The sequence below is a fragment of the Microbacterium fluvii genome, from assembly GCF_025515205.1.
Lineage (GTDB): Bacteria > Actinomycetota > Actinomycetes > Actinomycetales > Microbacteriaceae > Microbacterium > Microbacterium fluvii.
Genome location: NZ_JAOPFX010000001.1, coordinates 627733 through 740720 on the forward strand (window position 1 = coordinate 627733; position 112988 = coordinate 740720).

At 70.6% G+C, this 112988-nt stretch carries 105 protein-coding genes and 1 tRNA gene (2 of these 106 only partly in view); 67 read left to right on the plus strand and 39 right to left on the minus strand.

Annotated features, from left to right (window positions below; genetic code table 11):
- The 4 genes from OAW74_RS02785 to OAW74_RS02800 all read right to left on the minus strand — a co-directional run.
- Window positions 1-1395, minus strand: the 5' portion of a protein-coding gene (locus OAW74_RS02785) for a cellulase family glycosylhydrolase (RefSeq protein ID WP_262873907.1). It extends 120 nt beyond the left edge of the window; the window shows 1395 of its 1515 coding nt (coding positions 1-1395); it begins with the start codon at window positions 1393-1395; its stop codon lies off the left edge, out of view.
- A gap of 5 nt (window positions 1396-1400) precedes the next feature.
- The gene (locus tag OAW74_RS02790; protein WP_262872810.1) at window positions 1401-3461 is read right to left on the minus strand and encodes a hypothetical protein; all 2061 of its coding nucleotides are present in this window, start codon (window positions 3459-3461) and stop codon (window positions 1401-1403) included.
- Window positions 3462-3544: 83 nt separating this feature from the next.
- Window positions 3545-4303, minus strand: a complete 759-nt coding sequence (locus OAW74_RS02795; protein ID WP_262872811.1) for a hypothetical protein — start codon at window positions 4301-4303, stop codon at window positions 3545-3547.
- 128 nt (window positions 4304-4431) lie between these two features.
- Window positions 4432-4504, minus strand: a tRNA-Arg gene (locus OAW74_RS02800).
- Window positions 4505-4640: 136 nt separating this feature from the next.
- On the opposite strand from OAW74_RS02800, the gene OAW74_RS02805 reads away from it, so the two are divergent.
- The 10 genes from OAW74_RS02805 (at window position 4641) to OAW74_RS02850 (ending at window position 16616) form a co-directional block, all read left to right on the plus strand.
- Entirely contained in the window at window positions 4641-5465 is an 825-nt protein-coding gene (locus OAW74_RS02805) for a transglutaminase-like domain-containing protein (RefSeq protein ID WP_262872812.1), read from the plus strand.
- A gap of 44 nt (window positions 5466-5509) precedes the next feature.
- A complete protein-coding gene (argS, locus tag OAW74_RS02810; protein ID WP_262872813.1) occupies window positions 5510-7177 on the plus strand; it encodes an arginine--tRNA ligase in 1668 nt (555 codons plus the stop codon).
- Between the two features lie 2 nt (window positions 7178-7179).
- Complete coding sequence (locus tag OAW74_RS02815) at window positions 7180-7944, plus strand: LmeA family phospholipid-binding protein (RefSeq protein WP_262872814.1); 765 nt, start codon at window positions 7180-7182, stop codon at window positions 7942-7944.
- A gap of 147 nt (window positions 7945-8091) precedes the next feature.
- On the plus strand, window positions 8092-9504 hold the full coding sequence (gene lysA / locus OAW74_RS02820; protein WP_262872815.1) for a diaminopimelate decarboxylase: 1413 nt from the start codon (window positions 8092-8094) through the stop codon (window positions 9502-9504).
- Window positions 9501-10817: a homoserine dehydrogenase gene (locus tag OAW74_RS02825; protein ID WP_262872816.1), complete on the plus strand. Its 1317-nt coding sequence runs from the start codon at window positions 9501-9503 to the stop codon at window positions 10815-10817. Before lysA ends, OAW74_RS02825 begins: the two co-directional genes overlap by 4 nt.
- Before the next feature lies 1 nt (window position 10818).
- Window positions 10819-11907, plus strand: a complete 1089-nt coding sequence (gene thrC, locus OAW74_RS02830; protein ID WP_262872817.1) for a threonine synthase — start codon at window positions 10819-10821, stop codon at window positions 11905-11907.
- A 119-nt stretch (window positions 11908-12026) separates the two neighbouring features.
- Window positions 12027-12932 (plus strand): homoserine kinase, encoded by a 906-nt coding sequence (thrB, locus tag OAW74_RS02835; RefSeq protein ID WP_262873908.1) that lies wholly within the window; start codon window positions 12027-12029, stop codon window positions 12930-12932.
- A 178-nt stretch (window positions 12933-13110) separates the two neighbouring features.
- Window positions 13111-15051, plus strand: coding sequence for a transcription termination factor Rho (rho, locus tag OAW74_RS02840; protein WP_262872818.1), 1941 nt, complete (start codon window positions 13111-13113; stop codon window positions 15049-15051).
- A gap of 21 nt (window positions 15052-15072) precedes the next feature.
- Complete coding sequence (prfA, locus tag OAW74_RS02845; protein ID WP_262873909.1) at window positions 15073-16152, plus strand: peptide chain release factor 1; 1080 nt, start codon at window positions 15073-15075, stop codon at window positions 16150-16152.
- Window positions 16153-16205: 53 nt separating this feature from the next.
- On the plus strand, window positions 16206-16616 hold the full coding sequence (locus OAW74_RS02850) for a hypothetical protein (protein WP_262872819.1): 411 nt from the start codon (window positions 16206-16208) through the stop codon (window positions 16614-16616).
- 11 nt (window positions 16617-16627) lie between these two features.
- Here OAW74_RS02850 and epsC read toward each other — a convergent pair whose 3' ends face one another.
- Window positions 16628-17197 carry a serine O-acetyltransferase EpsC gene (gene epsC, locus OAW74_RS02855; protein WP_262872820.1) on the minus strand — a complete coding sequence of 190 codons (570 nt, stop codon included), beginning with the start codon at window positions 17195-17197 and terminating at the stop codon, window positions 16628-16630.
- A complete protein-coding gene (cysK, locus tag OAW74_RS02860; RefSeq protein ID WP_262872821.1) occupies window positions 17197-18135 on the minus strand; it encodes a cysteine synthase A in 939 nt (312 codons plus the stop codon). Before cysK ends, epsC begins: the two co-directional genes overlap by 1 nt.
- A 126-nt stretch (window positions 18136-18261) precedes the next feature.
- On the opposite strand from cysK, the gene prmC reads away from it, so the two are divergent.
- The 13 genes from prmC to OAW74_RS02925 all read left to right on the plus strand — a co-directional run bounded on the left by prmC (window position 18262) and on the right by OAW74_RS02925 (window position 29278).
- Window positions 18262-19143 carry a peptide chain release factor N(5)-glutamine methyltransferase gene (gene prmC, locus OAW74_RS02865; RefSeq protein ID WP_262872822.1) on the plus strand — a complete coding sequence of 294 codons (882 nt, stop codon included), beginning with the start codon at window positions 18262-18264 and terminating at the stop codon, window positions 19141-19143.
- Between the two features lie 46 nt (window positions 19144-19189).
- Complete coding sequence (locus tag OAW74_RS02870) at window positions 19190-19879, plus strand: L-threonylcarbamoyladenylate synthase (protein WP_262872823.1); 690 nt, start codon at window positions 19190-19192, stop codon at window positions 19877-19879.
- On the plus strand, window positions 19876-21027 hold the full coding sequence (locus OAW74_RS02875) for an MraY family glycosyltransferase (RefSeq protein ID WP_262872824.1): 1152 nt from the start codon (window positions 19876-19878) through the stop codon (window positions 21025-21027). Before OAW74_RS02870 ends, OAW74_RS02875 begins: the two co-directional genes overlap by 4 nt.
- Window positions 21024-21524 (plus strand): hypothetical protein, encoded by a 501-nt coding sequence (locus OAW74_RS02880; protein WP_262872825.1) that lies wholly within the window; start codon window positions 21024-21026, stop codon window positions 21522-21524. The genes OAW74_RS02875 and OAW74_RS02880 overlap by 4 nt, the downstream gene beginning before the upstream one ends.
- Before the next feature lie 127 nt (window positions 21525-21651).
- A complete protein-coding gene (gene atpB, locus OAW74_RS02885; RefSeq protein WP_378733656.1) occupies window positions 21652-22437 on the plus strand; it encodes a F0F1 ATP synthase subunit A in 786 nt (261 codons plus the stop codon).
- 44 nt (window positions 22438-22481) lie between these two features.
- On the plus strand, window positions 22482-22718 hold the full coding sequence (atpE, locus tag OAW74_RS02890) for an ATP synthase F0 subunit C (protein ID WP_262872826.1): 237 nt from the start codon (window positions 22482-22484) through the stop codon (window positions 22716-22718).
- A 28-nt stretch (window positions 22719-22746) separates the two neighbouring features.
- Window positions 22747-23301, plus strand: coding sequence for a F0F1 ATP synthase subunit B (locus OAW74_RS02895; protein ID WP_262872827.1), 555 nt, complete (start codon window positions 22747-22749; stop codon window positions 23299-23301).
- On the plus strand, window positions 23301-24089 hold the full coding sequence (locus OAW74_RS02900) for a F0F1 ATP synthase subunit delta (protein WP_262872828.1): 789 nt from the start codon (window positions 23301-23303) through the stop codon (window positions 24087-24089). Before OAW74_RS02895 ends, OAW74_RS02900 begins: the two co-directional genes overlap by 1 nt.
- A 74-nt stretch (window positions 24090-24163) precedes the next feature.
- A complete protein-coding gene (gene atpA / locus OAW74_RS02905; RefSeq protein WP_262872829.1) occupies window positions 24164-25801 on the plus strand; it encodes a F0F1 ATP synthase subunit alpha in 1638 nt (545 codons plus the stop codon).
- A 21-nt stretch (window positions 25802-25822) separates the two neighbouring features.
- A complete protein-coding gene (locus tag OAW74_RS02910) occupies window positions 25823-26728 on the plus strand; it encodes a F0F1 ATP synthase subunit gamma (protein ID WP_262872830.1) in 906 nt (301 codons plus the stop codon).
- A gap of 22 nt (window positions 26729-26750) precedes the next feature.
- Window positions 26751-28199 (plus strand): F0F1 ATP synthase subunit beta, encoded by a 1449-nt coding sequence (gene atpD, locus OAW74_RS02915; RefSeq protein WP_262872831.1) that lies wholly within the window; start codon window positions 26751-26753, stop codon window positions 28197-28199.
- 1 nt (window position 28200) lies between these two features.
- Entirely contained in the window at window positions 28201-28461 is a 261-nt protein-coding gene (locus OAW74_RS02920) for a F0F1 ATP synthase subunit epsilon (protein ID WP_262872832.1), read from the plus strand.
- A 67-nt stretch (window positions 28462-28528) separates the two neighbouring features.
- On the plus strand, window positions 28529-29278 hold the full coding sequence (locus OAW74_RS02925) for a YaaA family protein (RefSeq protein WP_262872833.1): 750 nt from the start codon (window positions 28529-28531) through the stop codon (window positions 29276-29278).
- Between the two features lie 43 nt (window positions 29279-29321).
- On the opposite strand, the gene OAW74_RS02930 is transcribed toward OAW74_RS02925, so the two are convergent.
- Window positions 29322-29792, minus strand: coding sequence for a DUF4282 domain-containing protein (locus OAW74_RS02930; RefSeq protein WP_262872834.1), 471 nt, complete (start codon window positions 29790-29792; stop codon window positions 29322-29324).
- Window positions 29793-29922: 130 nt separating this feature from the next.
- Between OAW74_RS02930 and OAW74_RS02935 the strand changes: the two genes are divergently transcribed.
- From OAW74_RS02935 to OAW74_RS02965, 7 genes are all read left to right on the plus strand, one after another.
- The gene (locus tag OAW74_RS02935; RefSeq protein WP_262872835.1) at window positions 29923-30756 is read left to right on the plus strand and encodes a large exoprotein; all 834 of its coding nucleotides are present in this window, start codon (window positions 29923-29925) and stop codon (window positions 30754-30756) included.
- Between the two features lie 21 nt (window positions 30757-30777).
- On the plus strand, window positions 30778-31767 hold the full coding sequence (locus OAW74_RS02940) for an aldo/keto reductase (protein ID WP_262872836.1): 990 nt from the start codon (window positions 30778-30780) through the stop codon (window positions 31765-31767).
- Window positions 31768-31871: 104 nt separating this feature from the next.
- Window positions 31872-33605 carry an ABC transporter ATP-binding protein gene (locus OAW74_RS02945; protein ID WP_262872837.1) on the plus strand — a complete coding sequence of 578 codons (1734 nt, stop codon included), beginning with the start codon at window positions 31872-31874 and terminating at the stop codon, window positions 33603-33605.
- A complete protein-coding gene (locus OAW74_RS02950; RefSeq protein WP_262872838.1) occupies window positions 33602-35572 on the plus strand; it encodes an ABC transporter ATP-binding protein in 1971 nt (656 codons plus the stop codon). Before OAW74_RS02945 ends, OAW74_RS02950 begins: the two co-directional genes overlap by 4 nt.
- Before the next feature lie 51 nt (window positions 35573-35623).
- Window positions 35624-36406 (plus strand): PP2C family protein-serine/threonine phosphatase, encoded by a 783-nt coding sequence (locus tag OAW74_RS02955; RefSeq protein ID WP_262872839.1) that lies wholly within the window; start codon window positions 35624-35626, stop codon window positions 36404-36406.
- A 67-nt stretch (window positions 36407-36473) separates the two neighbouring features.
- The gene (locus OAW74_RS02960) at window positions 36474-39269 is read left to right on the plus strand and encodes an FtsK/SpoIIIE domain-containing protein (protein ID WP_262872840.1); all 2796 of its coding nucleotides are present in this window, start codon (window positions 36474-36476) and stop codon (window positions 39267-39269) included.
- Between the two features lie 31 nt (window positions 39270-39300).
- Window positions 39301-40842 (plus strand): APC family permease, encoded by a 1542-nt coding sequence (locus OAW74_RS02965; RefSeq protein WP_262872841.1) that lies wholly within the window; start codon window positions 39301-39303, stop codon window positions 40840-40842.
- A gap of 3 nt (window positions 40843-40845) precedes the next feature.
- Here OAW74_RS02965 and ald read toward each other — a convergent pair whose 3' ends face one another.
- Together ald and OAW74_RS02975 are read right to left on the minus strand one after the other, a co-directional pair.
- Window positions 40846-41961, minus strand: coding sequence for an alanine dehydrogenase (gene ald / locus OAW74_RS02970; protein WP_262872842.1), 1116 nt, complete (start codon window positions 41959-41961; stop codon window positions 40846-40848).
- Between the two features lie 33 nt (window positions 41962-41994).
- Window positions 41995-42984 (minus strand): asparaginase, encoded by a 990-nt coding sequence (locus tag OAW74_RS02975; RefSeq protein WP_262872843.1) that lies wholly within the window; start codon window positions 42982-42984, stop codon window positions 41995-41997.
- 50 nt (window positions 42985-43034) lie between these two features.
- Between OAW74_RS02975 and OAW74_RS02980 the strand changes: the two genes are divergently transcribed.
- A complete protein-coding gene (locus OAW74_RS02980) occupies window positions 43035-43505 on the plus strand; it encodes an OsmC family protein (RefSeq protein ID WP_262872844.1) in 471 nt (156 codons plus the stop codon).
- Between the two features lie 92 nt (window positions 43506-43597).
- Here OAW74_RS02980 and OAW74_RS02985 read toward each other — a convergent pair whose 3' ends face one another.
- A complete protein-coding gene (locus OAW74_RS02985; protein WP_262872845.1) occupies window positions 43598-44962 on the minus strand; it encodes an HNH endonuclease signature motif containing protein in 1365 nt (454 codons plus the stop codon).
- Between the two features lie 115 nt (window positions 44963-45077).
- Between OAW74_RS02985 and OAW74_RS02990 the strand changes: the two genes are divergently transcribed.
- Window positions 45078-45536, plus strand: a complete 459-nt coding sequence (locus OAW74_RS02990) for a GNAT family N-acetyltransferase (protein ID WP_262872846.1) — start codon at window positions 45078-45080, stop codon at window positions 45534-45536.
- Between the two features lie 10 nt (window positions 45537-45546).
- Here OAW74_RS02990 and glpK read toward each other — a convergent pair whose 3' ends face one another.
- The 3 genes from glpK to OAW74_RS03005 all read right to left on the minus strand — a co-directional run bounded on the left by glpK (window position 45547) and on the right by OAW74_RS03005 (window position 49630).
- Window positions 45547-47061 (minus strand): glycerol kinase GlpK, encoded by a 1515-nt coding sequence (gene glpK / locus OAW74_RS02995; RefSeq protein WP_262872847.1) that lies wholly within the window; start codon window positions 47059-47061, stop codon window positions 45547-45549.
- Window positions 47046-48758, minus strand: coding sequence for a glycerol-3-phosphate dehydrogenase/oxidase (locus tag OAW74_RS03000; protein ID WP_262872848.1), 1713 nt, complete (start codon window positions 48756-48758; stop codon window positions 47046-47048). Before OAW74_RS03000 ends, glpK begins: the two co-directional genes overlap by 16 nt.
- A 77-nt stretch (window positions 48759-48835) precedes the next feature.
- A complete protein-coding gene (locus tag OAW74_RS03005) occupies window positions 48836-49630 on the minus strand; it encodes a lysophospholipid acyltransferase family protein (protein WP_262872849.1) in 795 nt (264 codons plus the stop codon).
- A gap of 115 nt (window positions 49631-49745) precedes the next feature.
- On the opposite strand from OAW74_RS03005, the gene OAW74_RS03010 reads away from it, so the two are divergent.
- Window positions 49746-50720 carry an FKBP-type peptidyl-prolyl cis-trans isomerase gene (locus OAW74_RS03010; RefSeq protein WP_262872850.1) on the plus strand — a complete coding sequence of 325 codons (975 nt, stop codon included), beginning with the start codon at window positions 49746-49748 and terminating at the stop codon, window positions 50718-50720.
- 38 nt (window positions 50721-50758) lie between these two features.
- A complete protein-coding gene (locus tag OAW74_RS03015; protein WP_262872851.1) occupies window positions 50759-51841 on the plus strand; it encodes a 1-deoxy-D-xylulose-5-phosphate reductoisomerase in 1083 nt (360 codons plus the stop codon).
- A gap of 3 nt (window positions 51842-51844) precedes the next feature.
- Here the strand turns inward: OAW74_RS03015 and pflA are convergent, their stop codons facing one another.
- From pflA to OAW74_RS03040, 5 genes are all read right to left on the minus strand, one after another.
- Window positions 51845-52768: a pyruvate formate-lyase-activating protein gene (gene pflA, locus OAW74_RS03020; RefSeq protein ID WP_262872852.1), complete on the minus strand. Its 924-nt coding sequence runs from the start codon at window positions 52766-52768 to the stop codon at window positions 51845-51847.
- A 25-nt stretch (window positions 52769-52793) separates the two neighbouring features.
- Window positions 52794-55073, minus strand: coding sequence for a formate C-acetyltransferase (pflB, locus tag OAW74_RS03025; RefSeq protein WP_262872853.1), 2280 nt, complete (start codon window positions 55071-55073; stop codon window positions 52794-52796).
- 198 nt (window positions 55074-55271) lie between these two features.
- Window positions 55272-56888 carry a Mur ligase family protein gene (locus OAW74_RS03030; RefSeq protein WP_262872854.1) on the minus strand — a complete coding sequence of 539 codons (1617 nt, stop codon included), beginning with the start codon at window positions 56886-56888 and terminating at the stop codon, window positions 55272-55274.
- A 39-nt stretch (window positions 56889-56927) separates the two neighbouring features.
- Window positions 56928-57638: a YcnI family protein gene (locus OAW74_RS03035; protein WP_262872855.1), complete on the minus strand. Its 711-nt coding sequence runs from the start codon at window positions 57636-57638 to the stop codon at window positions 56928-56930.
- A gap of 72 nt (window positions 57639-57710) precedes the next feature.
- A complete protein-coding gene (locus OAW74_RS03040) occupies window positions 57711-58277 on the minus strand; it encodes a hypothetical protein (protein ID WP_262872856.1) in 567 nt (188 codons plus the stop codon).
- A gap of 54 nt (window positions 58278-58331) precedes the next feature.
- Between OAW74_RS03040 and OAW74_RS03045 the strand changes: the two genes are divergently transcribed.
- The 3 genes from OAW74_RS03045 to OAW74_RS03055 all read left to right on the plus strand — a co-directional run bounded on the left by OAW74_RS03045 (window position 58332) and on the right by OAW74_RS03055 (window position 61287).
- Complete coding sequence (locus OAW74_RS03045) at window positions 58332-59603, plus strand: M50 family metallopeptidase (RefSeq protein ID WP_262872857.1); 1272 nt, start codon at window positions 58332-58334, stop codon at window positions 59601-59603.
- Between the two features lie 83 nt (window positions 59604-59686).
- Window positions 59687-60046, plus strand: coding sequence for a YciI family protein (locus tag OAW74_RS03050; protein ID WP_262872858.1), 360 nt, complete (start codon window positions 59687-59689; stop codon window positions 60044-60046).
- Window positions 60046-61287, plus strand: a complete 1242-nt coding sequence (locus tag OAW74_RS03055; protein ID WP_262872859.1) for an RNA polymerase sigma factor — start codon at window positions 60046-60048, stop codon at window positions 61285-61287. Before OAW74_RS03050 ends, OAW74_RS03055 begins: the two co-directional genes overlap by 1 nt.
- 23 nt (window positions 61288-61310) lie before the next feature.
- Here the strand turns inward: OAW74_RS03055 and OAW74_RS03060 are convergent, their stop codons facing one another.
- Both OAW74_RS03060 and OAW74_RS03065 read right to left on the minus strand, forming a co-directional pair.
- Window positions 61311-63248: an anthranilate synthase family protein gene (locus OAW74_RS03060; protein ID WP_262872860.1), complete on the minus strand. Its 1938-nt coding sequence runs from the start codon at window positions 63246-63248 to the stop codon at window positions 61311-61313.
- Between the two features lie 151 nt (window positions 63249-63399).
- Entirely contained in the window at window positions 63400-64644 is a 1245-nt protein-coding gene (locus tag OAW74_RS03065) for a low temperature requirement protein A (protein WP_262872861.1), read from the minus strand.
- 72 nt (window positions 64645-64716) lie between these two features.
- On the opposite strand from OAW74_RS03065, the gene ispG reads away from it, so the two are divergent.
- Together ispG and OAW74_RS03075 are read left to right on the plus strand one after the other, a co-directional pair.
- Window positions 64717-65868 (plus strand): flavodoxin-dependent (E)-4-hydroxy-3-methylbut-2-enyl-diphosphate synthase, encoded by a 1152-nt coding sequence (gene ispG / locus OAW74_RS03070; protein WP_262872862.1) that lies wholly within the window; start codon window positions 64717-64719, stop codon window positions 65866-65868.
- Entirely contained in the window at window positions 65865-66716 is an 852-nt protein-coding gene (locus OAW74_RS03075; RefSeq protein ID WP_262872863.1) for a hypothetical protein, read from the plus strand. Before ispG ends, OAW74_RS03075 begins: the two co-directional genes overlap by 4 nt.
- A gap of 18 nt (window positions 66717-66734) precedes the next feature.
- On the opposite strand, the gene OAW74_RS03080 is transcribed toward OAW74_RS03075, so the two are convergent.
- The 4 genes from OAW74_RS03080 to OAW74_RS03095 form a co-directional block, all read right to left on the minus strand.
- Window positions 66735-67754 carry a 1-aminocyclopropane-1-carboxylate deaminase gene (locus OAW74_RS03080; RefSeq protein ID WP_262872864.1) on the minus strand — a complete coding sequence of 340 codons (1020 nt, stop codon included), beginning with the start codon at window positions 67752-67754 and terminating at the stop codon, window positions 66735-66737.
- The gene (locus OAW74_RS03085) at window positions 67751-68431 is read right to left on the minus strand and encodes a GntR family transcriptional regulator (protein WP_262872865.1); all 681 of its coding nucleotides are present in this window, start codon (window positions 68429-68431) and stop codon (window positions 67751-67753) included. The genes OAW74_RS03080 and OAW74_RS03085 overlap by 4 nt, the downstream gene beginning before the upstream one ends.
- Before the next feature lie 63 nt (window positions 68432-68494).
- A complete protein-coding gene (locus OAW74_RS03090) occupies window positions 68495-69124 on the minus strand; it encodes a pyroglutamyl-peptidase I (protein ID WP_262872866.1) in 630 nt (209 codons plus the stop codon).
- A 19-nt stretch (window positions 69125-69143) separates the two neighbouring features.
- Window positions 69144-70580 carry an RNB domain-containing ribonuclease gene (locus OAW74_RS03095; protein ID WP_262872867.1) on the minus strand — a complete coding sequence of 479 codons (1437 nt, stop codon included), beginning with the start codon at window positions 70578-70580 and terminating at the stop codon, window positions 69144-69146.
- 49 nt (window positions 70581-70629) lie between these two features.
- Between OAW74_RS03095 and OAW74_RS03100 the strand changes: the two genes are divergently transcribed.
- A complete protein-coding gene (locus OAW74_RS03100) occupies window positions 70630-72390 on the plus strand; it encodes a proline--tRNA ligase (RefSeq protein WP_262872868.1) in 1761 nt (586 codons plus the stop codon).
- A 112-nt stretch (window positions 72391-72502) separates the two neighbouring features.
- On the opposite strand, the gene OAW74_RS03105 is transcribed toward OAW74_RS03100, so the two are convergent.
- Window positions 72503-73042: a pyridoxamine 5'-phosphate oxidase family protein gene (locus OAW74_RS03105; protein WP_262872869.1), complete on the minus strand. Its 540-nt coding sequence runs from the start codon at window positions 73040-73042 to the stop codon at window positions 72503-72505.
- Between the two features lie 73 nt (window positions 73043-73115).
- Entirely contained in the window at window positions 73116-73865 is a 750-nt protein-coding gene (locus OAW74_RS03110; RefSeq protein WP_262872870.1) for an NADH:ubiquinone oxidoreductase subunit 4 (chain M), read from the minus strand.
- Window positions 73866-73998: 133 nt separating this feature from the next.
- Here OAW74_RS03110 and OAW74_RS03115 point away from each other — a divergent pair, with 133 nt between their 5' ends.
- Window positions 73999-75075: an LOG family protein gene (locus OAW74_RS03115; RefSeq protein ID WP_262872871.1), complete on the plus strand. Its 1077-nt coding sequence runs from the start codon at window positions 73999-74001 to the stop codon at window positions 75073-75075.
- Here OAW74_RS03115 and OAW74_RS03120 read toward each other — a convergent pair whose 3' ends face one another.
- Window positions 75076-75882, minus strand: coding sequence for a DUF1206 domain-containing protein (locus OAW74_RS03120; RefSeq protein WP_262872872.1), 807 nt, complete (start codon window positions 75880-75882; stop codon window positions 75076-75078).
- Window positions 75879-76526, minus strand: coding sequence for an acetate uptake transporter family protein (locus OAW74_RS03125; RefSeq protein ID WP_262872873.1), 648 nt, complete (start codon window positions 76524-76526; stop codon window positions 75879-75881). The genes OAW74_RS03120 and OAW74_RS03125 overlap by 4 nt, the downstream gene beginning before the upstream one ends.
- A 146-nt stretch (window positions 76527-76672) precedes the next feature.
- On the opposite strand from OAW74_RS03125, the gene nusA reads away from it, so the two are divergent.
- The 4 genes from nusA to rbfA all read left to right on the plus strand — a co-directional run bounded on the left by nusA (window position 76673) and on the right by rbfA (window position 81295).
- Window positions 76673-77662, plus strand: coding sequence for a transcription termination factor NusA (gene nusA / locus OAW74_RS03130; RefSeq protein ID WP_262872874.1), 990 nt, complete (start codon window positions 76673-76675; stop codon window positions 77660-77662).
- 15 nt (window positions 77663-77677) lie between these two features.
- Window positions 77678-77929 carry a YlxR family protein gene (locus OAW74_RS03135; RefSeq protein WP_262872875.1) on the plus strand — a complete coding sequence of 84 codons (252 nt, stop codon included), beginning with the start codon at window positions 77678-77680 and terminating at the stop codon, window positions 77927-77929.
- A gap of 92 nt (window positions 77930-78021) precedes the next feature.
- A complete protein-coding gene (gene infB / locus OAW74_RS03140) occupies window positions 78022-80775 on the plus strand; it encodes a translation initiation factor IF-2 (protein WP_262872876.1) in 2754 nt (917 codons plus the stop codon).
- Between the two features lie 88 nt (window positions 80776-80863).
- On the plus strand, window positions 80864-81295 hold the full coding sequence (gene rbfA, locus OAW74_RS03145; protein WP_262872877.1) for a 30S ribosome-binding factor RbfA: 432 nt from the start codon (window positions 80864-80866) through the stop codon (window positions 81293-81295).
- A 10-nt stretch (window positions 81296-81305) separates the two neighbouring features.
- On the opposite strand, the gene OAW74_RS03150 is transcribed toward rbfA, so the two are convergent.
- Window positions 81306-82172: an A/G-specific adenine glycosylase gene (locus OAW74_RS03150; RefSeq protein WP_262872878.1), complete on the minus strand. Its 867-nt coding sequence runs from the start codon at window positions 82170-82172 to the stop codon at window positions 81306-81308.
- Window positions 82173-82208: 36 nt separating this feature from the next.
- On the opposite strand from OAW74_RS03150, the gene OAW74_RS03155 reads away from it, so the two are divergent.
- The 3 genes from OAW74_RS03155 to OAW74_RS03165 are packed head-to-tail and all read left to right on the plus strand — an operon-like array spanning window position 82209 to window position 84138.
- Window positions 82209-82880, plus strand: coding sequence for a uridine kinase (locus OAW74_RS03155; RefSeq protein WP_262872879.1), 672 nt, complete (start codon window positions 82209-82211; stop codon window positions 82878-82880).
- Complete coding sequence (gene truB / locus OAW74_RS03160; RefSeq protein ID WP_262872880.1) at window positions 82880-83773, plus strand: tRNA pseudouridine(55) synthase TruB; 894 nt, start codon at window positions 82880-82882, stop codon at window positions 83771-83773. The genes OAW74_RS03155 and truB overlap by 1 nt, the downstream gene beginning before the upstream one ends.
- A complete protein-coding gene (locus OAW74_RS03165) occupies window positions 83770-84138 on the plus strand; it encodes a hypothetical protein (protein WP_262872881.1) in 369 nt (122 codons plus the stop codon). The genes truB and OAW74_RS03165 overlap by 4 nt, the downstream gene beginning before the upstream one ends.
- Before the next feature lie 6 nt (window positions 84139-84144).
- On the opposite strand, the gene OAW74_RS03170 is transcribed toward OAW74_RS03165, so the two are convergent.
- The gene (locus OAW74_RS03170) at window positions 84145-85260 is read right to left on the minus strand and encodes a peptidoglycan DD-metalloendopeptidase family protein (protein ID WP_262872882.1); all 1116 of its coding nucleotides are present in this window, start codon (window positions 85258-85260) and stop codon (window positions 84145-84147) included.
- Window positions 85261-85361: 101 nt separating this feature from the next.
- Here OAW74_RS03170 and OAW74_RS03175 point away from each other — a divergent pair, with 101 nt between their 5' ends.
- From OAW74_RS03175 to OAW74_RS03185, 3 genes are read left to right on the plus strand one after another with little or no spacing between them, the layout of a single operon-like run.
- Window positions 85362-85814, plus strand: a complete 453-nt coding sequence (locus OAW74_RS03175; RefSeq protein WP_262872883.1) for a hypothetical protein — start codon at window positions 85362-85364, stop codon at window positions 85812-85814.
- The gene (locus OAW74_RS03180) at window positions 85811-86770 is read left to right on the plus strand and encodes a bifunctional riboflavin kinase/FAD synthetase (RefSeq protein WP_262872884.1); all 960 of its coding nucleotides are present in this window, start codon (window positions 85811-85813) and stop codon (window positions 86768-86770) included. The genes OAW74_RS03175 and OAW74_RS03180 overlap by 4 nt, the downstream gene beginning before the upstream one ends.
- Window positions 86767-87516: a hypothetical protein gene (locus tag OAW74_RS03185; protein ID WP_262872885.1), complete on the plus strand. Its 750-nt coding sequence runs from the start codon at window positions 86767-86769 to the stop codon at window positions 87514-87516. The genes OAW74_RS03180 and OAW74_RS03185 overlap by 4 nt, the downstream gene beginning before the upstream one ends.
- On the opposite strand, the gene deoC is transcribed toward OAW74_RS03185, so the two are convergent.
- A complete protein-coding gene (deoC, locus tag OAW74_RS03190) occupies window positions 87510-88223 on the minus strand; it encodes a deoxyribose-phosphate aldolase (protein ID WP_262872886.1) in 714 nt (237 codons plus the stop codon). The two genes, OAW74_RS03185 and deoC, sit on opposite strands and share 7 nt — an antisense overlap.
- 34 nt (window positions 88224-88257) lie before the next feature.
- Window positions 88258-88971, minus strand: coding sequence for an NRDE family protein (locus tag OAW74_RS03195; protein ID WP_262872887.1), 714 nt, complete (start codon window positions 88969-88971; stop codon window positions 88258-88260).
- Between the two features lie 40 nt (window positions 88972-89011).
- Between OAW74_RS03195 and coaBC the strand changes: the two genes are divergently transcribed.
- From coaBC to OAW74_RS03210, 3 genes are all read left to right on the plus strand, one after another.
- Window positions 89012-90250 (plus strand): bifunctional phosphopantothenoylcysteine decarboxylase/phosphopantothenate--cysteine ligase CoaBC, encoded by a 1239-nt coding sequence (coaBC, locus tag OAW74_RS03200; protein ID WP_262872888.1) that lies wholly within the window; start codon window positions 89012-89014, stop codon window positions 90248-90250.
- Window positions 90251-90487: 237 nt separating this feature from the next.
- Complete coding sequence (locus tag OAW74_RS03205; protein WP_262872889.1) at window positions 90488-92650, plus strand: DEAD/DEAH box helicase; 2163 nt, start codon at window positions 90488-90490, stop codon at window positions 92648-92650.
- Window positions 92651-92745: 95 nt separating this feature from the next.
- Window positions 92746-93774, plus strand: a complete 1029-nt coding sequence (locus tag OAW74_RS03210) for a 6-phosphofructokinase (RefSeq protein ID WP_262872890.1) — start codon at window positions 92746-92748, stop codon at window positions 93772-93774.
- 345 nt (window positions 93775-94119) lie between these two features.
- Here the strand turns inward: OAW74_RS03210 and OAW74_RS03215 are convergent, their stop codons facing one another.
- Together OAW74_RS03215 and OAW74_RS03220 are read right to left on the minus strand one after the other, a co-directional pair.
- Window positions 94120-95091 carry a DUF559 domain-containing protein gene (locus OAW74_RS03215; RefSeq protein ID WP_262872891.1) on the minus strand — a complete coding sequence of 324 codons (972 nt, stop codon included), beginning with the start codon at window positions 95089-95091 and terminating at the stop codon, window positions 94120-94122.
- Between the two features lie 444 nt (window positions 95092-95535).
- Window positions 95536-97644 (minus strand): S9 family peptidase, encoded by a 2109-nt coding sequence (locus tag OAW74_RS03220; protein ID WP_262872892.1) that lies wholly within the window; start codon window positions 97642-97644, stop codon window positions 95536-95538.
- A 185-nt stretch (window positions 97645-97829) separates the two neighbouring features.
- Here OAW74_RS03220 and OAW74_RS03225 point away from each other — a divergent pair, with 185 nt between their 5' ends.
- The 5 genes from OAW74_RS03225 (at window position 97830) to OAW74_RS03245 (ending at window position 102548) form a co-directional block, all read left to right on the plus strand.
- A complete protein-coding gene (locus OAW74_RS03225; RefSeq protein ID WP_262872893.1) occupies window positions 97830-99164 on the plus strand; it encodes an inorganic phosphate transporter in 1335 nt (444 codons plus the stop codon).
- A complete protein-coding gene (locus OAW74_RS03230; RefSeq protein ID WP_262872894.1) occupies window positions 99161-99493 on the plus strand; it encodes a peptidase in 333 nt (110 codons plus the stop codon). Before OAW74_RS03225 ends, OAW74_RS03230 begins: the two co-directional genes overlap by 4 nt.
- Window positions 99494-99521: 28 nt before the next feature.
- Window positions 99522-100427, plus strand: a complete 906-nt coding sequence (locus OAW74_RS03235; protein ID WP_262872895.1) for a phosphodiesterase — start codon at window positions 99522-99524, stop codon at window positions 100425-100427.
- A gap of 134 nt (window positions 100428-100561) precedes the next feature.
- The gene (locus OAW74_RS03240; RefSeq protein ID WP_262873911.1) at window positions 100562-102031 is read left to right on the plus strand and encodes an aspartate ammonia-lyase; all 1470 of its coding nucleotides are present in this window, start codon (window positions 100562-100564) and stop codon (window positions 102029-102031) included.
- Window positions 102032-102092: 61 nt separating this feature from the next.
- Entirely contained in the window at window positions 102093-102548 is a 456-nt protein-coding gene (locus tag OAW74_RS03245; RefSeq protein ID WP_262872896.1) for a DUF4190 domain-containing protein, read from the plus strand.
- Window positions 102549-102599: 51 nt separating this feature from the next.
- Here the strand turns inward: OAW74_RS03245 and OAW74_RS03250 are convergent, their stop codons facing one another.
- Entirely contained in the window at window positions 102600-103466 is an 867-nt protein-coding gene (locus tag OAW74_RS03250) for a fumarylacetoacetate hydrolase family protein (RefSeq protein WP_262872897.1), read from the minus strand.
- A 64-nt stretch (window positions 103467-103530) separates the two neighbouring features.
- Here OAW74_RS03250 and OAW74_RS03255 point away from each other — a divergent pair, with 64 nt between their 5' ends.
- The 3 genes from OAW74_RS03255 to OAW74_RS03265 all read left to right on the plus strand — a co-directional run bounded on the left by OAW74_RS03255 (window position 103531) and on the right by OAW74_RS03265 (window position 105980).
- Window positions 103531-104751 carry a PrsW family intramembrane metalloprotease gene (locus tag OAW74_RS03255; protein WP_262872898.1) on the plus strand — a complete coding sequence of 407 codons (1221 nt, stop codon included), beginning with the start codon at window positions 103531-103533 and terminating at the stop codon, window positions 104749-104751.
- Between the two features lie 155 nt (window positions 104752-104906).
- Entirely contained in the window at window positions 104907-105275 is a 369-nt protein-coding gene (locus OAW74_RS03260) for an FKBP-type peptidyl-prolyl cis-trans isomerase (protein WP_262872899.1), read from the plus strand.
- Window positions 105276-105419: 144 nt separating this feature from the next.
- Entirely contained in the window at window positions 105420-105980 is a 561-nt protein-coding gene (locus tag OAW74_RS03265; RefSeq protein WP_262872900.1) for a YceI family protein, read from the plus strand.
- Between the two features lie 47 nt (window positions 105981-106027).
- On the opposite strand, the gene OAW74_RS03270 is transcribed toward OAW74_RS03265, so the two are convergent.
- Both OAW74_RS03270 and OAW74_RS03275 read right to left on the minus strand, forming a co-directional pair.
- Window positions 106028-106951, minus strand: coding sequence for a DMT family transporter (locus OAW74_RS03270; RefSeq protein WP_262872901.1), 924 nt, complete (start codon window positions 106949-106951; stop codon window positions 106028-106030).
- A gap of 83 nt (window positions 106952-107034) precedes the next feature.
- Window positions 107035-108372: an MFS transporter gene (locus OAW74_RS03275; RefSeq protein ID WP_262872902.1), complete on the minus strand. Its 1338-nt coding sequence runs from the start codon at window positions 108370-108372 to the stop codon at window positions 107035-107037.
- 111 nt (window positions 108373-108483) lie between these two features.
- Here OAW74_RS03275 and rpsO point away from each other — a divergent pair, with 111 nt between their 5' ends.
- The gene (rpsO, locus tag OAW74_RS03280) at window positions 108484-108753 is read left to right on the plus strand and encodes a 30S ribosomal protein S15 (RefSeq protein WP_262872903.1); all 270 of its coding nucleotides are present in this window, start codon (window positions 108484-108486) and stop codon (window positions 108751-108753) included.
- A gap of 90 nt (window positions 108754-108843) precedes the next feature.
- Here rpsO and OAW74_RS03285 read toward each other — a convergent pair whose 3' ends face one another.
- Window positions 108844-109857 carry an isopenicillin N synthase family dioxygenase gene (locus OAW74_RS03285; protein ID WP_262872904.1) on the minus strand — a complete coding sequence of 338 codons (1014 nt, stop codon included), beginning with the start codon at window positions 109855-109857 and terminating at the stop codon, window positions 108844-108846.
- A gap of 175 nt (window positions 109858-110032) precedes the next feature.
- Between OAW74_RS03285 and OAW74_RS03290 the strand changes: the two genes are divergently transcribed.
- Both OAW74_RS03290 and OAW74_RS03295 read left to right on the plus strand, forming a co-directional pair.
- Window positions 110033-111250 carry an LLM class flavin-dependent oxidoreductase gene (locus tag OAW74_RS03290; RefSeq protein ID WP_345449070.1) on the plus strand — a complete coding sequence of 406 codons (1218 nt, stop codon included), beginning with the start codon at window positions 110033-110035 and terminating at the stop codon, window positions 111248-111250.
- A 1-nt stretch (window position 111251) separates the two neighbouring features.
- Window positions 111252-111896 carry a CE1759 family FMN reductase gene (locus OAW74_RS03295; protein ID WP_262872906.1) on the plus strand — a complete coding sequence of 215 codons (645 nt, stop codon included), beginning with the start codon at window positions 111252-111254 and terminating at the stop codon, window positions 111894-111896.
- A 30-nt stretch (window positions 111897-111926) separates the two neighbouring features.
- Here the strand turns inward: OAW74_RS03295 and OAW74_RS03300 are convergent, their stop codons facing one another.
- Complete coding sequence (locus OAW74_RS03300) at window positions 111927-112109, minus strand: DUF5302 domain-containing protein (RefSeq protein ID WP_262872907.1); 183 nt, start codon at window positions 112107-112109, stop codon at window positions 111927-111929.
- Window positions 112110-112408: 299 nt separating this feature from the next.
- Here OAW74_RS03300 and rplJ point away from each other — a divergent pair, with 299 nt between their 5' ends.
- Together rplJ and rplL are read left to right on the plus strand one after the other, a co-directional pair.
- Window positions 112409-112897, plus strand: a complete 489-nt coding sequence (gene rplJ / locus OAW74_RS03305; RefSeq protein WP_262872908.1) for a 50S ribosomal protein L10 — start codon at window positions 112409-112411, stop codon at window positions 112895-112897.
- 51 nt (window positions 112898-112948) lie between these two features.
- Window positions 112949-112988, plus strand: the beginning of a protein-coding gene (gene rplL, locus OAW74_RS03310) for a 50S ribosomal protein L7/L12 (RefSeq protein WP_262872909.1). Its footprint extends 344 nt past the window's final position; only the first 40 of its 384 coding nucleotides appear in the window; it begins with the start codon at window positions 112949-112951; its stop codon lies off the right edge, out of view.

Sequence of the window (112988 nt, forward strand, 5' to 3'; positions counted from 1 at the left end):
CGCGCAGGTGATGACGGCCTTGGCGACGCTGCAGGTCATGCCCCAGCTGTTCACGATGCCGGTCGCCTTCGCCGACGACCACGTCAGCGACCACGACTTCGCGCCCTGGGGTGCGGTCACCGCGACCTGCGCGACGTAGCCGTCGGCCCATGCGCTCTGGGTCTGCCAGGAGACCTTCACGCCGGCCGCGTTCGACGACGACGATGACGAGGTCGCCGATGGCGTGGGTGTCGGGGTCTTCGTGGCGGTGGGCGAGGGCACCGCCGTCGCGCCCGCGCCCAGCAGCGGCTTGAGCGCCGTCAGCTTGGCCGACTGCGCCGTCTTCCAGTCGTCTTTCAGCAGCCCACCCGTGTCGCCGCTGTTCGGGTTGAACGACCAGTAGGCGAAGCTCATCCCCTTCTTCTTGAGGTAGCTCACGATGGCCTTCAGCCACTTCTTGTCGCTGGAGGTCTCGTACTTCGTGCCGAATTCTCCCAGGAGCACCGGGGCGATGCCCTGGGTCTGGATGTAGCCCCAGTTCTTCTCCCAGACCCCTGCGAGGTTGCTCGGATAGTTCGAGGCGCCGAACCACGACTGCGCGTAGACGGTCGACGGATAGTCGTGCGGAGAGTAGACGACCTTGTTCTTGACCTTCAGGGTGACCGGCTTGGTCTTCACCCCGCGCAGCCCTCCGCCCCACCACGTCGAGGTGCCGTCCTGCTCCCGCTCGACCCCCTCGACGATGATCAGCACCTTCGGGTTGACCGTGTGGATCGCGTTGCCGGCCCGGATGGCCGCGGCCCGCCAGTCGCGCTTACTGTCGCCGCAGCCCCAGCACGCCTGCCCGTGCGGCTCGTTGTGCAGGTCGAAGCCGATGACATTCGACTGGGACTTGTAGCGCGCAGCCAGCATCTTCCAGTCGGCGATCCAGGTCTTCTCGCTGTACCGCGCCGTGTACCAGAGTTCGGACTGCGAGCCCGAGTCGGGGCGGTGGCGGTCGAGGATGACGTTCAAGCCGTACGCCTCGGCGCGGGCGATGACGGTGTCCATGAGCTTCAGCGGGGTGAGCGAGACGAGCTTCGGGTTCACCTGCGCGCTGATCGACGACGTCGTCTTCTGGTCGAGGCACTCGTTCGAGTACGGCAGCCGGATCGTGTTGAACCCCCACCCGGCGATCTTCTTCAGGCCCGCGTCGAGCGAGATCGACCACAGTCCGTGCGGGGCGCAGTTCGACGTCTCCATGCCGAACCAGGCGGTCGCCTTGATCGTGTAGGTCGAGCCGGATGCCGTCACCACCCGTGCCCCCTTCGTCGAGAGCCACCCGGGGGTGTCCGCCTGCGCGGGGGCGGCGGCAGCGAGGGAGATGCCCAGCACGAGTGCGACGGCGACGAGCGCCGACAGCATCCGCCTCATCATGGTGCTCACTTCACACGGCTCGTCGAGGTCGAGACCTTCGATGCCGTCGTGTACCCGGCCTTCTTTCCGGTGACCTTCACCTTCACCGTCTTCCCCTTGTCGGAGCTGCGCAGCGTGAAGGTCGACTTCGTCGCCTTCGACACGGCCTTGCCGCCGACGTACCACTGGTAGGTGAAGGTCGTGCCGCTGGTCCAGGCGCCGGGCTTGGCGGTGAGCTTCTTGCCGACCTTGACGGTGCCCGAGATCTTGGGCGTCGCCTTCTTCAGCGTGGAGGCCTTGGCGACCTTGGCGGTCGCCTTCGAGGTCGTCGAGGCTGTCGTGAAGCCGGCTCTCTTGCCGGTGACCTTCACCGTCACGGTCTTGCCCGCGTGGGAGGCGGTCGGGGTGAAGGTCGATTTGGTCGCCCCTGAGACGGCGGTGCCGCCCACGTACCAGCGGTACGACAGGGCTGTCCCGATGCTCCAGGTGCCGGGCTTCGCGGTGAGCTTCAGGCCGACCTTCGCGGTGCCCGAGACGGTGGGCGTCGCGGTGGTGAGGGTGCGGGAGCGCTCGTCGAAGCTGACGTCGACCACGGCGGCGTCTCCGTCGGTCGAGACGACCTCGATGCGGGCACCCGGCAGAGTGCTCTCCTGTGAGGTGAAGACCTCGCCGGCCGCGTACGAGAGCCGTCCGTTCTCGCTGTTGCGCAGCACGGTCGACGCCGCGCCGGCGCAGCTGGCCGCGCCAGGGACGCACCGCACGAGCTTGAGCACGCGCACGCCGGGGGAGTAGGTCGCCACATACGGGCTGATCGTCGTGTAGAACGACGCGGCATCGCGCCCCGTGCCGGAGCGGTACTCGACATAGAGGTGCGCGCCGGTGCCCTGATCGACGACGTCGAGTCCGCGCAGCCCCGAGTCGGCGCTTGCGCGCTGCAGCGTGAATCGCTGCGTGCTCCCGGCAGCCGCCGTCACCGTGATCAGCGACGGGTCGGCGCCGGTGAGGGTGAGCGCCCCGAGGTTCGCCTTCTGCGACACGTTCAGGGCCCCGACGTTGCGCGTGTTGGTGAAGAGGCCGTTGTTGTAGCTGATGCCGCCGCCCATGACGTCGTAGAAGTCGTAGTACTCGCGCTGCGTGCAGCCCGTGCCGTCGATCGTCGGCAGGGGGCATTCGGTGACGTTCGAGTGACCGAGGCCCAGGTTGTGGCCGAACTCGTGGAAGAGCACGAGATCCCAGTCGAGCGGGTCGGCGGCGACCGACGACCAGGTCACGCCGCCGGCGTGCACGGAGCCCACCGTCCCGAGACCCGAGCCCACCGTGCAGACGCTGTCGGGCACGAGCACGACGAGGTGGGCTGCGTGTCCTCCTGCCCAGTAGTACGAGTCGGGGTCTTCGCTCGGCCCCGTGCGATCGAAGCCTGCCTCTCCCGCGGCGTAGATCCAGGTGGTGTCGGGATCGCACAGGCCCGCGGCCTTCGACATCGTGGCGTACTTCACGTCGGACGCGCGGGTCACCTGGGCGATCTGTCCGTCTGACTGGGACGACCAGTACTCGCTGAGCCGGGCGATCGCGGCGTCGATCGCGGATGCTGTCGGCACCGCCGATCCCGCCGGTGCGAGGTACATGACGTCCACCGTGTGCGCGGCGGCAGCGGCCGCCGCCTGCACGGTCGGCGTCAGCTCCGCCTCGACCACCTCGAGCGGGGTGTCGAGCGCCTCGCTCGCCTCGGCGACGACCGAGCCCAGCGCGGCCTCATCGGGGTCGCCGTCGATCGCCTGGGCGATGGCGTCGGTGACTTCGACCACGCCCTCGAACCTGTCGCCCGAGACGGCATGCTGCACCGGCTCGCCGACCAGCTCCACCCGGGTGCCGTCGTCGGTGACCAGCACGACGGTGTCGCCTGTCGGAGTCCCGGTGTCGGCGTGACCGAGCCCTGTCTCATCCGGCAGCACCTGCAGCACGCCCTCGAGGGCGGTCTCGGAGGGCAGATCGGGAGTCGCGGCAGTCGCCGAGGGCGCGACGAACGACGAGAGGGCGAGCGCGATGGCGGCGGCCCACGCAGCGGGGCGGGCGAGACGGGGGGTCACGAGTGACAGCATGGCGTATCTGAGCGTCTGCTGCGCGCACGGCGTGCGGTGGCACCCTATCCGCGAGAGCGGTCGGCACCGCCTCAACGCATGATGATCGAGCCCCAGCCCTTCTCCACGCTCTTCCCGTCGATCTGCGCGCCGTCGTAGATCACGACGTTGCCCGCTTCGGATTCGACGACGTTCCCGAGGACAGCCCCGTACTCGTAGACGAGCACGTCGCCGTCCGATGTCTCCCGCACGTTCCCTTCCACGAGGCCGCGGACGAGGATCGATCCCGCGCCGTACTCGACGACGCTTCCGACTTCGGCGCTGCGCTCGAGGATCACGCCCCCGGCGTCGAAGTCCTTCACCGCGCCCGGAACCTCGCCGTAGATGCGGATCCTGCCGGAGAAGGCGCCGGAGCGATCGTGCGACTCGGTGACACTGCCGGCGTACCCGCGGACGATGACGTCGCCGGCGAGCTTCTCGGCGACGTGGCCCATGACCCGGCCGCTGATGGAGACGTTTCCGTCACCCGCGTCGGCGACCGAGCCGAAGACCGTGCCGTCCGTGCCGATGAGGACACCGCCGGTTCCGTATTTGCGGACGTCGCCGGAGACCGTCCCGAATACCCTCACGGATCCGTTCTGGACGATGAGGTCGCCGTTGATCCTCGCCGAACTGGGGACGATGGCGGTGCCGTCTCTGACGATCAGGTCGCCTTGGATGACGCCGTGGGTCGGCACCCGGTAATCGCCGGTGCGGATGGTGGGTTGGCTATCCGCGGCGTACGCGGAGACGGGCGCGGCGACGATCATGACCGCAGCAGCGGCGATCGCGAAGAAGCGTGCGGCTCTCATGGGGCTCAGCCTTTCGTCGGTGAAGGGACTGCTCGTGACCTATGTCTACCTCATCGACGGCGGCACCCGGAGAACGGGCCAGGGCCGACCCGAAGGTCGGCGCCGGCCTGTTCCTCGTGCACGCGCTGTGCCCCCGACAGGAATCGAACCTGCGACCTTTGGTACCGGAAACCAACGCTCTATCCCCTGAGCTACGGAGGCGTACCGATCGAGGGTATCACCGCTCGCACCCCGGATCCGACGCCGACCACAGCGCGGCGGGCCCCGCATCGGCGTGGCGCTGGAGGCCCTGCACAACCGCTTCGGCGCAGCGTCGGCGGCGTGCGAGGATACTGCGGTGCAGCGCATCGTGACCGCCGAACTCGACCTCGAACTGGGGGCGTCCGTCGACCTCATCTTCCAGATCGCCGCGGCCCAGCATGTGCCCATGACGGCGGAGTCGCTGACCTTCACGCAGGGCGACCGCGTGTACACCCCGACCGAGATCGTCGACCAGTCCGGCACCCGCCTGCACCGCCTCACGGGTGAGGCCGGCACGCTGCAGATGCGCTACGAGGCGACCGTCGACGGACTCGCCCCCGCCAGCCGCACGAGCGACCTCGAGGCCATCACCTACCTGCGTCCCAGCCGCTACTGCCAGTCCGACGAGGTGTTCAGCCAGGCCCGCCGGCAGTTCAAGGGGCTGCACGGGGTCGACCTCATCCAGGCGGTCTCCGACTTCGTCGCGGCGAGCACGACCTACACCCCGGGGCTCAGCCAGGGCACCGACAGCGCCGTGACGACCCTCATGACGGGCCAGGGCGTCTGCCGCGACTACGCGCACGTCGTGATCGCGCTGCTGAGGGCCATGGACATGCCCGCCCGTTACGCGGCCTGCTACGCCCCCGGTCTTCGACCGATGGACTTCCACGCCGTCGCCGAGGCCTACTTCGACGGGGCCTGGTACGTCATCGACGCGACGCGCCTGGCCGACCGCCGCTCGCTCGTGCGCATCGCGACCGGGAGGGATGCCGCCGACTGCGCGTTCCTCAGCTACCACGGCGGGTACGTGGGCCTTCAGCACATGCGCGTGGACGCATGGACCGTGCCGGATGCCGCGGCCGACCTCGAGGCCGCTGCGCCCCTCGAAGACGACCCGACCCTGCTCGTGCAGATCGCCTGAGCACGCAGGGCGGGCGCAGGCTCCGCAACTAGACTTGACGGGCTATGGATCCAGAAGCCCTCTCCCTCGCCCTGCTCGACGTCGTCACACCTCTGGCCGAGGCCCGACGAGCCGGCTCCACGGCAGGGCTCACGGCATCCGATCTGCCGCTCGAGCGCCCCAAGAACCGCGACCACGGCGATTGGGCCTCCAACGCAGCCCTCAAGCTCGCCAAGGCGGTCGGCGCGAACCCCCGGGAGTTCGCCGCCGAGATCGCCGCGGGCCTCGAGCAGGTCGACGGCGTCGCGAGCGTCGAGGTCGCAGGTCCCGGCTTCATCAACATCCGCCTGGACGCCGCCGCCGCGGGCGCTCTGGCGAAGTCCATCGTCGATTCGGGAGCGGCCTTCGGCTCCAACGAGTCGCAGCGCGGCAACACGATCAACCTCGAGTTCGTCAGCGCGAACCCCACCGGCCCGATGCACATCGGCCACACGCGGTGGGCGGCCCTGGGCGACGCGATGGCGCGCCTGCTGCTGGCCAGCGGCGCCACGCTCGTGCGCGAGTTCTATGTCAACGACGCCGGCGCGCAGATGGACCGCTTCGGCCGTTCGGTGCTCGCCGCCGTCAAGGGCGAGCCGACGCCGGAAGACGGGTACCCGGGCTCGTACATCGACGATCTCGCGCAGCGCGTGACGGCCGCCGTGCCCGACCTGCTCCACAAGACCGCCGACGAGCAGCTCGTCATCGCCCGCGACCGCGCCTACGAGCTGCAGCTGGGGGACCTTCAGGCGTCGCTGGAGAAGTTCAACGTGCACTTCGATGTGTTCTTCAGCGAGCGTGTGCTGCACGCGCGGGGGGAGCACGACGAGCCGAGCCTTGTCGACGAAGCCGTCGAGCGCCTGCGCGAGCAGGGGCACGTCTTCGACGACGAGGGCGCCGTGTGGGTGCGCACCACCGACTTCGGCGATGACAAAGACCGTGTCATCCGCCGCTCCAACGGCGAGTACACCTACTTCGCCGCCGACGCCGCCTACTACCTCAACAAGGGCGACCGCGGCTTCGCGCACAAGATCTACCTGCTCGGCGCCGACCACCACGGCTACGTGCATCGCCTCAAGGCGCTCGCCGGTGCCGCCGGCGACGATCCGGAGAAGGACATCGAGGTGCTGATCGGCCAGCTCGTGTCGGTCAACGGCGCACGGCTGAGCAAGCGCGCCGGCAACATCATCGAGCTCGACGACCTGCGCGACTGGATCGGCACCGATGCGCTGCGCTACTCGCTCGCGCGCTACCCCGCCGACTCGCCGCTGACCCTCGATCCCGAGATCCTGCGCAAGCGCACCAACGACAACCCCGTCTTCTATGTGCAGTACGCGCACGCGCGCACGCACAACGTGGCCCGCAACGCCGCCCAGTCGGGGGTCGACCGCAGCGCGTTCGCCCCCGAGCTGCTCACCCACGAGACCGAGTCGGCGCTGCTGGGGGCGCTGCAGGAGTTCCCGCGCACCGTGGCCTTCGCCGCGGAGGTGCGCGAGCCCCACCGCGTCGCGCGCTACCTCGAAGAGCTCGCGGGCCTCTACCACCGCTGGTACGACAACTGCCGCGTCATCCCGCTCGGCGACGAGCCGGTCGAAGACCTGCACCGCACGCGGCTGTGGCTCAACGACGCCACGGGCCAGGTGCTGCGCAACGGCCTGGACCTGCTGGGCGTGAGCGCACCGGAGCGGATGTAGCGATGAGCGCGCCCACTCGCCGTCGTCGCGTCTGGCCGTGGCTGGTGGGCGTCGCGATCGTCGCGGTGCTGGCCGTCGTCGCGTGGTTCGTCGGCGAGGCGATCGCCCGCGACCTCGTCACCCGCACGATCCGCGAGACGGTCGTCACCGAGCTCTCGCTGCCCGCCGACCAGCAGATCGATGTGGGCGTGGAGGGCAGCGTGCTCCCTCAGCTGATCGGCGGCACGCTGACCGAGGTGCACATCGCCTCCGACGACGTCACGCTCGACGGGCTTACCGGCGATGTGAGCGTGTCGCTGACCGACGTGCCGGTGCGCGGGGGCGAGATCGGCGCCGGCAGCGCCACCATCGCCCTGGACGAGACCCAGGTGCGTCAGCTCATGTCGCGCGTCGACGGGTTCCCGGCTGAGAGCCTCGGGCTCGCCGCACCCGACGTGACCTTCTCGACCGAGCTCAGCCCCTTCGGTCTCAGCATTCCGGTCGGCGTCGCCGTGACCCCGAGCGCCGACGCCGGTGACATCGTGCTCACGCCCGCATCGCTCGAGCTCGGCGGTGCCGAGATCAGCGCCGACGATCTGCGCGGTCGCTTCGGGGCGCTCGCCGACGCGGTGCTGCGTGATTGGACCGTCTGCATCGCCGAGTACCTGCCGGCGGGCGCCACCCTCACCTCGGTCGAGGTCTCGGGCGATGCGCTCGTGGCGGGGTTCGATCTGGCCGGCGGCATCGCGGTCGACCCCGACCTGCAGCAGCCAGGAACCTGCGCCTGAACGGGCCGTCATGCAGCCGAGCACTCTCGGCGGTGTGCCCTAGACTGCCAGTACTGCCCGGCGCGTGGGTCCACCGGTCGCGGCAGGCGCTTCGCCGGGGGCTCGTCCCGCGGCAGCGCGCCGAAGCATCCACCGATTGGCTCTCTCGTGTCCGCCCCCTCACCCGACCAGCCTCTGGCACCCGCATGGCTCGCCGTGCCCGCCGATGCGAATGCGCTGCCGCCCGCCGTGTGGCCGGCGTCGGCGGAACGCGACGGAGACGGGATGCTGTCGCTCGGCGGCGTGGCGGCAGATGATCTGCGTGCGGCCTACGGCACGCCGCTGTACGTCGTCGACGAAGACGACGTGCGCGCCCACGCCCGCCGCACGCTCGCGGCCTTCCGCTCGGCGGCCGAGGCGCACGGCGTGCAGGCGCGGGTGTACTACGCCGGAAAGGCGTTCCTGTGCACCGAGGTCGTGCGCTGGGTCACCGACGAGGGCCTCGCCGTCGACGTGTGCACCGGGGGAGAGCTCGCCGTCGCGCTGGCGGGCGGTGCCGCCCCCGAGCGCCTCGGCTTCCACGGCAACAACAAGTCGGTCGCAGAGCTCGAACGCGCCGTCGAGGTCGGCATCGGCTCGATCGTGCTCGACAGCGCGATCGAGCTGGAGCGCCTCGCCGCGATCGCCGAGCGCCGCGGCGTCGTGCAGCCGGTGCTCGTGCGGGTCAACAGCGGCGTGCACGCCGAGACCCACGACTTCCTCGCGACCGCACACGAAGACCAGAAATTCGGCTTCACCCTCGACGAGGCCCGCGTGGTGGTCGCCCGCATCCGCGAAGTGCCGTCGCTGCGTTTCGTGGGACTGCACTGCCACATCGGCTCGCAGATCTTCGGCGTCGCCGGCTTCGCCGAGTCGGCCGCGCGCGTGGTCGACCTCCATGCCGAGCTGCTCGCCGGCGGTGAGATCCCCGTGCTCAACCTCGGCGGCGGCTTCGGCATCGCCTACACCTCCGTCGATGACCCGACCCCGATCGAGCAGCTGGCCGTCGGCATCGTCGACGCCGTCGCCCGTGAGTGCGAGGTGCGCGGCATCCCGCTCCCGAACCTCGCCTTCGAACCCGGCCGCTCGATCGTCGGCCAGGCCGGCGTCACCCTCTACGAGGTCGGCACGACCAAGCCGGTGCACCTGGGCGAGGCGGGCGACCGGCTCTATGTCAGCGTCGACGGGGGCATGAGCGACAACGCCCGACCCGCCCTCTACGGCGCCGAGTTCTCGGCGCGCATCGCCTCGCGCACCTCCGACGCCGATCCGGCGCTCGTCCGGGTGGTGGGCAGGCACTGCGAGTCGGGCGACATCGTGGTCGACCACGAGTATCTGCCGGCCGATGTCGCCCCCGGCGACCTGCTGGCCGTTCCCGCGACGGGGGCCTACTGCTTCTCGCTCGCGTCGAACTACAACCACGTCCCCCGTCCGCCCGTCGTGGCGGTGCGAGGGGGCAAGGCGCGCGTCATCGTGCGCGGCGAGACGATCGACGATCTGCTCGCCCGCGATCCGGGCGCCGCGACGGAAGGGGAGATGTGACCGACTACCGCACCCTGCGGGTGGCGCTGCTCGGAGCCGGAGCCGTGGGCTCGCAGGTGGCCGCGCTGCTGCGCCGGCACGCCGACGAGCTCGCCGACCGCGCCGAGGCGCGGCTGGAGCTCGCCGGCATCGCCGTGCGCGACGTCGACGCCCCGCGCGAGGCAGACCTGCCCCGCGAGCTGTTCACGACCGACGCCGAGACCCTGATCGTCGGCTCCGACATCGTCATCGAGCTCATGGGCGGCATCGAGCCGGCGCGCACCTACATCCTGCAGGCGCTGAATTCCGGCGCCGATGTCGTGACGGCCAACAAGGCCCTCCTGGCCACCCACGGCAGCGAGATCTTCGATGCCGCCGACCAGGTGGGCGCCTCGGTGTACTACGAGGCCGCCGCCGCCGGCGCCATCCCGATCATCCGCCCGCTGCGCGACTCGCTCGCCGGCGACCGGGTCGTGCGCATCATGGGCATCGTCAACGGCACGACCAACTACATCCTCGACCGCATGGACACCGAGGGCGCCGAGTTCGCCGACGTGCTGGCCGACGCGCAGGCGCTCGGCTACGCCGAAGCCGACCCGACGGCCGACGTCGAGGGCTACGACGCGGCGCAGAAGGCCGCGATCCTCGCCTCGCTCGCCTTCCACACCTCGGTGCCGCTGGACGCGGTGCACCGCGAGGGCATCACGCAGGTCGACAAGGCGATGATGGATGCCGCCCGCCACGCGGGCTATGTCATCAAGCTCCTCGCGGTGTGCGAGCGGCTGACGACGGATGCGGCGACCGAGGCGATCTCGGTGCGCGTCTATCCGGCGCTGGTTCCCCGCACGCATCCGCTGGCGAGCGTGCACGGCGCCAACAACGCCGTGTTCGTGCAGGCGGAGGCCGCCGGAAACCTCATGTTCTACGGCGCCGGCGCCGGCGGCGTGCAGACCGCGTCGGCCGTGCTCGGCGACGTCGTCTCGGCCGCTCGGCGTCACATCGCCGGTGGCGTCGGGGTGGGGGAGTCGACGAGGGCGAACCTTCCCGTCGTGCCGATCGGGCACGTCACGACCCGCTACCAGATCACGCTCGAAGTCGACGACCGGCCCGGCGTGCTGGCCACGGTCGCCGGCATCCTCAGCGACGGACGCGTGTCGGTCGCGACCCTCGAGCAGACCGTGGTGGCGGAGGCGAACGGCCACCCCGGTGTCGCCCGCCTCGTCATCGGCACCCACCGGGCGCGGGAACAGGACCTCAGCGAGACCGTCGAACGGCTCGCGGCGAGCGGCGTGGTCGAACGCGTCGTCTCGGTGTTGCGTGTAGAAGGAGATTGAGATGGCACATGTGTGGCGCGGAGTCCTCCGCGAGTATGCCGACCGGCTCGGCGTGACCGATGCATCCACGGTCGTGACCCTCGGCGAGGGCGGCACCCCGCTGCTGCCGGCGCCGTCGCTGTCGCGGCGGACCGGTGCCGATGTCTGGGTCAAGTTCGAGGGCATGAACCCGACCGGCTCGTTCAAGGACCGCGGCATGACCGTCGCGCTCTCGCGTGCCGTCGAGCACGGCGCGAAGGCCGTGATCTGCGCCTCGACCGGCAACACTTCGGCCTCTGCCGCGGCCTATGCGGCGCACGCCGGCATCACGGCGGCCGTGCTGGTGCCGGAGGGCAAGATCGCGATGGGCAAGCTCAGCCAGGCGGTCGCCCACAACGGTCAGCTCATCCAGATCCGCGGCAACTTCGACGACTGCCTCGAGATCGCCAGGGAGCTGGCCGACCACTACCCCGTTCACCTGGTCAACTCGGTCAACCCCGACCGCATCGAGGGGCAGAAGACGGCCGCTTACGAGATCGTGGAGGTGCTCGGCGACGCGCCCGACTTCCACTTCATCCCCGTCGGCAACGCGGGCAACTACACGGCGTACTCGCGCGGCTACCGGGAAGAGGCCGAGCGCGGCGTCTCGACCCGTGTGCCCCGCATGTTCGGCTTCCAGGCCGAGGGCTCGGCCCCGCTCGTGCGCGGCGAGGTCGTGCGCAACCCCGAGACCGTCGCCAGCGCCATCCGCATCGGCAACCCGGCCTCGTGGGAGCTGGCGCTGGAGGCCCGCGACGCGACCGACGGCTGGTTCGGCGCGATCGACGACGAGCGCATCCTCGCCGCCCAGAAGCTGCTCGCCGGCGAGGTCGGCATCTTCGTCGAGCCCGCATCGGCCATCTCGGTGGCTGGGCTGCTCGACCGCTCGGAGGCGGGGCTCATCCCCGCCGGGTCCCGCGTCGTGCTGACCGTCACGGGGCACGGACTGAAAGACCCGCAGTGGGCGCTGCGCAACGCCGACGGCTCGCAGGTCGAGCCGACCGTCGTCGACGCCGCCACCTCCGAGGTGGCCTCGGTGCTGGGCCTGCGTCCCGTGGAGGCCTCTGCGTGACAGCATCCGCTGCGGCCCCCGGGCCCGTCGAGGTCCCTGAGCCTGTCGAGGTCCCTGAGCCTGTCGAGGTCCCTGAGCCTGTCGAGGTCCCTGAGCCTGTCGAAGGGCGCACCGTCGTCGTGCGCGTGCCGGCGACCAGTGCCAACCTCGGCCCGGGGTTCGACACCCTGGGACTGGCGCTGAGCATCTACGACGAGCTCACGGTCTCGGAGCTGCCCGCCGGTGAGCTGCGCATCGACGTCGAGGGGGAGGGCGCGAACGACGTTCCCCGCGACGAATCGAACCTCGTCGTGCAGGCGATCGCCTACACCTTCGCCGCGGTCGATCGACCTCTGCCCGGCCTCTGGCTGCGGGCGCGCAACGTGATCCCGCACGGCCGGGGTCTCGGTTCGTCGGGCGCCGCGGTGGTCTCCGGCATCCTCGCGGCCAAGGGACTGCTCGACGGCGTCGTCGAGATCGACGACGCGCTGCTGCTGCGGCTGGCGACCGAGATGGAGGGGCACCCCGACAACGTCGCGCCGGCCCTGTTCGGAGGCCTCACGATCGCCTGGACCGACGAGTCCGGCCCGCTGCACAAGAAGCTGCTCGTGCACCGCGGTGTCTCGCCGCTGGTCTTCGTCCCCGGCTTCACCATGTCGACCTCGCTCGCCCGCAGCCTGCAGCCGCTGCAGGTGCCGAGGGAGGACGCCGTTTTCAACGTGTCGCGCTCCGCCCTGCTGATCGCGGCGCTCACCCAGAGCCCCGAGCTGCTGATGTCGGCCACCGAAGACAAGCTGCACCAGGGCTACCGCGCCCAGGCCATGCCCGAGACCGACAAGCTCGTCCGAGGACTGCGCGCGGCGGGCTTCGCGGCGGTCGTCTCGGGTGCGGGCCCCAGCGTGCTGGTGCTCGCCGATGGGCCGGGGCAGCGGCTCGCGGCCGCGGAGCTGGTGGCCGAGATCACCGACACTCCCTGGGAGTCGCATATGCTCGCGGTCGACTTCAAGGGTGGTACAGTGAGGGAGCAGGCGGAGGATTCCCCGTAAACACGTGAATCTGGCCTCCGCCGCAATCTGCGAAACCCCCGCATAGCCCCCGCACGTGCGATCCGCTGCGCAGCCGTTCGGCTTGCAGCCTCGCCCCGGGCGGCCAGCGCAGAGTCCTGCGCTGCACGGCTCTATGCACTTCTGCACATTCGAAATCCGTTCCCACAAAGGAGAACTCGTGGAGTCCATCTCCGAGATCCAGTCCACCGACGTGCCCGCCGAGGAGCGCACCGACGCGCCCGCCGCCGAGGTCGCCGCCGAGACCGTCGAGGCCCCGGCCGAAGAGGCGCCCGCCGAAGAGACCCCCGCCGAGGAGGTCCCCGCTGAGGAGGCCCCCGCTGAGGCGCCCGCCGCCGAGCCCGAGCCCGCGGAGCCCGAGGCGCCCGTCGTCGAGGCGCCGGCCAAGCCCAAGCGCGCCCCCCGCCGAGCCAAGAAGCCCGCCGCCGAGGCCGCGCCCGAGCAGCCCGCCGACGCTCCGGCGCCCGCCGAGGTCGCCGAGGCGGCACCGGACGCCGCCGCCGAGCCCGTCGCAGACGCGGTCGAGGCCGACCAGGCCGCCGAGTCCGCGCCGACCGAGTCCGCGCCGACCGAGTCCGCGCCGACCGAGGGCGAGCAGCCTGCCGAGGCCGCTGAGCAGCCCGCCGACGGCGAGTCCGACGGCGACCAGCAGGCAGAGGGCGGCTCGAGCCGCAGCCGGAGCCGCTCGCGCAGCCGCAGCCGCAACCGCAACGGGCAGAACGCCCAGGGCGGTCAGAACCAGGGCGGCCAGAACGCCCAGAGCGGCCAGAACCAGGGCGGCGCCGAGGCGCAGCCTGCGGCATCCGCCGACGCCGACGACGAGGGCGGCCGCAACGGCCGCAACCGCCAGCGCAACAAGCGCCGCACCCAGGGTGCTGCGGGCGACGAGTTCGAGACCGAGATCGGCGAGGACGATGTGCTCATCCCGATCGCGGGCATCCTCGACGTGCTCGACAACTACGCCTTCGTGCGCACCACCGGGTACCTCCCCGGCCCGAGCGACGTGTACGTCTCGCTCGGCCAGGTCAAGAAGTACAACCTGCGCAAGGGCGACGCCGTCGTGGGCGCCATCAAGCAGCCCCGCGAGGGCGAGCAGTCGAGCCGCCAGAAGTACAACGCGCTGGTCAAGGTCGACGCCGTCAACGGTCTGTCGGTCGACGACGCCGCCGGACGCGTCGAGTTCGGCAAGCTGACGCCGCTGTACCCCCAGGAGCGCCTGCGCCTGGAGACCGCGCCCGAGAAGCTCACCCAGCGCATCATCGACCTGGTCGCTCCGATCGGCAAGGGCCAGCGCGGTCTCATCGTCGCGCCGCCCAAGGCCGGCAAGACGATCGTGCTGCAGCAGATCGCCAACGCCATCGCGATCAACAACCCCGAAGTGCACCTCATGGTCGTGCTCGTCGACGAGCGTCCTGAAGAGGTCACCGACATGCAGCGCACCGTCAAGGGCGAGGTCATCGCCTCGACCTTCGACCGCCCGGCAGAAGACCACACGACCGTCGCAGAGCTCGCCATCGAGCGTGCCAAGCGCCTGGTCGAGCTCGGCCGCGACGTCGTCGTGCTGCTCGACTCCATCACCCGCCTCGGTCGCGCCTACAACATCTCGGCGCCCACGAGCGGCCGCGTGCTCACCGGCGGTGTCGACGCCTCGGCGCTGTACCCGCCCAAGCGCTTCTTCGGCGCGGCGCGCAACATCGAGAACGGCGGATCGCTCACGATCCTGGCCACGGCGCTCGTGGAGACCGGCTCCAAGATGGACGACGTCATCTTCGAGGAGTTCAAGGGCACCGGCAACAGCGAGCTGCGCCTGTCGCGGCAGCTCGCCGACAAGCGCATCTTCCCGGCGGTCGACGTCAACGCGTCGTCCACGCGTCGCGAAGAGATGCTGATGTCGGCCGACGAGGTCAAGATCACCTGGAAGCTGCGCCGCGCCCTCGCCGGCCTCGACCCGCAGCAGGCCCTCGAGGTGGTGCTGGGCAAGCTCAAAGAGACCCAGTCCAACGTCGAGTTCCTCGTGCAGATGCAGAAGTCGATCCCGGCGCCCGCGCGCGACGCGCACGGCGGCGGGCACAGCCACGCGCACGACAACAGCATCCGCTGAGCGCTCGTGGCTGAACCCGCGATGTTCGAGTCGGTCAGAACGCTGATCGACGAGCACGCGGCCGTGCAGGAGGAGCTCTCCGACCCGGCCGTGCACGCCGACGCGTCCCGAGCAAAGCGGGTCAATCGGCGCTACGCCGAGCTGTCGAAGGTCGTGGCCGCCCACGAGGCGTGGCGGGCCGCATCCGACGATCTGGATGCCGCGCGCGAACTCGCGAAGGAAGACGACGCGTTCGCCGACGAGGTGCCCGCGCTCGAAGAGCGGCTGGCGGCGGCGCAGGAGAAGCTGCGGCGGCTGCTGATCCCTCGCGACCCCGACGACGCCCGTGATGTGATCATGGAGATCAAGCAGGGCGAGGGCGGCGCGGAGTCGGCGCTGTTCGCGGCCGACCTCCTGCGCATGTATCTGCAGTACGCCGCGTCGAAGGGCTGGAAGACCGAGCTGCTCGAGCGCAACGAGAGCGACCTGGGCGGCTACAAAGACGTGCAGGTGGCCCTCAAGGGCTCGAGCACCGACCCCGCGCAGGGGGTGTGGGCGCACCTGAAGTACGAGGGCGGCGTGCACCGCGTGCAGCGGGTGCCTGCCACCGAGTCGCAGGGGCGCATCCACACGTCGACGACGGGCGTGCTGGTCTTTCCCGAGGTCGACGAGCCCGAAGAGATCCAGATCGACCAGAACGACCTGAAGATCGACGTCTTCCGCTCGTCGGGCCCCGGCGGCCAGTCGGTCAACACGACCGACTCGGCCGTGCGCATCACGCACGTGCCCACCGGCATCGTCGTGTCGATGCAGAACGAGAAGAGCCAGCTGCAGAACCGCGAAGCCGGCATGCGGGTGCTGCGCGCACGGCTGCTCGCGAAGCAGCAGGAGGAGCGGGATGCCGCCGCCTCCGACGCGCGCCGCTCGCAGATCCGCGGCATGGACCGCTCCGAGCGCATCCGCACCTACAACTTCCCCGAGAACCGCATCGCCGATCACCGCACCGGCTACAAGGCGTACAACCTCGATCAGGTGATGGACGGTGCACTCGAGCCGGTCATCGACTCGCTCATCGCGGCCGACGAGGAGGAGCGCCTGGCGGCCCTCGCCGCCGACGCCTGAGCCGTGCCGCTCATGCCTGGCGCGGAATGGATGCCGGGGGCTACTCTGGCGCCATGATCATGTTCCTCATCCGCACGGCGATCTTCGTCGTCTCGGCCGCGCTCGGCATTCTCGTGGCGGACTGGATCCTCGCCGACTTCAACATCGTGTGGGGCGAGGGCGGGCTCTGGGGCTTCATCCTCGCGGTGGTGATCTACGCGATCCTGCAGAGCGTGCTCGCGCCGTGGACGGCGCGGTTCGCCCAGCGCAACGCTCCGGCGCTGCTGGGCGGCGTCGGCATCGTCTCGACGTTCCTCGCCCTGTTCGTCGTCTGGCTGCTGCCGATCGATGCGATCGAGATCACCGGATGGATCGGCTGGGTGCTGGGCCCGGTGATCGTCTGGCTCGTCACGGCGCTCGCGACGCTGCTGCTGCCGATGTTCTTCATCAAAGAGAAGGTGCAGGACCGCAAGAACGGCAAGTAGCGCCGCTCGCGTCAGATGAAGTACTCGGGGCCGGAGAGCAGAGCCCTGGTCTCCTCGTTGGTGCGGCGGCCGCGGGGCTTGGCGGGGATGCCGACGAGCACGCTGTCGGCCGGAGCATCGCGGGTGACCACGGCGTTGGCGCCGATCACCGAGCCCGCGCCGATCGTGATGGGGCCGAGCACCTTGGCGCCCGCGCCGATCGCGACGCCGTCTTCGATCGTGGGGTGGCGCTTGCCTCCCTCGCGCTGACGGCCGCCGAGGGTCACGCCGTGGTAGAGCATGACGTCGTCGCCGACCTCGGCGGTCTCGCCGATGACGACGCCGCTGCCGTGGTCGATGAAGAACCGCCGGCCGATGGTCGCGCCGGGGTGGATCTCGATGCCGGTGAGCCAGCGGGTGAGCTGCGATCCGGCGCGCGCGACGAACCGCGCGCGCCGGACCCACAGCGCATGCCACAGACGGTGGGCCCAGATCGCGTGGAGCCCCGGGTACAGCAGCGCGATCTCGGCCGTACTGCGTGCGGCGGGATCACGCAGCTTGGCAGCCGCGAGGTCTTCTCGGATTCGAGCCCAGGCGCCCATCAGTCTTCGCGGATGTCTTCGAACAGCGCGGTGGTGATGTAGCGCTCGCCCGTGTCGGGGATGATCACGACGACCTTCTTGCCGGCGTTCTCGGGGCGCTGCGCGACCTGGATGGCAGCCCACGCGGCGGCGCCGGACGAGATGCCCACGAGCAGGCCCTCCTGCGCGGCGAGGGCGCGCGAGGTGGCGATCGCGTCTTCGAACTCGACGCCGACGACCTCGTCGTAGATCGTGGTGTCGAGGATCGGCGGCACGAAGTTCGGGCCGATGCCCTGGATCTTGGCGGGGCCGGGGGTGCCGGTCGACAGCAGCGGCGAGGCGGTGGGCTCGACGGCGATGACCTTGACGTCGGGGTTGCGCTCCTTGAGCACCTGGCCGACGCCGGTGATGGTGCCGCCCGTGCCGACGCCGGCGACGAAGATGTCGACCTGACCGTCGGTGTCGCGCCAGATCTCCTCGGCGGTCGTCTTGCGGTGGATCGCGGGGTTCGCCTCGTTCTCGAACTGGCGGGCCAGGATCGCGCCGGGGGTCTCCTCGACGATGCGGGTCGCCTCGGCCACGGCCGCCTTCATGCCGCCGGCGGGGTCGGTGAGTACGAGGTCGGCGCCGAAGGCCTTGAGCAGCACGCGGCGCTCCTTCGACATCGAGGCGGGCATCGTGAGGATGACCTTGTAGCCGCGGGCGGCGCCGGCCAGGGCCAGCGCGATGCCGGTGTTGCCGCTGGTGGCCTCGACGATCGTGCCGCCGGGCTTCAGGACGCCCGCCTCTTCGGCGGCGTTGAGGATCGCGATGCCGAGGCGGTCCTTGACCGACGAACCGGGGTTGAAGTACTCGAGCTTCGCGTACACCTCCGCGCCGGCATCACCGGTGACGCGGTTGAGCTTGACCAGCGGCGTGTTGCCGAACGCGGTCGTGATGTCGGAATGGATGCCGGGCATGTCTGGCCTTTCGGGATGTCGGTCTTTGACAGCGAACAAGCCTATGCGCGTGACTGTTCCCGCGTCCTTTTGTGACGAATCGCGACGGAACCGATGCTTCCGCCCCCGCGTAGGCTGGGACCAGCCATGTCCGAATCCCCCCACTCTTCCGCGCCCCTCGGCGCGGCCCTCCGCGGCGCCGCCGACACTCTGGCGCGCGCCGGCGTCGGCGACCCGCTGGTCGACGCGGAGCTGCTGGTCGCGCACGTGCTCGGCACGAGTCGCGGCGACGTGCAGGCGGCGGCAATCCGCGGCGACGCGCTCGAGCCTGCGGCATCGGCCGCCCTCGACGAGCTGGTCGCGCGCCGCGCCGCGCGCGAGCCGCTGCAGCACCTCACCGGGCGCGCGCCGTTCCGCCATCTCGAGCTTCGGGTGGGGCCGGGCGTCTTCGTGCCCAGACCCGAGACCGAGATCGTCGCGCAGCTCGCGATCGACGCGCTGCGGGCCGCGGCATCCCCGTCTCCGATCGCCGTCGACCTCGGCGCCGGCAGCGGCGCGATCGCCCTCGCGATGGCGACCGAGGTGCCGCACGCCAGGGTGTTCGCCGCAGAGAACTCGGTCGACGCGTTCATCTGGACGAAGGAGAACTTCGCCGAGGTCGGCGCCGACAACGCGCAGCTCGCCTTCATCGACCTCGAGCACGCGTTCGCCGAGCTCGACGGCACCGTCTCGGTCGTCGCCTCCAACCCGCCGTACGTGCCGGACGCCGCGATCCCGCGCGACCCCGAGGTGCGCTTCTTCGATCCTCCCGCCGCCCTCTACGGCGGCGACGACGGCCTCGACGTCGTGCGGGTGCTGAGCGGAGTGGGCCTCCGCCTCGCGCACCCCGGCGGTGTGATCGTCATCGAGCACGGCGAGTGGCAGGGTGCCGAGATCCGGCGGATCCTCACCGCCGACGGGTGGCGGGCGGCATCCACGCATCCCGATCTCACGATGCGCGACCGCGCCACGACGGCGCTGCATCCCTGACCTGCTCACAGGTCGGCGGCGCCCTGGCGCCTAGACTGGACCGGATATGTCCACGCTCTTCGACTGCCGTGACGAGTCGCAGCTGCTGCCGGGGCTTCGCCAGGCCCGCCAGGCGATCGGCCGCGGCGAACTCGTCGTGCTGCCCACCGACACCGTCTACGGCGTCGCCGCCGATGCCTTCAGCCCTCGGGCCGTGCAGCGCCTGCTCGACGCCAAGGGCCGTGGACGCCAGTCGCCGCCTCCCGTGCTCGTGGCGGGGGAGGGGATGCTGCGCGCCCTCGTCGCCGAAGTGCCCGAGCCGGTCGAGCGTCTCGTCGCGGCGTTCTGGCCGGGGGGACTCACGATCGTGCTGCCCTCGCAGCCGTCGCTGAGCTGGGACCTGGGCGAGACCCACGGCACCGTCGCGGTGCGCATGCCCGACCACCGCCTCGTGCGCGAGCTCATCGAGGAGACAGGGCCGCTGGCCGTCTCGAGCGCCAACCTGACCGGCAAGGCGGCCGCGGTCGTCGCGATCGACGCGCAGGACATGCTGGGCGACTCGGTGGCCGTCTATCTCGACGACGGGGCCTCCGACACCGGCATCGCCTCCACGATCGTCGACGCCACGGGCCTGACCGGCGGCGGCACCGGCGTCGTGCGGGTGCTGCGGGAGGGCGCCGTCGACCGCGAGCGGCTCCGCGAGGTGCTCGGCGATGCGCTTGAGCCCGACCCGCAGCCGCCGGGTGAGGCGGCGTGAGGAACCACCTCTTCATCGTCCTGCTCACCGCCACCGTGACGCTCGTGCTGGCGTGGGTCGTCTGGCGACTGAGCATGCGGTACAAGCTCTACCCCGGCATCCGCGAGCGCGACGTGCACAAGACGCCGACGCCGCGCCTCGGGGGCATCGCGATGTTCCTGGGCGTCGTGGCGGCCTTTCTCATCTCGTCGCAGATGGAGAACTTCCAGACGTTCTGGGTCGACCCGGCCACGCCCTGGTCGATCCTGCTGGCCACCCTGCTGATCGTGCTGGTCGGAGTCGCCGACGACCTGTGGGACCTCGACTGGACGATCAAGCTCGCCGCCCAGTTCCTCGCCGCGTGGATCGTCGCCTGGTACGGCGGGCTGCAGATCTACTCGCTGCCGATCGGCGGCATCGCGGTGGGCTCGAGCACCGTGAGCATCGTGCTCACGGTCTTCGCGATCGTCATCGTGATGAACGCCGTCAACTTCATCGACGGCCTCGATGGCCTCGTCGCGGGGGTCAGTCTGATCGCCAACGGCGTGTTCTTCGTCTACTCCTACCTGCTGCTGCGCGAGTTCACCACGAGCAACTTCTCGCTGGCCACCTTCCTGGCCGCGGCGCTCATCGGCGCGTGCGCGGGGTTCCTGCCGCTGAACTGGAAGCCCGCGAAGCTGTTCATGGGCGACGCCGGCGCGCTCATGCTGGGCCTGCTGATGGCCTGCTCGGCGATCGCCATCACCGGCCAGATCCCGCCGTCGGTGCTCGGCTCCGACGAGTTCGGCCGCTCCCAGCTGCTGGGTGCCTTCATCCCGATCCTGCTGCCGGTGGTCGTGGTGCTGCTGCCCCTACTCGACTTCGGCATGGCGGTGCTGCGCCGCATGCGCGCCGGCAAGTCGCCCTTCTCGCCCGACCGCAAGCACCTGCATCATCGGATGCTCGACATGGGCCACTCCGACCGCGACGCCGTGCTGATCTTCTATGCCTGGACGGCCGTCGTGAGCCTGTCGTTCCTGCTGATGTTCATCGGCACGACCGCCGACTGGCCGGGGGAGTACCTGCTGGGACTTCTGTTCGGCATCGTCGGGGCGATCGCCTGCCTGACCGTGACCTTCCTGCCGTCGCGAAAGACCGCGCCGGCCCGCACCCCGGAGCCCGTGAGATGACATCGAACCCCGTCACCAGCACCCCGATCCTGCGCACGACCCTCGCCTGGTCCGGCATCGTCACGGCGGTGCTCGCCGTGCTGGCAGGGGTCGTCGGCTACCTCGCCGGCGGTACGAATGGCCTCTGGAGCGGACTGGTGGGGGTGCTCGTGGCCGCCGTCTTCCTCGCGATCACGGGCATCAGCATCCTGATCGCCAACCGCTGGTACGGCGACGACCTCTACGTCCCGATCTTCTTCGGCGTCGTGCTCGGCGGGTGGCTGCTGAAGTTCGTCGTGTTCATCGTGGCCCTGCTGCTGCTGAGGGGGCAGCCGTGGATCGACACGACGGTGTTCTTCCTCGCCGTGGTCGTCAGCGTGCTCGCCTCGCTCGCGGTCGACGTCGTCGTGCTGCTGAAGATGCGCGTGCCGCAGATCGACGTCGAACTGCCCTCCGCAGACCCCGACGACGACGGCGGTATCACACCCAGCGGGGACTCAGGCACGCCGCGAGTTTGATAGGGTTGTCTCGCGCCCGCGCCTCTCGTCCAGAGCGATCGCGCGGTGTCGCCCACCGACCATCGTCGCCCCGGATTCATCCGGTGCCCCGAAGCTGGAGCCAGCGCTGTTCACCCAAGCTGCGACACTGATCACCCACGCCGCTGAAGACGGAGGGTTCCACGCCCCGTCGATCAACGAGTTCTTCCCCGCGGTCCTCTTCGAGATCGGCGGCATCCCGGTCACGCGCGTGCACCTCATCCAGTTCATCGCGACGATCGCCCTCGTGCTGGTGTTCTGGCTCGGCACGCGCGGCATGACGATCGTGCCCCGTCGCTTCCAGAGCGTCGTCGAGATGGGTCTGGGCTTCGCCCGCGACAACATCGCGCACGACCTGCTCGGCAAGAAGGACGGAGATCGGTTCCTGCCGATCCTCACGACGATCTTCTTCATGATCCTGTTCATGAACATCACGGGCATCATCCCGTTCCTGAACCTCGCCGGCACCGCCATCATCGCCGTGCCGCTGCTGCTGGCCATCGTCAGCTACGTGACCTTCATCTACGCCGGCATCAAGAAGAGCCCCAAGAACTTCTTCAAGAACTCGCTGTTCCCCGCCGGCGTCCCGTGGCCGATCTACATCATCGTCACGCCGATCGAGCTGATCTCGACCTTCATCATCCGCCCGGTCACGCTCACGCTGCGACTGCTCATGAACATGATGGTCGGCCACCTGCTGCTGGTGCTGTTCTTCTCGGCCACGCAGTTCTTCCTCTTCACGATGGGCGGCTGGTGGTCGCTGCTGGCGGCGGGCTCGCTCGCCTTCGGCTTCGCCTTCACGCTGTTCGAAATCCTGGTGGCCGTCCTCCAGGCCTATGTCTTCGCCCTCCTCACCGCGGTCTACATCCAGCTCGCGGTGGCGGAAGAGCACTAAGCGGGTCGGCTCAGCGCCGCCCACAACCCCGAAAGGAAAACCCCGTGGACGCAACTACGGTTCTCGCCTCGGTCTCCGGCTCCATCGCGACGGTCGGCTACGGCCTCGCGGCGATCGGCCCGGCCATCGGCGTGGGCATCGTCGTCGGCAAGACGATCGAGGGCGTCGCCCGTCAGCCCGAGCTGGCCGGCCGCCTTCAGGTGCTCATGTGGATCGGTATCGCCTTCACCGAGGCGCTCGCCTTCATCGGCATCGCCACCGCCTTCATCTTCGGCTACTGATCACCGCCCGAACTGTTAAGGAGACAGGATGCTGAACGCTCTTGTCACGTTCGCAGCGGAGGAGGCGGAGACTCCGAATCCGCTCATCCCCGCGTGGTACGACATCATCTGGTCGGCCGTGTGCTTCGTCATCATCCTCTTCGTGTTCTGGAAGGTCGCCCTTCCCCGCTTCACGAAGATGCTCGACGAGCGCGCCGCGGCGATCGAAGGCAACATCGCCAAGGCCGACGAGGCCCAGCGCAAGGCCGAGGCCGCTCTCGAGGAGTACACGGCACAGTTGGCCGACGCCCGCAAGGAGGCCGGTGTCATCCGTGACGCGGCCCGCGAAGACGGCAAGAAGATCGTCGCAGAGGCCAAGGATGCCGCCACCGCCGAGGCGGATCGGGTCACCGCATCCGCCCGCGCGCAGATCGACGCCGAGCGTCAGGCGGCCCTCGTGTCGCTGCGCGGCGAGGTCGGGACGCTCGCGCTGGATCTGGCCGGCGGCGTGATCGGGGAGACCCTGTCGGACGACAAGAAGGCCCAGGCCGTCGTCGACCGGTTCCTCGCCGAGATCGAAGCGTCAGAGACGGCGGCCAAGTAATGGGCAGCGCGACCACTCAGGCACTCGCGGCTGCGGGCGACGCCCTTCGGGCGACCGCCGGAGTCGACCTCGACGTCGCCGGCGAGCTGTTCGTCGCCTCGCGCGCCCTGGGCGACTCGTCGCAGCTGAGCGGCGCGCTGGCAGACCCTGCAGCCTCCGTCGAGCTGCGGGCGAAGGTCGTCGCCGAGGTGTTCGGCGCAGCGAGCGCCACGACGCGCTCGCTGCTGACGATGCTCGTGGGCCAGCGCTGGTCGCGGGCGGCGGACCTCGTCGAGGCCACCGAGGAGCTCGCGATCCGCTCTGCGGCCATCGCGGCCCCCGACGCCGACGTCGAAGGGGAGCTGTTCCGCTTCTCGCGCACGGTGGCGGCCAACCCCGATCTCGAGCTGGCGCTCGGCAGTCGGCTCGGCGACGCGGCGGCCAAGGGCGACCTCGTTCGGACGCTCCTGTCGGGCCGTGCCAGCGAAGCGACCACGCTCATCGCGTCGGCGCTCGTGCAGCAGCCCCGCGAGCGCCGCGTGCGGCGACTGCTGACCTGGGCGACGACCCTGGTCGCAGACCAGCGTGGGCGCAAGGTGGCCACGGTCACCACGGCCACCCCTCTGAGCGACGCGCAGATCGACCGACTGGTCGCCTCGCTCTCTCAGCGCTACGAGACCCCGGTCGCGGTGAACACCGTCGTCGACCCGGGTGTGATCGGCGGCGTGCGGGTGCAGATCGCTGACGACGTGATCGACGCCAGCGTCGCGTCGCGTCTGGCCGACCTGCGTCAGCGCCTCGCCGGCTGAAGACGTCCCGCCGCACGGCGGAGTGATTTCGGGGCCGCAGGCCCCACAGATACGCACCTACCAAAGGGAAGACAATGGCAGAACTCTCCATCAGCCCCGACGTCATTCGTGACGCGCTGAAAGACTTCGTCGCCGCCTACGAGCCCACCGGCGCCGCCGCGACCGAGATCGGCACCGTCATCGACGCCGCCGACGGCATCGCGCACGTCGAGGGCCTGCCGGGCGTCATGGCGAACGAACTGGTCGTCTTCGCAGACGGCACGCAGGGCCTGGCCCTGAACCTCGACGAGCACGAGATCGGTGTCGTCGTGCTCGGCGAGTTCGCCGGCATCGAGGCCGGTCAGCAGGTCACCCGCACCGGCGAGGTGCTGTCGGTGCCCGTCGGCGACGGCTACCTCGGTCGCGTCGTCGACCCGCTCGGCACCGCGATCGACGGTCTCGGCGAGATCGCCACGGTCGGCCGCCGCGCCCTCGAGCTGCAGGCGCCCGGCGTCATGCAGCGCAAGAGCGTGCACGAGCCGATGCAGACCGGCATCAAGGCGATCGACGCGATGATCCCGATCGGCCGCGGTCAGCGCCAGCTCATCATCGGCGACCGCCAGACCGGCAAGACCGCCATCGCGATCGACACGATCATCAACCAGAAGGCCAACTGGGAGTCGGGCGACCCGACCAAGCAGGTGCGCTGCATCTATGTCGCGATCGGCCAGAAGGGCTCGACCATCGCCTCGGTCCGAGGCGCGCTCGAAGACGCCGGCGCCATGGAGTACACGACGATCGTCGCGGCCCCCGCATCCGACCCTGCGGGCTTCAAGTACCTCGCCCCCTACACCGGCTCGGCCATCGGCCAGCACTGGATGTACGAGGGCAAGCACGTCCTGATCATCTTCGACGACCTGTCGAAGCAGGCCGAGGCCTACCGCGCCGTGTCGCTGCTGCTGCGTCGCCCGCCGGGCCGCGAGGCCTACCCCGGCGACGTCTTCTACCTGCACTCGCGTCTGCTCGAGCGCTGCGCGAAGCTGAGCGACGAGCTGGGCGCGGGTTCGATGACGGGTCTTCCCATCATCGAGACCAAGGCCAACGATGTGTCGGCTTACATCCCGACCAACGTGATCTCGATCACCGACGGCCAGATCTTCCTGCAGTCCGACCTGTTCAACGCCAACCAGCGCCCCGCGGTCGACGTGGGCATCTCGGTCTCGCGCGTCGGCGGCGACGCCCAGGTCAAGTCGATCAAGAAGGTCTCCGGCACGCTCAAGCTCGAGCTGGCGCAGTACCGCTCGCTCGAGGCGTTCGCGATGTTCGCCTCCGACCTCGACGCCGCCTCGCGCCGTCAGCTCGACCGCGGTGCGCGCCTGACCGAGCTGCTCAAGCAGCCGCAGTACTCGCCGTACCCCGTCGAGGAGCAGGTCGTCTCGATCTGGGCCGGCACCAACGGCAAGCTCGACACGATCGAGGTCGAGGACGTGCTGCCGTTCGAGCGCGAGCTGCTGGACTACCTGCGCCGCAACACGAAGATCCTCGACACGCTCCGCGACACGAACGTGCTGGACGACGACACGCTGGCAGAGCTCGAGAAGGTCACCGACACCTTCATCCTCGAGTTCCAGTCGGGCAAGGGCCAGGCCATCGCCAAGCCCGGGCACGAGGAGGTCGCCGCGGCCGACGAGGCCGACGTCAACCAGGCGCAGATCGTCAAGGGCCGTCGCTGACCTCGAGCCGAGACAAGGACCATGGGCGCACAACTGCGGGTCTATAAGCAGAAGATCACCTCTGCTCAGACCACCAAGAAGATCACGAAGGCGATGGAACTCATCGCGGCTTCGCGCATCCAGAAGGCGATGGCGCGGGTTCGCGCGTCGTCTCCCTTCGCGCAGGCCGTGACGCGTGCCGTCTCCGCCGTGGCGACGCACTCGAACATCGACCACCCCCTCACGCACGAGCGCGAGGTGATCCGCCGCTCCGCGGTGGTGATCTTCGCCTCCGACCGTGGGCTCGCGGGCGCGTTCAACTCGCAGATCCTCCGTGAGGGCCTCGAGCTGGGCGAGCTGCTGCGCCAGCAGGGCAAGGAGCCGGTCTACTACCTCATCGGCCGCAAGGCCGTCGGGTACTTCCAGTTCCGCGGCATGAAGGCGGCCGCGGAGTGGACGGGCGACACCGACACGCCGCACTTCTCCACGGCCGAGGCGATCGCGCAGGAGCTGCTCGACGCCTACGACCGCGGCGGCGACGAGGGCGGCGTCGACGAGATCAACCTCGTCTACAACCGCTTCGTGAGCATGATCACCCAGGAGCCGGAGCGGGTGCGCCTGCTCCCGCTCGAGGTCGTCGAGGCGGACGACGCGGATGCTGCGGCTGCCGCATCCGTCTACCCGCTCTACGAGTTCGAGCCCGAGGCCGGCGTCGTGCTCGACCAGATCCTGCCGGTCTACATCCAGAGCCGGGTCTTCAACGCCCTCCTGCAGTCGTCGGCGGCCAAGCACGCCGCGACGCAGAAGGCGATGAAGTCGGCCAGCGACAACGCCGACAAGCTCATCACCGACTACACCCGCCTGCGCAACAACGCGCGCCAGGCCGAGATCACGCAGCAGATCGCCGAGATCGTCGGCGGCGCCGACGCTCTGGCGTCGGGCAAATAGACCACACGAAAGAGAAGAAGCCATGAGCCTCACCGCACAGGAGTCCGCGACCACGGTCGTCGGTCGCGTCGCGCGCGTCACCGGCCCCGTCGTCGACATCGAGTTCCCGCACGACTCGATCCCCGACATCTACAACGCGCTCAAGACGACGATCACGATCGAGGGGGAGTCGACCGAGATCACCCTCGAGGTCGCCCAGCACCTCGGCGACGACCTCGTCCGCGCCATCGCCCTCAAGCCCACCGACGGCGTCGTGCGCGGGCAGGAGGTGCGCGACACCGGCGGCCCCATCTCGGTGCCCGTCGGCGACGTCACCAAGGGCAAGGTCTTCAACGTCACCGGTGACGTGCTCAACGCGGAGCCCGGCGAGAAGATCGAGATCACCGAGCGCTGGGGCATCCACCGCCAGGCTCCCGCCTTCGACCAGCTCGAGTCGAAGACCCAGATGTTCGAGACGGGCATCAAGGTGATCGACCTGCTCACCCCCTACGTGCAGGGTGGCAAGATCGGCCTGTTCGGCGGCGCGGGCGTCGGCAAGACCGTCCTCATCCAGGAGATGATCCAGCGCGTCGCGCAGGACCACGGCGGTGTGTCGGTGTTCGCCGGTGTCGGCGAGCGCACGCGTGAGGGCAACGACCTCATCCACGAGATGGAAGACGCCGGCGTGTTCGACAAGACCGCGCTCGTGTTCGGCCAGATGGACGAGCCGCCGGGGACGCGTCTTCGCGTGGCCCTCTCGGCCCTCACGATGGCGGAGTACTTCCGCGACGTGCAGAACCAGGACGTGCTGCTGTTCATCGACAACATCTTCCGGTTCACGCAGGCAGGTTCCGAGGTCTCGACGCTGCTGGGCCGCATGCCCTCGGCCGTGGGCTACCAGCCGAACCTCGCCGACGAGATGGGTGTGCTCCAGGAGCGCATCACCTCGACCCGCGGTCACTCGATCACCTCGCTCCAGGCGATCTATGTGCCCGCCGACGACTACACCGACCCGGCGCCGGCGACCACGTTCGCCCACCTCGACGCCACGACCGAGCTCTCCCGTGAGATCGCGTCGAAGGGTCTGTACCCCGCCGTCGACCCGCTCGCCTCGACGAGCCGCATCCTCGACCCCCGCTACATCGGCGCCGACCACTACCGCGTGGCCATCGCCGTGAAGCAGATCCTGCAGAAGAACAAGGAGCTGCAGGAGATCATCGCGATCCTCGGCGTCGACGAGCTCTCCGAAGAGGACAAGGTCGTCGTCGCCCGCGCGCGCCGCATCCAGCAGTTCCTCTCGCAGAACACCTACATGGCCAAGAAGTTCACCGGCGTCGAGGGCTCCACGGTCCCGATCAAGGAGACCATCGAGTCGTTCGACGCGATCGTCAAGGGCGACTTCGACCACGTGGCCGAGCAGGCCTTCTTCAACGTCGGCGGCATCTCCGACGTCGAAGAGAAGTGGGCGAAGATCCAGAAGGAGAACGCCTGAGATGGCTCTGAACGTCAGTCTCGTCTCGGCCGAGGAGGAAGTCTGGGCGGGTGAAGCCTCGCTCGTGGTCGCCAAGACCATCCTCGGCGAGATCGGCTTCATGCCTGGGCACGAGCCGGTGCTGGCGATCCTGGCCGAAGGTCAGGTGCGCATCACGCAGCCCGACGGCACGAAGGTGGTCGCCGACGCCCAGGACGGGTTCCTCTCGTTCGAAGCCGACGTGGTGACGATCGTGGCCGGCAACGCCGCGCTGGTCGCCTGACGCTCTCACAACCCTCGAGAAACCACATCCGGCAGACGCCGGGTGTGGTTTCTCGCTTCTGCGGAACATGTTGATCCTCCTTCCCCCCTCAGAGACCAAGCGCGCCGGCGGGGCCGGGGCGCGCCTCGACCCCGCGGGGCTCGCCCTGCCCGAGCTCGCGCCGCAGCGCACCGCCGTGGTCTCCGCCCTCGTCGCGCTGTCGGCCGATGCCGATGAGGCGGCGCGCGTGCTCAAGCTCGGCGCCACGCAGCGCGGCGAGGTGGCCGTGAACGCGGCGCTGCCTGCGGCGCCGACGATGCCCGCGGTCGATCGCTACACCGGCGTGCTGTTCGACGCGCTCGATGCCGCCACGCTCGACTCCGCGGCGCGCCGCTGGCTCGGCGCGCACGTGCTGATCCACTCGGCGCCGTTCGGGCCGGTCTCGGCGCTCGATGCGATCCCGTCGTACCGGCTCGGTGCGGCCGTGCGGCTGCCCGGGCTGCCGGCGCTGAAGAAGCTGTGGGCGGATGCGGTGACCTCCGCATTCGCGAGTGCTGCGCCGTGGTTCGTGCTCGATCTGCGCAGCGAGGCCTACGTCGCGCTCGGGCCGGTGCCGGCGACGCTGCCGTCCGCCTATGTGCGGGTGGTGACGGAGGGTGCCGACGGTGCCGTGCGTGCGCTCAACCACTTCAACAAGCATGCCAAGGGCGAGCTCGTGCGCCGGCTGGCGCAGGATCGGCCGCGCGTCTCGAGTCGCGCCGGACTGCTGCGCTGGGCGGATGCCGCCGGGGTGCGCCTGCGCGACGGTGCGGCGGGGGAGCTCGAACTCGTCGTCTGAGTGCCGCGACTGCGGCGCGCTCACCTCGATGGGGACTGTCGGGTCAGTCGCGGGTGTTGTCGGCGGTGCGCTGGGTGTTCTCGGCGATGGCGATGAGGGCCACGACGGCCTCGATCACGAACCGCAGCACGATGATCGCGAGGAACGTGATCAGCGGCACCAGGATCACCGTCGACACGATCAGCGAGATGCCGCCGCCGACGTTGTACCAGAGCAGCCCGATCGCGTTGACGATGCCGGTGACGAAGTAGACGATGAAGCCGATCGCGATGACGGCGAGCCCGACGATGTAGAAGACGCTGGCCAGGCGACGCGTGATGAACGTGCGGAACGACACGTCGAAGAGTGCGGCGAAGAAACCTCGCCCCACCTCGAGCGCATCGTCGGCGAGAGCGGCGGGAACACCCGTGTCGTCGATGTCGGCGGTCGGGGCGGTGGGGGCCTGGGCGGCGCGCGCTGCCTCCTCGGCCGAGCGCGGTGGCAGCGGCGGGGGAGTCGGGGTGGTGTCGCTCATCGGGGTCCTTTCGGGTCGGGTCTCAGGCTATCCACCGCACCGTGCCGAGGCGAGAGGCTGGTGAGCGGGCCGCGTGGATGGCTAGCATGGCGCCAATGCGGCCGTGCGCCGCTCGACCCGGGAGGTTCGGATGCAGTACGACGACTATTCGTCGGGCGCCGCGCTGGCGTTCTTCGCGTTCTTCACCGTGTTCGGCATCATCGTGGCGATCGCCGTCTATGTCGTGACGGCCTGGTTCCTCATGAAGGTGTTCGACAAGGCCGGTGTGCAGGGGAGGTGGCGCGCGTGGGTCCCCGTGTACAACTACATGGTCTTCTCCAAGCTCGGCGACCTGAGCCCCTGGCTGATCCTCATCGCGTGGGGCGTGGCGATCGTGTTCTCGTGGGTGCCGGGGCTCAATGCGCTGCTGTTCCTGCTCGTGCAGGTCGTGTCGCTCCTGGCAGCCTGGCGCGTGGGGCTGAAGCTGCAGAAGGAGGCCGTCTGGCTGATCCTCTACTTCTTCCTGCCGTTCGTGTGGCTCGGCATCCTCGCGTTCGACCGCTCGCGGTGGAACACGTCGGTCCCGGCCGCGCCGTGGGCGGGCAACTCGTTCCTCTCCGATTCGACGGTGTGGGAGGGCGTGCCGAGCCAGGTGCCGGCGGGTGGTTTTCCGCCGAACCCCGTCACGAACCCCGGCGCCTATCCGCCGCCGGCCGGCTACCAGCCGCCCCCTCCCGGATACCAGCCTCCGCCCGCACCCGGCGCCGCGCAGCCCCCTGCCGCTCCGCCCTCGGCTCCGCCCGCCGCAGAGCCCCCGGCTCCGCCCGCCGCGACGCAGCCGACGGTTCCGCCGACCGAGCCTCCTGCCCCGCCGACGGCGCCGCCGACCGAGCCTCCTGCCCCGCCCGCGGCACCTCCGGCTCCGCCGACCGAGCCGCCCGCCGCGAGCCCGCCGACCGAGGAGCCGCCTGCCCCCAAGGTCTGAGGGCGCCGGTAGCGTGGGGGGATGACTTCGGAGATCCCCCTGCGCCGCGTCGGCGCATCCGGCCTGCTCGTGTCGGCCGTCGGCCTCGGCTGCAACAACTTCGGCCGCCCCGGCACCCGCACCGAATCACTCGAGGGCACCCGCGCCGTGATCGATGGCGCCATCGACGCGGGCGTCACGTTCCTCGACACCGCCGACATCTACGGGGGAGAGCCAGGGCTCTCGGAGACCCTCATGGGCGAAGCGCTCAAGGGGCGTCGCGACGAGGTCGTGCTCGCGACGAAGTTCGGGCACTCGGTGTTCCCCGCGGGGATCCCCGGCTCGGCCCGCGGGTCGCGCACCTACGTGCGACGCGCGGTCGAGGCGTCGCTCCGGCGCCTGCAGACCGACTGGATCGACCTGTACCAACTGCACACGCCCGACGCGCACACCCCGATCGACGAGACCCTCGACGCGCTCGAAGACCTCGTCCGCGAGGGCAAGGTGCGCTACGTCGGCCACTCGAACTTCGAGGGCTGGCGCATCGCCGAGGCCGAGTTCACAGCGCGCGAGCGCCGCAGCATCCGCTTCGTCTCCGCCCAGAACCACTACAGCCTGCTCGCCCGCGCGGCCGAGCGCGAGGTGCTGCCGGCGGCCGAGCGCTACGGGCTCGGGTTCTTCCCGTTCTTCCCGCTGCACAACGGCCTGCTGACAGGCAAGTTCAGCCGCGACAGCGCGCCGCAGGATTCGCGCATCATGCGGCAGCGCCGGCATGTGTGGGAAGACGCGCCGTGGGACGCACTGGAGGCGTATCAGCGCTTCTGCGACGAACGGGGCATCACGATGCTCGAGGCGACGTACGGGTGGATGCTGTCGCATCCGGTCGTCTCCAGCGTCATCGCCGGGGCGACCTCCGCGGAGCAGGTGCGTGCGAACGCCGCCGCGGGCAGCGCCTGGACGCCCACGGCCGACGACCTCGCCGAGATCGACGCGCTGCTGCCGCTGCCGGCCGACCCCGGCGCGCAGGTGTGAACCCGGTTCGCTGAGAGCGGATCGCGTCGCGGTGGCCCGCGCGCGTCGACAGGCGTAGCGTCGGGTTTCGTGCGGCCCGGATGGGTCGCCGGAAGGGGGACCGCGTGCTCGGCCGTCTGCTCGTGCGCTATCTGAGCCCGGCGTGGCTTCTCATCACCGCTGTCGTGGTCTTCCAGCTCGCGCAGTCCATCGCCTCGCTCATGCTGCCGACGCTCAACGCCGACATCATCGACAACGGCGTGGTCACCGGAGACATCGACTACATCTGGCGCACCGGCGGAGTCATGCTGGCGGTCAGCCTCGTTCAGGTGATCTGCTCGATCGTGGCGGTGTACTTCGGGTCACGGCTCGCGATGGGCATGGGGCGCGACATGCGGTCGGACTTCTTCCATCGCGTCGTCGCCTTCTCGCAGCGCGAGGTCGGGCAGTTCGGCGCAGCTTCGCTGATCACGCGCAACACGAACGACGTGCAGCAGGTGCAGATGCTCGTGCAGATGTCGGCGACGGTCATGGTGTCGGCGCCCATGCTCGCGATCGGCGGCGTGATCATGGCGGTGCGCCAGGACGTCGGGCTGTCGTGGCTGATGGCGGTCGCGGTGCCGGTGCTGCTGCTGATCGTCTCGCTCATCGTCGTGCGGATGGTGCCGGCGTTCAGCCAGATGCAGGCCCGCATCGACCGGGTCAACCAGATCATGCGCGAGCAGCTGACCGGCATCCGCGTCGTCCGAGCCTTCGTGCGAGAAGACCAGGAGCGGGCACGGTTCGCCGGCGCCAGCGGCGACGTCATGGAGACGGCGCTGCGAGCGGGCAACCTCATGGCGCTGATGTTCCCGGCCGTCATGCTCGTCATGAACCTCTCCTCGGTCGCGGTGATCTGGTTCGGGGCTTTCCAGGTGCAGGACGAGGGCGTGCAGATCGGCACCCTGTTCGCGTTCCTGAACTACCTCATGCAGATCCTCATGGGCGTCATGATGGCGACCTTCATGTTCGTGATGATCCCTCGCGCCACCGTGTGCGCCGACCGCATCGGCGAGGTGCTGCAGACCGAGCCCTCGGTCGAGGCTCCGGCCGACCCCGTGGCACCGCCCGTTCCGGTCGGCAAGGTGCAGTTCGACGGGGTCGACTTCGCCTACCCCGGCGCCGAGGACGCCGTGCTGCACGACCTGCGGTTCTCGGTCGAGGCGGGCACCACGACGGCGATCATCGGCTCGACGGGGTCGGGCAAGACGACCCTCATCGGTCTGATCGCGCGGCTGTTCGATGCGACGGGAGGCGCCCTGCGGGTCGACGGCGTGGATGTGCGCGACTACGACCCCGACGAACTCTGGCGCCGCATCGGGCTCGTGCCGCAGCGGGCGTTCCTGTTCTCGGGCAGCATCGCCTCGAACCTGCGCTACGGCGCCGCCGAGGCCACCGACGCCGATCTGTGGGAGGCGCTGGAGATCGCGCAGGCCGCCGACTTCGTCCGGTCGCTGCCCGAGCAGCTGGCAGCACCCATCGCCCAGGGCGGCACGAACGTCTCCGGCGGTCAGCGCCAGCGGCTGGCGATCGCCCGCGCCCTGGTGAAGCGGCCGGAGATCTATGTGTTCGACGACTCGTTCTCGGCCCTCGATCTGAGCACGGATGCGGCCCTCCGCCGGGCCCTCGAGACGAGCCTTCCCGACTCCACGCGCGTCATCGTCGCACAGCGCGTGTCGACCATCCGGCACGCGGATCAGATCGTCGTGCTCGACCACGGCCGGATCGTGGGGCTCGGTCCCCACGACGACCTCGTCGAGACCTGTCCGACGTATCGAGAGATCGTGGAGTCCCAGCTCGCGGCGGAGGAGGCGGCATGAGCGGCGCACAGGCGGGCAGGCCCGCTCCCGGCCGCGGCCCTCGCGGCGGTCCCGGTTCGGTCGCCCCTCCCGGCGAGAAGGCGCAGAACTTCGGGCCGAGCGCCAAGCGGCTGCTGGGCACCATGCGCGCAGAGCGTGCGCTGCTCGTGCTCGTCGTCGTGCTGGGCGCCCTCAGCGTCACCCTCAACGTGCTCGGACCCAAGCTGCTGGGCGAAGGCACGAACCTGGTCTTCGCGGGCTTCATCTCGCTGCAGGTGCCCGACGGCATGACCAAGCAGCAGGTGATCGACGGCCTCATCGCCTCGGGCAACCAGCAGCAGGCCGACATGCTCGCGCCGATGGAGTTCACCCCCGGCGCCGGCATCGACTTCGCCGCCCTCGGTCGCATCCTCCTCATCGTCTTGACGGTGTACGTGCTGGCCGCGATCTTCGGCTGGCTGCAGGCGCGGATCCTCAACGGCGTCGTGCAGCGGTCGATGAACAAGCTGCGCATCCAGGTCGAGGAGAAGATCCACCGACTGCCGCTGTCGTACTTCGACCGCGTGCAGCGCGGTGAGCTGCTCAGCCGCGTCACCAACGACGTCGACAACATCGGCCAGACGATGCAGCAGACGCTCTCGCAGGTCGTCGTGTCACTGCTGACGGTCATCGGCGTGCTCGTGATGATGTTCGTCATCTCGCCCCTGCTGGCCGTCATCGCGCTCGTGACGATCCCGCTCACGATCGTCGTCACCGTCGTCGTGGCCAAGCGCTCGCAGAAGCTGTTCGTCGCCCAGTGGGCGGCGACCGGCGTGCTCAACGCGCGCGTGGAGGAGACCTTCTCGGGCCATTCGGTCGTCAAGGTCTTCGGCCACCAGCGTGCCGTCGAGTCGGACTTCCGCGGCGAGAACGAGGAGGTCTACAAGGCCAGCTTCGGGGCGCAGTTCATCTCGGGCATCATCATGCCGTCGATGATGTTCATCGGAAACCTCGTCTACGTCGCGATCGCCGTCGTCGGCGGGCTGCAGGTGGCGAACGGGCTCATGTCGATCGGCGACGTGCAGGCCTTCATCCAGTACTCCCGCCAGTTCACTCAGCCGCTGAGCCAGCTCGGCTCGATGGCGAACCTGCTGCAGTCGGGCATCGCCAGCGCCGAGCGCGTCTTCGAGCTGCTCGACGAGCAGGAGCAGACCCCCGACGCAGACCCGGCAGAGACCGTCGACCCCTCCGCGGGCGAGCTCGACTTCGCCTCCGTCGCCTTCCGCTACTCGCCCGACAAGCCGCTGATCGACGACCTGGCCCTCCAGGCACACCCCGGCAGCACGGTCGCGATCGTGGGGCCGACCGGCGCGGGCAAGACGACCCTCGTGAACCTCATCATGCGCTTCTACGACGTGGATGCCGGGAGCATCTCGCTCGGCGGTCTCGACACGCGACGCATGACCCGTGCCGACCTCCGCTCGCGCACCGGCATGGTGCTGCAGGACACGTGGCTGTTCTCGGGGACGATCCGCGAGAACATCGCCTACGGGCGTCCCGACGCGAGCGAGGAGGAGATCGTCGAGGCCGCCACGGCCGCCTATGTCGACCGGTTCGTGCATGCCCTGCCCGACGGCTACGACACGATGCTCGACGACGAGGCCACCAACCTCTCGGTCGGCGAGCGGCAGCTCGTCACGATCGCCCGCGCCTTCCTCGCCGACCCGCGGCTGCTGATCCTCGACGAGGCGACGAGCTCTGTCGACACCCGCACCGAGCTGCTCATCCAGCGCGCGATGTCGCGCCTGCGTCAGGACCGCACGTCGTTCGTCATCGCCCACCGGCTCTCCACGATCCGCGATGCCGACCTCATCCTGGTGATGGAGCACGGTTCGATCGTCGAGCAGGGCGATCACGACAGCCTGCTCGCCGCGCGCGGGGCCTACTGGCGCCTGTACAACGCGCAGTTCGAAGCGCCGGTCGAAGGCGAGCCCGACCCGGTCCACTAGGATGTGAGCACGCGACTTCCTGGCGCGACCCCTGAACCTGGAGGACGAGGCGTGTCCGACGTGACGACCGAGAGCCGCGAGGTCTCGACGCACGGGACCACGATCACACTCTCGTGGGCCGCGGCGACCCATACGGGTCGGCGCCGTGAGGCGAACCAAGACGCGGTGCTCGCCAGCTATCCGCTGTTCGTCGTGGCCGACGGCATGGGCGGGCACATCGGCGGCGAGATCGCCAGCACGAGCACGATCGACCGGCTGCGCTCGGTGGTGCAGGCCGGGCAGGTCAACGCGAAGGCGATCGAGAAGGCCCTCGCCCGCGCCGTCAAAGACATCGCGGCGCGCCCCGACGTCACCGACGACGGCACCGGAACGACCGTGACCGGGGTGTTCCTCGACACCGCGGGCGACCAGGCGCACTGGGTCACGCTCAACATCGGCGACTCGCGGGTCTATCTCGAGCGCGACGGCACGATCGTGCAGGTCACCACCGACCACTCCGTCGTGCAGGAGCTCATCGCGTCGGGCAAGCTCAGCCCCGAAGAGGCCGAGAACCACCCCTACGGCAACGTGATCACCCGCGCCGTCGGGCCGAGCGACAGCGTCACGCCCGACTACGTGCGACTCGACGTCGTCGACGGCGACCGCTTCGTCATCTGCTCGGACGGGCTGACCAAAGAGCTCACCGATTACGGCATCCGGCACTTCCTCGACGAGAACGCCGACCCCGCGGCGGCCGTCGACGCGATGATGGAGGCGGCGCTCGAGAACGGCGGCCGCGACAACATCACGATCATCGTTCTCGACGTGGCCGGTTCCTCCCCCGTCAGCGACTGACCCTTCATCCTCCACGGATGCCGCCGCGCGCCGTCGCGGCGTGGCGGCGCGGGTGTGTGCTGGGGCGATGCGCACTGCCGACGACGAGCCCCTGCGTCTTCCCGATCCGTGGACGCCGCCGCCGCGGACGGGCTTCCCCCTGCTGGCCGCTCTCGCTCCCGTCGCGGGAGCCGTCGTGCTGTGGCTGGCGACCGGCAGCGCGCTCATGCTGCTGCTGGCCGCCCTCGGGCCGCTCATCGCCCTCGCGACGGTGGCCGACGGAGCCCGCGCCGTGCGGCGCCAAGGCCGCAGACACCGCATCGACGCGGCGACGGCGCGTGCCGAGGTCGCCGATGCCCTCGACGCACGTCACAGCGCCGAGCGGCGTGCGTGCGAGCGGCGGCATCCGGATGTGCGGGCCTTCGCCGGTCATCCCGGTGACATCTGGCGCGCCGTGCCTGGGCGGGCGGCGCACTGGCGGGTGGGGGTGGGTGCCGTGCCGAGCGCGGTGCAGATCGGGGGAGGCGGCGCGGATGCAGAGACCGAGGCGCTGCGCCTGCGCGCCCGCACCCTCGAGCGGGCCCCCGTGACGGTCCCGTTCGACGACGGCGTCGCGGTGCGCGGCGGCGCCGTGCTCGTCGCCGGGGTCGTGCGTGCCCTCGCCCTCGAGCGGTGCCTCGCGGTGCCGCCGGCGGAGCTGCGCATCGAGGCCGCGCCCTCGGCCGATGGCGGGTGGATGCGGCTGCTGCCGCACGCGGCAGCAGCGGGCCGCGACGAGGGGGCCTCTGGCCGCGCGACTCTGGCGGTCGCACTTCCCGGGGACTCCGTGCCGACGGCCGCCGGTGCGCTGCTGGTGGGCATCCCCGGCGACGCACCGCCACCCCCGCGCTGCCGTGCCGTGCTCACGGTGGTCTCACCCGATCGCGCACTGCTCGATCATGAGGGCGAGGTGCGTGAGGTCGCCGTGGAGGCACTGAGCGCCGGACAGGCGGCGGCCGTGGCGGCCGACCTCGCCGCGCGTGCCGTGGCGCTCGCGCAGGCGGCGCCGGTGGAGACCCTCATGCTGCGCGATCTGCCGAGGGCGCACACGGCGCACGGCGTGCTCGGTGCGGTGCTCGGGCGCGACCGCGGCGAGCCGGTGGCGGTCGACCTCGTCGCCGACGGGCCCCACGCGGTCGTGGCGGGCGTCACCGGTTCGGGCAAGAGCGAGCTGCTGGTGTCGTGGGTGCTCGCGATGGCGGCCGCGCACGACAGCTCGGAGGTGAGCTTTCTGCTCGCCGACTTCAAGGGCGGAGCGGCGTTCGCCGCTCTCGCCGACCTGCCGCATGTCACCGGCGTGCTCACCGATCTGGACGAGGCGGGGGCGCTGCGCGCCGTCGAGAGCCTGCGGGCGGAGCTGCGACGCCGGGAGGCGGAGCTCGCACGATGCGGCGCGCGCGACATCGACGACGAGCGGGTCGGGCTGCCGCGCCTCGTGGTCGTCGTCGATGAGTTCGCCGCCCTGGTGGCGGCGCACGCGTCGCTGACGGCGCTCTTCTGCGACATCGCCGCGCGCGGCAGAGCGCTGGGACTGCACCTCGTACTCGGCACTCAGCGCATCACGGGCGTCGTCGGCGATGCGCTGCTGGCCAACTCTCCGCTGCGGATCAGCCTGCGGGTGACCGACTCCGCCGACAGCAGGGCGGTGATCGGCACGGATGCCGCGGCCCGGCTCGACGGCGGTGCGACCGGGCGTGGGGTGGCGCTGCTGCGGCGCGCCGCCGACGGCGCGCCGCAGCAGCTGAGGGTCGCACTGTCGACCACGGACGACGTGGCCGCGGTGCGCGCGGCGCACCGCGGACCGCGGCCGCACCGCCCGTGGCTGCCCGCGCTGCCGGAGCAGCTGACCCTGGCCGACCTGCGCGCCCACCCCGAAGCGGCGACCGGGCACGGCGACCTGATGCTCGGACTCGTCGACGAACCCGAGCGGCAGCGGCAGCATCCGCTCGTGATCGGCCAGGAGAGCCGAGGCGTGCTCATCGTCGGGTGTGGCGGCGCAGGCAAGTCGACGGCGCTGCGCACGCTCGCGGAGCAAGCCGAGCGCACCGTGTGGGTGCCCGCCGACGGCGAGGGCGTCTGGGATGCCGTGGCCGCGCTCGATGAGCGCGCGCCGGCGCCCGGCACCCTGCTGCTGGTCGACGATCTCGACGCCGTGGGCGCGGGGCTCCCTCCGGACTACGCGCACGAGCTGATCGAGCGGCTCGAGCGCGTGGTGCGCGGCGCCGGCGCGGCCGGACTGCTCGTGGTCGCCGCCGCGCAGCGGCTGACGGGGCGCGCGGCCCGTATCGCCGAACTGCTGCCGCACCGCTTCGTGCTGGCGACCGGCTCGCGCGTCGATCATGTGGCCGCCGGCGGCGACGCCGCCCGCTTCGCCGAGGCGCGGCCGCCCGGGCGGGGGCTCTGGGGCACGGCCGAGGTGCAGGTGGCGGTCGCGACAGAGGTGGCCGCACCCCGTGAGGTGCCCGAGCCTCCCGAGTGGATGCCCCGACACGCCGTCGCCGCCGTCGTGATGCGTCGCGGCGCGAGTGCACAGGCCGTGCTGGAGGGCTGGGTCGCCGCGGGGGTCGCGCTGGCGACCCCCGACGAGTTCGCCGTGGGCCTGCCGAGCACCCCCGACGTGCTCGTGGTCGTGGGCGACCCCGAGCAGTGGCACCGGCAATGGCGGGTGCTCGGCGACCTGCGCGCCGAGCACGAGCTCGTGGTCGATGCGGCGTGCGCCGCCGACTACCGCGCTCTCACCGGGGAGCGGATGCTGCCGCCGTACTGCGCGCCCGGCCGAGGCCGGGCGTGGCTGCACCGCGCCGGCGGAGCGGCCGAGCGGGTGCGTCTCGCGGGTGGTGCTTGACCGGGTCGTGCGCCGGTTCTACGGTCGCGGTATGGCAACGTCGCCGATCTACCTCGACCGACCCGACGGCAAGGGGCTGGCAGCCGGAACGCTGGGGCTGTGGGGCTCGACCGTCATCGGGCTCGCCTCGACCGCCCCCGTCTACTCGCTGGTGGCGACCCTCGGCTGGGTCGTGCTGGCCGTCGGCGCGCAGGCGCCGATCGCCTTCATCATCGCGTTCGTGCCGATGCTGTTCATCGCCTTCGCCTACCGCGAGCTCAACAACGAGATCCCCGACTGCGGCACGACCTTCACGTGGGGCACCAAGGCGTTCGGGCCGTGGGTGGGCTGGATGGGCGGCTGGGGCGTCGCGGTGGCGGGCATGGTCGTGCTCGCCAACCTGGCGCAGATCGCCTCGATCTACTTCTGGGACATCTTCGGCCTCGAGTTCGAGAACAACGACTGGCGCATCATCCTGGTCGGGGTGCTGTTCATCGCCGTCATGACCTACGTCAGCTGGCGTGGAGTGGAGATCGGCGAACGCATCCAGAACGTGCTGCTGGGCATCCAGTACCTGGCCCTGGTCGTCTTCGTCGTCACGGCGCTGTGGCAGTTCTTCTCCGGCACCGCGCCCAACCCGACGCCCTTCGACTGGGCCTGGTTGAACCCGTTCGGGTTCACCGACTGGCACGGATTCACCGAGGCCGTGCTGCTGGCACTGTTCATCTACTGGGGCTGGGACACGTGCCTCGCCCTCAACGAGGAGACGAAGGACCCCAAGCGCATCCCGGGGCGGGCGGCGCTGCTGACGACGGTGATCCTGCTGTTCACCTACGTCGCGGTGACCATCGCGGCCATGATGTACGCGGGACTCGGCGAAGAAGGGGTGGGCCTGGGCAACGAGGCCAATGCCGACGACTTCTTCCTCGCGATCAAAGACGGGCTGCTCGGCCCCTTCGGCTGGCTGCTCGTGGTCGCCGTGCTGATCTCGGCGGTGTCGTCGACGCAGACGACGATCCTGCCGACCGCCCGCGGCACGCTCGCGATGGGCGTCTATCGCGCACTGCCGGCGAAGTTCAAAGACGTGCACCCGATGTATAAGACGCCGTCGTTCTCGACCCTCGTGGGCGGCACCGTGGCGGTCTGCTACTACGTGGGCATGACGCTGGTCAGCGACAACATCCTGCAGGACTCGATCCTGTCGCTGGGCCTGGCGATCGCGTTCTACTACGCCATCACCGGCTACGCGTGCGTCTGGTACTACCGTGCCGACCTCTTCCGGTCGGGCCGCGACTTCGCCTACAAGGGGCTGCTGCCGCTGCTGGGAGCCCTCATGCTGACGTATGCGTTCGTGCAGTCGGCGATCGACATGTGGGCCGTCGACTACGGCTACACGGTGATCTTCGGCATCGGCGGCACCTTCGTCGTAGGCATCGGGGCGCTGCTGGTGGGCGTCGTGCTCATGCTGATCTGGTTCTTCTTACCCCGGTCGAAGCCCTTCTTCCACGGCGAGAGCCTCAACCGCGAGACGGCCGTGCTCGTGCCTGAGGAGGGCGGCGAGTACTACCGCTCGGTCGACGGAGGCCTGGTCTGACGATCAGGCCAGCGCGTCGGCGAGCGAGCCGAGCGGGATGCCGTGGGCTGCGGCGACGCCGGGGTTCACGACGGCGCCGCCCACGGTGTTGAGTCCTGCTGCCAGAGCAGGGTCGGCGCGCAGCGCGTCGCGCCAGCCGAGCCGCACGATCTGGCGGATGTAGGGGAGGGTCGCGTTGGTCAGCGCCGAGGTGGAGGTGTTGGGCACGGCTCCCGGCATGTTCGCGACGCAGTAGAACACGGTGTCGTGCACCGTGAAGGTCGGGTCGGCGTGGGTCGTGGGGTGGGTGTCGGCGAAGCAGCCGCCCTGGTCGACCGCGATGTCGACGAGCACCGAACCCGGCCGCATCCGCGCCACCATGTCGTTCGTGACGAGCTTGGGCGCCTTGGCGCCGGGGATCAGCACCGAGCCGATGACGAGGTCGGAGCCGACGACGGCGCGATCGAGGTCGAGCGGATTGGACGCCGCCGTCTTGATGCGCCCCTGGAAGTGGTCGTCGAGAAAGCGCAGTCGGGCGATGTTGGTGTCGAAGATCGTGACGTCGGCGCCCATGCCCGCGGCGATGTAGGCGGCGTTGGCGCCGGCGACCCCGCCGCCGATGACCGTGACGGCGGCCGGCCGCGTGCCGGGCACGCCTGACATGAGCAGCCCGAGCCCTCCCGCCGAGCGCATGAGGGTCGAGGCTCCGACGATGGGGGCCAGGCGCCCCGCGACCTCGCTCATGGGGGCCAGCAGCGGCAGTCCGCCGCCGGGGAGCTGCACGGTCTCGTAGGCGATCGCCGTGACGCCTGAGGCGGCGAGGCGGTCGGTGAGCGGTCGGTCGGCGGCGAGGTGCAGATAGGTGAAGAGCACGAGGTCGTCGCGGAAGAAGCCGTATTCGGCCTCGATCGGCTCCTTGACCTTGAGCAGCAGGTCGGCCTGCGCCCACACGTCGGCGGCATCGTCGACGAGCGTCGCGCCCGCGGCGGTGTACTCGGCATCGGGCATCGACGAGCCGAGGCCCGCGCCGCGCTGCACGAGCACCTCGTGGCCGGCGGCGACGAGGTCGTGCACGCCCGCCGGGGTGAGGGCGACGCGGTACTCGTTGTTCTTGATCTCGGTGGGGACGCTGATCTTCATCGATCGTTCTTCCTTTCCGCCCCTCGTGAGGGCCTAGAAGGCGGGGCGGATCGCCCCGACATCCTTTCCGCCGCCGGTGATGGTCAGCGTAAGCTCCTGCAGCGTGGCTGCGACATCGGCGGCCGACAGCGCGCCGGAGAGCTCCAGCAGTCGCAGCGCGACGACCGTGCGGGCGCGCATGCTGCCGTCGAGTGTCTTCAGCACGACGGTCGTGCCGTTCGGGGCGACCATGATCTGCACGCCCTCGGCCCCGCCCTTGGCGAAGACGCCGAGCCGCTCGATCACGACGGTGTCGTCGCGGCCGGGGCCGTCGATCGTCCACGGGTTCTCCCGCACGGCCCGCACGAGCGTTCCCGCGCTGCGATGCAGGGCGAACGGCGACCGCTCAGACGACGTGCCGATGCGGTGCACGGCCTTCGCGAGGCCGGTGAGGCTCATCGCGGGCACGGGCGCGCCGCATCCGTCGACCGCGATGACCGAGACCTTCTGGCCGATGAGGCGCTCGACGACCTCGCGGATGTGCAGCTGCAGCGGATGCGCGGGGTCGAGGTAGCCGTCGGTCGACCAGCCGGAGGCGACGCACGCGGCGAGCATCGCGGCGTGCTTGCCCGAGCAGTTCATGCGGATGCGCTGGGGCTCGGCGCCTTCGCGCACCATCGCGTCCCGCGTCGCCGTGTCGCCCGGCCATGCCGGAGGGCACGCGAGGGCGCGCTCGTCGAGGCCCGCGGAGTCGAGGATGTCGCGCACGACGGCGACGTGCCGGTCGGTGCCCGAGTGGCTGGCGGTGGCAAGACCCAGGCGCTCGCCGTCGAGTGCGGCGCCGGCCGTGAGGCAGGCGAGGGCCTGCAGCGGCTTGAGGCTCGACCGAGGCAGGATGGGGGCTTCGACATCGCCGAGGCGCTGCCCCTCGATGCCGTCGGGGTCGAGCACGAGCGCCGAGCCGATGTGCCGCGACTCGACGAAGCCGCTGCGCTCCACCACGGCGAGCTCGACGGCGTCGGCGGCGGTGAAGGTCTGCGGCACCCCGCCAGCCTATCGCCGGCGGCGCGTGTCGACCGTGACAGACTGGGCGGATGCTGGGGGAACACCGCTATGCGCTGCGCACGACGTGGACGGGCGACCGGGGCACGGGAACGAGCGGCTATCGCGACTACGACCGGGCGGTCACGGTCGCAGTCGCCGGCAAGCCCGACCTGCTGGCATCCGCCGACAAGCCGTTCCGCGGCGATCCCGCGAAGTGGAACCCCGAAGACCTGCTGCTGGCGGCCCTCAGCGAATGCCACCTGCTGTCGTACCTGCACGCCTGCGTGTCGGCCGGTGTCGTCGTGGTCGACTACGTCGACGAGGCCAGTGGCGTCATGGTCGAAGACGGCCGAGGCGGTGGGGCATTCCGCGAGGTGGTGCTGCGCCCGAGGGTCACCGTCGCCGACGCGTCGATGGTCGAGGCGGCCGAGGCCGCGCACGCTCAGGCCAACGCGTGGTGCTTCATCGCGAACTCGGTGAACTTCCCGGTGCGGCACGAGGCGGTCGTGGTCGCGCGGTAGCCGCGATCGCGCGGTCAGTGCGGCAGGCGAAGCGGTCGCGGCGAGGTGGCCGACACGGGCGGCGCAGCACTCGCGGCCTGAGCGCGGTGCGTTCAGGCTGCGAAGCTGTAGCGTTTTCGGCCGCCGAGGCGTGGGGTCTGTGTCGGGTCGATCCAGACCGGTGGGGTGAACCAGACTTCGGCGTCGGTGCCGGTGCCTGTGATGCGGATCTCCCAGCCGGAGTCGTGGATCTGGTGGTGGCAGCTGTCGCAGAGCAGGACGCCTTCGTGGAGGTTGGTGTTGCCGTGGTCGCGGGTCCACCAGTTGATGTGGTGGGCGTGGGTGTGGGTGAGGGGTGCGCCGCATTTGGCGCAGCCGCCGTCGCGTTCGGCGAGGGCGAGGCGTTGGGTGCGGGTGAACAGTCTCTTGCGGCGTCCCCAATCGAGGATCTCGCTGTCACCGCCGAGCACGCAGGGGATGATCCCGCCGGCGGCGGCCATCCGGCGGGCGGTGGACACCGAGATCGGAGCGGACAGCCCGTCGATGGTGGCGCTGCCGGTGCCGTTCTGCAGGTCGTCGAGGGTGAGTCGTACGACGACGGTGGCGCCGCCGGTGGGGAGGTTCTTGTCGTCGCAGTCCAGCAGATGCGCGCACACCTGGGCGAGGGCGTCGAGTTGCATCTGCGGGATGCTGCGCCGCACCGCATCCGGCTCCCCGCCGCCCAGCCCGACCCCGGCCGCCTGTTCCCGGTCGCGGGCGGCCCTCAGCTCGGCTCCGACGAGGGCTTCGACGACGGCTTTGATGGGGGCGGCGTGTTCGGGGTCGGCCTTCCCGCTGAACACGAGCATCCCGGTGCGGTCTTCGTGCAGGTGCAGGTACCGGTCGGCACGCAGTTGTTCTTCGCGGGGTGCGACGCCGTCGGGGTCGAGCCACGCTTCGGCGCGCAGCAGCACCCGGTTCAGATCGTTCAACGTCAATCCGGGCGCCTGGTCGACCAGGGTCTGCTCGGCCTGCGCGATCGCGTCGGCGCCGGCACGGAGGGCGACCCGGTCCAGCAGGCCCATGATCGCCGCCGCAGCGGGCGCCCCGATCCGCCCCGCCGCCAGCGCCTCCGCGACCTGCGGGTGCTTCGCCGGCCCGGCAACCCCCGACAGCTGCATCCGCGGGGCGGTGCCTTCGCCGACCTGCACGATCCGCACCGCATCCCCGATCGTGGTGCCGGTGGTCGCCGCGATCAGGGTGGTCGCGTTGCAAAACCCCTGCTTCTTCGCCAACGAGTCCGACCCCAACTCGGGCCGCGACTGCCGGGCGAGCTCCGCCGCGACCGGGGCCTGGGCGGCGTCGGTCTTGCGGCGGATCTGACCCAGCAGATCGGTCAACTGCATCAGCGTGCCCGCATCCATCCCCGCGCACCCGCCCGCCGACAGCGCGTCGGCACGCAGCGCGAGGTCTGCGATATCAGCGAGCGGAGTGGTCATACATTCGATAGTAGGCACCACTCCCGACACTCGGAGAACGAAAGTATGATATGGGGGCAATTCGCCGAATCCACACCCTTGGGGAGGAATCGGGCACCCGTGCTTCACTGGTTCTATGCGTCTCGAGCTGATCCGCCAGGAGGACGTCGCGGCGCTCACCGCGTTCCTCGGCGAGGTCGACCTCACGCTCAGCGGTCTGGATGCGCCCGACGTCAGGCTGTGGACCGAGCGCGACGCACGCGGCGACATCGTCGGCAGCACCGGTTACGAGCTCAGCGGTGACGGCCGCCATGTGCTGATCCGCAGCGTCGCCGTCGGCCCGACCCAGCGCTTGCGTGGTCGGGGGAGCGCCCTCGCGCGATTCGCGCTCGACCGAGCGGCCGAGGAGGGGGCGACGACGGCGTGGCTCTTCAGCCGGAGGTCCGGTCCGTTCTGGCAGAGCCTGGGCTTCGCGGCCGCCGACCGCGAGGCGCTCGCCGACGCGCTGCCTGACACGCATCAGGTGCGGCTCTTCCGACGGACCGGTCAGTTGGGCCGTGAGGTCGCCTGGTCGCGCGCACTGACGCCCACCTGACCGCGAAACCTCACCGCACGTCGGCGTCGACCCAGTCCATCGACTTGTGCACGGCCTTGTGCCAGAGGCGCAGCATCCGATCGCGCTCCTCCGGGTCCATCGAAGGCTCCCAGCGGCGGTCCTCGCGCCAGTTCTCGCGCAGCTCGTCGAGCCCCGACCACAGCCCCACCGCGAGCCCTGCCGCGTAGGCGGCACCGAGTGCCGTCGTCTCGGCGACGACGGGGCGCACGACGGGAACGCCGAGGATGTCGGCCTGGAACTGCATGAGCGCATCGTTGACGGTCATGCCGCCGTCGACCCGCAGCTCCGAGAGCTCGACGCCGGCGTCGGCGACGACCGCCTGCAGCACGTCGGACGACTGGAACGCCGTCGCCTCCAGCGCCGCCCGAGCGATGTGTCCCTTGTTCGAGAACCGGGTGAGCCCGACGATCGCGCCGCGCGCGTCGGGGCGCCAGTAGGGGGCGAACAGGCCGGAGAAGGCGGGCACGACGAACACGCCGCCGCTGTCGGGCACTCCCAGGGCGAGCTGCTCGATCTCCTCTGAGCGCGAGAAGAAGCCGAGCTGGTCGCGCAGCCACTGCACGAGCGATCCCGTGACGGCGATCGAGCCCTCGAGCGCATAGTGCGCGGGCTGGTCGCCGAGCTTGTAGCCCACGGTCGTCAGCAGCCCGTTGCGCGAGCGAACGATGTCTTCGCCGGTCTGGAAGATGAGGAAGTTGCCGGTCCCGTAGGTGTTCTTGGTCTCGCCGGCGTCGAACGCCGTCTGGCCGAAGGTCGCCGCCTGCTGGTCGCCGAGGATGCCGGAGATCGGGGTCTCGCGCAGCAGCGACGAGCTGCGGGCGACCCCGTAGACCTCGCTCGACGAGCGGATCTCGGGCATCATCGAGCGCGGCACGCCGAAGGCGTCGAGGATGTCGTCGCGCCAGTCGAGCGTGCGCAGATCCATGAACATCGTCCGCGATGCGTTGGTCACGTCGGTCGCGTGCACGCCGCCCCGGGTGCCGCCGGTCATGTTCCACAGCACCCAGGTGTCGGTCGTGCCGAAGAGCAGCTCGCCGGCCTCGGCGCGCTCGCGCGCCCCCTCGACGTTCTCGAGGATCCAGGCGATCTTCGTGCCCGAGAAGTAGGTCGCCAGCGGCAGTCCGACGTCGTCGGCGAACCGGTCGACCCCGCCGTCTGCGGCAAGGCGGTCGACGATGGGCTGAGTGCGCGTGTCCTGCCACACGATGGCGTTGTAGACCGGCTCGCCCGTGCGCCGGTCCCACACCACCGCGGTCTCGCGCTGGTTGGTGATGCCGATGGCGGCGAGATCGTGGCGCGTGAGGCCGGCGCGGGCGAGCGCGAGACCCACGACCTCGCGGACATTCAGCCAGATCTCCTCGGGGTCGTGCTCGACCCACCCCGGGCGAGGGAGGATCTGCCGATGCTCCTTCTGCGCGTTCGCCACGATGCGCCCCGCTCGATCGAACACGATCGCCCTGGTCGAAGTCGTGCCCTGATCGATCGCGATCACGTGCTCTGCCACGAATGCTCCATCTCCACGCGGTGGTCGCGGCGCAGCACCTCGATCGTGTCGGCCACCTCCCACTGCACGCGCTCATCGTCCCAGCTCGCGGCGTCGGCCGCCGCGTCGGCCAGCTGTCGCAGCATCCGCTCGGTCACCCCGCCGCAGAACGCGATCGAGGTGCGGCGCAGCACGAGATCCGACAGGTGCACCACCTGCTCGGATGCGACCAGGTGCGCGATCTCGGCGGCGAAGTACCCCGGCACCGCGTCGAGCTCAGCCGCGCCGACCGGGATCGCGGCGAGCACCTCGGCCGCCCGTGTGCCGTAGCGCTCCAGAAGGGAGGCGGCGACCGCCGGCTCGTGGCCGTGCGCGTGCGCGAGCACCCACTCCCGGCGCGCCCGCGCGGTGCGGGGGAAGCCGCGCCCGCCGCCGATGGCGAGGCCCGCCGTGCTGACGCGGTGCCCGAGGCCGATCACCTCCAGCGCGCGGGTGCTCAGGTGCTCGGCCAGGGCGCGGAAGGTCGTCCACTTGCCGCCGACCAGGCTCAGCACCTCGAGCCGCCCTCGGCGGGCGTGCTCGATGCGGTAGTCGCGCGACACGAAGCCCGGCGCCGTGTCGTCGTGCCGGGGGAGGGGACGGATGCCGGCGAACGCGTAGACGATGTGCGAGGCGTCGACCTCGATGGCGGGGAAGACGTGGCGGACGAGGTCGAAGAAGTAGTCCACCTCGTCGTCGGTGCACACGATGTGGTCTCGGGGATCGGCGTCGACGTCGGTCGTGCCCACCAGCACGCGCCCCGCCAGCGGATAGATGAGCACGATGCGCCCGTCGGAGTGCTCGAAGAAGAGCTCCCGGCCGCCGGTCGCCGCCAGCAGCTCCGGGTGGTCGAGCACGATGTGCGAGCCCTTCGTGCCGCCCATGAAGCGAGTCGGCGCGCCCAGCGCCGCATTGGTCAGGTCGGTCCAGGGGCCGCTCGCGTTCACCACGACCCGCGCCGAGACGTCGAACTCCTCGCCGGTGAGGTCGTCGCGCAGCCGCACGGTGCCGGCATCGTCGTCGGCCCCGACCGCCGCGACGTAGTTGACCGCCCTCGCGCGCCCCGCGCCCGCGGCCACCCCGTCGTGCAGCACGTCGAGGGCGAGCCGCTCGGGGTCGCGCATCGACGCGTCGTAATAGGTCGCCGTGCAGCGGATACGGGGGTTCAGGTGCGGCAGCTCCTGCAGTGAGCGCGCCCGCGAGCGCAGCCGATGGCGCGGCACCGAGCCGCCGTCGCGCGAGAAGAGGTCGTAGATCAGGAGGCCTGCGGTGATCAGCAGCGCGCCGCGTTCGCGCGGCCGCCCGCGGCCGTGGGTCACGAGGAGGCGGAAGGGGGCGGCGAGGATGCCGGAGAACGTCGTGAAGATCGGGATCGTGGTCTCGAGGGGTCGCACGTAGTGCGGCGCGAGCCGCAGCAGCCGGTTGCGCTCCTGCACGGCCTCCTTCACGAGGCGGAACTCGCCGTTCTCGAGGTAGCGGATGCCGCCGTGCACCATGTGGCTGGAGGCGGACGACGCGCCGCACACGAAGTCGCCGCGCTCGACGAGCACGACGTCGACACCCTGCAGCGCGAGATCGCGGAACGTCGCGATGCCGTTGATGCCACCGCCGACGATCAGCACGTCGGCGCGTGGGCGGGCGCGCAGGGCATCGACCTCCGGGCGCTGAGCGCTCGCCATCTCGTCACCACCCCGCATCGCCTGTCACTGCCAGCGAAGCCGAAGACGCCGCCTCGTGCAAGGCGACAGGCGGGTGTTCAGCGACGTTCGTGGGGGAGTGCCTGCCTGATGCGCTCGATCGGGGTGTGTGCGGGCGGTTCGTTGTAGACGCCCGCGAGCTCCTGCTCGCTGAGGGCGTGGATCGCGGCCATGATCTCATCGGTGGCCAGGCGCCTGGCCTTGCCCGACGAAGCCGGGCCGTGACGCGAGACGTCGATCGGCTCGCCGAAGCGCACCGTCACCCTGGCGCTGAGCGAAGGGAGCTTCGCGCCGACGGGCATGGCCTTGTCGGTGCCGATGAGCCCCACCGGCACGACCGGGGCTCCCGTCTGCAGTGCGAGGAAGGCGACCCCCGTGCGCCCCTTGTAGAGGCGTCCGTCGAGCGACCGGGTGCCTTCGGGGTACAGCGCGACGGCGCTGCCCTGCTCGAGCAGCTGGCGCTGCTGGTCGAGGGCGTCGAGAGCGGCTTGGCCGGCGCCGCGCTGCACGGGAACGGCGCCGATCGCCGTGAAGAACTCGCGGCTGACCCACCCCGAGAAGCCGGTGCCGTCGAAGTAGCTCGACTTCGCGAGGAACTGCACGGGGCGCGGCGAGGCGACCGGAATGGCGATCGAGTCGATGAACGACAGGTGATTGCTCGCGAAGATCACCGGGCCGGTCTTGGGCACGTTCGCCTTGCCCTCGATCCGGGGGCGATAGATGAGGCGCCCGAGCGGGGCGAGCACCATGCGGCCGAGGCGGTAGGTGAAACCGGGGCGCTTGAGCGGAGTCTCGGGCTCTGCCGGCGCGTTCTCGTCGGCCGGGGTCGCCTCGGGCGTCTCCTCTGAAGTCACCCGTAGAGGGTACTCCCGAACTCATGCCCGCCGCGGCATAGTGCTTTCTCAGCGCGAAGAGAGGAAAGATGCGGGAAGATGGAGTCTCCCCGTCTCCCATCCAGAGGTCTTTCTCGTGCGCACCCGCCCCCTCGCCGTCCTTTCCTTCGCCGCGCTGTCGGTGCTCGTGCTCGCGGGCTGCTCCGCATCGTCGACGGATGCCGAGGCCACCCCCACTCCGACCGCGACCGACTCGTCGTGCCTGCTCGACGCGCAGCCCGGTGACGACTCCGACCAGATCACGGTGGCGGGCGAGGCCCCAGAGCTCGACGCGTCGGTGCCCGAGGGCCTGGCGTTCGCCGACATCCAGCGCACCGTGGTGACCGAGGGAACCGGTGACGACCTGTACGTCGGCGACCTCGTCTCGGGCGCGTACCAGTTCTTCGACGGCGCGAGCGGCGAACTGCTCGAGGACTCGACTGTGACCTCTCCCGACGACAGTGGAATGGTGCCGATGCTGCTCGATGCGTCGAGCTACTCGGTCTTCGTCGCGGCCCTCGAGTGCGAGCCGCTCGGCTCGACGGCGGCGCTGACGATCCCCGGCTCCGCGTTCGGCGACGACGGCACGTCGGTCGTTCTCGTCGCCCAGGGCGTCGAGAAGCTGCCGACGGTCGCCACCGGCGACGACGTCGCGCCGACCGACGGCTTCCCCACGGTCGAACTCGCCGACGACGGCGCCCCCACGGTCACCCTGCCCGAGGGCGAGGACCCGCCCAGCAAGACCGAGATCGCCCAGCTGAAGCAGGGCGACGGCGCCACCGTCAAGGAAGGCGACACGGTCTTCGTGCAGTACACCGGCGTGAAGTGGTCCGACGGCTCGGTCTTCGATTCGTCGTGGGACCGCGGCGCCCCCTCCGCCTTCCCGACCACCGGCGTCGTGCAGGGCTTCAAGCAGGCCCTCGAAGGTCAGAAGGTCGGCTCCCAGGTGATCGCCGTCATCCCGCCGGCCGACGGCTACGGCGAGGGCGACATCAACGAGGACGACCTGGTCGGCGAGACCCTCGTCTTCGTCGTCGACATCCTCGCGACCCAGCGCGCCGTCTCGCAGTGACCTGCGGGGCGCCGCGCGTCGGCGCCTAGGCTGAGTCCATGCGTCGCGTTCTGATCCTCGGCTCCACCGGTTCGATCGGCACGCAGGCCCTCGACGTCATCCGCACCCGCCGGGACCGGTTCGAGGTCGTGGGGCTGTCGGCGGGGTCGAATGGGCGGATGCTGCAGGCGCAGGCCGCCGAGTTCGGCGTCGCCGACACGGCGCTCGGCGAGGTCGAGGCCGAGCAGCTCGTGCGGGACGTCGACGCCGATGTCGTGCTCAACGGCATCACCGGCTCGGTCGGGCTCGGCCCGACCCTCGCAGCGCTCGAGACGGGGCGCACGCTCGCTCTGGCCAACAAGGAGTCGCTCATCGTCGGTGGCGACCTCGTGACCCGCCTCGCGGCGCCCGGCCAGATCGTGCCGGTCGACTCGGAGCACTCCGCGATCGCCCAGGCGCTGCGCTCCGGCGCGCCCGACGAGGTCCGACGGCTCGTGCTGACGGCATCCGGCGGGCCGTTCCGCGGCCGCACCCGCGCCCAGCTCGCGGCGGTCACCCCCGCCGAAGCCCTCGCGCACCCGACGTGGGACATGGGCAGGGTCGTCACGACAAACTCGTCGACCCTCGTCAACAAGGGCCTCGAGGTGATCGAGGCGCATCTGCTGTTCGGCATCGACTACGACCGCATCGACGTGGCGGTGCACCCGCAGTCGATCGTGCACTCGATGGTCGAGTTCATCGACGGGTCGACCATCGCCCAGGCGTCACCGCCCGACATGCGCCTGCCGATCTCGCTGGGGCTCGATTGGCCGCACCGGGTCGCCGGCGTGGGGGTGCCGCTCGACTGGAGCACTTCGGCGACCTGGACCTTCGAGCCGCTCGACGACGAGGCCTTCCCCGCCGTGCGGCTCGCCAAGAAGGTCGGGCGCGCGGGTGCGACCTACCCCGCGGTGTTCAACGCCGCCAACGAGCAGGCCGTCGACGCGTTCCACGAGGGGCGTCTGGACTATCTCGGCATCCTCGACACCGTCGAGGCGGTCGTCGACGGGCACGAGGCGCCTGCAGCGCTCACGCGCGAGAGCCTCGCCGACGCAGAGGCGTGGGCGCGCCGCGCGGCCGACGCGCGCATCGCGGCTCAATAGCGGTCAGTAGGTCGTCAGCCCCTGGGCGCGGAACTGTCCTCGCACCCGCTCGACGAGCGCGGGTGTGGGCGGCTCGGTGTCGGCCAGCGCGTAGGCGCGGCCCACCGCCTGCCACTTGTCCCGCCCCATCTGGTGGAAGGGCAGCACCTCGACGCGGGTCACGGTGCCCGGACGGATCTCATTGAGGGATGCCGCATATTCGGCGACGCGCTGCACGTTGTCTTCGTCGTCGGTGAGTCCTGGCACGAGCACGAAGCGGATCCACACCTCCGGGCCGTGGCCGGACAGGCCACGTTCGGCCAGGCGCCTGCCGAACGCGAGCGTCGGCTCGAGCTCGCGGCCGGTGACCCGCGTGTAGGTGGCGGGGTCGCCCGACTTGACGTCGAGCAGCACGAGGTCGGTGTCGTCGAGCATCGCGTCGGTCGCGTTCGCGCCCAGGAAGCCCGAGGTGTCGAGGGCCGTGTGCACGCCCATCTCCTTCGCCCCGCGGAGCACCTTCGCAGCGAACGCGGGCTGCATGAGCACCTCGCCGCCCGAGAGGGTGAGGCCGCCGCCGGTGGCGCGGAAGACGCCGAGGTAGCGGCGCACCCGCGCCAGCAGCTCGTCGGCCGTGACCGGTTCGCCGTCGCGCATCTGCAGCGTGTCGGGGTTGTGGCAGTACAGGCACCGCAGCGGGCAGCCGCTGAGGAACGCCGTCAGGCGTGTGCCGGGGCCGTCGACGGCGGTCACCAGCTCCCACGAGTGCAGCGACCCGAGTTCGCCCGCGCGCATCGCGGCGAGCCGCTCGGCGCGCTCGACGCCCGAGACCTGCAGCCCGTCGAGGCCGTGTCCCGCCCGGGTCCCGAGCGGACCGCCCCCACGCACTGTGGGGGCGTCCAGCCGGGTCGCGTCGGCGGGCAGCGGCGCCGGGATCAGCGTGGCGCTCATCGTGCTGTTCCGATCGATCGTGAGGTCACATCGAGCCGTGGAAGGTGCGCGAGAGCACGTCGAGCTGCTGCTCGCGGGTGAGGCGCACGAAGTTCACGGCGTAGCCCGACACGCGGATCGTCAGCTGCGGGTAGTTCTCGGGGTGCTCCATGGCGTCCTCGAGCGTCTCGCGGTTCAGCACGTTGACGTTCATGTGGTACCCGTCGGCGCCCGTGTAGGCGTCGAGCAGACCCGTGAGGTTGCGCACCTGCTCCTCGCGCGTGCGGCCGAGCCCGGCGGGGACCACGGTGTTGGTCAGCGAGATGCCGTCCTGTGCCTCGTGGTACTCGAGCTTGGCCACCGACAGCGCCGATGCCAGCATCCCGTGCGTGTCACGTCCGTTCATCGGGTTGGCCCCCGGAGCGAACGGCTCGCCGGCACGGCGGCCATCGGGGGTGTTGCCGGTGTTCTTGCCGTAGACCACGTTCGAGGTGATCGTCAGCACCGACTGCGTCGGCACGGCGTTGCGATACGTGGGGTGACGGCGGATCTTCGCCATGAAGCGCTCGACGAGGTCGACCGCGATCGCGTCGACCCGGTCGTCGTCGTTGCCGAACGCCGGGTACTCGCCCGTCGTCTCGTAGTCGACGATGATGCCGCGGTCGTCGCGGATCGTGGTGACCGTGGCGTACTTGATCGCCGACAGCGAGTCGGCCGCGACCGAGAGACCGGCGATGCCGCAGGCCATCGTGCGCAGCACGTCCTTATCGTGGAGGGCCATCTCGATGCGCTCGTAGGCGTACTTGTCGTGCGACCAGTGGATGCAGTTCAGCGCCTCCACGTAGGTCTCGGCGAGCCAGTCCATTGTCTTGTCGAAGCGGGCCATGACGTCGTCGAAGTCGAGCACGTCGGTGTCGACGGGAGCCGTCGCGGGCGAGACCTGCTTGCCGGTGATCTCATCACGGCCGCCGTTGATGGCGTACAGCAGGGTCTTGGCGAGGTTGACGCGGGCGCCGAAGAACTGCATCTGCTTGCCCACGCGCATGGGAGACACGCAGCACGCGATGGCCGCGTCGTCGCCCCACTCGCCGCGGATCAGGTCGTCGGACTCGTACTGCACGGCGGAGGTGTCGATCGACACCTGCGAGCAGAAGTCCTTGAACCCCTGCGGCAGGTCGGCGCTCCAGAACACCGTCATGTTCGGCTCGGGGGCGGGGCCCAGGTTGTAGAGGGTCTGCAGGAACCGGAACGAGTTCTTGGTCACGAGCGACCGGCCGTCCTCACCCATGCCGCCGATCGTCTCGGTGACCCAGGTCGGGTCGCCCGAGAACAGGGCGTCGTACTCGGGAGTGCGGAGGAACCGCACGATCCGCAGCTTGATGACGAAGTCGTCGATGATCTCCTGCGCCTCGGCCTCGGTGATGACGCCGGCTTCGAGGTCGCGCTCGATGAAGATGTCGAGGAAGGTCGAGGTGCGGCCGAGCGACATGGCTGCGCCGTTCTGCTCCTTGACGGCGGCGAGATAGGCGAAGTACAGCCACTGCACGGCCTCGCGGGCGGTGGTGGCCGGGCCCGAGATGTCGTAGCCGTAGGAGGCGGCCATCGTCTTGAGCTCGCCGAGCGCGCGGATCTGCTCCGCGTGCTCTTCGCGCATGCGCAGGTTCTCTTCGCTGAAGCCGGCGGTGTCGATGCCCAGCTTGTCGATCTTCTTCGCGGCGATCAGCGCGTCGACGCCGTAGAGGGCGACACGGCGGTAATCGCCGATGATGCGGCCGCGGCCGTAGGCGTCGGGAAGGCCCGTGATGACGTGCGAGCTGCGGGCGGCGCGCACCGACGGCGGGTACAGGTCGAAGACGCCCTCGTTGTGCGTCTTGCGGTAGGTCGTGAAGACCGTGCGCAGCGTCTCGTCGACCTCGTAGCCGTAGGTCTGCAGCGCCCCCTCGACCATGCGCCATCCGCCGTTGGGCATGATGGCGCGCTTGAGCGGGGCATCCGTCTGCAGCCCGACGATGATCTCGTCGTCCTGTGCGATGTACCCAGGGCCGTGCGCCGTGATGCCCGCGGGGGTGTGCGGGTCGACGTCGTACACGCCCTTCTCCCGCTCGACGGGGAACATCGCACTGAGGCGGTCCCAGATTCCCGTCGTGCGTGCCGTCGGCCCCTGAAGGAACGACGCATCCCCGGAGAAGGGCGAGTAGTTGTGCTGGATGAAGTCGCGGACGTCGATGGCGTCCTGCCACGGTCCTGCGGTGAATCCGTTCCACGCCGCGGGGGCGGCGTCGGTGTGGTCTGTGGCGGCGGTGGCCGCGGGGGTCATGGTGCTCATGTCGCTTCCCTGTCCTTGTGGGACCCGGTCGCGTCGGGTGGTTACCCGGGGATGGCGGTGCTCCGCCCGGCGTGCCTGGTGCTCTTCCTGCGTCCAGTCAACCGCGTGTGCGCGGATCTGTTCCGAACGTGCACGAGGGGCACAGACGATGTGGGCGGGCCACGCTGATCTTTGTGGTCAGACCACAAGAGGATGCTGTCAGTCCTCCGGCGGGTACGGCACCGGCCAATGCGGGTCCGGCACCGGCCATCCGGCCGCCTTGAGCGCGCGGCGGGCGAGCTCGCGCGCGGAGTACGGAGTGCGCACTCCGCGGATGTCGCGGTAGTCCTGGTGGCCGGGGCCGGCCCAGAGGATCGCGTCTCCCGAGCCTACGAGCTTGACGGCCTCGACGATGGCGACCTCGGGCGGCGAGAACTCGTGGATCTCGGCGTCGGGTCGCGCGCGGCGCGCGCCCTCGATGAGGGTGGCGCGGATGCCGGAGGGCTCCTCGAACCGAGGATGGTGGTCGGTGATGACCAGGATGTCGCTGCCTTCGACGGCGGTGCGGCCCATGTCGTGGCGCTTGGTCGCATCGCGGTCGCCGTCGGCGCCGACGAGCATGAGCACCGTGCCGGGGGTCACCCGACGGATCGCGGCGAGGGTCTTCTCGAAGGCGTCGGGGGAGTGCCCGAAGTCGACGTAGACGGCGGGCCCCTCGGGGCCGGAGACCAGCTGCGTGCGCCCGGGCAGGTAGGCGTCGATGCGCCGCCCGTCGAGGGCTGCGACGAGCGACTCCCACGTGTAGCCGCCCTCGAGGATCATCACGATCGCGAGGCCCGCGTTGGCGGCCATGTGCCTGCCGATGACCGGCACGACGGTCTCGAGGCTCCGGCCGTCGCTCGCGGCGAGGCGGAACCGGGTGCCGTCGGGCTTCTCGTCGAGGATCTCGACGGTCCAGTCGGCTGCGGCCGCGGCAGCCGCATCCGTCGCGATGTCGGGCGTGCCGACCGTGACGAAGGGCACTTCGCATCGCTCGACGACCTCGGCGCTGTAGGGCGAGTCGAGGCTGATGACGGCACGGCGGGAGCGATCGGGGCGGAAGAGGGGGAGCTTGGCCTCGAAGTACTCGCGCATGTCGGCGTAGTCGTCGAGGTGGTCGTGGCTGAGGTTGGTGAAGCCTGCGACGTCGAAGACGATGCCGTCGACCCGGCGGCGGCTGAGAGCCTGCGCGCTCACCTCGACGGTGACGGCCTCGACGCCGCGCTCGCGCATGAGCGCCAGCAGGGCGTGCATCTCGTAGGCCTCGGGCGTCGTCAGTCGCGACACGATGATCTGTCCGGCGATGTGGCGCTCTGCGGTGGAGCTGAGCCCCGTGACGACTCCGAGCTGACCGAGGATGCCCTCGAGCAGATGCGACACACTCGTCTTGCCGTTGGTGCCCGTCGTGCCGAAGAGGGTCGGCAGGTCGTCGTCGCGACCGGTCGAATAGACCCAGGCGGACAGCGCGCCGAGCACACCCCGAGGGTCGTCGACGAGCACGACGGGGAGCCCGGCCGATGCGGCGGCGTCGGCCCCCGCCGCGTCGGTGACGACGGCCACGGCGCCCTTGTCGGCGGCGGCCTGCGCGAACTCCGCGCCGTGGCGCGTGCCGCCCTGCACGGCGACGAACACGTCGCCGGGGCGGAGGTCTGCCGTGGCGAGGGTCAGCCCGGTCAGCTCGACGCCGGAGAGGTCGCCGCGCACGCCGGTGCCGAAGCGCTCTGCGAGGTCTGAGAGCGTGTGGGTGGGCGGGGCATCCGGGCGCAGCACGGGAGGCAGGTTCGGGGTGTCAGCCATAGCCTTCCCATCCTCGCACGGAGCCCCGCCCACCGCGGGTCAGACCTTGCGGCGGCGCAGGGCCACGAACAGGGCGGCGAGGCCCGCGACCAGGCCGCCGGCGGCGAGCCAGCGGGCGACCGGGTCGGACGTCGCCGACGCCTCGTCGGAGGCGGATGCGGTCTCCTCCGCGTGCTCGGAATGCTCGTCGGCCTCTGCCGTGGCCGTGCCGTGGTCGTGCTCGTCGGTGGCCTCCGCGACGGCCCCGATCACGACCACCGGAGCGGGAGCCTCGAGGTCGTCTTCGGTCTGGCCTTCTTCTGCGACCTCGGTCCACGCGGTCTCACCGTCGACGCACTCCTGCGTCACGGGGAAGGGGATGCTCGTGTCGGCGGCATCCGTCGCGATGTCGGCATCGAGCGAGACCGACGCCGAGATGCCCGATTCGATCGGGTTCACGGCCGTGTAGGTCACCTGCGCCGTCGTGCCGTCGTCTCGGAGTTCGCGGCTGATCGTCCACGCGCCGTCGAGCACGGGCGTGGCGTTGGTGACCGTGTCGGGCATGTCGATGACCAGGGCGGTGGTCGGGGAGTCGTCGCAGCCGTGGCTGAACGAGAAGGTGAGGCGGGTCGAGGCGCCGGCCGACGCCTCGTCGGGGGTCACGTGGACGTGCGCCGAGGCCGCCAGGGGAGCGGCGAGGGCAAGGGCGAGGCCGGCGGTGGCGCCGAGGGCGATGCGGGCGCGACGGCGCGCAGGAGTGATTTCGTGCATTGTTCTTCCGGTTTCAGATGAGGGTTCCGCGGGTTCGCGGACGGATGCGCGGGCGCGCAGCCGAAGGAGCGGTCAGCGCTCCGGTGGCCCTCTGCGGAAGATGTCGGTGGAGTGCACCGGCTGCGGCACGCGGGCGACGGCCGGGCGGATCAGGCGCAGCGAGACCGCCTCGAGCGGAGCGAGGTCGGCGGCCGCGGCCGGCAGCAGTCGCACGATGCCGCGGGCGATGGCGCGCAGCATCCGCTCGCCGCGGTGCAGGGCGATCACCGTCACGAGGGCGGCGACGAGGTGATGCGCCGTCATCTGGGCGTCGGGCACGAGGGTCGCGCCGCCCATCGGCATCGACGACAGGGCGCCGTGGTGCAAGTGTGCGACGGCTCCGGGGGCCGCCGTGCCCACGAGGGCGAAGGCGACGTGGAACAGCGCCTGGCTCACGAGCACCGCGAGCGACATGCCCCAGACCGTCAGCCGACGCCCGACGGCGACGGCGGCGAGCGGCCACGCGAGCAGCACGGCGGCGACCATCAGCCAGGCCGACGGAGCGCCGCCGCCGGCGAGCGTATGCGCGGCCGCGGAGGCGATCACGGCGACCGAGGCTGCCGCGCCGCCGCGGAGCACGCGCAGCTGCCGGGTCGTCACAGCGACGAGCCTACCCTCGGCCAATTCAGAGGAGCGCGCGGGTACCGTGTGGCTGTGACCGTCATCGCCTTCGTCGTCGGAGTCGTGCTGCTCGTGGTCGGCCTCGCCGCCTCGATCGCTCTGCACGAGGTGGGCCATCTCGTGCCCGCCAAGACCTTCGGCGTGCGCGTCGGCCAGTACATGATCGGCTTCGGCCCGACTCTGTGGTCGCGCCGCCGCGGCGAGACCGAATACGGCTTCAAGGCCATTCCGCTCGGCGGCTACATCTCGATGGCGGGAATGTACCCGCCCTCGCGGGCCGAGGGGCGCGCCGGCGGCGGCTTCTTCGCCACGATGGTGCAGGACGCCCGCACCGCCAACGACGAGACGCTCGACGGCGACGACGGCGAGCGCGTCTTCTACCGGCTGCCGGTCTACCAGCGCGTCATCGTGATGCTCGGCGGGCCGCTCATGAACCTCGTGCTGGCCATCGTGCTGTTCACGGTGCTGCTCAGCGGCATCGGCCTGCAGACGGCGACGACCACCGTCGCCTCGTTGTCGGAGTGCGTGCCGGCGACGGTGGGTGCGGAGTGCACGGCGCAGGACCCCGCGGCGCCCTCGCAGGCGGCGGGCCTCGAGCCCGGTGACGTCATCGTGTCGGTCGACGGCACGCCGGTCTCGACGTTCGCCGAGGCCTCCGCGATCATCCAGGCCTCGCCGGGCGAGCAGCTGACCCTTGTCGTCGAGCGCGACGGGGCCCAGCAGACGCTCACGGCGACGCCGGCGACGATCTCTTCGACGGATGCCGACGGCCAGACCACTCAGATCGGCTTCCTCGGCATCGCGCCCACGGCCGAATACGTGCGCCAGCCGATCACGGCGGGCCCGCAGGCCGCCTTCGAGAACGTCGCGGCCGTCGCCGAGGTGATCTGGCAGCTGCCGATCAAGGTGTGGGACACCGCCGTCGACCTCGTCACCGGTCAGGAGCGCGACCCCAACGGCCCGCTCAGCGTCGTCGGCGCGGGCGTGCTCGCCGGAGAGGTCGCCTCGGCGGACGCCCCCGTGCTCAACCGCGTCGCGGGGATCCTGGGGCTGCTGGCCTCGCTCAACATCGCCCTGTTCGTCTTCAACCTCATCCCCCTCCTGCCCCTCGACGGCGGGCACGTCGTCGTAGCCCTGTGGGACGGCCTCAAGCGTGCGTGGGCGAAGCTGTTCCGCCGTCCACCGCCGAAGCCGGTGGATGCGACCAAGCTCGTGCCGCTGACCTTCGTCGTGGTGATCGGGCTGATCGTCATGGGGGCCGTGCTGATCCTCGCCGACATCTTCAATCCGGTCTCGCTCTTCTGAGATTCTTCGCCGGCGGTGTCGAAATCGTCCTTGCCCGTTCGCTGCAGCAGTGACACGGTTCCCATGGACGAAAGGACACTGCCGTGAAGTACGTCATCATGTTCACCTCCACCCCCGAGCTCGACGCCCAGGTCTCTCCCGAGGCCGGCCAGGAGCTCTACGGCCGCGTCTACACCTGGTTCCAGGAGCACGACGCCGACATCACCGACGGCGGAGCTGAACTGCTGCCCGCCGACACCGCCACGACCGTCCGCGGCGGGGGTGTCGTCGTCGACGGTCCCTTCTCGGAGGCCAAGGAGGTCATCGGCGGCTTCAGCATCATCGATGTCGCCGACATGGACGCCGCCGTCACGCTCGTGAAGAGCTGGCCGATGCTCGAGCTGCCGGGCACCTCGGTCGAGATCCGGCCGATCGTCACCGACTACAGCCAGTTCGAGCAGTGATGACGACGGATGCCGCGGCTGCGGGCGACGAGAGCGCCAGGGCCGCGGCATCCGATCGCGACCTCGCCCGCGTCGTGCGCGCCGAGCACGCGCGCATCGTGCGAGCGCTGACGGCCTCGACCGGCAGCCTCGACGTGGCCGAGGAAGCGGCCGCGCAGGCCGTCGAAGAGGCGCTGCGCACCTGGCGGGTGCGCGGAGTGCCGCCGAACCCCGGCGCGTGGCTGCTGCAGACCGCCCGCCACGACGCGATCGACCGGCTTCGCCGCGAGAAGACGCTGCGCGCGAAGCTGCCACTGCTGGCCGAGGAGCCCGGCCACGATGTCGACGACGAGCCCGACGAGCGCCTGCCGCTGCTGTTCGGCTGCTGCCACCCTGCGCTCGCGCCCGAGGCGCAGCTCGCGCTCACGCTCCGCGCCGTGCTCGGCGTCACGACGGCGCAGATCGCGAGGGCCACGATCGAGCCGGAGGCCACCGTCGGTCAGCGGATCTCGCGGGCCAAGCGCAAGATGGCGGCTGCGGCGATCCCGCTGCGCATCCCCGAACCGGCGGAGCGCGCCGAGCGCCTCGACATCGTGCTGGCCGTCGTGTCGGTGATGTACGACGCGGCCCACTTCGCCCCCGGCGCCGATGCGGCCGCCGACCGCGACCTCGCCGACGATGCACTGTGGCTCGCGGGGGTCGTGGCGCAGGAGCTGCCGCGCGAGGCCGAGGCGGCGGGCCTGCACGCCCTGCTGCTGTTCCACCGCGCGAGGGAGCGGGCGCGCGCGGTCGATGGGGAGCTCGTGCTGCTGGGCGAACAGGACCGCTCGCGGTGGGACGCGGACCTGATCGCGCGGGCCAGAGCAGAGCTCGAGCGGGCGGCGGCGCTGCGCTCGCCGGGGCGGTGGCAGTTGCACGCGGCGATCGCGGCCTGCCATTGCGATGCCACGAGCGCCGCCGACACCGACTGGCTGCAGATGCTCGTGCTCTACGACATGCTGCTCGGCTACGACCCGTCGCCCATCGTGCGCCTCAACCGGGCCGTCGTGCTCGCCGAGGTCGCGGGAGCGGTGCCCGCGCTCGCCGAGGTCGAGGCGCTGCGCGGCGCGCTGGATCGGTACCGCCTGTGGCACGCCGTGCGGGCGCGGATGCTGCGCGCCGCAGGCCGCGACGACGACGCGCTCGCCGCCGACCTGCGTGCGCTCGAGCTGACGGCCAACGACGCCGAGCGGCGCCTCATCGAGCGCCGCCTCGCCCGCTGAGCGGGCGCCCATGTGGCACCTGATCAGGCCAGCGCGTGCCCGACGAGCCGCTCGAGGGTGCGCATGCCGTCGCGCGACAGGATCGACTCGAGGTGCCCCTGCACCGAGGCGAACGACGGGCCGCGCAGGGCGTACACGTCTCCCGTCGCGGGGTCGGCGGCCACGTCGGCGGCACCGGCGCCGGTCGTGCCGGGCTCGACCCGCGCGGTGAACGTGTTGTAGAAGCCGATCGAGGCGGCTTCGCCGAACACGTCCACCGTCTTCTGCAGGCCCTGATGCGGGCGGGCGAGCGGAGCGAGGGCGATGCCGAGGCGGTCGGCGAGGATCTGGTGGCTCAGGCACACCGCCAGCAGGGGCGCGCCGAGGTCGAGTCGGCGGGCCACGACCTCGCGCATCCGCCGCATGCGCGCCGAGTCGGGATCGCGAGGGTCGCCGGGGCCGGGCCCCGAGATGACGAGTTCCGCCTCGTCGAGCTGCGCGTCGGTCGCCTCGCTCCAGTGGCGGATCTCGACCTGCAGCCCCAGGTGGCGCAGCTGGTGGGCGAGCATCGTCGTGAAGCGGTCTTCGGCGTCGACGACGACGGCGGTGCGACCGGCGAACGGCGCGTCGGCGGCGGAGCCCTGGGGGTTCAGCCAGAACGCCGCGAGGCGCGAGTTGCGCGAGGCCAGCAGCACCGAGATCTGCGGGTCGGCGGCCAGACTCACCGGCACGGCGGCCGGCGCGTCCTCGTCGATCACCTCGCCCTCGACGACGTCGAGGGGCGCTGCCGCCCCGGTGCGGGGCACGGCGCCGATCGCGCCGAGCACACCGGCTGCCTTGCCGTGGGTCTCGCTCACCTCGCCGTACGGGTCGGAGTGCCGAACGAGCGTGGCGCCGACCGGAACGTGCAGCACGCCGTCCTGCAGGTACGCCGTGCGGATGAGGATGGGGGCGTCGAGGTCGTGGGTCGGCTCGTCGGCGCCGAGGGTCACCCGCGGGGTGAACAGGGCCGCGACGCCGGAGTAGTAGCCCCGAGGGGTCTGCTCGTGACGCGCGATGACGGCGCACGCGTTCTGCATGGGGGAGCCGGTGACGGTCGGGGCGAACATCGTCTCGCGCAGGATGTCGCGAGGGTCGAGCCGGCTGCGCCCGCGCAGCACGTACTCGGTGTGGGTGAGTCGCGACATCTCCTTGAGGTGCGGGCCCGTGATGCGACCGCCGTCGGAGCAGACGGCGCTCATCATCTTGAGCTCCTCGTCGACGACCATGAAGAGCTCTTCGGTCTCTTTCGTCGACTCGAGGAACTCGCCGAGGGTCGCCGCCGTCGCACCCCCCGCGGGGTGGCGGAAGGTGCCCGAGATCGGGTTCATCGTCACGACGCCGTCTTTCGCGCTGACGTGGGCCTCGGGGCTCGCGCCCACCGCGATGTGCCCGTCGGTGACGACGACGAACGTCCAATAGGCACCGCGCTCCTGCTCGAGCAGCGCCCTGAACCACGTGAGGGCGGCGGTGGCCGCATCCGTGTCGACGCCCGCGACATAGTCGCGGCGGATCACGAAGTTGGCGCCCTCGCCGCGGCCGATCTCGTCGGAGATGACGCGGCGGACGATCTGGGCGTAGTCCTCGTCGGCGATGTCGAAGCCCGCGTCGCGCAGCGGCACCGAGGCGGTCGGGAGCGCGGCGATCACCTCGGAGCGGGGGAGGGCGATGTGCTCGTCCACCACGAGACAGCGCAGCGGCGCGCCGTCGTCGTGGCATTCGAAGCCGCGCTCGCGCACCTGGCGGAACGGCACGAGCGCGAGCACCTCGCGGGCGGTGCCGGCGGCATCCGTCAGGGGGATGTCGGCGAGCAGGTCGACGTCGACGACGTCGCCGGTGAGCAGCTCGACGGTGTCGGCGTCGCGGGCGATGAGGGCGAACGGCAGAGCTGCCGCGATCAGTTCGGCGAGCGCGTCGGCGACGCGGGGACCGGCGTCGGTCATCGGTGGGCCTTCCGGGTGAGGCGGGCGGTCGCCGTGAGACAGAAAGACCGCCCGGAGGCGGTCTGTTTCGAAGGGTCGCGAACACACCGCCTAAGAGGCGGGCCACCACCAGGTGCGGTTCACGAGCATGCGGTCACGATAGCAGACGCGCTCAGTGGGACCGGTCGGCCGTCGCACGGGCCAGCAGGTCGCGCCCGTGCCGCCAGCCGACCGTCTCGTAGCCGACCACGATGACGACCGGCGAGCACGCGAGGATCACGAGGCCCGCGCCGAGAGAGGCGCCCAGCGCCACCGACCCGATCGCGACGGCGAGCATCGCGACGGCGCCCGCGAACAGCCAGACGTGGAAGGGGTCGAGCCTGCCCACCAGCAGCGCGTAGAGCAGGAAGATCACGAACTCATAGAGCACGACGGGGACCGCCACCGCCGACACCGCGAAGACGGCGTCGACGTGGGCATCGTGCGCGATCACCTGGGCGCCCGTGTGCAGACCCGCCCCGATGCCGACGATCGCGGCGAAGACGAAGTAGTGCAGGTAGCCGAACAGGAACGCGCGTTCTCGGTGCGCCTCGAGCAGCTCCCCGAAGGGAATCGAGAAGTAGGTCCACCACAGCGCGAAGGCGAGGGTCGCCGCGCCCGCGGTGAGCAGCACCGTCTCCATCGTCCAGCCGTACTGCTCGACGCCGGCCGAGATCGTGAGGATCGTGCCGAGCACGACCTCGCCGAGCGCGATGATCACCAGCAGTCCGTAGCGCTCGGCGATGTGGTGCGCGTGCCACGGCGTGCGGCCGTGCCGCGTCTCGGCCCAGAACGGCCCCGCCAGTTCGAACAGGATCAGCACGCCGGCGATCGCGAAGGTCGGCCCGATCGGCAGGTCGATGATCACGAGCGCGATCCACAGCACCTGGGCGATCACGATGTTCTTCGCGTAGGCGAGGCACGTGGCGCGGTGGGCCGGATCGTGGCGGGCCGCGCGCAGCCACAGCGCGACGCCGGCGATGCGCATGACGACGTAGCCCGCGATGATGAGGGCGTTGTCGAGGTGCTCGCCCTCGGCGATCGAGTGGAACGCGGGCGGCACGCCGAGGGCGAACACGATGACGCCGATCATCTCGACGAGGGTCGCCAGGCGGAAGAACACGTCGTCGTTGTCGTAGGCCGACGCCAGCCACGAGTAGTTGATCCACGCCCACGTCGCGCCGAAGATCGTGAAGGCGAACCCGCCGAACGCCGTCGTGAGGTCGCCGATCTCGAGGTAGTGCGCCGTCTGGGTGGAGACCTGGCTGAAGGCCACCACGAAGGTCAGGTCGAACAGCAGCTCGAGCGGCGTGGCCGCGCGGTGCGCCTCGTGGGGGTCGCGCCCGCTCATGCGCCCGGCATGGTGGTTCAGGCTCATGGCGGAACGCTACCGGGGCGGATGCTGCCGCATCCAGCCTCTGCCGAGAAGCCGCGAAGTAGGCTGGAGGACGTGCCAGCAGTCAATCTCGGGATGCCGCGCGTGCCGGAAGTCCTCGCCCCCCGCCGCAAGAGCCGCCAGATCAAGGTCGGCAAGGTGCTCGTCGGCGGCGATGCGCCGGTGAGCGTGCAGTCGATGTGCACGACCCCCACCACCAACATCAACGCGACGCTGCAGCAGATCGCGGAGCTCACCGCATCCGGCTGCGAGATCGTCCGCGTGGCGGTGCCCAGCCAGGACGACGCCGATGTGCTGCACATCATCGCCAAGAAGAGCCAGATCCCGGTGATCGCCGACATCCACTTCCAGCCGAAGTACGTCTTCCAGGCGATCGACGCGGGCTGTGCCGCGGTGCGGGTGAACCCCGGCAACATCCGCAAGTTCGACGATCAGGTCGGCGCGATCGCCGCGGCGGCCAAGGCTGCCGGCGTCTCGCTGCGCATCGGCGTCAACGCGGGGTCGCTCGACCGCAGGCTGCTGGAGAAGTACGGCAAGGCGACCCCCGAGGCCCTCTGCGAGAGCGCCGTGTGGGAGGCGTCGCTGTTCGAGGAGCACGACTTCCACGACTTCAAGATCTCGGTCAAGCACAACGACCCGATCGTGATGGTCAAGGCCTACCGGCTGCTGGCCGAGCGGGGTGACTGGCCGCTGCACCTCGGCGTCACAGAGGCCGGCCCCGCCTTCCAGGGCACGATCAAGTCGGCCACCGCCTTCGGCATCCTGCTGTCGGAGGGCATCGGCGACACGATCCGCGTCTCGCTGTCGGCGCCGCCGGCCGAAGAGGTCAAGGTCGGCCACCAGATCCTGCAGTCGCTGAACCTCCGCGAGCGCAAGCTCGAGATCGTCTCGTGCCCCTCGTGCGGCCGAGCGCAGGTCGACGTCTACTCGCTCGCCGACAACGTCACCGAGGGGCTGAAGGACATGACGGTGCCGCTGCGCGTGGCCGTCATGGGCTGCGTCGTCAACGGCCCCGGTGAGGCCCGCGACGCCGACCTCGGAGTCGCCAGCGGCAACGGCAAGGGGCAGATCTTCGTCAAGGGCGAGGTCGTCAAGACCGTGCCGGAGTCCGAGATCGTGGCGACCCTCATCGAAGAGGCGAACCGCATCGCCGCCGAGATGGGCCCCGACGCGCCCCTCGGCACCGCCCAGGTCGTCACGGCGTGACGCTCGTCTCGTTCCCCTCCGGCGCCACGAGCGGCTCCGGCCGCGTGATCGCGGTGATCGACGACCCGTCGGGCGCCGTCGTCGTGACCGATTCCACTCCGTTCCACCCCGTCGACCACACCTGGCCCGACCAGCCCGGCGACACCGGGCATCTGAAGGTCGATGGCGAGGACGTCGAGATCGCGGACGCCGTCATGGCGGCCCGCGGTGCCGACGGCGTCTTCGCGGTCGGGGCCGAGATCCCGGTCAAGCGCGGCGTCGATGGGTGGGAGTGGTTCGTGGGGCACCGCCTGGCGACCCCGGCCCGCCTCGAGACCGGTGCGGTCGTCGAGCTGGCGGTCGACGCGTCGCGGCGCGCGGCGCTCAGCCGCGGACACACCGCGTGCCACCTGGCATCCCTCGCGCTCGACGCGGCGCTCGCCGAGCTGTGGCGCAAGGACGCCCCGACCGATCCGCTCGGCCACCCCGACTTCGAGGGGATGGCGAACCAGACGAGCCGCATCCGCCCCGACGGCGCCGTCGACACCTACCGGCTCGGCAAGAGCCTGCGCCGCTCCGGGTTCGACCCCGCGGCCCTCGCCTCGTCGCTCGCAGAGCGGGAGGCGGCCATCGACGCGAAGCTGCGCGAGTGGGTGGGTTCTGCCGCCGTCAGCCGCGTCGTGACCGACGGCCCTTCGATCACCGATCGGCGCCGCTGGGAGTGCGAACTGCCCGAAGGGTTCGTGTCGTTCGCCTGCGGCGGCACGCACGTCGACTCACTCGACGCGTTCGCCGAGATCACGGTGCGTCTGGACCTCACCGATCCCGCGCTGCTGGTGATGACGACGTCGGTCGTTCCGGGCAGCTGACCGCGGGCCCTCACCGCCTCAGGGCCAGAGCGAGTGGTAGGCGTTGATCGCCGGCTGCCCGCCGAGGTGCGCGTAGAGCACCGTGGAGTCCTTGCCGATGTCGCCCGAGCCCACGAGGTCGATCAGGCCCGCGAGCGACTTGCCCTCGTAGACCGGGTCGGTGATCATCGCCTCCAGCTGGGCGCCCAGAGCCATCGCCTGCATCGTCGAGTCGACCGGGATGCCGTAGAGGTCCCCGGCCCAGCCCTCGAGCACCTGGATCTCGTCGTCTCGGAGGTCGCGGCCGAGCTCGATGAGCTCGGCGGTGTTCCGTGCGATGCGGGCGACCTGGTCTCGGGTCTTCTCGAGGGTCGCCGACGCGTCGATGCCGATGACGCGGCGCTTCACCCCGGTGAGGTCTTCGAGCGCGGCGAAGCCCGCGATCATGCCGGCGTGCGTGGATCCGGTCACGGTGCACACGACGATCGTGTCGAAGAAGACGCCCAGCTGCTTCTCCTGCTCGGCCACCTCGAACGCCCAGTTGGCGAACCCCAGCCCGCCCAGACGGTGCTCGCTCGCTCCGGCCGGGATCGGGTAGGGGGTGCCGCCGGCCGACTCGACTTCTTCGAGCGCCTGCTTCCACGAGTCGCGGATGCCGATGTCGAAGCCCGCGTCGTCGAGCCGCGAGTCGGCGCCCATCATGCGCGAGAGCAGGATGTTGCCCACGCGGTCGTTGGTGGGGTCGTCCCACGGCACCCACTTCTCCTGCACGAGGCGTGCCTTCAGCCCCAGGTGCGCGGCGACGGCGGCGACCTGGCGGGTGTGGTTGGACTGGTACCCGCCGATCGAGACGAGCGTGTCGGCGCCGGAGGCCAGCACGTCCGGCACGATGTACTCGAGTTTTCGCACCTTGTTGCCGCCGTAGGCCAGGGCGCTCGAGACATCCTCGCGCTTTGCCCACACCTGCGCTCCGCCGAGGTGCTGCGTGAGGCGCTTCAGGTGCTGCAGCGGGCTCGGCCCGAACGTGAGCGGGTAGCGGGGGAACTGGTCGAGGATCATGCGGGCTCCTGGGTGGGGGTGGGGACGGATGCGGCAGGCGCTGCCGCGAGAGACTGCCACGTGTGCTCGGCCACAGCGGCCGCGCCCTCGGCATCGCCGGCGGCGCACAGTTCGATGAGCCGCTCGTGCCGGGCGATCGAGGCGGCTCCCTCGTGCGAGGCGAACCGCAGCCGCTCGGCGCGGTGCAGCACCGGTTCGTACTGCGCGATGACGGCGCCGACGGCGGCATTGCCCGCGGCCTCGAGGGCGACGGCATGGAACTGCTCGTCGGCGCGGAGGGCGGCATCCGCGTCGCCCGCGCGCTGCGCGGCGGCGAAGGCGGCGTTGGCGGCACGCATGCGATCGAGGTGCGCCGCCGTGAGATTCGGCACGGCCTCGCGCACGGCGAGGGCGTGCATCGCGGCGACGACCGACTGCGCATCGCGGATGCTGCGCTCTTCGAGCGGGGCGACCACGGTCGAGCGGCCGGGGGTCGCGCGCACGAGGCCCGCGCGGCCGAGCTCGAGCAGCGCCTCGCGCACGGGGGTGCGGCTGACGCCGAGCCACGCGGCGAGCTCGCCGTCGCGCAGCTGCTCGTCGGGGGCGAGTGTGCCGTCGACGATCGCGTCGCGCAGCCGCGCGTAGACGTCGTCGCGCAGCAGCGGCCTCGGCGGCAGGGTCTCGGTGGGAACGGGCACGATACGCAATATATTGCACATCGCCGTCGGATGCGAGTCGCCCATCCGCGGGCTTGACCGACGTCAGTGGATGCTGCCGCCCGGCGCCGCCAGGTCGCGGGTCTCGTCCAGGCTCACGCGCACCGCGATCTCCAGAGCGCGGGCGATGTCGCCCAGCGGCAGCTCGGGGTCGCCCTGTCGCCCCTGACCGGCGGCCCACGGCACGTGCACGAATCCGCCGCGGACGATGGGCGCAGCATCCCGCACCGTGAAGAAGACGTGGTTGCACACGAACGTGCCCGCCGTGTGCGAGACCTCGGCGGGGATGCCGGCGGCACCGATCGCGGCGGCGATGGCCTTGACCGGCAGCGTCGAGAACAGCGCGTTCTCGGCTCCGGCGACCGAGGGCTCGTCGATCGGCTGGGCTCCGTCGTTGTCGGGGATACGGGCGTCGACGAGGTTCACGGCGATCCGCTCGACGCCGATCGCCCGTCGGCCTCCTGCCAGACCCGCAGCCACGATGACATCGGGGGAGTGCGCGGCGATGAGCTGCCGCATCCGCGCCGCGGCGCCCGCGAAGGTGACCGGCAGCACATCGGTGATGAGGGTCTCGGGTCCCGCCCACGAGGCTGCCACGAGGCGCACCGCCTCGCCGGAGGGGTTGGCGGCGTCGCCGCCGAACGGCTCGAACCCGGTGAGCAGCACGGTGGTCATGCTCCCATTGTCGCCGTCGTCAGACCGGGGCGAACTCCAGGGCGCCGTCGGCGATCGCGGCCGAGACCAGGCGCAGCCGCACGGCGGTGCCTGGGTCGACCGTGAGCCCCGTCACCGTCGCCTCGACGGGTGGGCGCACGAGCTGAACGCGGGCGGTGTCGCCCTTGGCGCGCAGCACGACACCGGTGAACTCCTCGCCCTCGCGCCCGTGCAGCACCGCAGCCTCGACCCGGTCGAGGGCGCCGGCGTCGAGGCGCGACGCCCGCTGTGCGCTCGCGCCCATGAGCTTCGGCACCTCCGGCAGCGACTGACGCGCCCACTCCGGCACAGCGCGGCCGTTCGCGAGCGCCTCGCAGATCACGAGCGACCAGCGGTCGACGAGGCGCCGCAGCGGCGCCGTCGTGTGCGCGTAGGGCGCCCCGATCGCCGCCTGGAGCGGCGCGGCGGGCGGTGCGCCGTCGAACACCTCGTACCCGGCCCCGCGGAAGAGCCCTCCGGCGTACTCGCGCACGGCGCGCGCCGCGAGAGTGTGCGGAAGCGTGCGCAGGTACTCGCCGTAGGGCACATCCAGGCGCCACGGCAGGTCGAGGGCGATCGTGCGGGCGCGGAACTCGGCGACGTCATCGGGGGAGGCGGGCGGCATCGTGCGGAGGATGCCGATGCCGCCGTCCAGCATGATCTGCGCCGCCGCCATTCCGGTCATGAGCGACACGTGCGCGTTCCACTCCTCCAGCGGCACGCCCTCGCTGCGCTCGAGGCGATAGCCGTCGGCCTCCGCCACGACGCGGGTCTCGGGGAGGTTCAGGCTCGCGCCTCCGCGCTCCCGCTCGCGTTCGGCGCGCGCCGCGCCGAACCACGGCATCGCCGCGAGCGACCCGGGTGCCGTGCCGTCGTCGATCGCGCGCTGGGCATCCTCGTACGACCACTGTGCGCGAGAGCGCACGACCGCGCGCACGAGCGTGGTCTCGATGGGCCGGGCGCCCTCGTCGAGCACGAACCGCCACACGTACGCGCGCCGGTCGCGCTCGGGCAGCAGCGAGGCGGCGTCTTCGCTGAGGATCGGCGGATGCAGCGGGATGCGCCCGTCTGGCGCGTACAGCGTCTGCCCTCGGCGGCGCGCCTCGGCATCCAGCGCCCCGCCGGGGGCGACGAAGGCCGGAACGTCGGCGATCGCGTAGTGCAGCACGGCTCCTGCTGCCGTGCGCTCCAGGTGCAGCGCCTGGTCGAGGTCGGTGGAGCCGGCCGGGTCGATCGTGAGCAGTTCGAGATCGCGCAGGTCGGCCAGGCCCGCGGCGGCGGGATCGACAGGAACGGTGGCAGCGGCATCCGTCGCCTCGGCGAGCACGTCGGCGGGAAAGCCGGTCGGCAGCTCGAGCGAGGCGCGCAGCGCGTCGAGCGCGACGGCGAGGTCGTCGCGCACGTCTGCGGCGACGATGCGGGAGCGCCTCACGGTCACGCGCCCAGCCTAGGAGGCGGCACGCGCGAAAGAACTAGGCTTGACGATCGTGGTCACCCGTCTTTCGAACTTCTTCCTCCGCACCCTCCGCGAAGACCCGGCCGACGCCGAGGTCACGAGCCACAAGCTGCTCGTGCGCGCCGGCTACATCCGCCGCCAGGCACCCGGCATCTTCGCGTGGCTGCCGCTGGGGCTGCGGGTCAAGGCCCGGCTCGAGCAGGTCATCCGCGAGGAGATGACCGCCGCGGGCGCCTTCGAGGTGCACTTCCCGGCGCTGCTGCCGCGCGAGCCCTACGAGGTCACCGGCCGCTGGGAGGAGTACGGCGACGGCATCTTCCGTCTGAAAGACCGCAAGGATGCCGACTACCTCCTCGCCCCGACGCACGAAGAGGTCTTCACTCTGCTGGTGAAAGACCTGTACTCGTCGTACAAGGATCTGCCGCTGACGATCTACCAGATCCAGGACAAGTACCGCGACGAAGCCCGCCCTCGGGCGGGCCTGCTGCGCGGCCGCGAGTTCACGATGAAGGACGCGTACTCGTTCGACCACACCGACGCCGGCCTCGACGCGTCGTACATGGCCCAGCGCGACGCGTACGAGCGCATCTTCCAGCGCCTGGGTCTGGAGTACGTCATCGTGCAGGCAGACGCAGGCGCCATGGGCGGATCGCGCAGCGAGGAGTTCCTGCACCCCACCGCCGTCGGAGAAGACACCTTCGTGCGCTCCGCGGGCGGCTACGCCGCGAACGTCGAGGCCTTCACGACCGTCGTGCCCGACAGCATCCCGTTCGACGGGCTCGGCGAGCCGGTGATCTTCGACTCGCCCGACACCCCGACCATCGACACCCTCGTCGCGCACTCCAACGCGGTGCTGGAGGGCGAGTACACCGCCGCCGACACCCTCAAGAACGTCGTGCTGGCCCTCACCCACCTCGACGGCACGCGCGAACTCGTGATCGTGGGAGTCCCGGGCGACCGCGACGTCGACGACAAGCGCGTCGAGGTCGCCTTCGCGCCGGCCGCCGTCGAGCCGGCGACGCCGGAGGACTTCGAGAAGCACCCGCTGCTGGTCAAGGGCTACATCGGCCCGTGGTCGGCGGAGGGCGCGATCCTCGGCGAGGAGTCGGCCACCGGCATCCGCTACTTCCTCGATCCGCGCGTCGTCGACGGCTCGAGCTGGATCACCGGCGCCAACATCGACCAGAAGCACGTGCACTCGCTCGTGGCCGGCCGCGACTTCGCCTCCGACGGGTTCGTCGAGGTCGCCTCGGTGCGCGAGGGGGACCTCGCGCCCGACGGCTCGGGTCCGGTGACCCTCGCCCGCGGCATGGAGATCGGCCATGTCTTCCAGCTCGGCCGCAAGTACGCCGACGCGCTGGGGCTCAAGGTCCTCGACGAGAACGGCAAGCTCGTCACGGTGACGATGGGCTCGTACGGCATCGGCGTCACCCGCATCCTCGCGATCATCGCCGAGCTCAACAACGACGACAAGGGGCTGATCTGGCCGGCCTCGGTGGCACCGTTCGACGTGCAGGTGGTCGCAACGGGCAAGGATGCCGCCGCCTACGAGCTGGCCGAGCAGCTCTCGGCCTCGCTCGAGGCCGACGGCCTCGACGTGCTCTACGACGACCGCCCCACGCGCGTCTCGCCCGGCGTGAAGTTCGCCGATGCCGAGCTGATCGGCGTGCCGACCATCGTGATCGTCGGCCGCGGCGCGGCCGATGGGCAGGTCGAGTTGTGGGATCGCCGCACCGGCGAGCGCGAGGTCGTGGCCGCCGCCGACGCCCTCGCGCGCCTGTCGGCCCGCTGACGCGAGTCCTCGGCTGAGGCGAGGAGATTCGGGCAGGCGAGGGCGAGAACCGCCATTTCGGTCCTCGCTTTGCGAGATCTCCTCGCTTCGGGCGAGGACGGATGCTGCATGCTCAGGCCGGCTCGACCGGGCAGCTGATGCGCCCGTGGCGCATCGTGTCGTCGGGGGTGTCCTTGGTGACGAGCGCCTTCAGCATCCCCGCCGCCATCGCGACCTTGCCGTGCGCCGGCTCCCAGAACTCGGTCTCGACGGGGGTGACCCGCAGCAGCGCGATGTCGGGGGTCTCCAGGCCCTGCTCGAACCAGATGTCGAGCGACGGCGAGTAGAGCTCCGTCATCTTCTCGCGGTCGTGCACGAGGCGGGCGAGGCCTGCGACCGAGACGAACCGCATGCCCTTCGCGTCGAGGTACGACAGCCCGACGTGCCGGTCCTCGGCCACCTCGTCTGCCTTGCGCCCCTCGTCGGAGGTGAAGAACCAGATGTCGCCCTGCTCGTCCATCTGACGTGTGCTCATCGGCCTGCTCACGAGGTTGCCTGCCTCATCGTGGGTGGTCAGCATCGTGAAGTCGATGTCTTCGACCAGCTCTTTGACGCGGGCGACCGCCTCGGCGCCGGTGACCTCGACTGCTGTGCTCTGCTCGTTCTCGCTCATGCCCCGACGCTCGCAGGCGCAGAGCGGATGCTGCAGGGGATTGACACTTCGGTCGTCGCGGCGTAGCGACCCGTCACAGTTCCAGATCGGCACGGATCCGATCGCGGATCCTGGCGTACTCGGGGATCGTCCAGAAGAAGTCGATCTTCTCGTTCCAGAGATCCTCGGGCTCGGCCTCGGGGCGTTCCTCAAGCACGAAAGCCGTGAAGGACTCTGCGAAATCCTCCGAGACGTTCACAGCCGCGTAGTCGGTGACGAAATCGTCCTCGTGGGCTTCATAGAACTCCCATGCGGCATCGAGGTCGTCGTCATCGGGCAGCGGCGCTGCGCTGCCATACCCGTCCCAGAACTCGTGCTGAAAGGCGAGGATGTGCGACCGGGGGCTCATGCAGCCGCCGTTCACCCAGATCGTCGCGCACATCGCGTCTCTGGTGACCTGATCCGGCCCGAGGCTGAGCATGTGAGCGAACTCGTGGATCAGCGTCGCCGCCAGTTCGTCGTCCGCCGTGGCGTAGGCAAGGTTCGCAGCGAGCACCCACCGCTGCTGTTTGGTCTCATGCCGCATGACGTATGCGGAGTAGTCGGATGCGGGGTCGTCGCCGACCTCGAACGCCACGACCTCCTCCGCGACGAACTCCGGCGAAGCGATCAGCACGAACAGATCCCAGACGGCAGCAGCGTCCGCCGTCGGGGTCGGCTGAAGTTCGGCACTGTCGCCGACGGTGAAACGGCGATCGACGTCGAAGGACTCTTCCTCCTCCTCCGTCGGTGTCGGGTCGGGCGCGAGGGGAAGGGGCGCACAGCCGGCCAGCAGGATCGCCACGAGGAGGGCCGAGATGCCGGTGCGAGCGACGGATCCGGGTTTCGGCATGGCGACGATTCTAAGGGCGTACCGGGTTCACGCCGGGTTCAGCATCCGTTCCCGCTGCCGCACCCTCGCGTGCAAGGCTGAAGTCATGTCCGAGAGCACCACCCTCGCCCCCGAGGTCACCGAAGCACTGCGCGCCGTCATCGAGCAGGCGGGCATCGAGGCCGACGTCGACCTCGTCGCCCGCATCCTCGCGACCGGTGTGGGGCTCGGCCTCGACGGCGCCGACCGGCTCGACCTCAAGATCACCTCGGCCGCCCTCACCGAGATGCGTGCGGCGTTCACACTGTTCATGCCCTTCGAGGGCGTGCCCAAGGTCACGATCTTCGGCTCGGCGCGCACCCGGCCCGACGACGCGCAGTACCGCGCGGCCGCCGACGTCGCCGCCGCCCTCGCCGCTCGCGGATGGATGGTCGTCACCGGCGCCGGCCCCGGCATCATGCAGGCGGCGGCCGAGGGCGCGGGGCCCGACCACTCGCTGGGGGTCAGCATCCGCCTGCCCTTCGAAGAGAAGCCGAACGCGGTCGTTGCGGCCGCGGCCCGCAACGTCGCGATGAAGTACTTCTTCACCCGCAAGCTCATGCTCGTCAAAGAGTCGCAGGGGTTCGTGTGCGTGCCGGGCGGCTTCGGCACCCTCGACGAGCTGTTCGAGCTGCTCACGCTCCAGCAGACCGGCAAGGCCGATCCGACGCCGATCGTGCTGCTCGACGGCCCCGACGGCACGTTCTGGCAGGGACTGCGCCGCTTCGCCGATGAGCAGCTGATCCCGTCGGGTGTCATCTCGCCCGACGACCTCGACCGCGTGCTGCTGACCGATTCGGTCGAGCGGGCCGCCGCCGAGATCACGGGATTCTGGCGCAACTACGACTCGCTGCGCTGGGTCGGCAAGCGCCTCGTGCTGCGGCTGCGCGCGGAGCCCGCCGATGCCGAGGTCGAGGCGCTGAACGAGAGGTTCGCAGGACTCCTCGTGCAGGGGCGCATCGAGCGCCGAGGGGCGCTGCGCGCCGAGCGCGAAGACGGCGACCGCGTCGAGCTGCCGCGGCTCGTGATGCACTTCAACCGGTTCAAGGTCGGTGACCTGCACCACCTCATCCGCGCCGTCAACGCCCTGGCCAGCGCCCCCGGCGTCGAGACCGCGCCGCCGCGGCCCGCGCCGGGCATCTGATCAGGCGTCGAGGTTCGCGTAGCGCGAGCGGAACAGGCAGAAGACGCCGTAGGCGCCGAGCCCGATTCCGACGGATGCTGCCAGCACCGGGCCGTAGGGAAGGCCGATGAGCGCCTGCACGGCCCCGTCGAGGCCGCCCGCGGTGTCGGCGTCGACCTTCACTGCGGCCACGAGCAGCAGCACGCCGACGATCGCCAGGGCGATGCCCTTCGCGATGAACCCGACGACACCGAGGGCCGTCAGCGCCGTACCCGCCGCGCCGGAGGGCATCGTGAGCTTCTTGCGGAAGCTGCGCATGACGCCCATGACGACGAACGCGATGCCCGCGATCAGGATGCCCAGTCCCACGGCGCCGAGCACGAAGACGCCGCCGGGGATCTGCAGCACGCCCCTGCTCGCGTCTTCGGCCGACTGCTCGCTGTCGGGCTTCGCTCCCAGCGCCACTGCGACGGCGACCGACCCGAGGGCGAAGAAGACCGCCGCCTGACCCCACTCCGAGATCCGCGTGCCCCAGGTGCGCTTCGCGTCACCGCGCGCCAGCACGCCGCCCACGACGTGCCATAGCCCCAGGGCGAACAGCGCGATCGCGAGCACCCACAGCACGACGAACCCCAGGGGCGCCGCGCCGATCGCCTTGAACGCCCCCGACTGGTCGCTCTCGCCGTCGCCGCCGAAGGCCACCGCCAGCACGATCGCCGCGATCAGCAGATGCACGACGCCGTTGGCGGCGTAGCCCGCGCGGGCGAGGGCCCGCAGGGGAGTGCTCCTGGCCGCCTCGCGGGCGACCTCCTTCACCGGCGCGGTCATGACTCGGGGTTCGCGTCGCCCGAGAACCACGGTGGCCCCACCGGAACGACGTGCCTGCCCATCGTGCGCCAGTAGAACTTCTCCAGCAGCATGTAGGCGGCAAGGCCCGAGGCGACCAGCAGAGACACGGCGCCGGCCGCCCCCACGGCCGCGATACCCGAGAAGGCCCCCGCCGACTGCAGCCCGAGCCCGATCGAGACCGCGGCGAGGGTCACCGGCAGCACGCTGTTGTGCATGGCACCCGCGGGCACGAAGGCGAGGGCGAGGACAGCGAAGATGAGCGCGAACAGGCCGAGCGCCTGCGAGGTCACCTCGAAGATCCCCACCTCCTCTCCGAGCAGGAACCCCGGCACGACGATCCAGTACCACCCGAACGCGTTGTAGACGACGAAGTGGAAGTTGTCGCCGGCGAAGTACGACAGCATCCCGGCCGTCACCTGCACGATGCCGCCGAACACGGCGCCGACCCAGAACACCGGTGCTTCGGTCTGCAGCCCCAGATGCTCCAGCTGCGCCGTCAGGGTCGCGATGACGAACCCGAGCAGGCCGATCAGCCCGGGGTCGGCGACGCGCAGCCCTCCGCGCTCGCCGGGTGGCACCTTGATCACGTCGGTGATGGCGATGTTGGTGGTGGGCTCGGTCATGTGCCCAGTATGTCGATCGGCGTCGGTGCGTGGCCAGGGCTTGCGCTGCGCGCGGGGGCCGCTCTCAGCGCGCGCTGAGGCGGCATCCGGTAACGTTGTCCAGATGCCGGGGCACCCTCCGGCGAGAGCTGAATAGGGAGGTCGTCATGGACATCGATCTGGCGCTGCTTCGGACCATCGAGCGCGAGAAGGAGATTCCCTTCGACGAACTCGTCCACATCATCGAGCAGGCGATCCTCACCGCCTACGCGAAGCACACCTCGCCCACCGGCGAGCTTCCCGCCGGCACCCGCACCGAGATGGACCGCAAGACCGGTCACGTCAGCATCTACGTGCCTCTGCTCGACGACGAGGGCCTCGTCATCGGCGAGGAGGAGACCACCCCCGACGACTTCGGCCGCATCGGCGCGTTCGCCGCCAAGCAGGTCATCGGCCAGCGCCTGCGCGACATCGCCGACGACGCCGTGCTCGGCGAGTTCCGCGGCAAAGAGGGCGACATCGTCGCCGGCGTCGTGCAGCAGGGCCCGAACCCGCGCATGGTGCACGTCGACCTCGGCTCGGTCGAGGCGATCCTGCCGCCGGAGGAGCAGGTGGCCGGCGAGGACTACGCGCACGGCTCGCGCCTGCGCGTCTATGTGACGAGCGTCTCCAAGGGCACCAAGGGGCCCCAGATCACGGTGTCGCGCACCCACCCGGGGCTGGTCCGCAAGCTCTTCGCCCTCGAGGTGCCCGAGATCGCGGCGGGCCTCGTCGAGATCGTCTCGCTCGCGCGTGAGGCCGGCCATCGCACCAAGATCGCGGTGAAGGCCAACGACCCCTCGATCAACGCCAAGGGCGCGTGCATCGGCGAGCTCGGTCGGCGCGTGCGCGCCGTGACCGAGGAGCTCGGCGGCGAGAAGATCGACATCGTCGACTACAACCCCGAACTGGCGGCTTTCGTGGCCAACGCGCTGTCGCCGGCGAAGGTCACCTCGAGCTTCGTGCTCGATGCCTCGGCCAAGGCCGTGCGCGCCCTCGTGCCCGACTACCAGCTGTCGCTGGCGATCGGCAAGGAAGGGCAGAACGCTCGCCTGGCCGCGAAGCTCACGGGGGCCAAGATCGACATCCAGCCCGACAGCATCTTGGAGGACGCCTGAGCGGCGGGGTGTACGATGGAACCCGTACGAACGTGCGTCGGTTGTCGCACGCGTGCCCCCCGATCGGCGCTTCTTCGCGTCGTGGCCCCTCACAGCGAACTCGTCCCCGACGTGCGCGGTGCGATGCCGGGGAGGGGTGCGTGGGTGCATCCGACGAACGAGTGCGTGGATGCCGCCATCCGGCGTCGCGCCTTCGTACGAGCATTGCGTGTGTCAGGCCCGCTTGACACGCAGACCCTTCAGAACCACCTCCAGCGAAACGGCTGAACGGCTATGGACACAAAGTGAACGGCTCGAAATGAGTCCCGTCCGCAACTAACGGTCTGCCCTGTCCTGGGTAGGCCCCAGACAGGAGAATTGTGGCAAAACCACGCGTGCACGAGATCGCTTCCGAGCTCGGCGTCGACAGCAAAGTCGCCCTCGCCAAGCTGAAGGAACTCGGCGAGTTCGTCAAGAGCCCCTCATCGACCATCGAACCCCCGGTGGCCCGCAAGCTGCGCGCTGCCCTCGAGGCAGACGGAGCGGCCGCGCCCGCTGAGGCGCCCGCCAAGGCCGCGCCTTCGGCGACCGCGCGCCCCGGTGCGGCGCGCCCGAGCGGCCCTCGGCCCGGTCCGGCCAAGCCTGCGGCCCCCGCCGCTCCGGCAGCGCCCGCCGCCGCGGCACCCGCGGCTCCCGCCGTCGCCGAGACCCCGGCACCCGCCGCCCCGGCTGCCGCGGAGCCGTCCGCGCCCGAGGCGGCCGCGCCGTCGGCTCCGACGCCCGGCGCTCCGCGCCCCGGCGGAGCTCCTCGACCGGGCAACAACCCGTTCGCGTCCGCGCAGGGCATGGGGCAGCGCCCCGCAGGCCCGCGGCCGGGCAACAACCCGTTCGCGTCCGCGCAGGGCATGGGGCAGCGCCCCACCCCCGGCAACATCCCGCGCCCGCAGGCTCCGCGCCCCGGTGCACCTCGTCCTGGTGCCCCGCGCCCCGGCGGCGCAGGTCGCCCGGGTGGCGCAGGTCGCCCCGGCGCCCCCTTCCAGCAGCGCTCCGGCGGCCCCGGCCGCCCCGGCGGCGCGGCCGGCGGCGGCTTCCAGCGGCCCGGTGGCACCGGCGGCCCCGGGGCGCCCGGTGGCTTCGCGGGTCGCCCCGGCGGCGGTGGCGGCCGTGGCCGTGGCCCCGGCGGCGGTACCGCGGGTGCCTTCGGCAAGGGCGGCGGCAAGTCGAAGCAGCGCAAGTCGCGCAGGGCGAAGCGGCAGGAATTCGAGATGCGGTCGGCGCCGGTCGTCGGCGGCGTCAACGTCTCCAAGGGCAACGGCGAGATCATCCGCCTGCGCCGCGGTGCGTCGATCGCCGACTTCGCCGACAAGCTCGAGGCGCTGCGCGGCTACACCGTGCAGCCCGGCACGCTGGTGACGATCCTGTTCAACCTCGGCGAGATGGCCACGGCGACCGAATCGCTCGATGAGGCCACCTTCGAGGTGCTGGGTGCAGAGCTCGGCTACAAGATCCAGATGGTCTCGCCCGAGGACGAGGACAAGGAGCTCCTGGAGGGCTTCGGTCTCGACCTCGAGGCCGAGCTCGAGGCCGAGAGCGAAGACGACCTCGAGATCCGTCCTCCGGTCGTGACCGTCATGGGCCACGTCGACCACGGTAAGACGCGACTGCTCGACGCCATCCGCCAGACCAATGTCGTGGCGGGCGAGGCCGGCGGCATCACGCAGCACATCGGTGCGTACCAGGTGTGGACCGAGCACGACGGCATCGAGCGCGCCATCACCTTCATCGACACCCCCGGTCACGAGGCGTTCACCGCCATGCGTGCCCGTGGTGCGCAGGTCACCGACATCGCGATCCTGGTGGTCGCCGCCGACGACGGCATCATGCCGCAGACGGTGGAGGCCCTCAACCACGCGCAGGCCGCCGGCGTGCCGATCGTGGTCGCGGTCAACAAGGTCGACAAGCCCGAGGCGAACCCCGCCAAGGTGCGCCAGCAGCTGACCGAATACGGTCTGGTCGCCGAGGAGTACGGCGGCGACGTCATGTTCGTCGACGTCTCGGCTCGCCAGAACACCGGCATCCAGGATCTCCTCGACGCCGTGCTGCTGACCGCGGACGCGGGCCTGGACCTCACGGCCAACCCGAACAAGGCGGCCCGCGGTGTCGCGATCGAAGCCAAGCTCGACAAGGGCCGCGGATCGGTCGCCACGGTGCTCATCCAGTCCGGAACGCTGCGCGTCGGAGACGCGATCGTCGCAGGCACCGCCTACGGCCGTGTCCGCGCCATGATCGACGAGAACGGCGATGCGGTCGACGAGGCCGCTCCGTCGCGTCCCGTGCAGGTGCAGGGTCTCAACTCGGTCCCCCGTGCCGGCGACACCTTCATCGTCACCGATGAAGACCGCACGGCCCGTCAGATCGCCGAGAAGCGCGAGGCTGCCGAGCGCAACGCTCAGCTGGCGAAGGCCCGCAAGCGCATCTCGCTCGAGGACTTCACACGTGCTCTCGAAGAGGGCAAGGTCGAGTCGCTCAACCTCATCATCAAGGGCGACGTCTCGGGTGCCGTGGAGGCTCTCGAGGAGTCGCTGCTGAAGATCGAGGTCGACGACTCGGTGCAGCTGCGCATCATCCACCGCGGCGTCGGTGCGATCACGGAGTCCGACATCAACCTGGCCACGATCGACAACGCGATCGTCATCGGCTTCAACGTGCGCCCCGACACGAAGGCGCGCGAGCGCGCCGCCCGCGAGGGTGTCGACGTGCGGTTCTACTCGGTGATCTACAACGCGATCGACGACGTGGAGCAGTCGCTCACGGGCATGCTCAAGCCGGAATACGAAGAGGTCCAGTCGGGCGTCGCCGAGATCCGCGAGGTGTTCCGCTCCTCGAAGTTCGGCAACATCGCCGGTGTCATCGTCCGCTCGGGCACGATCACGCGCAACGCGAAGGCGCGGGTCATCCGCGACGGCGTCGTGCTCGCCGACGGGCTGGCCATCGAGTCGCTGCGTCGCTTCAAGGACGACGTCACCGAGGTCCGCACCGACTTCGAGTGCGGTATCGGCCTGGGCAAGTACAACGACATCCAGGTCGGCGACGAGATCGAGACGACCGAGATGGTGGAGAAGCCGCGCGGCTGACCCACCGTGCCGCTGGACCCGATCGCCTCTGCGAGGCGACCGGGTCCAGCGTCGGCCCCGCAGGTGTGGGGCTCAGAAGGAGAGTGAAATGAGTTCGGAACGACAGGCCCGCCTGGCCGATCGCATCCGCGTCCTCATCGCGGAGCGCCTCGAGAAGGGGCTGCGCGACCCGCGCCTCGGGTTCGTGACGATCACGGACGTGCGCGTGACGGGCGACCTGCAGCACGCGTCGGTGTTCTACACCGTGCTCGGCAGCGAAGAGGAGCGCGCAGGCACCGCCGAGGCGCTGAAGTCGGCGACCGGGATGCTGCGCAGCGAGGTCGGCCGCAAGCTCGGCGTGCGCCTCACCCCGACGCTCGAGTTCATCCTGGACGCGATCCCCGAGAACGCGGGCCACATCGAAGACCTGCTGCGCGAGGCGCGCGAGCGCGACGCCGCCGTGGCGGCCACCGCGACCGGCGCCAGCTACGCCGGCGACGAGGACCCCTACGTCAAGCCGCGCGAGGTCGACGCCGAGTAAGCCCCCGGGCTCACACGGGCAGCCGCAGAGTGCCCTCGACGGCCTCGGCGAGCCCGTCGGCGACGAGCGAGTCGATCGCGCGGTCGCGCTGGCGCGCGTCGGGCCAATCGGCGATGACCTCATCGAGCCGCACGGCGTGCGCGTCGGCGTGGCGCAGCATCCGCAGCACGGCGCCGCGCGCCTGCCGGTCGCTGCCCTCGTAGCGCGCCTGCTTGCGGCGGGCGTCTCCGGTGTCGGGGCAGCCGGCCGCGCGCCACGCGCAGCGGTCCGAGATCGGGCATGCGTCGCACCGAGGGGTGCGAGCGGTGCAGATCACGGCGCCGAGCTCCATCGTCGCGGCGTTGAGGATCGCCGCCTCCTCGTCGACAGGCGGCAGGAGCGCCGCCATGCGCGCGAGATCCGTCTTCGCCGGCGGCCCGGGCTGGCTGCGGCCCTCGACCGCGCGCGCGAGTACGCGCCGGGTGTTGGTGTCGACGACGGGATGACGGTCGCCGTAGGCGAAGACGGCGACGGCCCGCGCGGTGTAGTCGCCGATGCCGGTGAGGGCGAGCAGCTCGTCGACCTCGCGGGGCACGACGCCGTCGTGCCGATCGCGGATCTCGACGGCCGCGCGGTGCAGCCACAGCGCCCGGCGCGGGTAGCCGAGGTTCGCCCATTGCCGCACGGCCTCGGCGGGTGGGTCGGCGGCGAGGGCCGCGGGGGTGGGCCAGCGGGACAGCCAGGCGTCGAGGTGCGGGATCACACGGCTCACCGGCGTCTGCTGCAGCATGAACTCGCTCACCAGCGTTCCCCATGCGCCGAACCCCGGCCGGCGCCACGGCAGGTCGCGGGCGTTCGAGCCGTACCACGCGATCAGCGGCGTCGCGAGGTCGGGCATCCCTTCAGCGTAGGCGCTGGACCGTAGGCTGGAACCATGCGCCTGCCGATCACCCCCGTCACGACGCTGTGCCGCGAGCTGCGCGACGAGGTGCGGCGCAGCTACCGCGCCGGACGCATCATGCTGGCCGTCGACGGCCTCGACGGCGCGGGCAAGACGACGTTCGCCGACACGTTCGCCGAGGCCGGTGTCGCGGTGTTCCGCGCGTCGATCGACGACTTCCACCGCCCCCGCGCCGAGCGCTACGCGCGGGGGCGCACGTCGCCAGACGGGTTCTACCTCGACTCATACGACTACGCCACCTTCCGCCGCGTGCTGCTGGAGCCCTTCCGGGACGGCGCGCAGACGGCCACGATCGGCTTTCAGCTGGCCGCTTTCGACCTCGCCCGCGACGCCCCCGTCGAGGCCGCGTGGACGACGGCGCCGCGCGATGCCGTACTGATCGTCGACGGAATCTTCCTGCACCGCCCGGAGCTGCGGGGAGCGTGGAACTGGTCGCTGTGGCTCGACGTGCCGATGGAGGAGGCCTACCGCCGCATGGCGCTGCGCGACGGCAGCGACCCCGACCCGCTCGCGCCCTCGAACGACCGCTACCGGCTCGGCCAGGAGCGGTACCTGCGCGAGGCGGATCCGCAGGTGGCGGCATCCGTCATCGTCGACAACTCCGACCCCGCACACCCCCGACGCGTCTACCGGGACTTCTGCTGATGGGCGGGATCCTCCTCGTCGACAAGCCGGGCGGCATCACGAGCCACGACGTCGTGGCGCGCGCCCGGCGCGCCCTCGGCACCCGCAAGATCGGGCACGCGGGCACCCTCGACCCGATGGCGACGGGGCTGCTGGTGCTCGGCGTCGATTCGGCGACCCGGCTGCTGACCTTTCTCGTCGGGCTCGACAAGACCTACGCCGCGACGATCCGGCTGGGAGTGGCGACCGACAGCGACGACGCCGACGGCGAGATCACCTCTCGCGCGGATGCCGCGCACCTCGCCGCCGCGCAGATCGCCGCCGCGATCGCTCCGCTGACCGGCCGGATCTCGCAGGTGCCCAGCCGCGTCTCGGCGATCAAGGTGGGCGGGCGCCGCGCGTACGACCTGGCCAGAGCGGGGGAGCACGTCGAGCTCGCGGCGCGCGAGGTGACGGTGTCGCGCTTCGAGGTGCGCGGCGAGCGCGCCACCCGCGTCGACGGGATCGACGTGATCGATCTCGACGTCGAGGTGGACTGCTCCAGCGGCACCTACATCCGCGCCCTTGCGCGCGACCTCGGCGCGGCGCTCGAGGTGGGCGGTCATCTCACCGCGCTGCGGCGCACCCGCATCGGGCCGTTCGAGGTCGACGGCGCCGTCGCCGTCGACGACATCGCGGCCGCGGCGCTGGCCGATCCCGCCGAGGTGGCGGCCGCGGTGCTGGGCCGATTCGACGTCACCGCCGACGAAGCCCGCGATCTGCGCCACGGCAAGCGGCTCAGCGGTGCGGCCCGCCGGCTGCCCGCCAGGCCGGCTGCCGCGATCGACCCCCAGGGGCGGCTGGTGGGAGTCGTCGACACCCGGGGCGACGACGTCAAGAGCACCATGAACATGCCAGAGGAGGGCGACGCATGATCCTGTGGTTCACGATCGCGCAGCTCGTCGTCGCCGTGGCGTCTGGGCTGATGTGCATGATCCTGGGTCTCGCGGGGCGGCGACCCAGCGACCTGTCGGTCGGCTCGCTCGCGCTGGTGGAGGTGCTGCTGCTCGCCCAGGTCGTCGTGGCGATCGTGGCGCCGCTCGTGGGCAATGCACCCACCGGCAGCGCCCTGGAGTTCTGGGTCTATCTCGTCTCGGCCGCGCTGCTGCCGCCGGCGGCGGTGTTCTGGGCGCTGCTGGAGCGCAGCAGATGGAGCACCGTGATCATGGGCGTCGCGGGGCTCGCGGTGGCTGTCATGGTGTGGCGCATGCACGTCATCTGGACCGTGCAGGTGGCGTGAGCGCGCTCAGCTCTTCTTCTTGAGGTAGTCCTTGTGCACCCAGCCGGTCTTGCCGCCGTAGGTCACCTTGCGCCACACGCCGCTCGTGCCCTTGACGGCCCCGACGCTCTTCCCCTTGGGGATCACGAGCAGCACCTTTCCCTTGCTCGACGCGGTCGCGCGCAGGTTCAAGGCCGCCGTGGTCTTGTAGGTGACCTTCTTGGTGGTGCTCGAGGCGGTCGCCGCGGGCTTGTTGGGCGAGACGTACGACGATGACACCCACCCGGTGAGCTTTCCCACCGTGACCGGAAGGAAGCCCGAGGTGGACTGGCCCGGCACGTGCACGACCGCCGTGCCCTTGGCCAGCAGCTTGACCACCGAGCTCGACGTCGACGGCTCCGACCGCAGGTTGAGGTCGGCCGTCGCGTAGTACGTGCACGTCGCCGGGGTGGCCTTCGCGGTGACGGCCTTGGCGGCACCGTACAGGTCGACGCCGCGGGGCTTGAGGAACACCGGCGGGTCGAGGGCGGTGGGCCCGCCGCTGCGCCAGATCTCCAGATGCAGGTGGGGGCCGGTCGAGCCGCCGCTCGTTCCGACCTCGCTGATGCGCTGACCGGCCTTGACGATGTCGCCGACCTTCACCTGAGTCGTGGCAGACCAGATGTGGTAGTACATCGAGGTGTAGGTGACGCCCGAGATCGTGTGGCGCACGGCGATGTAGCCGGCCCGCGACGTGGTGCCGGAGACGGTCGCCGTGACCACACCCGCCGCGATCGCATAGATCGCCGTGCCGGAGGGCGCCGCCAGATCGATGCCGTAGTGGTAGGTGGAAGCCCCTGGCAGCGGCAGGCACCGCGGGCCGAAGTAGGAGGTCACCGTGTAGCTCGCCTTCAGCGGCGTCTTGAACGTCGTCGCGGCAGGAACCGTCGGTGTCGGTGTCGGTGTCGGGGTGGGCGTCGCCGTGGGCTTCGGCGTCGCCGTGGGCGTGGCGGTCGCGGTCGGCTTCGGCGTCGCCGTGGCGCTGGGCGTCGCGGTCGTCGTCGGGCTCGGCGACGCGGCGCCGGCGGGCGCGATCGAGGCCAGAGACAGCGCGACGGCGGTGCCTGCGGCGATCAGGAGCGTGCGGGGGGAGAACGTTCTCATGGCTGGCCTCGGCGGGGGGACGGCGACACAGGGTTCTCGCATCGTAGCGGGCTGCGGGCCGGGGGAGGAGAGGGCGGGCGGCGAACTAAGCTGGATCCGTCATGTCCGACTCGTCCCGCACCCCCCGCATGACCGGTGTCGGCCGCGTGCTCGTGGTCGTCTACGCGATCATGGCGCTGGCGGCCACCGGCCGCTCGTTCGTGCAGATCGTCGAGGACTTCGAGGCCGCACCCGTCGCCTACACGCTGTCGGCGGTCGCCGCGCTGGTCTACATCCTCGCGACCGTCGCCCTCATCAGGTCGGGCTCGCGCCCCTGGTACATCGTCGCCTGGATCGCGATCTGCTTCGAGCTGGTCGGGGTGCTCGTCGTCGGCACGCTGAGCCTGGTCGTGCCGAGTCTGTTCGCCCACGATGCCACGGTCTGGTCCGGCTACGGATACGGCTACCTCTGGGTGCCGCTGATCCTGCCCTTCGTGGGCCTGTGGTGGCTGATCTCCCATCGTGAGGGTGCTGTGCAGGCCGAGCCGGTCGAACAGGAGAGGTCGAGCTGGTGATCGTCTTCCACGAGCCGGCACAAGTGCCGTCCGGCTTCGGTCCATCGGTGGTCGCCATCGGCAAGTTCGACGGCGTGCACGCCGGGCACCGCGCGGTCCTCGAACGCGCGCGGGTCGATGCCGCCACCGGCGGCGCCAAGGTGGTCGCCGTCACGTTCGACCGCAACCCGCTCGCGCTCCTGCGCCCCGAGCTGTGCCCCGTGAGCCTCGTCGGCGTCACCCAGAAGCTGCGGATGCTCGCCGAGACCGGCATCGACGCGACCCTCATGCTGCGCTTCGACGAGGCGCTCGCGTCGCTGTCGCCTCGCGAGTTCGTCGAGCACGTCCTCGCCGAGGCCCTCGGTGCTCGCACCGTGCTCGTCGGCGACGACTTCCGCTTCGGCAAGGGCGGCGCAGGCACCCCCGACACCCTGAGCGAGCTCGGCGGCGAGTTCGGCTTCCGCGTCGAGGTGGTGCAGGACGTGCAGTCGCGCGACGCCGGTCGTCGGGTGTCGTCGACGTGGATCCGCGAGCTCCTCACCGCCGGCGATGTCGCCGACGCCGGCAAGCTGCTGGGCCGCCCCGCCTCGGTGTGGGGCGAGGTCGTGCACGGACTCAAGCGGGGCCGCGAGCTGGGCTTTCCGACCGCGAACCTCTCCGCCGACCTCGAGGGCTTCGTGCCGGCAGACGGCGTCTACGCGGGCTGGCTCGTCGACGAGGGCTCTGCCGACGGGCTCCGCCCCGGCATCCGCTACCCGGCCGCCATCAGCGTCGGCACCAACCCGACCTTCGACGACGTGCCCGCCCGCCAGGTCGAGGCCTATGTGCTCGACGAGACGGGTCTCGACCTCTACGGCCACCGTGTCGAACTGCAGTTCACCGATCGGGTGCGCGGTATGGTCGCGTTCGAGGGCGTCGATGCCCTCGTGCGGCAGATCGCCGACGACGTCGAGAAGGTGCGAGAGGCGCTGACATGACAGGAGACGACCACGCTCCCGGCACGGTGGCACGCACGGTGCGCAGGGTGGTCGTCTGGATCATCGTCGTCGCCTTCGCGCTCGCCGCGATCGGCGGGATCACGGTGCTCGTGGGCGGTCGGCTCGACGACACCGGCTACCGGGTGCTGGGCACGACCTCGCTCGTGGGCGCATTCAGTCTCGCGGTGCTGTGCTGCCTCACCCTCGTCGGCCGCCGCGCCCAGCTGTTCGGGCTGATCGGCGCCGCGATCGCCGTGGCGACCGCCGTCTGCTCCCTCGTGCTCGTGTGGGCGCCCTGGAGCTGGGATCTCTGGTCGGACATGTATCGGATGCTGTGGACCGGTGTCGTGCTCACCTCCGCCTCGGCGCTCGCCTCGCTGCTGCTGATGCTGGCCGATCGGCGTCGCACGGTTGTGCGGATCGGTCTGCTGCTCACCCTGGCGCTGTTCGCGATCGTGACGGCGATGCTGATCGTGCAGGTGTGGGCCGATGAGCTCGATTGGGAGGTGTACCCCCGCGTCCTGGGCATCTTCGCGATCCTCGCGGCGCTCGGGGCCATCGTCGTGCCGGTGCTGTCGATTCTGCTGCCCGACGACGCAGGCATCGCTCGTGGCGATGTCAGCCGCGAACTCGGCAGGCGCCTGGTCGCCGAGGCGGCGCGCCGGGGAATCACGGTCGAGGAGCTCGTCGCGCCGGTGCTGACGGCGCACCCGGAGGCCGTCGCCGCGCCGGCCGAGCCTCAGTAGGAGGAGTCGTCGACCGCGCCGGTCGCGGCAGCGCCCGCCGCGATGGCGCGCGCCTCACCGAGGATCGTGGCGCTGGCGCTCGTGCCCAGGCGCGTGCAGCCCGCATCGAGGAAGGCGACCGCGGTGTCGAGGCTGCGGACTCCTCCCGAGGCCTTGACCTGCACCTCGGGGCCGACGCTCGCGCGCATCAGGGTCACGTGGGGGAGGGTCGCACCTCCACCGGCGAATCCGGTGGAGGTCTTGACGAAATCGGCCCCTGCTGCCTCGCTGAGCCGGCAGGCCCGCACGATCTCGTCGTCGGTGAGGTAGGCCGTCTCGAAGATGACCTTCACGATGTGGTCGCCCGCCGCCTCCACCACGGCGCGGATGTCGGCCTCCACCTCGGCGCCGAAGCCCGAGCGCAGCCAGCCGATGTTGAGCACCATGTCGAGCTCGACGGCACCGTCGGCCAGGGCCTGGTGCACCTCGGCGACCTTGGTCGCCGTCGAGGTGGTGCCGTGGGGGAAGCCGATCACGGTGCCGACGGCGACGCCCGTGCCGGCGAGGCGCTCCACGGCATGCGGGATGTCGCTCGGGCGCACGCAGACGCTGAACACCTTCCACTCGGCCGCGATGTCGAGCTCGGCATCGACGTCTGCGCGGGTCAGCTCGGGCTTGAGGATCGCGTGGTCGATCGTGGCGGCGATGTCGGCTTCGCTGTAGCTCATGCCTTCCAGCCTAGAACCGCCGCGCCGTCTGCGGTCAGCTCAGGTCGATCCGGTTCCACACCCCTGGCGTGCGCAGCTCGCCATAGTGCACGTCGGCCGCGCCGGGGGCGATCTCGGCGACGCACGCCAGCAGCGACAGCGTCGGATAGCCGTGGCGGCGGTTGTCGCGGATGATCGCGCGGTCGTCGTCGCTCGGCAGGGATGCCGAGCGCTCCAGCACCGCGAGCCACGGCATCCACCACTCCGGTCCGTCGGCCAGGGCGGTGTCGGCGAACTCGCCGAGCCAGCGCGCGATGCGCGCCGTCGCGGGGTCGTCGACGCCGTCGTGCGCGATCATGTGCGTGCCGGGCGAGAGCTGCTCGGTCGTCAGTCCCGCGCCGTCCCACGTCGTCACCCGCGCATGCGAGCCGTGCACGTCGACGAGGTTGAACCCGTGCGTGCGCGGATCGCCGGCCGGAGCACGACCGGCCACCGCGTCGAGCACGACGGAACCGCGCGAGACGAGTTCGGACTCCGGACGATCGGTGACGTCGGCGCGGTTGAGCAGCACGGCGAGCCGCCCCGCGGGTCCGTCGGCGGCCAGCCACGCGCCGCCCGCGCGGGCGTCGCGCACCCCGACGATCTCGGGCCTGGCGTCCCACCAGGGGCCGAGCGGGTTCCACGGCCGCGACGGGTCTTCATCGCGCACCGCGAGCAGACGCACGGGATCGCCGTCGCGCTGCGGAACGCGGATGATCACGGTGCACATGGAGCATGCCTCGGTTTCGTGGTCGTGGGAAGATCGGTGGATGTTCGTCGTGGTGGGTGTCACCGGCGGGATCGCCGCCTACAAGGTCGTTCAGCTCGTGCGGCTGCTGGTCAAAGACGGGCACGAGGTGCACGTCGTGCCCACCGCCTCGGCGCTCCGGTTCGTGGGTGCTCCCACGTGGGAGGCCATCAGCCGCAGTCCCGTCACAGCCTCGGTGCACGAGGATGTCGCACAGGTGCGCCACGTCGCACTCGGACAGGCGGCCGACCTCGTCATCGTGGCGCCGGCGACGGCGAACTCGCTGGCGAAGATGGCCGTTGGCCTCGCGGACGATCTGCTGGGGACAACCCTACTTGCCACCACGGCTCCGGTCGTCGTGGCACCCGCCATGCACACCGAGATGTGGCGGCACCCGGCCACGCAGCACAGCATCCGCACTCTCCGCGAGCGCGGCGTGACGATCGTCGGGCCCGACGAGGGCGAACTCACCGGCGGCGACAGCGGCGAGGGGCGCATGTCGGAACCCGAGGCGATCTTCGCCGAGGCGCTCGCGGCGGCCGACGCAGGGGGAGCGGAGCACGTCGTGCGCCGTCACGACCTGGCCGGCCTGCGGGTGGCGGTGAGCGCGGGCGGCACGCGTGAGCCGATCGATCCGGTGCGCTTCATCGGCAACCGCTCCAGCGGGCGGCAGGGGCTCGCCCTCGCCGCCGCGGCGGCAGAGCGGGGTGCCGAGGTCGTGCTCGTGGCCGCGCACGTCGACCGCGGTCTTCTCGCCGAGGCGGCGCTGCCGACCGCCGTGCGGATCGTCGCCGCCGGGACTGCGGCCGAGCTCGGCGAGGCGATGCGCTCGGCCGCGGTGGTGGCTGACGTCATCGTCATGGCGGCAGCGGTCGCCGACTACCGGGTCGAGGGGATCGCCCCTCGGAAGCTCACGAAAGAGAGTGCGGCGGGGCCGGCGATCACGCTCGAGCTCGTCGAGACCGATGACATCGTCGCGGGGCTCGTGCGGGATCGGCGCGAGGGGCAGACCATCGTGGGGTTCGCCGCCGAGACGCCGGGCGACGGCGAGGCGCTCATCGATCGGGCCCGCCGCAAGGCGGCCCGCAAGGGCGTCGACCTGCTGGCGGCCAACGAGGTCGGCTGGGAGCGCGGGTTCGAGACCGACCGCAACGCGCTCGTGATCGTCGACGTCGAGGGTCGTGTCGTCGCCGAGCCACGCGGAACCAAGCGCGATGTCGCCGAGGCCGTCTGGGACGCCGTCGTCGCCGTGCGCAGCTGACGTCGCGCGCGCGACACGGATGCTGGGGTCTGCGGCCCCGGTTCCGCTAGACTTCTGCGTGGCGGACTCTCTGTCCGAGCCGCAGCTCGCAGAAGCGAGTGCCCGCGGCCGACACCGAGCTCGCCGCCATCCCGCGTCGACGACGGCGCCTGCGCCGCCCGCGGGAGCATGACGACCCCACCGGCCCGATCGGCCGGTCCTCGCCGGAGCTTTCCGGCATTCACGCTCAGGAGGAGCATGCCGACCACGGCACCCGCCGCTCAGAAGACGGCGAACCAGCGGCGCAGAAAGGGCTCGCCCGCCCGCCGCGACGACGAAGCGCCCGTCATCCCGATCCTCGCCCGCAAGGTGCGCGAGGTCGAGGCGAAGGCCCAGCGCGGCAAGCTCGGGCCCACCAACCGCGTCAAGTTCCAGGTGATCGCCTTCCTGGTGCGCGAGGAGCGCGCCAGGGTCAAGGCCGATGCCGACCTCACCGACGCCGCGCGCGCCGAACTGCTCAAGCGCCTCGACGGCGTCGCGACGATCCTCGCTAAGACGGCCGCGCGCGACACCTCGCTCATCCAGCTGCTCGAGGTCGACCAGGCGACCTCCCCGGTCGCGCAGCGCATGCGCCGGGATTGGCTGCTCGAGTCGGGCGCCGAGCTCGCCCCCGACGAGCTGATCATCACCGACGTCGCCCCGAAGATCACGCAGGTCGTTCCGGAGGCGCTCGCCGAGCGGCAGGTGCTGCCGCCGCAGGTCGAGTCCCGGCGCGAGTCGAACCCGTTCCTCGCCCCCGATCTGTCGCTGCGCGCGCCCGCGCAGACCCCCCGTCGACGCCTCGACGGCTGGGAGCTCATGGGGCCGCTCTACAAGGCGTTCGAGTCGGGAGCGGGCGGCGGGTCTGCGACCATGCCGCTGCCGGCCGTGCCCGAGTTCGACCGGCTCTCGCCCAAGGGGCTGGAGGTCATGCCGCACCAGTCCCGCTTCCTCGAGGCGGTGCGCGAGGGTCACCGCAGCTTCCTGCTGGCCGATGAGCCGGGCCTCGGCAAGACGGCGGAGTCGGTGCTGGCCGCATCCGTCGCCGGCGCCTACCCGCTCCTGGCGGTCGTCCCCAACGTCGTGAAGATGAACTGGGCGCGCGAGGTCGAGCGCTGGACGCCGCAGCGGCGTGCCACCGTGATCTCGGGCGACGGCGACGACGTCGACGCCTTCGCGGACGTCTTCATCGTCAACTACGAGATCCTCGACCGGCACCTGTCGTGGCTGGGCTCCATGGGCCTGAAGGGCATGGTCGTCGACGAGGCGCACTTCATCAAGAACCTCACCTCGCAGCGCTCGCAGAACGTGCTGGCGCTGGCCGCCCGCATCCGCGAGCAGGTGCGCGACCCGCTGCTGCTGGCGCTCACGGGAACGCCGCTGATCAACGATGTCGAGGACTTCGACGCGATCTGGCGGTTCCTCGGCTGGACGACCGGCGAGAAGCCCGGTCCCGCCCTCATGGCCAAGCTCGACGAGACGGGGCTCACCCCCGCAGACAAGGCCTTCTATCCGGAGGCACGCGACGCCGTCATCTCGATGGGCATCGTGCGCCGACGCAAGAAGGACGTGGCCACCGACCTGCCGGACAAGCTCATCGCGGATCTTCCCGTGGAGCTCGACGACGAGTTCGGCCGTTCGATCCGCCAGGCCGAGCGCGAGCTCGGCGAGCGGCTTGCGGCCAAGTACCGCCGCATCATCGAGGCCCGAGGCGACCGGGGCCTGGCGCCAGGCGAGATCGACGACGACATCGTGCGGCTGGTCGCCCACGGCGAGCTCGAGGAGTCGAAGGCCGCAGGCACGGGCGCCGAGAACGTCTTCACGATGGTGCGCCGCATCGGCCAGGCCAAGGCGGTGCTCGCCGCCGACTATGCCGTGCAGCTGCAGCGGTCGGTCGGCAAGGTGGTGTTCTTCGCCAAGCACATCGACGTCATGGACACCGCCGAGGCGCACTTCGCCGCGGCGGGACTGCGCACCGTGTCGCTCCGCGGCGATCAGACCGCCGCGGCGCGTCAGCAGGCGATCGACGCGTTCAACTCCGACCCCGATGTGGGCATCGCGGTCTGCTCGCTGACCGCCGCCGGCGTCGGTGTCAACATGCAGGCCTCGTCGAACGTCGTGCTCGCCGAGCTGTCGTGGACGGCCGCCGAGCAGACGCAGGCGATCGACCGTGTGCACCGCATCGGGCAGGACGAACCGGTGACGGCGTGGCGGATCATCGCCGCGCACACCATCGACACGAAGATCGCCGAGCTGATCGACTCGAAGCAGGGACTGGCCGCCAGGGCCCTCGACGGCGATGCCGTCGACCCGACCTCGAGCGACTCGGTGCAGCTGTCGGCGCTCATGCATCTGCTGCGTCGCGCGCTCGGAGCGGAGTAGACACGGTCGAGCGGTCTGGTCGGGCCGCCTGATCCGGCGATAGTGTCGGAGAAGGCGACGGCGCCCTTCTCATCCCACGACAGCAAGGACCCAGCATGAAGATCGGCATCCTCACCAGCGGCGGCGACTGCCCCGGGCTGAACGCGGTGATCAGAGGCGTCGTGCTCAAGGGAACGATGACCTACGATCTCGAGTTCGTCGGCATCAGGGACGGCTGGCGCGGCGTGGTCGACGGCGACTTCTTCCCGCTGACCCGCCACGAGGTCAAGGGGCTGTCGAAGGTCGGCGGCACGATCCTCGGCACGAGTCGCACCAACCCCTACGAGGGGCCCCGCGGTGGCGCCGAGAACATCGCCAAGACGCTCTACGGCCACCGCATCGACGGCATCATCGCGATCGGCGGCGAAGGCACCCTCGCGGCAGCCAACCGCCTCTACAACGACGGCATCAACGTGCTCGGCGTCCCCAAGACGATCGACAACGACCTGCGCGCGACCGACTACTCCTTCGGATTCGATACCGCCGTGAACATCGCCACCGAGGCGATGGATCGCCTCCGCACGACGGGCGACTCGCACCAGCGCTGCATGGTCGCCGAGGTCATGGGACGCCACGTCGGCTGGATCGCCCTGCACGCGGGCATCGCCGCCGGTGCGCACGTCATCTGCATCCCCGAGGTGCCGATGTCGATCGACCAGATCGCCGAGCAGGTCAGCAAGGCCCGCGACCGCGGCCGTGCTCCGCTCGTGGTGGTGTCGGAGGGCTTCACGTTGCAGGGCATGGACGAGGCCTACAGCGACAAGGGACTCGACGCGTTCAACCGTCCTCGGCTGGGCGGCATCGGCGAGGTGCTGGCGCCCGAGATCGAGCGGATCACCGGCATGGAGACGCGGGCGACGGTGCTCGGTCACATCCAGCGCGGCGGTTCGCCGTCGGCCTTCGACCGGGTGCTCGCGACGCGCCTGGGCCTGCACGCCGCCGATGCGGTCGTCGACGGCGCCTGGGGCCAGATGGTCTCGATGCAGGGCACCGACATTGTGCGGGTGCCCTTCGAAGAGGCTCTGGGCGAGCTGAACACGGTGCCGCAGTACCGCTACGAAGAGGCTGCCGCGCTGTTCGGCTGAGTGTGCTTCGGCGGGCGGTGCCCGTCGGCCCCGCTGTGCCCCGTTCGGCTGAGTGTGCTTCGGCGGGCGGTGCCCGTCGGCCCCGCTGTGCCCCGGCGGTCGCACTAAAGTGTGACCGCGGGAGGCGGCATCCGCAGGTTGTGAGACTGCGGGACGGATGCGGTCGCAGAACCGGTCGGGTGGGCGCTCAGCATCCGCAGATTCTGAGACCGGGCGTCGCATGCGGTCGCAGAATCTGCCGGGTCAGCTTCCCGGGACTCGACGTTTCTGAGACCGGGAGCCATCCGCGGGCGTCGCACGCGACCAGGGATGCGGCATCCCGGAGTCCCCGAGACCGCGAGGGGTCTACGCGCGCCCTGGGCGCCATCCGGCGTCCCAGAGGGCGGCGGTGACCTTGTCGATCGCCACCTGCGGATCCGGGCGCAGATGGTGACTGAGGATGCGCACGAGCCGCCACCCCTCGGCCCTGATCTCCTCCCATCGATCTGCGTCGCGGGCGAACTGCTTCTGATCGACCGCGTGCGTGCGCCCATCTGACTCGATCGCCACCCGGTGGCGCGGATACGCCAGATCGATGCGTGCGACGAATCGCCCGTCGGGCGCGTGCAACGACCAGTTCAGCGCAGGCTCCGGGAGGTCCGCTCGCGCGATGAGCAGCCGCACTCGCGTCTCCTCGGCGGTTTCGGCGCCGACACGGATCAGGGCGAGTGCCCGCGCGAGCGGGTGGCCGGGCACATCGCCGGCGAGGGCGAGTTCGGCACGCAGATCGTCGAGGGTCGCCAGCCCGGTGCGCGGGCACACGAGGTGGTCGCCGGCGCAGATGAGATCGTCGAGGCTCCACGTGCCCGCGACCTGCCGCCACATCCGAGCGGGCTCCTCGATCGGCAGACCACGTGCGGTCGAGCGCGCCGGATCTCGCTTCGGCAGCCGGTGACCGACGACTCGCGCCCGGCGAGGCTTCGCTGCCGGATGCCTGGTCGACACGTGCAGCTCCCGCTGGGCGGCCGTGGTGTAGGGCAGGGGAACGCCGGCCAGGGCGAGCCCCGTCTCGTGACTGAAGAACTGGTCGGCGGTGAGCACCAGCCCGATCAGCGCCGCCCGTTGGAACAGATCGTCGCGGAGCCGTTCCATGCGCTCGGATGCCGTCTCGTTCTCGGCGACCTCGATCGGGGGCTGGCGCACGTGCCGCACGCCCCGGGTGGGTGCGTCGAGATCGGTGGCACGCAGGCGCGAGTGGCTGACCCCCGCCTCGCGCGCCGAGGCGACGGTGAAGCCGGCGGCGTCGAGTTGAGAAGGCAGCGGGCGTGCGCGTGTCATCTCTCCATTGAGCGCCACCCGGATCACCCGCGGTCGGACCATCCCCGTGTCGGGGTGAAGTTCGCCCCCGGCGCCCGCGGGGGAGGAGGCGACGTCGGTCGCACTAAAGTGCGACCGACGGTCGGGGAAGGTCGCAGAAGATGCGGCTGGGGGCCGGGCATGGTCGCGGGTTGTGCGACAGGATGCGGCGGTCGCAGAAGGTGCGGCTGGGCGGCGCCCAACCAGCGGGTTGTGCGACCGGGGGTGTGGGGTGGTCGCAGAAATTGCGCGGGGGAGCCGCTGAACCCGCAGGTTGTGCGACCCGGGGGTGCGGGCGGTCGCAGAAGATGCGGCTGGCGCGGCACCCAACCCGCACCTTGTGCGACCGAACCGGGCCGGGCCGGGCCGCCGGCCGCAGCAGACCACCCCCAGCGCCCGAGCCTCACCCGGGCGGATGCCGCTGCCTCAGCCCTCCGTCAGGCCCAGCACGTCGAGCATCCACGCCAGCTCGAACGCCCGCTCGCGCCACGCGTTGTAACGGCCGGAGACGCCGCCGTGCCCGGCGACCATCTCGCACTTCAGCAGCGCGTCGGCGCCCACCTCGCGCAGGCGTGCGACCCACTTGGCCGGTTCGACGTAGAGCACGCGGGTGTCATTGAGCGAGGTCACGGCGAGGATGCGGGGGTATTCGACCCCCTCGCGCACGTTCTCGTAGGGCGAGTACGACTTCATGTAGGCGTACACGGCGGGGCTGTGCAGCGGGTCGCCCCACTCGTCCCACTCGATGACCGTCAGCGGCAGCGAGGGATCGAGGATCGTGGTCAGCGCATCGACGAAGGGCACGTCGGCGACGATGCCCGCATACAGTTCGGGCGCGATGTTGGCGACGGCGCCCATCAGCAGGCCGCCGGCCGACCCGCCCTCGGCCACCAGCCGGTCGGCGGTCGTGTAGCCCTCGCCGATGAGGTGGCGGGCGACGTCGTCGAAGTCGGTGAAGGTGTTGCGCTTGCGCAGCAGCTTGCCGTCTTCGTACCACTGTCGGCCCATCTCGCCACCGCCTCGGACGTGGGCGACGGCGAACACGACGCCGCGATCGAGCATCGACAGCCGTGCGACCGAGAAACCGGGATCGATCGAGTGCTCGTACGATCCGTAGCCGTACAGGTGCAGCGGGCGGGGCGCTTCGCCTGCCTCGCCGAAGGAGCGCTTGTAGACCAGCGACACCGGGATGAGCGTGCCGTCGTGCGCGGGTGCCCACACCCGAGCCTGACCGTAGTCGGCGGGGTCGTAGCCGCCCAGCACGGGCTGCCGCTTGCGCTCGAGCAGGGCACCGGTGGCGACCTCGTAGTCGGCGACGGTGTTCGGGGTGACGAACGAGCCGTAGGCGATGCGGATGACGGGGGGAGCCCACTCCGGATTGCCCGCCGTGCCGACCGAATACAGCTCCTCGTCGAACGCGAGCTCGGTGACCGCGCCGGTCGCGTAGTCGAGGAGCCCCAACTGCTCGAGGCCGCCGCGGCGGTAGCCCAGCACCCCCCAGTCGCGGAACGTCGACAGCCCGAGCAGTCGCCGCCCCGGCTCGTGCGCGATCACGACCGAGCGCTCGCCGGCCGGGTCGTCGGCCGAGACGCGTGCGAGCTCGAAGTCGAGAGCGTGGTCGTTGTGCAGCACGAACAGCACGTCGTCGCCGTCGATCACGGCGTGCGACGAGGAGTATTCGACGCCCTCCCGGCGCGGCCACACGAGGCGCGGCTGGGAGCGCAGGTCGGCGGCATCCACGATCCACTCCTCCGAGGTGATCGATGAGCCGAGGCCGATCATGAGGTAGCGGTCGCTGCGGGTGAAATCGGCGCCGACCCAGTACTTCTCGTCGGGCTCGTGGAAGAGCTTCGCGTCGTCGCCGACGGGGGTGCCCAACTCGTGCAGCCACACGGTGTCGGGGCGCCAGGCGTCGTCCATCGTGGTGTAGACGATGAACCGGCCGTCGGGCGAGAAGGTCGCCCCGGCGAAGGTCCCGGGGATCTCGTCGGGCAGCTGCTCGCCGGTGCTCAGGTCGCGCACGCGCACCGTGTAGCGCTCGTCGCCGGCGACGTCGATGCCGTAGAGCATGCGGGCGCCGTCGGCGGTGACCTCGAAGCTGCCCAGAGAGAAGAAGTCGTTCCCCTCCGCCTCGACGTTGCCGTCGAGCAGCACCTGCTCGCCCGGCACCTCGACCTCGGGGGAGAGCTGCGGCGGGGTCCAGTCGTCGACCGAGGCCAGCGGCGCGCGGCACTGGATGCCGTACTGCTGGCCCTCGACGGTGCGTCCGTAGTACCACCAGTCGCCCCGGCGCACCGGCACCGACAGATCGGTCTCGAGGGTCCGCGACTTGATCTCGTCGAAGATGCGGGTCCGCAGCGGCTCGAGATGGGCGGTGCGGGCCTCGGTGTAGGCGTTCTCGGTCTCCAGATGCGCGATCACGGCGGGGTCGTCCTTGGCGCGCAGCCACTCGTAGCGGTCTTCGACGCTGTCGCCGTGGTGGGTCCGAACGACGGGGCGGGAATCGGCGACGGGGGCGGGGATGCGGGTGGTCACCGTTCCACGCTAGCCCTCCCACCTTGTGAGTCTGCTATCGCGTGCCCGCTCGAGTTGACCAGGAGGGTGCCCGATGTAAGGATTCTTTCCGGGCGGTTTCCCGCCACTGAACTCCCGGTGAACTGTTCGTTCGTCACGCCGATCACGTCGGCACCACCTTCCCCTCTTCTCATGGAAAGCGAACAGTGGATTCCGCAATCCTCATCGTCCTGCTGATCGTCGGCCTGGCGCTGTTCTTCGACTTCACCAACGGCTTCCACGACACGGCGAACGCCATGGCGACGCCGATCGCGACCGGGGCCCTCAAGCCCAAGGTCGCGGTGCTGCTGGCGGCGTGCCTCAACCTCGTCGGAGCCTTCCTGTCGACCGAGGTGTCGAAGACGATCTCGCACGGCATCATCCGCGAAGACCAGTTGAGTTCGCAGACCCTGCTGCCGATCATCTTCGCGGGCCTCATCGGCGCCATCACCTGGAACATGCTGACGTGGCTGCTGGGCCTGCCCTCCAGCTCGTCGCACGCGCTGTTCGGCGGCCTCATCGGCGCGACCCTCGTCGGGGCCAGCGCCGCGGCGATCGACTTCGGCCAGGTGCTCAGCAAGGTCGTGCTGCCCGCGCTCATCGCGCCCTTCACGGCGGGTGTCATCGCGTTCGTGGCCACCAAGCTGGCCTACGCCATGACGCGTCGCTACGACAGCAAGCCCGACGGGCGCGACGGCTTCCGCTACGGCCAGATCTTCACCTCGTCGCTCGTGGCGCTCGCGCACGGCACCAACGACGCGCAGAAGACGATGGGCGTGATCACCCTCGCCCTCATCGTCGCCGGCTTCCAGGACGTCGATCACGCCGACCCCCAGCTGTGGGTCATCCTCGCCTGCGCCATCACGATCGCCCTCGGCACCTACATGGGCGGCTGGCGCATCATCCGCACGCTCGGCAAGGGGCTCACCGACGTCAAGCCCGCGCAGGGCTTCTCCGCCGAGAGCTCGACCGCGGCCACGATCCTCGCCTCGAGCGCGTTCGGCTTCGCGCTGTCGACGACCCAGGTGGCGTCCGGCTCGGTCATCGGCTCGGGGCTCGGGCGTCGAGGCTCGAAGGTGCGCTGGAACACGGTGGGCCGCATCGCCATCGGCTGGCTGCTCACCCTGCCCGCCGCGGGCGCGGTCGGTGCGCTCGGCGCGCTGATGGTCGTCTGGCTCGGCTGGGTCGGCATCGTGATCGACGCCGTGCTGGCGGTGCTGATCATCGCGGGCCTGTTCCTGCGGTCGCGGCAGAACTCGGTGCACGCCGGAAACGCGATGAGCGAGGTCGCCGACTCCGGCCACGCCGTCAAGGTCAAGCGCAATCCGCCGCCCACCCGTCGCCAGCGTGCGATCCTGCGCGAGGAGGCGCGTCGGCGCGCCGAAGAGGAGGCGCGCCTGAAGGCCGAGAAGAAGGCCAAGGCGAAGGCGGAGGCCCGCAAGGCCAACGATGAGCGCCGCGCCGCCGAGAAGAAGGCCGCCGGAAAGAAGGCGAACCGATGAGCGTCACGATCGACTGGCTGGCCTTCGTCGAGGTCTTCGCGGCGGCACTGGTGGGGGCATCGCTCGTCGTGCTCTTCTATGCGCTGGGGCTGCGGCTGCTGGTGCGCGCAGGCCGCGTGCCCGTCGTCACCCCCGCCGAGTTCACCGACGCGATCACCGTGATCTCCGAGAAGGAGGCGGCGCGCGCGGCGAAGGCGGCGGCCAAGGCGGCCAAGAAGAACCCGCTCACCGACACGCAGAAGAACGTCGCACTCGTCGGCGCGTACGCCTCGTTCGCGATGTGCGCACTGGCCGTGCTCGGCGGGCTCTACCTCATCGTCGCCCGCTGACGTCGTCGGCGGGTCGTAGGCTGACGCCATGGATGCTGCTGCCACCCGCTTCGGCCAGTACCCGCCCGCCCGCCGCACGCTGCTGCACCTGAGTGACACGCATCTCCTCGCGGGCGACGTGCCGCTCGGCGGCCGTTACGACACTGCGGCGAATCTCCGTCGCACGCTCGAGGCGGTGGAGCGACTCGCGCTGCGCCCCGACGCGATCGTCTTCACGGGTGACCTCACCGACCTCGGCGAGCCCGACGCCTACCGCGCGCTGCGCGACCTCGTCGAGCCGGTCGCCGAGCGCCTCGGCGCGCCACTGGTGTGGGTCGCCGGCAACCACGACGAGCGCCCTGCCCTGCGCGAGGGGCTCTTCGGCCTCGAGCCGACGCAGCAGCCGGTGACCGCCGTGCACGACCTCGAGGGCCTGCGCCTCATCGTGCTCGACACGACCGTGCCCGGCTGGCATCACGGCGACCTCGACGATGCCCAGCTGGAGTGGCTGCGCGACCAGCTCTCCGCCCCGGCGGCGCTCGGCAGCATCCTCGCGATGCACCACCCCCCGCTGCCGAGCCACATCCCCTTCTTCGACATCCTCGAGCTGCGCGACCAGTCGCGGCTGGCCGAGGCGATCGCCGGAACCGACGTGCGGGCGATCCTCGCCGGGCACCTGCACCACTCGACGAGCGGCACGTTCGCCGGCATCCCGGTGAGTGTGGCGGCCGCCACGTGCTACACGATGGACCTCGCGCGCCCTGCGGACCGCGTCAACGGCATGGATGCCGGGCAGTCGTTCCACCTCGTGCACGTCTACGACGACACGATCACGCACGCCGTCGTGCCGGTGGTCGACGCCCCGGCCGCCGAGTTCTTCTCGCCCGAGTGGGTGGCCGACATGGCGCGGCTGAGCCCCCGTCAGCGGCTCGAGGCCTTCTCGCGCAAGCGCTGACGCCGCGGCGAGTTGGGCGCATCGAGTTGTACGCCGTGTACATACACCACGATCCTGGCCGCGATTAGGCTCGAGTCACCAACACGGCGCGGTGAGGTGAAGCGCCGTCAGTGACCCACGAGGACGACAGCATCATGGCCGAAGCGCACACGACGCGCACCGAGACCGACTCCCTGGGATCCCTGGAGATCCCCGCAGACGCGTATTGGGGCATCCATACCGCGAGAGCGCTCGAGAACTTCCCGATCTCGCGCAGGCCGATCTCGGTCTACGCCGATCTGGTCAAGGCGCTCGCGATGGTCAAGCAGGCCTCCGCGCGGGCCAATCGCGAGATCGGGGTGCTCGACGCCGAGCGCGCCGAGCTCATTGACCGGGCATCGCAGCTCGTCATCGACGGGGGCTACCACGACCAGTTCGTGGTCGGTGTCGTGCAGGGCGGAGCGGGCACGTCGACGAACATGAACGCGAACGAGGTGATCACCAACATCGCCCTGGAGCTCGCGGGCCGCGAGAAGGGCGATTACGCGTACCTCTCGCCCATCGACCACACGAACCGCTCGCAGTCGACCAACGACGTCTATCCGACCGCCGTCAAGGTGGGTCTCAGCCTCGACCTGCAGACGCTGCTCGAGGAGCTCGACCTTCTGCGCGAGTCGTTCCTGCGCAAGGCCGTCGAGTTCCACGACGTGCTCAAGATCGGCCGGACGCAGCTGCAGGATGCTGTGCCGATGACCCTCGGTCAGGAGTTCCACGGCTTCGCCACGACCCTCGGCTACGACCACCAGCGCCTCACCGAGAACCGCTACCTGCTCTACGAGGTCAACATGGGCGCCACGGCGATCGGCACCGGCATCACGACCCACCCGGGCTACGCGCCGGCGGTGCTGCGGCATCTGCGCGAGATCACCGGGCTGGATCTCGCGACCGCCGACGACCTCGTCGAGGCGACCAGCGACACCGGATCGTTCATGTCGTTCTCGGCCTCGCTCAAGCGCAACGCGATCAAGCTGTCGAAGATCTGCAACGACCTTCGGCTGCTCTCGTCCGGGCCCCAGGCCGGCTTCGGCGAGATCAACCTCCCCGCCCAGCAGGCGGGCTCGTCGATCATGCCGGGGAAGGTCAACCCGGTGATCCCCGAGGTCGTCAATCAGGTCGCCTTCTCGGTCGCCGGCGCAGACCTCACCGTCACGATGGCGGTGGAGGGCGGTCAGCTGCAGTTGAACGCCTTCGAGCCGATCATCGCGCACTCGATCTTCCAGTCGATCACGTGGATGCGCCGGGCGATGCGGACGCTGCGCATCCACTGCGTCGACGGCATCACCGCCAATCGCGAACGACTGGGGGCGATGGTCGGGTCGAGCGTGGGAGTCGTCACGGCGCTCACGCCGTTCCTCGGGTATGCCGCATCCGCCGCGCTCGCCAAGACGGCGCTGCTGACCGGACGCAGCGTCGCCGATCTCGTCGTCGAGGCGGGGCTCATGTCGCGCGAGGAGGTCGCCAAGCAGCTCTCGCCCGCGCGCCTGTCGGGGCTCGAGGCGGTGACCTCGGCCATTCCGATCGTGCAGCCGGCCGAGAACGTCGTGACCGGCCCGCTCGACGACTGACCTTGCCCGGCCGCCGCCGGGACGGATAAGTTCGAGCAGTCCCCCCGATGAGAGGAACCTCATGACCGATCCGCAGAACCCGGCGGACCAGCCGCCCGCCTACACGCCGCCGCCCGCGGCCGACTCGACGCTCTACCCGCAGCAGGCGTACGCGCCAGCCCCGCCCTCATACGACCAGGGGCCGTCGACGACCTACCCCGGCAAGACGATGGGCATCGTCGCGTTCATCCTGTCGTTCTTCGTCTCCGTCGTCGCGCTGATCCTCGGCATCGTCGCGCTCGTGCAGAGCCGCAAGGCGGGTCAGAAGAACGGCTGGGCGGTCGCCGCGATCGTGCTCAGCGCGATCTTCATCGTCGTCGGCACGATCGTGCTCATCGCGTTCATCGCCTTCTTCGCGTCGGCCGGTGGCGACCTCGTGAACCAGGTGAACGCGTGCCTCGACGACCCGACGGGCACCGTCGTGTACAACGGCGTCACCATGTCGTGCCAGGAGATCCTGGAGCAGTCCGGCCAGTGACCCGCTGAGTCGCCTGTGGACCGAACCCGTCGCGCCATCGGCGCGGCGGGTTCAGTCCATCACGCGGCAGTGCGTCGTGAGTTCGCCGATGCCGTCGATGCCGACCGTGACGGTGGAGCGGTCTCGCAGGAAGATCTGCGGGTCGCGGGAGTAGCCCGCGCCCCCCGGACTGCCGGTGGAGATTAGTGTGCCCGGAAGGAGCGTCGCGGATGCCGAGAGGTGCGAGATGAGCTTCGAGACGGGGCGCACCATCTGCGCCGTCGAGGCATCCTGCACGGTATGACCGTCGAGCACCGTCCAGATGTGCAGGTTCTGCGGGTCGGGAACCTCGTCGGCCGTCACGACGAAGGGTCCCGTCGGCGTGAACCCGTCGAACGACTTGCACCGCGACCACTGCGCCTCGGAGTACTGGATGTCGCGAGCCGTGATGTCGTTGACGACGGTGTAGCCCCAGACGTGGTCGAGCGCGTCCTCGGCCGAGACGTCTTTCGCGGCAGTGCCGATGATGACGCCCAACTCGGCCTCGTAGTCGATCGATTCGCTCAGCGATCTGTGCCATGCTGTCGTGCGCTCGTGACCGGTCAGCGAGTTCGGCCAGAGCACGAACACCGTCGGGGTCGAGTCGGTCTTCAGACCCAGTTCACTGGAGTGGGCGGCATAGTTGAGTCCGACGGCGAGCACGACGGGGGGAGTGCGCACGGCGGAGTCGAACTCCACGTCGGCGAGGGAATGCCGAGCAGCCGCCGACACGTCGGCCCGCCGAACGCGGTCGAGCAGCTCGTCGCCGCCCGCGATGAGCTGCTCCAGGTGCTGCGGCGCGCCGGAGAAGAGGTCTTCGACGACGATCGCGTCGCCGTCGTCGATCACGGCCAATCGCGAGTCCGCGTGCCCAGGGAGAACGATGTGGGCGAAGCGCATTGCTCAAGGCTACCCGTCCGACGGGTCCCGCTCGGTGCGGCGATGACACCCATAGGCTGAGCAGATGACATCGCCCGGCCCGGCGCCGGAGCGTCCCTCGCTGACGCCCCCGTCGTTCCCCTCCGCGCTCGCGCAGCCGGCGGCTGCGGCGGCCTCGACGATCCCGGCGCCGGCCGCCTCACCGGCGCCCGTGCCGGTGCCGGCTGCTCCTCGGCGCGGCCGCACGGCTCCGCTGTGGCTGTTCGGGATCATGGTGTTCGTGCTGGTGGGGGTCGTCTCCTACTTTCTCGATGCGCTCGGTGCGGCGGCCTCGATCGCGGGGATGCTGCTGGCGCTGCTGCCGCTGGCGGCCGTGCTGTTCGCCGTCAGACTCGCTGACCGGTGGGAGCCCGAGCCGCGCGGGCTCGTGGCGCTGGCGCTGGCGTGGGGCGCCGTCGTGGCCGTCGCGGGCGCGCTGCTGGTCGATCTGGTGCTGAGCGTCGTGCTGGCGGCGACGCCCGACGACGTGCGCGAAGTGTTCACGGCGGTCGTGCAGGCGCCCGTCGTCGAAGAGGTCATGAAGGGCCTGGGCGTCTACGTCGTGTTCCTCGTCGGGCGCCGCACCTTCGACGGCCCCCTGGACGGCGTCGTCTACGGTGCCCTCGTCGGCGCAGGCTTCGCCTTCACCGAGAACATCCAGTACTTCGCCCTCAGCATCCTCACCGGCGGAGTGGAGCAGGCCACCGCGACCTTCTTCGTTCGGGGCATCCTCTCACCCTTCGCCCACGTGATGTTCACGGCCGTGACCGGCTTCGCGCTGGGGCTCGCCGCGCGCAGGGGGCTGCACGGCGCGCAGGCGTTCGGCGCGTGGCTTCTGGGACTTCTCGGCGCGATCCTGCTGCACGCGATCTGGAACGGGTCCACGCTGTTCGGCGACTTCTTCGTGCTCTATCTCGTGCTGCAGATGCCGCTGTTCGTGCTGTTCGTCCTGGGCGTGGTCGCCCTGCGACGCGAGGAGGAGCGCCTCACCCGTGAACGCCTCGGCGAGTACGCCGCCGCCGGCTGGTTCACCCCTCAGGAGGTGGACATGCTCGCGACCCGGAAGGGTCGGCGTGCGGCCCTCGGGTGGGCGGCGACGCTCCGAGGCGACCGCACGCCGATCATGGAAGGCTTCATCGCCGACGCGACCGCGCTGGCCGTGGCACGCCAGCGGGCCACGACGGGTCGCGATCCGCACGCCGCCGAAGAAGAGCGCGCGCTGCTGGCCCGCACGGCCGCCGCGCGCAGCGCACTGTTCGCGCTCTGAGGGGGCCGGGCAAAGACTCAGCGCCCGGTGCTGCGGCGATGCCTGCATGTCTCCCGGGCGCTGAGTTGAACTGCTCTCAGGATGCCCCCGCCCGCGGCAGGGTGTCAACCCCGCAGGGGGGTGCCACCGGCGCCCGAGCGTGTTTGGATGGACGCATGACACAAGACCGCACGAAGCCCGAGTTCGACGCCCCCGAGGGCCCCGCACCCTCCGACCTCGTCATCCGCGACCTCATCGTGGGCGACGGCGCGGAAGCCAAGCCCGGCGACACCGTCACCGTGCACTACGCCGGCGTCGAGTACGACTCAGGCGAGGAGTTCGACTCGTCGTGGGGCCGGGGCGAGAGCATCCAGTTTCCGCTGCGCGGCCTCATCCAGGGATGGCAGGACGGCATCCCCGGCATGAAGGTCGGCGGACGCCGTGAGCTCGTCATCCCGCCGCACCTGGCCTACGGCCCCGCCGGCGGCCACTTCCTCGGCGGCAAGACGCTCGTCTTCATCATCGATCTCATCGCGGTCGGCTGACCCGACCGGAGCGACGGGAAGGGCGGATGCTGCGGCATCCGCCCTTTCTTCGTGCAGGAATTCTCCATTCACGGGAATGGAATGGCCGAACGCGCCGTTCTCCTCCTGCAAGCTGCCGTTCCACGGCCCCACCTGAGGAGAACCATGACCGACACCACCGCCCCCGAGATTCCCGGCTACAAGACGGGCACCTGGGTGCTCGACCCCTCGCACAGCGAGGTCTCGTTCAGCGTGCGCCACATGATGATCTCGAAGGTGCGCGGCGCCTTCGGCCTGAAGAGCGCCACGATCGTCGCCCCCGAGAACCCGCTCGAGGCGAAGGTCACGGCATCCGTCGACGTCGCCTCGGTCGACACCAAGGACGAGGGCCGCGACACCCACCTGCGCTCGGCCGACTTCTTCGACGTCGAGCAGTACCCCACGCTCGACTTCGTCTCGACCGGCGTGCGCGTCGACGGCGGCGACTTCCTCGTCGACGGCGACCTCACCATCCGCGGCATCACCAAGCCCGCGACCTTCGAGCTCGAGTTCGGCGGCTTCGGCACCGACCCGTGGGGCAACTACAAGGCCGGCGCGACGGCCAAGACCGTCGTCAACCGCGAGGACTACGGCCTGACCTGGAACGCGGCGCTCGAGACCGGCGGCGTGCTGGTCGGCAAGGACGTCACGATCACGCTCGACCTGCAGGGTTCGCTGCAGGCCTGAGCGGGTCTTCGGAGGGCGGATGCTGTGCGCACAGCATCCGCCCTCCGTCATGTCCGGCGGCGCAGCCTGTCCTGCGCGAGCAGGATGCCGAGGAAGACGATGAGAGCGCCCGCCGGCTCGTTCCAGCTGACGGCCTCGCCGAGAACCACGACCCCGAGGATCACCCCGACGACGGGGGTGATGTAGGTGACCGTCGAGGCGCGGGTGGGGCCCCAGGCGCGTACGGCGTTCTGATTCCAGATGTAGGCGACGCCGGTGCCCAGGCACCCCAGCAGCACGACGCTGCCGACGACCCACGGGTCGAGCGAGACCGGGGTGAGCACGAGCACGGGCGTGAGCAGGGCCATGATCGCCGCGGCGATGCCGATGTTCAGGAACGAGAAGACCAGTGCGCTGACGCCCGTGTCGGAGGCGAAGCGGCGCATGTAGGCGAGGCTGAAGCCGTAGCACGCGGTGGCACCCAGGATCGCGAACTGGGCGACGAGGCTCTGCGAGAGGTCGAGGCCCTGCCACGGCGCGATGATCACCATCACCCCGAGGATGCCCAGCAGGATGCCGGCGATCTGCACCGGCTTGAGCTTCTCGACGCGGAACACCGCCCACGCCATGATCGCCGTCATGATCGGCGTCGTCGCGTTGTAGATGCTCGCAAGGCCGCTGGACACGTGCTGCTGCGCCCACGAGAACAGCAGGAAGGGCACGACGCAGAACGAGACCGCCAGCACCGTCAGGTGCCCCCAGACGGCCGCGCGCCGCGGCAGCCTCTCGCGGCGCAGCGCGACGAACAGGCCGAGGGTCAGGCCCCCGAGAATGAGGCGCGACCAGGCGACCTGTGCGGGGGAGATGCCGGTGAGGGCGACCTTCATGAACAGGAAGCTGGACCCCCACACGATGCCGCACAGCACGAACTGCACCGCGATCGAGGCGGAGGAGGCGGTCGCGGTGTCTGTGTGCGAGGCGGTGGTGGTCACCGGGCGACTCTATTGCCCGGCACAGACCCGCGCGGGCGCAGGCGCGTGCTTCGTCCGGAAACCGGCGGACAGCGGCAGTCCGGCTACGGCACGGGGTGCTGCGCGTCGTAGGCACGGAAGCCGGGGCTCAGCCGCACGAGCAGCCCCACGAGCCCCACGATCACGAAGCCGCCCAGGAGCGGAGGGAACCACAGCGCCGTGAACGTCGCGACCGTGCCGGCATAGAGCGCGCCGATCCGCGGGCCGCCGGCGACCACGACCGTGAAGATGCCCTGCAGTCGCCCGCGCATCGCGTCGGGGACGGCTGCCTGCATCATCGTCGAGCGATAGATCGCGCTGACGTTGTCGGCGGCGCCGGTGATGGCGAGGGCCACCATCGCCAGGGCGATGAGCGCGAGGTTGGCATGGTCCTCATCGACGACGGCGGGGGCGAACCAGCCGAGCTGCGCGGCCAGCAGCACGAGGCCGAACACGACGGTCGCGGCCCCGAACACCTGGATCGCGCGCTGGATGCCGATGCCGTGGTGGCGCACGCGCCCGATCGGGCCAGAGAACAGGCTCGAGAAGAACGCGCCGGCGGCGATGGATGCCGTGAGCACCCCCGTCGTGATCGCTCCGCCGCCCAGCAGCACCGCGCCGATCGCGGGGAACAGGGCAAGAGGATGGCCGAACGTCATCGCGATGATGTCGAGGATGTACTGCAGGCGGATGTTGCCGGCCCGCCGCAGGAACCGCAGGCCGTCGCGCAGCGACTCCACCCCCGGCTTGACGATCTCGCCCTCCGGTTTGATCGAGGGCAGCGTCCACAGGCCGAGGAAGAGCGTCGTCATCAGCAGCACGTCGATGGAGTAGGTCCAGGCGTACCCGGCGAAGGCCACGAGCACACCCGCCAGGGCGGGACCCGCCATCACCATGATCCCGACCGTTATCCCCTGCAGGGCGGCGGCGGCCGGCAGCAGGTCGCGGGGGATGAGCCGAGGGGTGATCGCCGACTTGGTCGCCCCGACGATCGAGTTGGCGGCCGAGTTGACGACGCTCAGCACATACAGCCACACCACGGTCTCCAGCTGCGCCCAGGCGAGCACGGCCAGCAGCAGCGTCGAGGCGAAAGTGACGACCGCAGCCAGCATCGCGACGAGTCGACGGTCGAACGCGTCGGCCAGCATCCCGCCGTACAGGCCCGCGATGATCATGGGCACGAGGCCGGCCACCGCGACCATCGACACGGCGAACGTGTCGCCGGTGAGCTCGTACACGTGCAGCATGACCGCCACGATCGTGAGCTGACCGCCCAGGCCCGCGAGGGTCGAGCCGATCCAGAGCCTCGTGAAGGCGGGGCTGACGGCGAACGGGCGCAGATCGATGAAGTGGTCGCGCCGCAGACGCGGCATCACAGCGGGCGCTCGGGGTGGATCACTCATCGAGCCTAAACGCTGGTAGACTCTTCAGGTTGCCGTTCGATCGGCCGCGGATAAAGAGAGCCCACGCATCAGGCGTCGGGCGCCGCGCAACAAGCAGAGAGGGGATCACCTATGGCACTGGAAGCAGACGTCAAGAAGGCGATCATCGAAGAGTACGCGACGCACCCCGGTGACACCGGATCCCCCGAGGTGCAGGTCGCGATGCTGACGCAGCGCATCAAGGACCTCACCGAGCACCTCAAGGAGCACAAGCACGACCACCACTCGCGTCGTGGCCTGTTCCTGCTCGTCGGTCAGCGCCGTCGCCTCCTGGGTTACCTCCAGGAAGTCGACATCAACCGTTACCGCTCGCTCATCGAGCGCCTCGGTCTGCGTCGCTAATCGCACCCAGCGTTCAATCGCGCAAAACATTCTTGGAGAGCCGCCCCTGGTGTGGGGCGGCTCTCGCCTTTTCTGGTGGATGCCGGGCGCTCAGGCGCGGGCGGCCAGCAGGTCGGCGTGCCAGCGCTCGGCGACGTCGGGGTGCGCGCGCAGGCGGGACTTGAGCGCGTTCTCGCCGTAGAGCGCGTGGATCGGGTTGGCCGGGTCGCGGGTGACGCCCTTCGCCTGCGCGGCGAGCTCGGCCGGCAGCTCGATCAGCGGCAGCTGCGCGTCGAGCGCGGGGTTGAAGAAGAAGGGCACCGAGATGCGGTCGTCCGGCCAGGTCGGTGAGACCACCCGGTGGTCGGTGGCGATGAGGTAGCCGTTCGTGGCGTACTCGAGCATCTCGCCGATGTTCACGACGAAGGCGCCGGGCACCGGGGGAGCATCCACCCATTCGCCGTCGCGGCGCACCTGCAGGCCGCCCTTGCCCGGCTCGACCCACAGCAGCGTCAGCACGCCCGAGTCCTTGTGCGCGCCGACTCCTTGCTGAGGCGTCGGGTCGTCCTTGCCCGGGTAGCGGACGATCTTCAGCAGTGTCGACGGCTCGCCGAAGTGCTCGTCGAAGTACGATTCCGGTGCCCCGAGCGCGAGCGCCCACGCGCGCAGCAGCCGGCGGGCGACGCCGGCGAGGTGCTCCTGCCACTCGGTGACCACCTCGCGCAGCTCGGGCTGGGCGTCGGGCCAGAGGTTGGGTCCGATGAGCCGCGCGAAGTCGGGCGCGTCGGGGTCGGCGACGGCGGCGCGCTCCGGCCCGATGTCGATCTGCTCTCGCCAGTCGACCTTGCCCTGCGTGCGCTCGCCGCCGATGCGCGTGTAGCCGCGGAAGTGCGGACTGCCGACGTTCTCGATCGCGAGCTTGTCGGCTTCGGGGAGCGCGAAGAAGTCGCGCGCCGCGCGGTGCAGCCGCGCCTCGAGCTCGGCGGTGACCCCCGTGCCGGTCAGATAGAAGAAGCCGACGTCGTGGGTCGCCGCCCGCAGCTCGCCGAGGAAGCGCCGTGCGGCGTCCTCGCCCTGATCCGGCAGCGACAGGTCGAGGATCGGAAGGGTGAGCTCTGAGGTCATGCAGCCGACGGTAGGGGCCGCGCGCCGGCATCCGCTCGTTTGTTGCCGACGATTACCGCGGGAATAACCTGGACGGGCGCGCGTTCCATCATCTACATTCACTTGAATACAAGCGGATGCTGCGGCATCCGGGAAGCGGGAAGCGGACGTGGACGAGAACACGACAGGTCAGCAGGTGCAGTTCGGGCTGTTCACCGTGAGCGACATCACCCAGGACCCGACGACGGGGCACACCCCCAGCGAGGCCGAGCGCATCCAGGCGACCGTGACGATCGCCAAGCACGCCGAAGAGGTCGGCCTCGATGTCTTCGCCCTCGGCGAGCACCACAACCCTCCGTTCTTCTCGAGCTCACCGACGACGACGCTCGCCTACATCGCGGGGCAGACCGAGCGCCTGCTGCTGTCGACGGCGACGACCCTCATCACGACGAACGACCCGGTGAAGATCGCCGAGGACTACGCGATGCTGCAGCATGTCTCGGGCGGCCGCGTCGACCTCATGCTCGGCCGCGGCAACACCGGCCCTGTGTACCCCTGGTTCGGCAAGGACATCCGTCAGGGGCTGCCGCTGACGATCGAGAACTACCAGCTGCTGCACCGGCTGTGGCGTGAAGACGTCATCGACTGGGAGGGCAAGTTCCGCACGCCCCTGCAGGGCTTCACCTCGACTCCGCGGCCGCTCGACGACGTGCCGCCGTTCGTGTGGCACGGCTCGATCCGCACGCCCGAGATCGCCGAGCAGGCCGCCTACTACGGCGACGGCTTCTTCGCGAACAACATCTTCTGGCCCGCTGAGCACTATCAGCGCCTCATCGCGCTCTACCGCCAGCGCTGGGAGCACTACGGCCACGGCGCGCCCGAGACGGCGATCGTGGGGCTGGGCGGTCAGGCGTTCATGGCGCGCAACTCTCAGGACGCCGTCGCGCAGTTCCGCCCCTACTTCGACGCCGCTCCGGTCTACGGCCACGGACCGAGCCTCGAGGACTTCTCGCAGATGACGCCGCTCACCGTCGGCTCGCCGCAGCAGGTCATCGACCGCTACGCGGGCATGCGCGAGCTGTTCGGCGACTACCAGCGCCAGCTCTTCCTCATGGACCACGCGGGGCTTCCGCTGAAGATCGTGCTCGAGCAGCTCGACTTCCTCGGCGGCGAGGTCGTGCCGGTGCTCCGGCGCGAGTTCGCCAAGGACCGCCCGGCGAACGTGCCCGACGGCCCCACGCATGCCGGTCTCGTGAAGGCCAAGTACGGCGACGGACCGGTGCGTCAGCCGCGACCCAACGCGAACCGCGGAGACAACGTCACGGGCGGCTCGCCCTATCAGGACACCGAGGCAGTCGAGAACGCCAAGCCCGGCTCGGCGTTCGGCGCCGCCGCGACCAGGACGGGGGCCTGAGATGACCGAGCGCCGCATCGCCGTCATCTCGGCGGGGCTGTCGAATCCCTCGTCGACCCGCATGCTCGCCGATCGCCTGACCGGCGCCACCCTCGCGCAGCTGCGCACGCAGGGCGTCGAGGCGACCGCCGACGTGTTCGAGCTGCGGGACTACGCGCACGCCATCACCGACAATCTGCTCACGGGATTCGCTCCGACAGAGCTCGAATCGATGATCAACACCGTCGTCTCCGCCGACGCGATCATCGCCGTCACGCCGATCTTCTCGACGAGCTACTCGGGTCTGTTCAAGTCGTTCATCGATGTGCTCGACCCAGACGCGATCGCCGGAAAGCCCGTGCTCATCGGCGCCAACGCCGGAACGGCGCGGCACTCGCTCGCGATCGACTACGCGATCCGGCCGCTGTTCGCCTACCTGCACGCGGATGCCGTCTCCACCGGCGTCTTCGCGGCATCGGCGGACTGGGGCTCGGCCGCAGACGACGTCGCGCCGCTGAGCGCGCGCGTCGAGCGGGGCGCGCGTGAACTCGCCGACGCGATCGCACGGCGGGAGCAGGCAGTGGCTGCGGATCCCTTCGACCCGGCGACCTATCTCGGCGAGGGCCGGTCGTTCGACCACCTGCTGGGCGGCCTCGCCGGGGAGTGAGCCGGTTCGGGCTCGTGACCAGGCGCGGGTTCAGCCGCTCTTGCGGCGGAACTCGCGCTTGGTGACGGCCTCGTGCGTGCCGTGCACGGCCGAGTCGCCGTCGAGGTGGGCCTCGCCGTCGCGGTGCTGCGCGTTCTTCTTGTCGAGCGCCTCTTTGAACTTGCGCTTCATCTCGTCGGATGCGGCGCCATCGGGCTTCGCTGAGCTGCTCATCCCTCCACCCTAGGCGCATCCTCCGACCTCGGCCAGGGCCGCGATTTGGCGGGGGGCTGCGCGCCGGGTAGTCTGGAGACATCCGAAGACCGCCGGTCATCGACGTGCGCTCACGTGCACCGAGATCGAAGCGCTGCGAAAGCAGAGGGCCCGCGCAGGTGTCACGAACGATTCTCCTGGAAACAGGTTCTCGAAGCTCCGTGCGCTTGCGCCGGAGCTTTTCTCTTTTGCCGCGAAGACCGACGCCTGAGGCCGACGCTCCGCCACCGCGGCGCGTCACGTACACACAAGGAGTGACCATGGCGCAGAAGGATGCATCGGTTGCCGAGCTCACGAAGAACTTCGAGGACTCGAACGCCGTACTGCTGACCGAGTACCGCGGTCTGACGGTCGCCCAGCTCAAGCAGCTGCGCAACAGCATCCGTCAGGACGCGGAATACGCCGTGGTGAAGAACACGCTGACCAAGATCGCCGCGAACAACGCGGGGATCACGTCGCTGGACGACGACCTCAAGGGTCCGTCGGCCATCGCCTTCGTGCACGGTGACTTCGTCGCCGCCGCCAAGGCCCTGCGTGACTTCGCCAAGGCCAACCCGCTTCTGGTGATCAAGGGCGGCGTGTTCGAGGGCAATGCCCTCAGCGCCGACGAGGTCAACAAGTACGCCTCGCTCGAGAGCCGTGAGGCTCTGCTGGCGAAGGCTGCGGGCATGATGAAGGCGACGATGGGCAAGGCCGCGGCCACCATCGACGCGCTTCGCGAAAAGCTGGAGACCGCCGAGGCCGCGTGAGCGACCGGCGATCCCGTCCCCACACAACCCCATCTATCTAGGAGAAACATCATGGCGAAGCTCACCACTGAGGAGCTGCTTCAGCAGTTCG

Bases quoted from the DNA above. Each gene is read 5' to 3' on its own strand.
- OAW74_RS02795 (WP_262872811.1), bottom strand. From the start codon at position 4,303: ATGAGAGCCGCACGCTTCTTCGCGATCGCCGCTGCTGCGGTCATGATC.
- argS (WP_262872813.1), top strand. From the start codon at position 5,510: ATGGATCCAGAAGCCCTCTCCCTCGCCCTGCTCGACGTCGTCACACCT.
- OAW74_RS02815 (WP_262872814.1), top strand. From the start codon at position 7,180: ATGAGCGCGCCCACTCGCCGTCGTCGCGTCTGGCCGTGGCTGGTGGGC.
- thrC (WP_262872817.1), top strand. From the start codon at position 10,819: ATGGCACATGTGTGGCGCGGAGTCCTCCGCGAGTATGCCGACCGGCTC.
- prfA (WP_262873909.1), top strand. From the start codon at position 15,073: ATGTTCGAGTCGGTCAGAACGCTGATCGACGAGCACGCGGCCGTGCAG.
- OAW74_RS02850 (WP_262872819.1), top strand. From the start codon at position 16,206: ATGATCATGTTCCTCATCCGCACGGCGATCTTCGTCGTCTCGGCCGCG.
- epsC (WP_262872820.1), bottom strand. From the start codon at position 17,197: ATGGGCGCCTGGGCTCGAATCCGAGAAGACCTCGCGGCTGCCAAGCTG.
- cysK (WP_262872821.1), bottom strand. From the start codon at position 18,135: ATGCCCGGCATCCATTCCGACATCACGACCGCGTTCGGCAACACGCCG.
- prmC (WP_262872822.1), top strand. From the start codon at position 18,262: ATGTCCGAATCCCCCCACTCTTCCGCGCCCCTCGGCGCGGCCCTCCGC.
- OAW74_RS02870 (WP_262872823.1), top strand. From the start codon at position 19,190: ATGTCCACGCTCTTCGACTGCCGTGACGAGTCGCAGCTGCTGCCGGGG.
- OAW74_RS02880 (WP_262872825.1), top strand. From the start codon at position 21,024: ATGACATCGAACCCCGTCACCAGCACCCCGATCCTGCGCACGACCCTC.
- OAW74_RS02895 (WP_262872827.1), top strand. From the start codon at position 22,747: ATGCTGAACGCTCTTGTCACGTTCGCAGCGGAGGAGGCGGAGACTCCG.
- OAW74_RS02900 (WP_262872828.1), top strand. From the start codon at position 23,301: ATGGGCAGCGCGACCACTCAGGCACTCGCGGCTGCGGGCGACGCCCTT.
- atpA (WP_262872829.1), top strand. From the start codon at position 24,164: ATGGCAGAACTCTCCATCAGCCCCGACGTCATTCGTGACGCGCTGAAA.
- OAW74_RS02910 (WP_262872830.1), top strand. From the start codon at position 25,823: ATGGGCGCACAACTGCGGGTCTATAAGCAGAAGATCACCTCTGCTCAG.
- atpD (WP_262872831.1), top strand. From the start codon at position 26,751: ATGAGCCTCACCGCACAGGAGTCCGCGACCACGGTCGTCGGTCGCGTC.
- OAW74_RS02920 (WP_262872832.1), top strand. From the start codon at position 28,201: ATGGCTCTGAACGTCAGTCTCGTCTCGGCCGAGGAGGAAGTCTGGGCG.
- OAW74_RS02925 (WP_262872833.1), top strand. From the start codon at position 28,529: ATGTTGATCCTCCTTCCCCCCTCAGAGACCAAGCGCGCCGGCGGGGCC.
- OAW74_RS02930 (WP_262872834.1), bottom strand. From the start codon at position 29,792: ATGAGCGACACCACCCCGACTCCCCCGCCGCTGCCACCGCGCTCGGCC.
- OAW74_RS02935 (WP_262872835.1), top strand. From the start codon at position 29,923: ATGCAGTACGACGACTATTCGTCGGGCGCCGCGCTGGCGTTCTTCGCG.
- OAW74_RS02940 (WP_262872836.1), top strand. From the start codon at position 30,778: ATGACTTCGGAGATCCCCCTGCGCCGCGTCGGCGCATCCGGCCTGCTC.
- OAW74_RS02950 (WP_262872838.1), top strand. From the start codon at position 33,602: ATGAGCGGCGCACAGGCGGGCAGGCCCGCTCCCGGCCGCGGCCCTCGC.
- OAW74_RS02960 (WP_262872840.1), top strand. From the start codon at position 36,474: ATGCGCACTGCCGACGACGAGCCCCTGCGTCTTCCCGATCCGTGGACG.
- OAW74_RS02965 (WP_262872841.1), top strand. From the start codon at position 39,301: ATGGCAACGTCGCCGATCTACCTCGACCGACCCGACGGCAAGGGGCTG.
- ald (WP_262872842.1), bottom strand. From the start codon at position 41,961: ATGAAGATCAGCGTCCCCACCGAGATCAAGAACAACGAGTACCGCGTC.
- OAW74_RS02980 (WP_262872844.1), top strand. From the start codon at position 43,035: ATGCTGGGGGAACACCGCTATGCGCTGCGCACGACGTGGACGGGCGAC.
- OAW74_RS02985 (WP_262872845.1), bottom strand. From the start codon at position 44,962: ATGACCACTCCGCTCGCTGATATCGCAGACCTCGCGCTGCGTGCCGAC.
- OAW74_RS02990 (WP_262872846.1), top strand. From the start codon at position 45,078: ATGCGTCTCGAGCTGATCCGCCAGGAGGACGTCGCGGCGCTCACCGCG.
- OAW74_RS03000 (WP_262872848.1), bottom strand. From the start codon at position 48,758: ATGGCGAGCGCTCAGCGCCCGGAGGTCGATGCCCTGCGCGCCCGCCCA.
- OAW74_RS03015 (WP_262872851.1), top strand. From the start codon at position 50,759: ATGCGTCGCGTTCTGATCCTCGGCTCCACCGGTTCGATCGGCACGCAG.
- pflA (WP_262872852.1), bottom strand. From the start codon at position 52,768: ATGAGCGCCACGCTGATCCCGGCGCCGCTGCCCGCCGACGCGACCCGG.
- pflB (WP_262872853.1), bottom strand. From the start codon at position 55,073: ATGAGCACCATGACCCCCGCGGCCACCGCCGCCACAGACCACACCGAC.
- OAW74_RS03030 (WP_262872854.1), bottom strand. From the start codon at position 56,888: ATGGCTGACACCCCGAACCTGCCTCCCGTGCTGCGCCCGGATGCCCCG.
- OAW74_RS03035 (WP_262872855.1), bottom strand. From the start codon at position 57,638: ATGCACGAAATCACTCCTGCGCGCCGTCGCGCCCGCATCGCCCTCGGC.
- OAW74_RS03055 (WP_262872859.1), top strand. From the start codon at position 60,046: ATGACGACGGATGCCGCGGCTGCGGGCGACGAGAGCGCCAGGGCCGCG.
- OAW74_RS03060 (WP_262872860.1), bottom strand. From the start codon at position 63,248: ATGACCGACGCCGGTCCCCGCGTCGCCGACGCGCTCGCCGAACTGATC.
- OAW74_RS03065 (WP_262872861.1), bottom strand. From the start codon at position 64,644: ATGAGCCTGAACCACCATGCCGGGCGCATGAGCGGGCGCGACCCCCAC.
- OAW74_RS03080 (WP_262872864.1), bottom strand. From the start codon at position 67,754: ATGATCCTCGACCAGTTCCCCCGCTACCCGCTCACGTTCGGGCCGAGC.
- OAW74_RS03090 (WP_262872866.1), bottom strand. From the start codon at position 69,124: ATGACCACCGTGCTGCTCACCGGGTTCGAGCCGTTCGGCGGCGACGCC.
- OAW74_RS03105 (WP_262872869.1), bottom strand. From the start codon at position 73,042: ATGAGCGAGAACGAGCAGAGCACAGCAGTCGAGGTCACCGGCGCCGAG.
- OAW74_RS03115 (WP_262872871.1), top strand. From the start codon at position 73,999: ATGTCCGAGAGCACCACCCTCGCCCCCGAGGTCACCGAAGCACTGCGC.
- OAW74_RS03120 (WP_262872872.1), bottom strand. From the start codon at position 75,882: ATGACCGCGCCGGTGAAGGAGGTCGCCCGCGAGGCGGCCAGGAGCACT.
- OAW74_RS03125 (WP_262872873.1), bottom strand. From the start codon at position 76,526: ATGACCGAGCCCACCACCAACATCGCCATCACCGACGTGATCAAGGTG.
- nusA (WP_262872874.1), top strand. From the start codon at position 76,673: ATGGACATCGATCTGGCGCTGCTTCGGACCATCGAGCGCGAGAAGGAG.
- OAW74_RS03135 (WP_262872875.1), top strand. From the start codon at position 77,678: ATGGAACCCGTACGAACGTGCGTCGGTTGTCGCACGCGTGCCCCCCGA.
- rbfA (WP_262872877.1), top strand. From the start codon at position 80,864: ATGAGTTCGGAACGACAGGCCCGCCTGGCCGATCGCATCCGCGTCCTC.
- OAW74_RS03150 (WP_262872878.1), bottom strand. From the start codon at position 82,172: ATGCCCGACCTCGCGACGCCGCTGATCGCGTGGTACGGCTCGAACGCC.
- OAW74_RS03155 (WP_262872879.1), top strand. From the start codon at position 82,209: ATGCGCCTGCCGATCACCCCCGTCACGACGCTGTGCCGCGAGCTGCGC.
- truB (WP_262872880.1), top strand. From the start codon at position 82,880: ATGGGCGGGATCCTCCTCGTCGACAAGCCGGGCGGCATCACGAGCCAC.
- OAW74_RS03165 (WP_262872881.1), top strand. From the start codon at position 83,770: ATGATCCTGTGGTTCACGATCGCGCAGCTCGTCGTCGCCGTGGCGTCT.
- OAW74_RS03170 (WP_262872882.1), bottom strand. From the start codon at position 85,260: ATGAGAACGTTCTCCCCCCGCACGCTCCTGATCGCCGCAGGCACCGCC.
- OAW74_RS03175 (WP_262872883.1), top strand. From the start codon at position 85,362: ATGTCCGACTCGTCCCGCACCCCCCGCATGACCGGTGTCGGCCGCGTG.
- OAW74_RS03185 (WP_262872885.1), top strand. From the start codon at position 86,767: ATGACAGGAGACGACCACGCTCCCGGCACGGTGGCACGCACGGTGCGC.
- deoC (WP_262872886.1), bottom strand. From the start codon at position 88,223: ATGAGCTACAGCGAAGCCGACATCGCCGCCACGATCGACCACGCGATC.
- OAW74_RS03195 (WP_262872887.1), bottom strand. From the start codon at position 88,971: ATGTGCACCGTGATCATCCGCGTTCCGCAGCGCGACGGCGATCCCGTG.
- coaBC (WP_262872888.1), top strand. From the start codon at position 89,012: ATGTTCGTCGTGGTGGGTGTCACCGGCGGGATCGCCGCCTACAAGGTC.
- OAW74_RS03205 (WP_262872889.1), top strand. From the start codon at position 90,488: ATGCCGACCACGGCACCCGCCGCTCAGAAGACGGCGAACCAGCGGCGC.
- OAW74_RS03210 (WP_262872890.1), top strand. From the start codon at position 92,746: ATGAAGATCGGCATCCTCACCAGCGGCGGCGACTGCCCCGGGCTGAAC.
- OAW74_RS03215 (WP_262872891.1), bottom strand. From the start codon at position 95,091: ATGACACGCGCACGCCCGCTGCCTTCTCAACTCGACGCCGCCGGCTTC.
- OAW74_RS03230 (WP_262872894.1), top strand. From the start codon at position 99,161: ATGAGCGTCACGATCGACTGGCTGGCCTTCGTCGAGGTCTTCGCGGCG.
- OAW74_RS03235 (WP_262872895.1), top strand. From the start codon at position 99,522: ATGGATGCTGCTGCCACCCGCTTCGGCCAGTACCCGCCCGCCCGCCGC.
- OAW74_RS03240 (WP_262873911.1), top strand. From the start codon at position 100,562: ATGGCCGAAGCGCACACGACGCGCACCGAGACCGACTCCCTGGGATCC.
- OAW74_RS03245 (WP_262872896.1), top strand. From the start codon at position 102,093: ATGACCGATCCGCAGAACCCGGCGGACCAGCCGCCCGCCTACACGCCG.
- OAW74_RS03250 (WP_262872897.1), bottom strand. From the start codon at position 103,466: ATGCGCTTCGCCCACATCGTTCTCCCTGGGCACGCGGACTCGCGATTG.
- OAW74_RS03255 (WP_262872898.1), top strand. From the start codon at position 103,531: ATGACATCGCCCGGCCCGGCGCCGGAGCGTCCCTCGCTGACGCCCCCG.
- OAW74_RS03260 (WP_262872899.1), top strand. From the start codon at position 104,907: ATGACACAAGACCGCACGAAGCCCGAGTTCGACGCCCCCGAGGGCCCC.
- OAW74_RS03265 (WP_262872900.1), top strand. From the start codon at position 105,420: ATGACCGACACCACCGCCCCCGAGATTCCCGGCTACAAGACGGGCACC.
- OAW74_RS03275 (WP_262872902.1), bottom strand. From the start codon at position 108,372: ATGAGTGATCCACCCCGAGCGCCCGCTGTGATGCCGCGTCTGCGGCGC.
- rpsO (WP_262872903.1), top strand. From the start codon at position 108,484: ATGGCACTGGAAGCAGACGTCAAGAAGGCGATCATCGAAGAGTACGCG.
- OAW74_RS03285 (WP_262872904.1), bottom strand. From the start codon at position 109,857: ATGACCTCAGAGCTCACCCTTCCGATCCTCGACCTGTCGCTGCCGGAT.
- OAW74_RS03295 (WP_262872906.1), top strand. From the start codon at position 111,252: ATGACCGAGCGCCGCATCGCCGTCATCTCGGCGGGGCTGTCGAATCCC.
- OAW74_RS03300 (WP_262872907.1), bottom strand. From the start codon at position 112,109: ATGAGCAGCTCAGCGAAGCCCGATGGCGCCGCATCCGACGAGATGAAG.
- rplJ (WP_262872908.1), top strand. From the start codon at position 112,409: ATGGCGCAGAAGGATGCATCGGTTGCCGAGCTCACGAAGAACTTCGAG.